Source organism: Streptomyces sp. CBMA152 (assembly GCF_014596475.1).
GTDB lineage: Bacteria > Actinomycetota > Actinomycetes > Streptomycetales > Streptomycetaceae > Streptomyces.
In genome coordinates, this window is record NZ_MECJ01000024.1 from 115,344 (window position 1) to 230,207 (window position 114,864).

At 71.4% G+C, this 114,864-nt stretch carries 98 protein-coding genes and 2 riboswitches (2 of these 100 running past the window's edge); of the genes, 24 read left to right on the top strand and 74 right to left on the bottom strand.

The genetic code is table 11. The features are described 5' to 3' along the window. On the bottom strand, positions 1-229 hold the 5' portion of the coding sequence (locus tag BG418_RS20465) for an enoyl-CoA hydratase family protein (RefSeq protein WP_188275380.1). It extends 599 nt beyond the left edge of the window; only the first 229 of its 828 coding nucleotides appear in the window; its start codon is at positions 227-229; its stop codon lies beyond the left edge, outside the window. A gap of 302 nt (positions 230-531) precedes the next feature. Between BG418_RS20465 and BG418_RS20470 the strand changes: the two genes are divergently transcribed. Next, complete coding sequence (locus BG418_RS20470) at positions 532-993, top strand: ATP-binding protein (RefSeq protein WP_188275381.1); 462 nt, start codon at positions 532-534, stop codon at positions 991-993. 3 nt (positions 994-996) lie between these two features. On the opposite strand, the gene argF is transcribed toward BG418_RS20470, so the two are convergent. From argF to BG418_RS20500, 6 genes are all read right to left on the bottom strand, one after another. Continuing rightward, entirely contained in the window at positions 997-1,998 is a 1,002-nt protein-coding gene (gene argF / locus BG418_RS20475; protein ID WP_188275382.1) for an ornithine carbamoyltransferase, read from the bottom strand. An 82-nt stretch (positions 1,999-2,080) separates the two neighbouring features. Beyond that, positions 2,081-3,313 carry an arginine deiminase gene (locus BG418_RS20480; protein WP_188275383.1) on the bottom strand — a complete coding sequence of 411 codons (1,233 nt, stop codon included), beginning with the start codon at positions 3,311-3,313 and terminating at the stop codon, positions 2,081-2,083. Between the two features lie 171 nt (positions 3,314-3,484). Then, positions 3,485-6,118 carry a polynucleotide kinase-phosphatase gene (locus BG418_RS20485; protein ID WP_188275384.1) on the bottom strand — a complete coding sequence of 878 codons (2,634 nt, stop codon included), beginning with the start codon at positions 6,116-6,118 and terminating at the stop codon, positions 3,485-3,487. Beyond that, on the bottom strand, positions 6,115-7,665 hold the full coding sequence (locus BG418_RS20490) for a 3' terminal RNA ribose 2'-O-methyltransferase Hen1 (protein ID WP_188275385.1): 1,551 nt from the start codon (positions 7,663-7,665) through the stop codon (positions 6,115-6,117). The genes BG418_RS20485 and BG418_RS20490 overlap by 4 nt, the downstream gene beginning before the upstream one ends. Positions 7,666-7,761: 96 nt before the next feature. Beyond that, positions 7,762-8,712 (bottom strand): homocysteine S-methyltransferase, encoded by a 951-nt coding sequence (gene mmuM / locus BG418_RS20495; protein ID WP_188275563.1) that lies wholly within the window; start codon positions 8,710-8,712, stop codon positions 7,762-7,764. A 2-nt stretch (positions 8,713-8,714) separates the two neighbouring features. Then, complete coding sequence (locus tag BG418_RS20500; protein ID WP_188275386.1) at positions 8,715-9,644, bottom strand: LLM class F420-dependent oxidoreductase; 930 nt, start codon at positions 9,642-9,644, stop codon at positions 8,715-8,717. A 248-nt stretch (positions 9,645-9,892) separates the two neighbouring features. On the opposite strand from BG418_RS20500, the gene BG418_RS20505 reads away from it, so the two are divergent. Next, entirely contained in the window at positions 9,893-10,123 is a 231-nt protein-coding gene (locus BG418_RS20505) for a hypothetical protein (protein ID WP_188275387.1), read from the top strand. A 74-nt stretch (positions 10,124-10,197) separates the two neighbouring features. On the opposite strand, the gene BG418_RS20510 is transcribed toward BG418_RS20505, so the two are convergent. From BG418_RS20510 to BG418_RS20530, 5 genes are all read right to left on the bottom strand, one after another. Then, positions 10,198-10,689, bottom strand: a complete 492-nt coding sequence (locus tag BG418_RS20510) for a DUF6099 family protein (RefSeq protein ID WP_188275388.1) — start codon at positions 10,687-10,689, stop codon at positions 10,198-10,200. Positions 10,690-10,812: 123 nt separating this feature from the next. Beyond that, on the bottom strand, positions 10,813-11,217 hold the full coding sequence (locus BG418_RS20515; protein WP_398999574.1) for a nucleotide pyrophosphohydrolase: 405 nt from the start codon (positions 11,215-11,217) through the stop codon (positions 10,813-10,815). Then, positions 11,214-12,338, bottom strand: coding sequence for an AAA family ATPase (locus tag BG418_RS20520; RefSeq protein WP_188275390.1), 1,125 nt, complete (start codon positions 12,336-12,338; stop codon positions 11,214-11,216). The genes BG418_RS20515 and BG418_RS20520 overlap by 4 nt, the downstream gene beginning before the upstream one ends. Positions 12,339-12,393: 55 nt before the next feature. Further along, entirely contained in the window at positions 12,394-12,783 is a 390-nt protein-coding gene (locus BG418_RS20525; RefSeq protein WP_188275391.1) for a cell division protein SepF, read from the bottom strand. Between the two features lie 113 nt (positions 12,784-12,896). Then, on the bottom strand, positions 12,897-13,802 hold the full coding sequence (locus tag BG418_RS20530; RefSeq protein ID WP_188275392.1) for an ABC transporter substrate-binding protein: 906 nt from the start codon (positions 13,800-13,802) through the stop codon (positions 12,897-12,899). A gap of 236 nt (positions 13,803-14,038) precedes the next feature. Between BG418_RS20530 and BG418_RS20535 the strand changes: the two genes are divergently transcribed. Continuing rightward, the gene (locus tag BG418_RS20535; RefSeq protein WP_188275393.1) at positions 14,039-14,833 is read left to right on the top strand and encodes a VOC family protein; all 795 of its coding nucleotides are present in this window, start codon (positions 14,039-14,041) and stop codon (positions 14,831-14,833) included. A 98-nt stretch (positions 14,834-14,931) separates the two neighbouring features. Here the strand turns inward: BG418_RS20535 and metE are convergent, their stop codons facing one another. Beyond that, positions 14,932-17,250 carry a 5-methyltetrahydropteroyltriglutamate--homocysteine S-methyltransferase gene (metE, locus tag BG418_RS20540; RefSeq protein WP_188275394.1) on the bottom strand — a complete coding sequence of 773 codons (2,319 nt, stop codon included), beginning with the start codon at positions 17,248-17,250 and terminating at the stop codon, positions 14,932-14,934. A 180-nt stretch (positions 17,251-17,430) separates the two neighbouring features. Then, positions 17,431-17,582, bottom strand: a riboswitch (cobalamin riboswitch). A 303-nt stretch (positions 17,583-17,885) separates the two neighbouring features. Here metE and BG418_RS20545 point away from each other — a divergent pair. After that, positions 17,886-22,211 carry a bifunctional nitrate reductase/sulfite reductase flavoprotein subunit alpha gene (locus tag BG418_RS20545; protein WP_188275395.1) on the top strand — a complete coding sequence of 1,442 codons (4,326 nt, stop codon included), beginning with the start codon at positions 17,886-17,888 and terminating at the stop codon, positions 22,209-22,211. Positions 22,212-22,308: 97 nt separating this feature from the next. Here the strand turns inward: BG418_RS20545 and BG418_RS20550 are convergent, their stop codons facing one another. The 3 genes from BG418_RS20550 to BG418_RS20560 form a co-directional block, all read right to left on the bottom strand. Continuing rightward, positions 22,309-22,791 (bottom strand): molybdopterin-dependent oxidoreductase, encoded by a 483-nt coding sequence (locus BG418_RS20550; RefSeq protein WP_223185180.1) that lies wholly within the window; start codon positions 22,789-22,791, stop codon positions 22,309-22,311. Between the two features lie 64 nt (positions 22,792-22,855). Next, the gene (locus tag BG418_RS20555) at positions 22,856-25,603 is read right to left on the bottom strand and encodes a molybdopterin-dependent oxidoreductase (protein ID WP_188275397.1); all 2,748 of its coding nucleotides are present in this window, start codon (positions 25,601-25,603) and stop codon (positions 22,856-22,858) included. Continuing rightward, entirely contained in the window at positions 25,603-26,445 is an 843-nt protein-coding gene (locus BG418_RS20560; protein ID WP_188275398.1) for a xanthine dehydrogenase family protein subunit M, read from the bottom strand. Before BG418_RS20560 ends, BG418_RS20555 begins: the two co-directional genes overlap by 1 nt. A gap of 265 nt (positions 26,446-26,710) precedes the next feature. On the opposite strand from BG418_RS20560, the gene BG418_RS20565 reads away from it, so the two are divergent. Beyond that, positions 26,711-28,210, top strand: coding sequence for a helix-turn-helix domain-containing protein (locus tag BG418_RS20565; RefSeq protein WP_188275399.1), 1,500 nt, complete (start codon positions 26,711-26,713; stop codon positions 28,208-28,210). Positions 28,211-28,221: 11 nt separating this feature from the next. Here BG418_RS20565 and BG418_RS20570 read toward each other — a convergent pair whose 3' ends face one another. The 3 genes from BG418_RS20570 to BG418_RS20580 form a co-directional block, all read right to left on the bottom strand. After that, entirely contained in the window at positions 28,222-28,617 is a 396-nt protein-coding gene (locus BG418_RS20570) for a TOBE domain-containing protein (protein WP_188275400.1), read from the bottom strand. A 78-nt stretch (positions 28,618-28,695) separates the two neighbouring features. Continuing rightward, entirely contained in the window at positions 28,696-30,054 is a 1,359-nt protein-coding gene (locus BG418_RS20575) for a class I SAM-dependent RNA methyltransferase (RefSeq protein ID WP_188275401.1), read from the bottom strand. A 139-nt stretch (positions 30,055-30,193) separates the two neighbouring features. Next, the gene (locus BG418_RS20580) at positions 30,194-32,245 is read right to left on the bottom strand and encodes an APC family permease (protein ID WP_188275402.1); all 2,052 of its coding nucleotides are present in this window, start codon (positions 32,243-32,245) and stop codon (positions 30,194-30,196) included. Positions 32,246-32,409: 164 nt separating this feature from the next. Here BG418_RS20580 and BG418_RS20585 point away from each other — a divergent pair, with 164 nt between their 5' ends. Together BG418_RS20585 and BG418_RS20590 are read left to right on the top strand one after the other, a co-directional pair. Further along, on the top strand, positions 32,410-33,078 hold the full coding sequence (locus BG418_RS20585) for a TrkA family potassium uptake protein (protein ID WP_188275403.1): 669 nt from the start codon (positions 32,410-32,412) through the stop codon (positions 33,076-33,078). Beyond that, the gene (locus tag BG418_RS20590) at positions 33,078-33,755 is read left to right on the top strand and encodes a TrkA family potassium uptake protein (RefSeq protein WP_188275404.1); all 678 of its coding nucleotides are present in this window, start codon (positions 33,078-33,080) and stop codon (positions 33,753-33,755) included. Before BG418_RS20585 ends, BG418_RS20590 begins: the two co-directional genes overlap by 1 nt. Positions 33,756-33,873: 118 nt before the next feature. Here BG418_RS20590 and BG418_RS20595 read toward each other — a convergent pair whose 3' ends face one another. The 9 genes from BG418_RS20595 to BG418_RS20635 all read right to left on the bottom strand — a co-directional run bounded on the left by BG418_RS20595 (position 33,874) and on the right by BG418_RS20635 (position 42,769). Continuing rightward, positions 33,874-34,623: a DUF3159 domain-containing protein gene (locus BG418_RS20595; protein WP_188275405.1), complete on the bottom strand. Its 750-nt coding sequence runs from the start codon at positions 34,621-34,623 to the stop codon at positions 33,874-33,876. A 3-nt stretch (positions 34,624-34,626) separates the two neighbouring features. Continuing rightward, positions 34,627-34,977 carry an OB-fold nucleic acid binding domain-containing protein gene (locus BG418_RS20600; protein WP_067165247.1) on the bottom strand — a complete coding sequence of 117 codons (351 nt, stop codon included), beginning with the start codon at positions 34,975-34,977 and terminating at the stop codon, positions 34,627-34,629. Positions 34,978-35,113: 136 nt separating this feature from the next. Continuing rightward, positions 35,114-35,803, bottom strand: a complete 690-nt coding sequence (locus BG418_RS20605) for a response regulator (RefSeq protein WP_188275406.1) — start codon at positions 35,801-35,803, stop codon at positions 35,114-35,116. Positions 35,804-35,834: 31 nt separating this feature from the next. Further along, positions 35,835-38,378, bottom strand: a complete 2,544-nt coding sequence (locus BG418_RS20610) for a sensor histidine kinase KdpD (protein WP_188275407.1) — start codon at positions 38,376-38,378, stop codon at positions 35,835-35,837. 161 nt (positions 38,379-38,539) lie between these two features. Further along, complete coding sequence (locus BG418_RS20615; RefSeq protein ID WP_188275408.1) at positions 38,540-39,277, bottom strand: ABC transporter ATP-binding protein; 738 nt, start codon at positions 39,275-39,277, stop codon at positions 38,540-38,542. Between the two features lie 86 nt (positions 39,278-39,363). Continuing rightward, the gene (locus BG418_RS20620) at positions 39,364-40,587 is read right to left on the bottom strand and encodes an alginate lyase family protein (protein ID WP_188275409.1); all 1,224 of its coding nucleotides are present in this window, start codon (positions 40,585-40,587) and stop codon (positions 39,364-39,366) included. Positions 40,588-40,885: 298 nt separating this feature from the next. After that, the gene (locus BG418_RS20625; protein ID WP_188275410.1) at positions 40,886-41,671 is read right to left on the bottom strand and encodes a DUF3710 domain-containing protein; all 786 of its coding nucleotides are present in this window, start codon (positions 41,669-41,671) and stop codon (positions 40,886-40,888) included. A gap of 1 nt (position 41,672) precedes the next feature. Further along, positions 41,673-42,188: a dUTP diphosphatase gene (gene dut / locus BG418_RS20630; protein WP_188275411.1), complete on the bottom strand. Its 516-nt coding sequence runs from the start codon at positions 42,186-42,188 to the stop codon at positions 41,673-41,675. Then, positions 42,185-42,769, bottom strand: coding sequence for a PaaI family thioesterase (locus BG418_RS20635; protein ID WP_188275412.1), 585 nt, complete (start codon positions 42,767-42,769; stop codon positions 42,185-42,187). Before BG418_RS20635 ends, dut begins: the two co-directional genes overlap by 4 nt. A 58-nt stretch (positions 42,770-42,827) precedes the next feature. Here BG418_RS20635 and BG418_RS20640 point away from each other — a divergent pair, with 58 nt between their 5' ends. Further along, the gene (locus BG418_RS20640; RefSeq protein ID WP_188275413.1) at positions 42,828-43,283 is read left to right on the top strand and encodes a DUF3093 domain-containing protein; all 456 of its coding nucleotides are present in this window, start codon (positions 42,828-42,830) and stop codon (positions 43,281-43,283) included. 7 nt (positions 43,284-43,290) lie between these two features. Here the strand turns inward: BG418_RS20640 and BG418_RS20645 are convergent, their stop codons facing one another. From BG418_RS20645 to BG418_RS20660, 4 genes are all read right to left on the bottom strand, one after another. Next, on the bottom strand, positions 43,291-44,274 hold the full coding sequence (locus BG418_RS20645; protein WP_188275414.1) for a hypothetical protein: 984 nt from the start codon (positions 44,272-44,274) through the stop codon (positions 43,291-43,293). Positions 44,275-44,286: 12 nt separating this feature from the next. After that, positions 44,287-44,583, bottom strand: coding sequence for a DUF4193 domain-containing protein (locus tag BG418_RS20650; protein ID WP_067165176.1), 297 nt, complete (start codon positions 44,581-44,583; stop codon positions 44,287-44,289). 393 nt (positions 44,584-44,976) lie between these two features. Beyond that, positions 44,977-46,221: a HAMP domain-containing sensor histidine kinase gene (locus BG418_RS20655; RefSeq protein WP_188275415.1), complete on the bottom strand. Its 1,245-nt coding sequence runs from the start codon at positions 46,219-46,221 to the stop codon at positions 44,977-44,979. A gap of 5 nt (positions 46,222-46,226) precedes the next feature. Continuing rightward, positions 46,227-46,880 (bottom strand): response regulator transcription factor, encoded by a 654-nt coding sequence (locus tag BG418_RS20660; protein ID WP_101390599.1) that lies wholly within the window; start codon positions 46,878-46,880, stop codon positions 46,227-46,229. Positions 46,881-47,267: 387 nt separating this feature from the next. Here BG418_RS20660 and BG418_RS20665 point away from each other — a divergent pair, with 387 nt between their 5' ends. Next, positions 47,268-47,441 (top strand): hypothetical protein, encoded by a 174-nt coding sequence (locus tag BG418_RS20665; RefSeq protein ID WP_188275416.1) that lies wholly within the window; start codon positions 47,268-47,270, stop codon positions 47,439-47,441. Between the two features lie 64 nt (positions 47,442-47,505). Here BG418_RS20665 and BG418_RS20670 read toward each other — a convergent pair whose 3' ends face one another. Together BG418_RS20670 and BG418_RS20675 are read right to left on the bottom strand one after the other, a co-directional pair. Continuing rightward, positions 47,506-48,321 (bottom strand): inositol monophosphatase family protein, encoded by an 816-nt coding sequence (locus tag BG418_RS20670; RefSeq protein ID WP_188275417.1) that lies wholly within the window; start codon positions 48,319-48,321, stop codon positions 47,506-47,508. Between the two features lie 9 nt (positions 48,322-48,330). Next, a complete protein-coding gene (locus BG418_RS20675; RefSeq protein WP_188275418.1) occupies positions 48,331-49,482 on the bottom strand; it encodes a ferrochelatase in 1,152 nt (383 codons plus the stop codon). Positions 49,483-49,671: 189 nt separating this feature from the next. Between BG418_RS20675 and BG418_RS20680 the strand changes: the two genes are divergently transcribed. Together BG418_RS20680 and BG418_RS20685 are read left to right on the top strand one after the other, a co-directional pair. Continuing rightward, positions 49,672-50,907, top strand: coding sequence for an MFS transporter (locus BG418_RS20680; RefSeq protein ID WP_188275419.1), 1,236 nt, complete (start codon positions 49,672-49,674; stop codon positions 50,905-50,907). Then, the gene (locus tag BG418_RS20685; protein ID WP_188275420.1) at positions 50,876-52,186 is read left to right on the top strand and encodes a D-arabinono-1,4-lactone oxidase; all 1,311 of its coding nucleotides are present in this window, start codon (positions 50,876-50,878) and stop codon (positions 52,184-52,186) included. Before BG418_RS20680 ends, BG418_RS20685 begins: the two co-directional genes overlap by 32 nt. Positions 52,187-52,189: 3 nt before the next feature. On the opposite strand, the gene BG418_RS20690 is transcribed toward BG418_RS20685, so the two are convergent. After that, a complete protein-coding gene (locus BG418_RS20690; protein ID WP_188275421.1) occupies positions 52,190-53,005 on the bottom strand; it encodes a hypothetical protein in 816 nt (271 codons plus the stop codon). Between the two features lie 498 nt (positions 53,006-53,503). Here BG418_RS20690 and sepH point away from each other — a divergent pair, with 498 nt between their 5' ends. Next, entirely contained in the window at positions 53,504-54,550 is a 1,047-nt protein-coding gene (sepH, locus tag BG418_RS20695; RefSeq protein WP_188275422.1) for a septation protein SepH, read from the top strand. Positions 54,551-54,642: 92 nt separating this feature from the next. Here the strand turns inward: sepH and BG418_RS20700 are convergent, their stop codons facing one another. Further along, a complete protein-coding gene (locus BG418_RS20700) occupies positions 54,643-55,491 on the bottom strand; it encodes a sulfurtransferase (protein WP_188275423.1) in 849 nt (282 codons plus the stop codon). A 225-nt stretch (positions 55,492-55,716) separates the two neighbouring features. On the opposite strand from BG418_RS20700, the gene BG418_RS20705 reads away from it, so the two are divergent. After that, positions 55,717-56,490, top strand: a complete 774-nt coding sequence (locus tag BG418_RS20705) for a VOC family protein (protein WP_188275424.1) — start codon at positions 55,717-55,719, stop codon at positions 56,488-56,490. A 123-nt stretch (positions 56,491-56,613) separates the two neighbouring features. On the opposite strand, the gene BG418_RS20710 is transcribed toward BG418_RS20705, so the two are convergent. From BG418_RS20710 to BG418_RS20725, 4 genes are all read right to left on the bottom strand, one after another. Continuing rightward, positions 56,614-57,261: a thymidine kinase gene (locus BG418_RS20710; RefSeq protein WP_188275425.1), complete on the bottom strand. Its 648-nt coding sequence runs from the start codon at positions 57,259-57,261 to the stop codon at positions 56,614-56,616. A gap of 67 nt (positions 57,262-57,328) precedes the next feature. Then, positions 57,329-58,522: an alkaline phosphatase family protein gene (locus BG418_RS20715; protein ID WP_188275426.1), complete on the bottom strand. Its 1,194-nt coding sequence runs from the start codon at positions 58,520-58,522 to the stop codon at positions 57,329-57,331. After that, positions 58,522-59,109, bottom strand: coding sequence for a DUF5998 family protein (locus tag BG418_RS20720; RefSeq protein ID WP_188275427.1), 588 nt, complete (start codon positions 59,107-59,109; stop codon positions 58,522-58,524). The genes BG418_RS20715 and BG418_RS20720 overlap by 1 nt, the downstream gene beginning before the upstream one ends. A gap of 36 nt (positions 59,110-59,145) precedes the next feature. Further along, entirely contained in the window at positions 59,146-62,001 is a 2,856-nt protein-coding gene (locus BG418_RS20725) for a bifunctional GNAT family N-acetyltransferase/acetate--CoA ligase family protein (protein WP_188275428.1), read from the bottom strand. A gap of 200 nt (positions 62,002-62,201) precedes the next feature. On the opposite strand from BG418_RS20725, the gene BG418_RS20730 reads away from it, so the two are divergent. Continuing rightward, positions 62,202-62,483: an HPr family phosphocarrier protein gene (locus BG418_RS20730; protein WP_188275429.1), complete on the top strand. Its 282-nt coding sequence runs from the start codon at positions 62,202-62,204 to the stop codon at positions 62,481-62,483. 161 nt (positions 62,484-62,644) lie between these two features. Here BG418_RS20730 and BG418_RS20735 read toward each other — a convergent pair whose 3' ends face one another. The 4 genes from BG418_RS20735 to BG418_RS20750 form a co-directional block, all read right to left on the bottom strand. Then, positions 62,645-63,322, bottom strand: coding sequence for a GntR family transcriptional regulator (locus BG418_RS20735; protein ID WP_188275430.1), 678 nt, complete (start codon positions 63,320-63,322; stop codon positions 62,645-62,647). Positions 63,323-63,503: 181 nt separating this feature from the next. Beyond that, positions 63,504-64,274, bottom strand: coding sequence for a M23 family metallopeptidase (locus tag BG418_RS20740; RefSeq protein ID WP_188275431.1), 771 nt, complete (start codon positions 64,272-64,274; stop codon positions 63,504-63,506). A gap of 13 nt (positions 64,275-64,287) precedes the next feature. Next, positions 64,288-64,448, bottom strand: a riboswitch (cyclic di-AMP (ydaO/yuaA leader). Positions 64,449-64,662: 214 nt separating this feature from the next. Beyond that, positions 64,663-66,030 (bottom strand): pitrilysin family protein, encoded by a 1,368-nt coding sequence (locus tag BG418_RS20745; RefSeq protein ID WP_223185203.1) that lies wholly within the window; start codon positions 66,028-66,030, stop codon positions 64,663-64,665. A gap of 17 nt (positions 66,031-66,047) precedes the next feature. After that, complete coding sequence (locus tag BG418_RS20750; RefSeq protein ID WP_188275433.1) at positions 66,048-67,406, bottom strand: pitrilysin family protein; 1,359 nt, start codon at positions 67,404-67,406, stop codon at positions 66,048-66,050. Positions 67,407-67,620: 214 nt separating this feature from the next. Here BG418_RS20750 and BG418_RS20755 point away from each other — a divergent pair, with 214 nt between their 5' ends. Continuing rightward, positions 67,621-70,074, top strand: coding sequence for a DNA topoisomerase (ATP-hydrolyzing) subunit A (locus BG418_RS20755; protein ID WP_188275434.1), 2,454 nt, complete (start codon positions 67,621-67,623; stop codon positions 70,072-70,074). Between the two features lie 72 nt (positions 70,075-70,146). Here BG418_RS20755 and BG418_RS20760 read toward each other — a convergent pair whose 3' ends face one another. Next, a complete protein-coding gene (locus BG418_RS20760) occupies positions 70,147-71,247 on the bottom strand; it encodes a GTP-binding protein (protein WP_317453707.1) in 1,101 nt (366 codons plus the stop codon). A gap of 63 nt (positions 71,248-71,310) precedes the next feature. Next, positions 71,311-72,459, bottom strand: a complete 1,149-nt coding sequence (locus BG418_RS20765; RefSeq protein WP_188275436.1) for a citrate synthase/methylcitrate synthase — start codon at positions 72,457-72,459, stop codon at positions 71,311-71,313. Positions 72,460-72,577: 118 nt separating this feature from the next. On the opposite strand from BG418_RS20765, the gene BG418_RS20770 reads away from it, so the two are divergent. From BG418_RS20770 to BG418_RS20780, 3 genes are all read left to right on the top strand, one after another. Further along, positions 72,578-73,816 (top strand): citrate/2-methylcitrate synthase, encoded by a 1,239-nt coding sequence (locus tag BG418_RS20770; RefSeq protein WP_188275437.1) that lies wholly within the window; start codon positions 72,578-72,580, stop codon positions 73,814-73,816. A gap of 82 nt (positions 73,817-73,898) precedes the next feature. After that, entirely contained in the window at positions 73,899-75,575 is a 1,677-nt protein-coding gene (locus BG418_RS20775; RefSeq protein ID WP_188275438.1) for a sensor histidine kinase, read from the top strand. After that, a complete protein-coding gene (locus BG418_RS20780) occupies positions 75,572-76,249 on the top strand; it encodes a response regulator (protein WP_188275439.1) in 678 nt (225 codons plus the stop codon). The genes BG418_RS20775 and BG418_RS20780 overlap by 4 nt, the downstream gene beginning before the upstream one ends. A 20-nt stretch (positions 76,250-76,269) precedes the next feature. Here the strand turns inward: BG418_RS20780 and BG418_RS20785 are convergent, their stop codons facing one another. From BG418_RS20785 to BG418_RS20795, 3 genes are read right to left on the bottom strand one after another with little or no spacing between them, the layout of a single operon-like run. Further along, the gene (locus BG418_RS20785; RefSeq protein ID WP_188275440.1) at positions 76,270-77,316 is read right to left on the bottom strand and encodes an ABC transporter substrate-binding protein; all 1,047 of its coding nucleotides are present in this window, start codon (positions 77,314-77,316) and stop codon (positions 76,270-76,272) included. 47 nt (positions 77,317-77,363) lie between these two features. Next, positions 77,364-78,224, bottom strand: coding sequence for an ABC transporter permease (locus tag BG418_RS20790; RefSeq protein ID WP_188275441.1), 861 nt, complete (start codon positions 78,222-78,224; stop codon positions 77,364-77,366). Further along, complete coding sequence (locus BG418_RS20795) at positions 78,214-79,044, bottom strand: ABC transporter ATP-binding protein (protein ID WP_188275442.1); 831 nt, start codon at positions 79,042-79,044, stop codon at positions 78,214-78,216. The genes BG418_RS20790 and BG418_RS20795 overlap by 11 nt, the downstream gene beginning before the upstream one ends. 134 nt (positions 79,045-79,178) lie before the next feature. Here BG418_RS20795 and BG418_RS20800 point away from each other — a divergent pair, with 134 nt between their 5' ends. Next, positions 79,179-79,868: a response regulator gene (locus BG418_RS20800; RefSeq protein WP_188275443.1), complete on the top strand. Its 690-nt coding sequence runs from the start codon at positions 79,179-79,181 to the stop codon at positions 79,866-79,868. Positions 79,869-79,934: 66 nt separating this feature from the next. On the opposite strand, the gene BG418_RS20805 is transcribed toward BG418_RS20800, so the two are convergent. The 6 genes from BG418_RS20805 to BG418_RS20830 form a co-directional block, all read right to left on the bottom strand. After that, positions 79,935-81,533: a cation acetate symporter gene (locus tag BG418_RS20805; RefSeq protein WP_188275444.1), complete on the bottom strand. Its 1,599-nt coding sequence runs from the start codon at positions 81,531-81,533 to the stop codon at positions 79,935-79,937. Continuing rightward, positions 81,530-82,027, bottom strand: coding sequence for a DUF485 domain-containing protein (locus BG418_RS20810; protein WP_317453708.1), 498 nt, complete (start codon positions 82,025-82,027; stop codon positions 81,530-81,532). The genes BG418_RS20805 and BG418_RS20810 overlap by 4 nt, the downstream gene beginning before the upstream one ends. Positions 82,028-82,141: 114 nt before the next feature. Next, positions 82,142-82,876 (bottom strand): response regulator transcription factor, encoded by a 735-nt coding sequence (locus BG418_RS20815; protein ID WP_188275446.1) that lies wholly within the window; start codon positions 82,874-82,876, stop codon positions 82,142-82,144. Continuing rightward, positions 82,873-84,045, bottom strand: a complete 1,173-nt coding sequence (locus BG418_RS20820) for a histidine kinase (RefSeq protein WP_188275447.1) — start codon at positions 84,043-84,045, stop codon at positions 82,873-82,875. Before BG418_RS20820 ends, BG418_RS20815 begins: the two co-directional genes overlap by 4 nt. Beyond that, positions 84,042-84,557: a CcdC protein domain-containing protein gene (locus BG418_RS20825; protein ID WP_188275448.1), complete on the bottom strand. Its 516-nt coding sequence runs from the start codon at positions 84,555-84,557 to the stop codon at positions 84,042-84,044. Before BG418_RS20825 ends, BG418_RS20820 begins: the two co-directional genes overlap by 4 nt. Positions 84,558-84,738: 181 nt before the next feature. Beyond that, entirely contained in the window at positions 84,739-86,859 is a 2,121-nt protein-coding gene (locus BG418_RS20830; RefSeq protein WP_188275449.1) for a type IIA DNA topoisomerase subunit B, read from the bottom strand. 432 nt (positions 86,860-87,291) lie between these two features. On the opposite strand from BG418_RS20830, the gene BG418_RS20835 reads away from it, so the two are divergent. Further along, positions 87,292-87,522, top strand: a complete 231-nt coding sequence (locus tag BG418_RS20835; RefSeq protein WP_067165114.1) for a hypothetical protein — start codon at positions 87,292-87,294, stop codon at positions 87,520-87,522. Positions 87,523-87,621: 99 nt separating this feature from the next. Here the strand turns inward: BG418_RS20835 and BG418_RS20840 are convergent, their stop codons facing one another. The 9 genes from BG418_RS20840 to BG418_RS20880 form a co-directional block, all read right to left on the bottom strand. Continuing rightward, on the bottom strand, positions 87,622-88,452 hold the full coding sequence (locus BG418_RS20840) for a serine protease (RefSeq protein ID WP_188275450.1): 831 nt from the start codon (positions 88,450-88,452) through the stop codon (positions 87,622-87,624). A gap of 140 nt (positions 88,453-88,592) precedes the next feature. Further along, positions 88,593-90,137, bottom strand: a complete 1,545-nt coding sequence (locus BG418_RS20845; RefSeq protein ID WP_188275451.1) for an RNA polymerase sigma factor — start codon at positions 90,135-90,137, stop codon at positions 88,593-88,595. Positions 90,138-90,506: 369 nt separating this feature from the next. Next, positions 90,507-91,394 (bottom strand): FadR/GntR family transcriptional regulator, encoded by an 888-nt coding sequence (locus tag BG418_RS20850; RefSeq protein WP_188275452.1) that lies wholly within the window; start codon positions 91,392-91,394, stop codon positions 90,507-90,509. 160 nt (positions 91,395-91,554) lie between these two features. Beyond that, a complete protein-coding gene (locus BG418_RS20855; RefSeq protein ID WP_188275453.1) occupies positions 91,555-93,360 on the bottom strand; it encodes an ATP-binding cassette domain-containing protein in 1,806 nt (601 codons plus the stop codon). A 259-nt stretch (positions 93,361-93,619) separates the two neighbouring features. Beyond that, positions 93,620-94,390, bottom strand: a complete 771-nt coding sequence (locus BG418_RS20860; protein WP_188275454.1) for an NUDIX domain-containing protein — start codon at positions 94,388-94,390, stop codon at positions 93,620-93,622. A 185-nt stretch (positions 94,391-94,575) separates the two neighbouring features. Then, positions 94,576-96,669, bottom strand: a complete 2,094-nt coding sequence (locus BG418_RS20865) for a glycogen debranching N-terminal domain-containing protein (protein ID WP_188275455.1) — start codon at positions 96,667-96,669, stop codon at positions 94,576-94,578. Positions 96,670-96,797: 128 nt separating this feature from the next. Next, the gene (locus BG418_RS20870) at positions 96,798-98,243 is read right to left on the bottom strand and encodes a DUF4192 domain-containing protein (protein ID WP_188275456.1); all 1,446 of its coding nucleotides are present in this window, start codon (positions 98,241-98,243) and stop codon (positions 96,798-96,800) included. A 211-nt stretch (positions 98,244-98,454) separates the two neighbouring features. Next, positions 98,455-98,910 carry a carboxymuconolactone decarboxylase family protein gene (locus tag BG418_RS20875; RefSeq protein ID WP_188275457.1) on the bottom strand — a complete coding sequence of 152 codons (456 nt, stop codon included), beginning with the start codon at positions 98,908-98,910 and terminating at the stop codon, positions 98,455-98,457. Between the two features lie 244 nt (positions 98,911-99,154). After that, the gene (locus BG418_RS20880) at positions 99,155-100,381 is read right to left on the bottom strand and encodes a ScyD/ScyE family protein (RefSeq protein ID WP_188275458.1); all 1,227 of its coding nucleotides are present in this window, start codon (positions 100,379-100,381) and stop codon (positions 99,155-99,157) included. A 374-nt stretch (positions 100,382-100,755) separates the two neighbouring features. Here BG418_RS20880 and BG418_RS20885 point away from each other — a divergent pair, with 374 nt between their 5' ends. Continuing rightward, positions 100,756-101,838: a methyltransferase gene (locus BG418_RS20885; protein ID WP_188275459.1), complete on the top strand. Its 1,083-nt coding sequence runs from the start codon at positions 100,756-100,758 to the stop codon at positions 101,836-101,838. A 77-nt stretch (positions 101,839-101,915) separates the two neighbouring features. On the opposite strand, the gene BG418_RS20890 is transcribed toward BG418_RS20885, so the two are convergent. The 10 genes from BG418_RS20890 to BG418_RS20935 form a co-directional block, all read right to left on the bottom strand. Beyond that, positions 101,916-103,304 carry a nucleotide pyrophosphatase/phosphodiesterase family protein gene (locus tag BG418_RS20890; RefSeq protein ID WP_188275460.1) on the bottom strand — a complete coding sequence of 463 codons (1,389 nt, stop codon included), beginning with the start codon at positions 103,302-103,304 and terminating at the stop codon, positions 101,916-101,918. After that, entirely contained in the window at positions 103,301-104,470 is a 1,170-nt protein-coding gene (eboE, locus tag BG418_RS20895) for a metabolite traffic protein EboE (protein ID WP_188275461.1), read from the bottom strand. The genes BG418_RS20890 and eboE overlap by 4 nt, the downstream gene beginning before the upstream one ends. Before the next feature lie 4 nt (positions 104,471-104,474). Next, entirely contained in the window at positions 104,475-105,323 is an 849-nt protein-coding gene (locus BG418_RS20900) for a TatD family hydrolase (RefSeq protein WP_188275462.1), read from the bottom strand. Positions 105,324-105,326: 3 nt separating this feature from the next. Next, positions 105,327-105,941 carry an EboA domain-containing protein gene (locus BG418_RS20905; RefSeq protein WP_188275463.1) on the bottom strand — a complete coding sequence of 205 codons (615 nt, stop codon included), beginning with the start codon at positions 105,939-105,941 and terminating at the stop codon, positions 105,327-105,329. Next, on the bottom strand, positions 105,938-106,807 hold the full coding sequence (locus BG418_RS20910; RefSeq protein ID WP_188275464.1) for a sugar phosphate isomerase/epimerase: 870 nt from the start codon (positions 106,805-106,807) through the stop codon (positions 105,938-105,940). Before BG418_RS20910 ends, BG418_RS20905 begins: the two co-directional genes overlap by 4 nt. Continuing rightward, a complete protein-coding gene (locus BG418_RS20915) occupies positions 106,804-107,697 on the bottom strand; it encodes an SCO3242 family prenyltransferase (RefSeq protein WP_188275465.1) in 894 nt (297 codons plus the stop codon). Before BG418_RS20915 ends, BG418_RS20910 begins: the two co-directional genes overlap by 4 nt. Further along, positions 107,694-108,836 (bottom strand): inositol-3-phosphate synthase, encoded by a 1,143-nt coding sequence (locus BG418_RS20920; protein ID WP_188275564.1) that lies wholly within the window; start codon positions 108,834-108,836, stop codon positions 107,694-107,696. The genes BG418_RS20915 and BG418_RS20920 overlap by 4 nt, the downstream gene beginning before the upstream one ends. A gap of 208 nt (positions 108,837-109,044) precedes the next feature. Beyond that, a complete protein-coding gene (locus BG418_RS20925) occupies positions 109,045-110,100 on the bottom strand; it encodes a ParB/RepB/Spo0J family partition protein (protein WP_188275466.1) in 1,056 nt (351 codons plus the stop codon). A gap of 554 nt (positions 110,101-110,654) precedes the next feature. Then, positions 110,655-111,023, bottom strand: a complete 369-nt coding sequence (locus BG418_RS20930) for an antibiotic biosynthesis monooxygenase family protein (protein WP_317453710.1) — start codon at positions 111,021-111,023, stop codon at positions 110,655-110,657. Positions 111,024-111,091: 68 nt separating this feature from the next. After that, on the bottom strand, positions 111,092-112,594 hold the full coding sequence (locus tag BG418_RS20935; protein ID WP_188275467.1) for an FAD-dependent monooxygenase: 1,503 nt from the start codon (positions 112,592-112,594) through the stop codon (positions 111,092-111,094). A 471-nt stretch (positions 112,595-113,065) separates the two neighbouring features. Between BG418_RS20935 and BG418_RS20940 the strand changes: the two genes are divergently transcribed. The 3 genes from BG418_RS20940 to BG418_RS20950 all read left to right on the top strand — a co-directional run. Continuing rightward, on the top strand, positions 113,066-113,521 hold the full coding sequence (locus tag BG418_RS20940) for a VOC family protein (protein WP_188275468.1): 456 nt from the start codon (positions 113,066-113,068) through the stop codon (positions 113,519-113,521). A 157-nt stretch (positions 113,522-113,678) separates the two neighbouring features. Next, positions 113,679-114,506 (top strand): NAD(P)H-binding protein, encoded by an 828-nt coding sequence (locus tag BG418_RS20945; protein ID WP_188275469.1) that lies wholly within the window; start codon positions 113,679-113,681, stop codon positions 114,504-114,506. An 18-nt stretch (positions 114,507-114,524) separates the two neighbouring features. Beyond that, positions 114,525-114,864: the 5' portion of a gamma-glutamyl-gamma-aminobutyrate hydrolase family protein gene (locus BG418_RS20950; protein ID WP_317453711.1), read on the top strand. It continues 413 nt past the right edge of the window; only the first 340 of its 753 coding nucleotides appear in the window; the start codon lies at positions 114,525-114,527; its stop codon lies off the right edge, out of view.

The window sequence follows — 114,864 nt, forward strand, 5'->3', positions numbered from 1 at the left end:
CGCCCCCGGAGCAGAAGCCGCGCCCTTCACCGGCCAGCACCAGGGCCCGCACGGACCGCTCCCGGGCGAGTTCGGCGAGCAGATCGCGCAGATCCGCATACGCCCCGAAGGTGAGCGCGTTCAGCTTCTCGGGCCGGGCGAGGGTGACGGTCGCGACCCCGTCCGCCACGGTCAGCCGCAGATGGCGCCAGTGTTCGGTGCGGGACGCGGAGCTGGGAAACGGGCTCATGGAGTGCGGCCTCCTCAGCAAGCCGACAGATGCCTGCCCCTCGAAGGTATCACCGATACGTGACTGTCGTCATGAGTACGCGATATGAGGGGTAGAGCTCCAGTGCTGCTCCGGAGAGGGGCGAACGGCCCTTCCCGGTGTGGCGCACGTCCCTTTTCTGCCTGCCGGGGGCCTCTACTCGCCCGCGCACCGCACTTCGTAAAGTTGAAGGAAGCACCAGAGCCCGGGCCGTCCCCCTACGTCCGGGAATCACCCCATCCGGTCCGAGACGACCCCACGCGACCCGAACGGAAACCTCCGCCTTGCCCGAGCCCTCCGGCCCCGCCCGCGAACCGGCCGGCGCCCCGACCTCCTGGCGTATCGCGCTCCCCCACACCAACTCCGCCGTGCCGATCGCGCGCGCCCTGATCCGTACCGCGCTCGCGGACATCGAGGCCTCGGCCGACAGCGACACCGCCGAGCTGCTCACGGCCGAGCTGGTCGCCAACGCCGTCGAGCACACCGCCGGTGACCAGCCCATCGAGCTGGTCGTGGAGCTGCTGGCGTCGGGGTGCCAGGTCGAGGTGCACGACCGCTCGCCGCTGCCGCCGGGCGATCTCTCCGCCCCGGGCCCGGACGACGAGCCCGACCCCTGGCAGGAACACGGCCGGGGCCTTCTGCTGATCCGCACCCTGAGCTCGGCGTGCGGTCACCGCCCCACCGCGCACGGCAAGGCGGTCTGGTTCACCCTGCCGACGCGCCCGCCACTGCCGCCGCGCCGCTGAGGGTCAGGCGGCGAGGGTCGCGACCATCACGGCCTTGATGGTGTGCAGCCGGTTCTCGGCCTCGTCGAAGACGACCGAGTGCGCCGACTCGAAGACCTCGTCGGTGACTTCGAGCTCGGCGAGCCCGTACTGCTCATGGATCTCCTGGGCGAACGCCGTACCCAGGTCGTGGAAGGCGGGCAGGCAGTGCAGGAACTTGACGTCCGGGTTGCCGGTGGCCCGCAGGACGTCCATGGTCACCGCGTAGGGCGCGAGCGCCTTGATGCGCTCGGCCCAGATCTCCTTGGGCTCGCCCATCGACACCCACACATCGGTGGCGACGAAGTCCGCACCCGCCACACCCCGCGCGATGTCCTCGGTGATCGTCAGGCGCGCGCCGCTCTGCCCGGCGAGCTGGTCCGCGAGCGCGACCACGTCGTCGGACGGCCAGTACGCCCGGGGCGCCACGATGCGTACGTCCATACCGAGCAGGGCGCCGGTGACCAGATAGGAGTTGCCCATGTTGTACCGGGCATCACCCAGATAGGCGAAAGACATCCGCTCAAGGGGCTTGTCGGTGTGCTCGGTCATGGTGAGGACGTCGGCGAGCATCTGGGTGGGGTGCCAGGCGTCGGTGAGCCCGTTGTAGACCGGCACACCCGCGTGCGCGGCGAGCGTTTCGGCCGTCTTCTGGGCGTCCCCGCGGAACTGGATCGCATCAAACATCCGCCCGAGCACGCGCGCGGTGTCCCGCGCCGACTCCTTCTTGCCGATGTGCGAACCCGCCGGGTCGATATACGTCGTGGAAGCGCCCTGGTCGGCGGCCGCCACCTCGAAGGAGCACCTGGTCCGGGTCGACGGCTTCTCGAAGATCAGCGCGATGTTCCGCCCACGCAGCCGCTGGACCTCGGTCCCCGCCTTCTTGGCGGCCTTGAGCTCGGCGGCCAGCTCCACCAGAGCGCGGAACTCCTCGGCGGTGAAGTCCAGCTCCTTGAGGAAGTGGCGGCCTGCGAGGTCTGTCGCCATGGTGACTGCTCCTGGATGACGGATACGGGGAGGCTGGAAGTATATACGATTGAACGCATCGCTATACGGCCATCGGTGCGGCTTACACGGCGTCGCGCTCCACCGGACAGCTCATACAGCGCGGTCCGCCCCGCCCCCGCCCGAGCTCGCTGCCGGGAATCTCGATCACCTCGATGCCCTGCTTGCGCAGATGCGTGTTGGTGGTGACATTGCGCTCGTACGCCACGACCACGCCGGGCTCGACGGCCAGCACATTGCAGCCGTCGTCCCACTGCTCACGCTCCGCCGAATGCACGTCCTGCGTGGCCATCAGCACCCGGATCCCGTCCAGACCCAGCGCGGCCGCGATGGCGCGGTGCATATGCTCCGGCGGGTGGTCGGTCACCTTGAGCTCCTGCTCACCGGCGCCCGGCTCGATCGTGTACGAGCGGAGCATGCCGAGCCCGGCGTACTGGGTGAAGGTTTCTCCGTCGACCATCGTCATCACCGTATCGAGGTGCATGAACGCCCGGCGCTTGGGCATGTCGAGCGCCACGATGCACTGCGCGGAACCGGCCGCGAACAGCCCGCGCGCCAGCATCTCCACGGCCTGCGGCGTGGTCCGCTCGCTCATCCCGATGAGCACCGCGCCATTGCCGATCACCAGCACGTCACCGCCCTCGATGGTCGACGGATAGTCGCTCTGCCCCTTCGACCAGGTGTGGAACGAACCCGCCTCCGGGCCCGTGAAGAGCGGGTGGTGGCGGTAGATCGCCTCGAAGTGCACGGTCTCGCGCTGCCGCGCGGGCCAGCGCATCGCGTTGATGGAGACACCGTCGTAGATCCAGGCCGAGGTGTCCCGGGTGAAGAGGTGGTTGGGCAGCGGGCCGAGCAGGAAGTCGTCCAGCTCCAGCGCGTGGAAACGGACCGAGACGGGCTCGGCGTGCCGCTCCAGGAACTCACGCTTGGTCATCCCGCCCACCAGCGCCTCGGCGAGATCGGCGGCGGACAGATCGTCGAAGGACGCCCGCAGATGCCCGGTCGCCAGCGGGCCGTACTCCTTCTCGTCGAAGACCCGGTCCAGTACGAGCCGTCTCGCCTGCGGGATCGCCAGCGACTCGCGCAGCAGATCGCCGAAGAGATGCACCTGGACCCCGCGGTCGCGCAGCACGTCCGCGAAGCCGTCGTGCTCCTGGCGCGCCCGGCGCACCCAGAGCACATCGTCGAAGAGGAGAGCGTCCTTGTTGCTCGGAGTGAGCCGCTTCAGCTCCAGATCCGGCCGGTGCAGTATGACGCGGCGCAGCCGCCCGGTCTCGGAGTCGACATGGAATCCCATGCCCCCATCCTGTCCCGCCGAAAGCCCCCGCACCCGACGAACGGGCACGCCGGGCGGGGCGGAAGGCCGGACGCGGCCAAGCCGTGAGCGCGGCGGGGCCGGGCAGGCCGCGCCCGGAAGGCGCGGCCACCCGGCCGAGGGCGGAGCCGCACCGCTCCGCCTCCAGCCGTGTCAGAGCCGCGGGTCCACCGGTTCCGACTCCAGGGCCAGGACCGCGAAGACCGCCTCGTGGACGCGCCACAGCGGCTCGCCCGACGCCAGCCGCTCCAGCGCCTCCAGACCCAGCGCGTACTCGCGCAACGCGAGCGAGCGCTTGTGGCCCAGCGAACGCTGCCGCAGCCGGTCGAGGTTGTCGGGCCGCACGTACTCCGGACCGTAGATGATCCGCAGGTACTCCCGGCCGCGCACCTTGATGCCGGGCTGCCCCAGGCGCCCCTTGCCGTCCCGGGCGAGCGCCTGGAGCGGCTTGACGACCATCCCCTCGCCGCCCGCGCCGGTCAGCTCCAGCCACCAGTCCACACCCGCCCGCACCGACTCCTCGTCGCCGGTGTCCACGACGAGGCGCCGGGTGACCTGGAGCAGCCCGGTCGGGTCGTGCTCGACCAGGCGGTCCAGCCACGCCAGTTGCTCGTCGTGGGGCACCGCGGCAAGGCTGCGCCCCTGGGCGGCGAGGATCTGGAACGGGGCGAACCGCACCCCCTCCAGACCGTCCGTCGTCCAGCAGTACCGCCGGTACGCCTCGGTGAACGCGGCCGCGTCATCGGCCCGTTCCCGCTGGCGCGCCAGCAGCCCGGCCACCTCGACCCCGCGCTCCCCGGCCGCCTCCAGGGCCCGCAGCGCGTCCGGGAAGACCGCCCCGGACGCGGCACCCACCGCCGCGTACTGCGAACGCAACAGGCCGGAGGCCTTCAGGGACCACGGCATCAGCTCGGCGTCGAACAGCAGCCAGTCCGTGGCGAGCTCGTCCCACAGCCCGGCGGCGGACACAGCCGTCCGCAGCCGCTCCAGGACGGCCTCGGTGACCGCCGCGTCGTCGAAGAACGGGCGTCCGGTACGGGTGTGCAGCGCCCCCGTGGGCCCGTCCACTCCGAACCGCTCGCGCGCCACCTCGGCGTCACGGCACACCAGCGCCACCGCCCGCGAGCCCATGTGCTTCTCCTCGCACACGACCCGCGCGACCCCGTCCGCCCGGTACTGCGCGAACGCCTCCGCCGGGTGCTCCAGATAGCCCTCCTCCCGAGAAGTCGCCGTCGGTGCCATGGTCGGCGGCAGATACGCGAGCAGCCTGGGGTCGACCGCGAACCGGCTCATGACTTCGAGCGCGGCCGCCGCGTTCTCCTCGCGCACCGCCACATTGCCCAGCTCCCGCGTCTCCACGACACGGCGGCCGTGCACATCGGCCAGGTCGAGCGGTCGGCCGTCATGGCCACCGGGCGCCTCGGTGGCCAGCGGACGGACCGGCTCGTACCAGACCTTCTCCGCGGGCACGTCGACGAGCTCGCGCTCCGGCCAGCGCAGCGCGGTCATCTTTCCGCCGAACACCGCACCCGTGTCCAGGCAGATGGTGTTGTTGATCCACGACGTGTTCGGGACGGGCGTGTGCCCGTAGACGACTGCCGCGCGGCCGCGGTAGTCCTCGGCCCACGGGTAGCGCACGGGCAGGCCGAACTCGTCGGTCTCGCCGGTCGTCTCGCCGTACAGCGCGTGCGAGCGGACACGCCCCGACGTACGCCCGTGGTACTTCTCGGGCAGACCCGCGTGACAGACGACCAGCTTGCCGCCGTCGAGCACATAGTGGCTGACGAGCCCGTCGATGAACTCCTTCACCTGTTCCTTGAATCCATCGTCCTCCTTCTCCAACTGCTCGATGGTTTCCGCCAGTCCATGGGTGCGCTGGACCTTCTTGCCACCCAGATAACGTCCGAGCTTGTTCTCATGGTTCCCGGGAACACACAGAGCGTTACCGTCGGCCACCATTTTCATCACGCGCCGCAACACACCTGGACTGTCCGGGCCACGGTCGACCAGGTCGCCGACGAAGACCGCCGTACGGCCCTCGGGATGGACGCCGTCCACGTAACCCAGCTTGGCGAGCAAGGTCTCCAGCTCGGAGCGGCAGCCGTGGATGTCACCGATGATGTCGAAGGGGCCGGTGAGGTGGGTGAGGTCGTTGAAGCGGCGCTCGATCACGATCTCGGCGCGGTCCACCTCCGCCTCGGTGCGCAGGATGTGCACCTTGCGGAACCCCTCGCGCTCCAGGCCGCGCAATGAACGCCGCAGCTCACGGCGGTGGCGTGCGATGACCTGACGGGGCATGCCGGCCCGGTCGGGACGGGTCGCGTTGCGTGCGGCGCAGACCTCCTCGGGCAGGTCGAGGACGATCGCGATCGGCAGCACATCGTGCTCCCGGGCCAACCGGACCAGCTGCCTGCGGCTCTCCACCTGCACACTCGTGGCGTCGACGACGGTCAGCCGCCCGGCCGCGAGCCGCTTGCCCGCGATGTAGTGGAGCACGTCGAACGCCTCGCCGCTCGCGCTCTGGTCGTTCTCGTCGTCGGCGACGAGCCCCCGGCAGAAGTCGGACGAGAGGACCTCGGTCGGCTTGAAGTGCCGCCGCGCGAAAGTGGACTTACCCGATCCGGTGGCCCCGATGAGCACCACGAGGGACAGGTCGGTGACGGCGAGCGTGCGCTTTGCGGGCGCGGTCTCTTCCGTACCGGTACTCGAAGTGGTGCTGGTGCTGGCATCGGTACTTGCGCTGGCACCCGTGCGGGCAACTGCGTTGTCGCTGGACTCGGCACTCATGCGGCGTTCGCCTCCTTCACGGTCGTCTCGGCCTCGGTGGGCGTCGAGGTCTCGGTGGGTGTCCGGCTCTCGTTGTGCGTCGCGCTCCGGCGGGACGGCTCGTCACTCTTGATCATCTTGAATACGGCCATCTGCGTCGGCGGCCCCACCTCGGGGTCGTCCGGCCCGACCGGCACGAACTCCACGTCGTAACCGTGCCGTTCGGCGACCGAACCCGCCCAGTCACGGAACTCCGCACGAGTCCACTCGAACCGGTGATCGCCATGGCGCACATGCCCGGCCGGAAGGGTCTCCCAGCGCACGTTGTACTCGACGTTCGGCGTCGTCACGATCACCGTGCGCGGACGAGCCCCGCCGAACACCGCGTACTCCAGGGCGGGCAGCCGAGGCAGATCGAGGTGTTCGATGACCTCGCTGAGCACCGCCGCGTCGTACCCCTTGAGCCTCTTGTCGGTGTACGCGAGCGAGCCCTGCATCAGCGTGATGCGGTCGGCCTGCCGCTCACCCATCCGCTCCAGCTTGAGCCGGCGCGCGGCGATCGTCAGGGCGCGCATGGAGACATCGACACCCACGATCTCGGTGAACCGGACGTCCTTGAGGAGTTCGTGTATCAACTGGCCCTGACCGCAGCCGAGGTCGAGTACGCGGCTCGCACCCGCCGCCGTGAGCGCCGTCATGATCGCCTCACGGCGCCGCACGGCGAGCGGCACGGGCTTGTCCTCGGTGTCGGTCGTCTCGTCGACGGCGTTGTCGATCGCCTCGACCGCGATGTCGTCGGCCTCGGCGAGCCGGACCAGCTCAAGGCGCTCCATCGCCTGCCGGGTCAGGCCCCAGCGCCGGGACAGATAGCGGCTGGTGATCAGCTTCTGCTCGGGGTGGTCGGCCAGCCAGCCGTCACCGGCCCGCAGCAACTTGTCCACCTCGTCGGGCGCGACCCAGTAGTGCTTGGCGTCGTCGAGCACCGGCAGCAGGACGTACAGCTGCCGCAACGCGTCCGCGAGCCGCAGCTCCCCTTCCAGCACGAGCCGTACGTAACGCGACTCGCCCCACTGCGGGAACCGCTCGTCCAGCGCCCACGGCTGCGCCGACACCGAGGCCCAGCCCAGCGGCTCGAACAGCTTGCGGACGAGGTCGGCGCCGCCGCGCGCGGGCAGGGCAGGTATCTCGATCCGCAGCGGCAACGGCGCCTCGGCCCGTTCCGGCAGCGTGTTGCACACTCCGCGCAGGGCGCTCTTGAAGACGGTGCTGAGCGCGACGGACATCAGCGAAGAGGCCGCGTACGGGCGGTCGTTGACGTACTGCGCCAGGGCGGAATCGGGTGCTCCGCCACGTCCCTTGCCCTTACCTCGCCGCACCAGCGCAACGGGATCGACCTCCAGGAGCAGCGCGGCCGTGCAGCGCTCGACGCTCGCCTCGGGGTAGAGGACGTGCGCGGTGCCATGGGAGGTGGAGAACGCCTGCGCCTTCCCGGGGTGCTTGTGCAGCAGAAAACCGAGATCGGTGGCGGGGCGCTCAGGGGTGCCGGTGGTGGTGATTGTCAGGAACACGCATCGAGTATCTCCCGGTTCGCCCGACTCCTACCAGGCATTTTCGCTCTGACCGGGCCTTCCCCCCTGACCCTTGGTCGACTGTCCCCGCGTCGCTCACACCCCCTTCGCCGCATACTCCGCCAGCCGTGCGATCTCCTGCGGACCCACTCGGCAGCAGCCGCCCACCAGACGGGCACCGGCGGCGCGCCAGGCCCTCACGCGCGACGGGTCGAAGGTGCTTCCGCCCCGCCAGGAACGGGACTCCGCGTCCCAGCGCTCCCCGCTGTTGGGGTAGACGACTACCGGCTTCCCGGTCACCGCAGCCGCCAACTCCACCGCCCGGTCCGCGTCGGCGGGCGTGCAGCAGTTCACCCCGACCGCGATCACCTGGTCGATCCCGGCCGCCAGCTCGAACGCCCCCTCCAGCGCCTGGCCCGCCCGGGTGCGCAGCCCCTCGACGCTGTACGAGAGCCACACCGGCACCCCGCATCCCTCGACCGCCCGCAGCAGCGCCTCGGCCTCGTCGGCGTCGGGCACCGTCTCCAGGGCGAGCACATCCGGCCCGGCCGCGACCAGCGCCTCCACGCGTGGGCGGTGGAAACGCTCCAGCTCGCGCACGGTCAGCCCGTACCGGCCCCGGTACTCACTGCCGTCGGCCAGCATGGCGCCGTAGGGGCCGATGGAGGCGGCGACCCAGACTTCGCCTTCGGGGGGCTCCCCCTCCCCTCCCCCCACCCCCTCCGCCCCTGCCCCCTCCGCCCCCGCCCTTCTCGCCAGCCCCACACTCCGGGCAAGGAGTGTCGTCGCCTCCTGATGGGACACGCCTCGGTGTGCGAAGCCCTCGTACGTGGCCTGGTAGCTGGACGTGATCAGCACCTGTGCCCCCGCCCGTACGTACGCCCGGTGTGCGGCCTCGATCTGGCTCGGGTCGTCGGCGAGCAGCCGGGCCGACCACAGGGGGTCGGTCAAGTCGCAGCCCTGTGCCGCCAGTTGGTTGGAGAGACCGCCGTCCAGGACCACGGTCTGCTCGGCGAGTGCGGCCGCGAGCGGGCGGGCGGGGCTCACGGTCACGCCCGGTTCAGCTGGGACTGGACCTGTGAGGCGATCAGTTCCAGGTGATCGAGGTCCTTCACGTCGAGGACCTGGAGGTAGATGCGGGACGAGCCGATCGCCTCGTACGTACCGATCTTCTCCACCACTTCGGCGGGTGAGCCTGCCAGTCCGTTCGCCTTGAGTTCTGCCACTTCCCTTCCGATGGCGGCCGCGCGGCGCGCGACCTCTGCGTCGTTCTTCCCCACACAGACGACCAGCGCGTTGGAGTACACGAGGTCGTCCGGGCTGCGTCCGGCGCTCTCGGCTGCCGCGCGCACCCGGCCGAACTGGCGCTCGCTGTCGGCGAGCGAGGCGAACGGGATGTTGTACTCGTCCGCGTACTTCGCGGCCAGCCGTGGGGTGCGGGTCGCGCCGTGGCCGCCGATCAGGACCGGCACCTTGGCCTGGACGGGCTTGGGGAGCGCGGGCGAGTCGGTGAGCTGGTAGTACGTGCCGTCGTGGTCGAAGGTCTTGCCGGTCTCGGTGGCCCAGAGTCCGGTGATGATCTCCAGCTGTTCCTCAAGGCGGGCGGACTTCTCCTTGGGGAACGGGATGCCGTACGCCTTGTGCTCCTGCTCGAACCAGCCTGCTCCCAGGCCGAGTTCAATGCGCCCGCCGGACATCTGGTCGACCTGGGCGACCTGGATGGCGAGCACGCCGGGGAGCCGGAAGGTGCCGGCGGTCATCAGGGTGCCGAGGCGGATGCGCCGGGTCTCACGGGCGAGTCCAGCGAGGGTGATCCAGGCGTCGGTGGGGCCCGGGAGCCCGTCGACGGAGCCCATCCGCAGGTAGTGGTCGGAGCGGAAGAAGGCGTCGAAGCCGAGGTCTTCGGTGGCTTTGGCGACGCGGAGGAGGGTGTCGTAGTCGGCGCCCTGCTGGGGCTCCGTGAAGATGCGAAGATCCATGGATCCATCCTGCACCTTCGAACTGCCGTCAACCCTGCCCTTGCAGCGTGCCGTATGGCTGCCCGGTCGGGTGAATATCCGTCAACCTGGCGGGCGGCACACGTCCTGACCAGTGACTGTGGCGCTGAGTGGTCGTTTGCTGTGGCGGAGCCGGACCGCCCGGCCCGCGTGCCGGCGGCCGTTGCCGGTGCGTCTGCCGATCTGCCGTCCCGCAGCAGCGCGGGAGGGCTTGGGCCGAGGAGGCCGCCATGTCCCAGGAAGCCGTGCCCGAACAGGCCGCGCCGCACCAGCCGGCCGCGCAGTCCGTTCCCGAGCAGCAAGGTGCGCCGAAGGGGCTGTTGCAGCAGATGGAGGAACTGATGGCGGCGCTGACCGCCGATCTCTCGCAGCTGGACGCGGATCTGCAGTCCTCCGCCGACCGGACACTGCCGGGCGGGGACGGCGACGGGCACAGCGGGGGCTGCGCCACGGGCAGCTGAGCCTTTCGCGCTCGTATCCCGGGTCGCGTCCCCTCTCGTATCGCGTTCCCGTTCTTCGTGTGTGTCCCATCCGTTCATGACGGCCCCGCCGTCGAGTCGCGCAGGGCGCCCGGCCGTCTCTCCTGCTCCCGTACGGTGAGCCGGCGGAGCATTCCGCGGACCCGGTCGCTCGACTCGTCGGCGGCGTCTATGGCTTCGATGCACTGCCAGTAGAGCCCTTCCTCGTCGGTGGCGCAGGCCACGCCGACGAGGGCCATCCCGACGTCTCCGAGCAGGGCGCCGAGCCCGGTCAGGGTCTGTCTGGCGTCGCTGACTTCGGAGAGCTGGGCAGCGCGGATGCCGCCGATGCGCAGCCCGGGGTGGTCGAGCGCTCCGCAGCCGCGTCCGCCGGTTTCGCTGAGGCCGCGGGCCTCGCCCCTGAGTTCCGGCGGGCCGGTGGCCGCCAGATGGCTGCCGATGGCCTGGGCGAGGGCTTGTGCCTGCCAGGCCTCGGCGACGACTTCGAGCACCGCGGTGCTTCCCGCGAGCGCTGACCTGCTGACCCCGATGAGCCGTACCGCGTCCATGAGCCGCCCCCGTTCATACGACGATCCGCTTCCCCGTTCACTACCTAGAGTGAGCTTTTGCGGCTCGGAAAGCCAGGGTAATTGGGAAATCTGTGGACAGGCAGGGGGTTTTGAATAACTCGCTCACTCCGAAGAGTGACCGGTTGGGCTTTCTTCGGGATTCTGTACAGGAGTTGTGCTGGTGGGGCGCGCGAGGGGCGGGGCGCTGGGGAGGGGGAAGCGGAGTTCATTGCGGTCGATCTTGGCGGAGAGCGCGGCGAGCGGATCGATGCCGAGGACCGCGCAAAACTGCAGGAGATAGGCGAGGACGTCGGCGACCTCGTCCTGTACGCGATGGGCCGTGTCCGGGTCCTCCATGACGTGGTCCGACTGATCGGGGGTCAGCCACTGGAAGATCTCCAGGAGTTCGGAGGCCTCGACGCTGAGGGCGGAGACGAGGTTCTTGGGGGTGTGGTAGGGCTGCCAGTGGCGCGCGGCCGCGAAGTCGGCCAGTCTGCGCTGCAGTCCCGCTACGTCCGGTGGGGTCACGGCTCCAGGTCTACCACTGACGCCCCGGCCACCCCACGCGCGCATCCGGCGTCCGTGACGGCGCCGAGGAGCCGGATGTGGCCGCGTCGGCACATCTCGACGGCCAGCGCGACGAGTTCGGCGGCCTGGCGCCGGTCGAGGCCTCGGTCGAAGCCGTCGGCGAGCACGGTGAGGTTCTGCATGGCGGACGGGACCTCGTCGACGGTGTCCATGGCGAGGACGCCGGGGCCGGTCAGCAGCACCAGGGCGAGCGCGAGGTAGCGCAGTTCGCCCTCGCCGAGGCGGTCCACAGGGGTCGGCGTCCGCTCGCCCCGGCCCACCACCGCCCTTAACGTGCCGTCGTCGAGTGCTTGGCCGGTGAGGGCGGTGACGGGGCCGGCGCAACCCGCGCGGGCCGCCGTGACCAGGCGGGCATGGCGGATGGCGCATTCGTCGGCGGTGCGCATCAGGACTTCGGCCAGGTTGTCACAACCGCGCCGCAGCCGACCCCGGCCGGGCACCACAGGCTCGCGCATCTGCTGCGGCTGGGGGTCGCAGGAGAACACCGAGCGCAGCGCCACCACGACCTGCTCGGCGGCGGCGAGCACCCGCCGCTGCCCTTCGGTCTTTCCGGCGACCCGCAGCGGCAGCAGGGCGGTGCCGAGCCGGTCGTCGGGGAGCGGGGCGCGGGTGACGGGCACCGCGCCCGCGGTGTGCCAGGCGGCCTGCACGGTCGAGCGCCCGGGGTCGCGCAGGGCCGTGGACAGCAGGGTCCGTCCGTCACTGGTCAAACGTTCGCCGACGACGCGGAGTTCCGGCTCGGCCTGAACGGCGAGGTCGAGCCGGACGGGGCCGACGGGGCCGTCGACGGTGCAGCCGATGCGGAACCCGCGCCGGCCCTGGGCGTCGGCCTCGGCGCGCTCGGGCACACAGCCCCCGGGATCGCGGAAGACCGAGGCCAGCGAGGAGCCGGAGCCGAGCCGGGCCAGCGCCTCGTACGCCTGAAGGACGCTGGACTTGCCGCTGCCGCTCGGTCCCGCCAGGAAGGTCAGCGGGCCGAGCGGGAAGGACGCGCCCCGGTGCGACTTGAAGGCGGAGAGCCGCAGTTCGGTGACGGTGGGCCGGTCGCAGGTTGCGTTCATGGAACGGACCGTACGAGCACAAAAGATGACGAACCGTTACGCCTCGATCGGCTTCCTACGAATGAGGGACGACGGCCTCCGCGATGCCCTCCACCTCCGTGCCAACCGGGGCCAGCAGGAAGACATTGCGGTCGACGCGGTGCATTCCGCTGCCTATTCCGAAGACGACTCCGCTGCTGAAGTCGAGGATCCGCTTGGCGACTTCGGTGTCGGCACCGGTCAGATCGAGCAGGACCGGGGTCTGCGCCATCATGTACTCGGCGACCTCGCGCGCGTCCGCGAAGACCTGTACGCGCAGGACGACGAAGCGCCGCTGCTCGACGGCCGCGTACTCGTTGGGGAGGGTGCGGTGGTCGACCCGCGACGGCCACTCGTTGCGGCTGCGCAGCGGAACGACCTGGGCGAGCCCCTCCCACTGTTCATCGGTGACGTCGTACCTGCTCACCGGACCACCTCGCCCATGTGCTGTATCTGCATTCGGCCATGATGACGCCGCTCACCCGTTCAGCCCAACTCCGACACGGCCCTGAGCTGTGAAGTTGTCCGGACCGAGGCGTACTAGCGTACGACGGCGGCCGCCACCGCGTCCGCGACCAGGGCGAAGAAACGGGCGTGGGCCCGGGCGCTGCACGGGGCCTCGGGGTTCCACGGCAGCACCTGCGACCGGTTCTCGATCGACCGCCAGTGCGGATCGGCGCGCAGCTCCTCGATCGGGGTGGCGTTCACCCGTATGTCCGAAAGGATGATGTCGGCGGGCAGGGCCGCGGCCTCGGCCCAGGTGAGCGTCGTCCAGCTCGCCCCGCCGCCGGGCGGCGGCTCCACCAGGTGGACGCCGTGCTCGGCCAGTGCGCGCAGTTCGGGCCAGGCGCCCGGGCGGGCCACATGGACCTGGTCGGTTCCGGCGGGCGACAGGGCGAGCACTCGGGGCCTCGCCGGCTCGTCCGTCGACGCGGACGCGCGCGTAGCGGCCGTCACCGTGCGCAGCCGTCGGCTCGCGGCGTCCAGGAGGCGGTCGCCCACTTCGTGGTGGTCGCCGCCGAGCGAGTGGGCCAGCTCGGTGAAGCGACTCCTGATCTCGGCGAGGTCGCGCGAGTGCCCCACATCGATCACGACGACCGGAACATGGTCCTCCAGGTGCTTGGCGGTCTCGGGAGCGAGCCCGTAGACCTGGCCGCCGCCATAGCTGACGGCAACCACGAGGTCCGGCGCGCCCTGGAGCAGAGCGTCCAGGTCCAGGGCGTGGCCCGCGCCCAGGTAGCGGACGCGGTCCAGGGGCAGCCCGCCCGCCTTGGCCCGGTCGGGCACCGCGCCGTCGTGGAAGGAGCCGAAGACGGCTTCCACGCCCACGCCGTGGTCCCACAGCGTGGCCGCGGCCTGGAGGTAGGCGGTCACCCGGGCGGGCGCCCGACCCGCCGTAGCCCTCTGCCCGCGGTCGTCCGAGAACTGCCAGACCGGCTTTTCCATGAGGTCACCGCCCCTGTACGTCTGCTCCGCGCCGGCGCCGGGTCGACGCCGTACGCCCGAGTCTCCCGCCCCGCCAGGATCCGTACCCGAGTACCTGCCCGCCAGGCGGCGCGTCACCCCCCTCCGCGCTCCGGGCGTCCGCGCCCCGGCGGGTGGAAGCGCTCGGCGCGCGGGGCGCCGCACGGCTGGCTAGCGTGGCAGGCCGGACCGTCCGTCACACAGGAGAGAGCACTGTCATGGCCGCAGAACCCGAGGGCACTCCGTGTTGGGCCGATGCGATGTTCAGCGACGTCGAGAAGGCGAAGAGCTTCTACAGCGACGTGCTGGGCTGGACGTTCGGCGAGGCCAACTCCGAGTACGGCAACTACACGCAGGCGTACGCGAACGGCAAGGCGGTGGCCGCCATCGTGCCGCCGATGTCCGGGCAGGAGGGGCAGTCGGCGTGGTGCCTGTACCTCGCGTCGCCCGATGTCGCCGCGACCGCCAAGAAGATCACCGACAACGGCGGCGAGGTCCTGATGCAGCCGATGCAGGTCGGCGACTTCGGCTCGATGGCCATCGCGCGCGAGCCCAGTGGCGCGGTCTTCGGCGTCTGGCAGGCGGGCAGCCACGAGGGCTTCGAGGCCAAGGGCGTGCCCGGCGCGTACTGCTGGGCCGAGGTGTTCACCCGTGATCCGGCGAAGGTGGACACGTTCCTGCCTGCGGTCTTCCCGTACAGCGCCAAGCAGATGCAGGACGACGCGGCCGACTTCCGGGTCTTCAGCGCGGGCGGGGACATGGTCCTGGGGCGGATGAAGATGGGCGAGGAGTTCCCGCCGGAGGTGCCGCCGTACGTCAATGTGTACTTCGCCGTGGACAACTGCGACACAGCCGTCGAAAAAGCCACCAAGCAGGGCGGCATCCTGCGGTTCGGGCCGATGGACACGCCGTTCGGCCGGTTCGCGGCACTCACCGACTCGCAGGGCGCGGCGTTCTCGGTGATCGACATGTCGACGACGCAGGGCGACATGCCGCAGATGGCCGACGTGTAGCGGGACCGTACGACAGGACCCGGGGAGGGCCTTCACGCGCGCGTGAAGGCCCTCCCCGGCCGTTTCACCGCCTTACCGTCTCCGCTTTTCCCCCGGCCTCACCGCCCCGCCGTCTCCGCCCTTACCGTGCGGGCGGCCGCGACAAGGTTCTCCAGGGACCGCCGGGTCTCCGTCCAGCCGCGGGTCTTGAGCCCGCAGTCCGGGTTGACCCAGAGCCGGTCAGCCGGGACGGCCTCAAGTCCCTTACGAAGCAGGGCGGCCGCCTCCTCTGCGCTCGGTACGCGCGGCGAGTGGATGTCGTAGACACCGGGGCCCACCTCGCGCGGATAGCCCGCGGCCGCGAGTTCGTCGGCCACGCGCATATGGGAGCGGGCCGCCTCCAGGCTGATGACATCCGCGTCGAGGTCGTCGATGGCGCGCAGGATGTCGCCGAACTCGGCGTAGCACATGTGCGTGTGGATCTGGGTGTCCGGACGTACGCCCGCGGTGGTCAGGCGGAACGATTCTGTCGCCCAGGCGAGATAGGCCGCGTGATCGGCGGCGCGCAGCGGCAGCGTCTCGCGCAGGGCGGGCTCGTCGACCTGGATGACCGAAGTCCCGGACCGCTCAAGGTCGTTCACCTCGTCGCGCAGGGCGAGTGCGACCTGGCGGGCGGTGTCGGCGAGCGGCTGGTCGTCGCGGACGAACGACCAGGCCAGCATGGTGACCGGCCCGGTGAGCATGCCCTTGACCGGGCGGCTGGTGAGCGACTGGGCGTACCCGGTCCAGCGCACCGTCATCGGGTGCGGCCGCGAGATGTCGCCGGCCAGGACCGGCGGGCGGACATAGCGCGTGCCGTACGACTGGACCCAGCCGTGCTGGGTGGCGAGGTAGCCGGTCAGCTGTTCGGCGAAGTACTGCACCATGTCGTTGCGTTCGGCCTCGCCGTGGACCAGGACGTCGAGGCCGGCCTTCTCCTGGAAGGCGACGACCTCGCGGATCTCGCCCCTGATCCGCTCCTCGTAGCCCTCGGTGTCGATGCGTCCGGTGCGCAGATCGGCGCGCGCGGTGCGGACCTCGGCGGTCTGCGGAAACGAGCCGATGGTGGTCGTGGGCAGCACGGGCAGGCCGAGGCGGGCGCGCTGGGCCGAGGCCCGCTGCCCGTACGGCTGGGAGCGGCGAGTGTCCGCCTCGGTCACAGCGGCGCTACGCGCGCGTACCGCCGGGTCGCGGGTGAGGGCGGACCCGGCGCGCGAGGCCAGATCGGCCCGGTTGGCGGCGAGTTCGGCGGCGATGGTGTCGGGGCCCTGGGCGAGGCCCCGGGCGAGCGTGACGATCTCGGCGGTCTTCTGGCGGGCGAACGCCAGCCAGCGGGCGATCTGCGGGTCGATGTCGCGTTCCGCCGTCGCGTCGAGCGGGACGTGCAGCAGCGAGCAGGAGGCCGCGACGTCGACTCGGTCGGCGAGGCCCAGGAGCGTGCCGAGGGTGGCCAGCGACTTCTCGTAGTCGTTGATCCAGACGTTGCGGCCGTCGACGACGCCCGCGACCAGGCGCTTGCCGGGCAGTCCGCCGACGGCCGCGAGGCCGTCGAGGTTGGCGGCTGCCGCTCCCGTGAAGTCCAGGCCGAGACCGTCCACGGGGGCCTTGGCGAGGACGGGCAGGGCGTCGCCGAGCCGGTCGAAATAGGACGCGACGAGCAGCTTGGGGCGGTCGGTGAGACTCCCGAGCGTCTCGTACGCGCGCGTGGCGGCGGTCAGTTCGGCCGGGGTGCGGTCCTGGACGAGGGCGGGCTCGTCGAGCTGGACCCACTCGGCGCCCGCCGCCCGTAGATCGGCGAGCACTTCGGCGTAGACGGGCAGCAGCCGTTCCAGCAGGGTCAGCGGCTCGAAGTCCGCGGCGACCGAGGGGGCGGGCTTGGCGAGCAGGAGGTAGGTGATCGGGCCGACCAGGACGGGCCGGGCGGCGACGCCGAGCGCGAGCGCCTCGGTGAGCTCGGCGACCTGCTTGGCGGAGTCGGCGCCGAATACGGTGTCGGGGCCGAGTTCGGGCACCAGGTAGTGGTAGTTCGTGTCGAACCACTTGGTCATCTCCAGCGGCGCCACGTCCTGGGTGCCGCGCGCCATGGCGAAGTAGCCGTCCAGCGCGTCGGCCTCGACGGCGGCGCGGTGGCGGGCGGGGATCGCGCCGACCATCACGCTGGTGTCGAGGACGTGGTCGTAGTACGAGAAGTCGCCGGTGGGGACCTCGTGGATGCCCGTGTCGGCGAGCTGGAGCCAGGTGGCGCGGCGCAGCTCGCGAGCCGTCTTGCACAGCTCCTCGGCGCTGACGCGGCCCTTCCAGTAGCCCTCGACGGCCTTCTTCAGTTCCCGGTGCTGGCCCTGGCGCGGGTAGCCGTACACGGTGGCCCGTGCTGCCGCGGCTGCGGACTTGGTGGTCACGGATCTCTCCTTCGCGAGAATGTCCCGGAACGACCCCGGCACGGGTCGCGGACGCGAAGGGATGACGGACGGGACGCCACGCGCGCGAAGTTCCGCGCCGATACGCCCGCCGTACACGCCGACCCGCCCACGAGGTCACCGGGATCTCCGCGCGCGTAGGTCCGCGCGCGGGCAGCGGGCAGGTCTTCGGACTCGCGGGCTCGTACACCGGTCTCCCGGCGGACTCCTAGTGGCCGTCGCTTCCCGGACCCGGTCGGGTCCAGTGCGTATGACGGCGGTCGTTCCCGCTCACCGCTGCGGGGCAGTCCCGGATTCCCACCGGGTTCCCTCTTGCGACGCGCCTGCCTGGCGGACAGGCGCGAACCAGCTGCGTGAGCCACCCTACAGAGTAGGTCGGACAATCGCGCTCGGTAATAAATCGGCCACCCATGGCCTGTTCCAACCCCCTTTGCCCGCCCTTCCCTTCGAGCCCGCTCACGCGCGCGTTGTCGCAGTCGCACACGCTGCTCACATCCTCGGATCACGGTTAGTGTGGCTTGCGTAACCACGCACGTTCTCCGCGCGTGACATCGACGTAACGGGCATTTCGTACGGTCGGAACAGAAGGATCCGGCCGGGACGAGAGGGGACCCCCGTTGACCGCACAGGACTCGCGGACCGGCACCGAGCAGGTCCGCACGGTCTGCTCGTACTGCGGTGTGGGCTGCGGGATGGTCCTCGACATCGGTGCGGGCCCCGACGGCCGACGCACCGTGCTCAAGGCGTCCGGCGACAAGAACCACCCCGCCAATTCCGGCCGACTGTGCACCAAGGGTGCGACCACCGCCGACATGCTGGCCGCACCCGGGCGCCTCACCACCGCGCTCGTACGCGGCGAGCGCGGGGACGGGCCCGTCGCCGCCCCGGCGGACGGGGCGATCACCGCCACGGCTCACCGGCTGCGGGCCATCGTCGACGAGCACGGGCCGGACGCCGTCGCGCTGTATGTCTCCGGCCAGATGAGCCTGGAGGCGCAGTACCTGGCGAACAAACTGGCCAAGGGGTTCATCGGGACCAACCAGATCGAGTCCAACTCCCGGCTGTGCATGGCCAGCGCGGGCAGCGGCTACAAGCTGTCGCTCGGCGCGGACGGCCCGCCCGGCTCGTACGAGGACTTCGATGCGGCGGACGTCTTCCTCGTCATCGGCTCCAACATGGCCGACTGCCACCCGATCCTGTTCCTGCGCATGATGCAGCGGGTCAAGGCGGGCGCGAAACTGATCGTCGTCGACCCCCGGCGGACCGCGACCGCCGCCAAGGCCGACCTGTTCCTCCAGATCGAGCCGGGAGCCGATCTCGCGCTGCTCAACGGGCTGCTGCACCTGCTCCACGAGAACGGGGACATCGACCCCGCCTTCATCGCCGAGCACACCGAGGGCTGGGAGGCGATGGAGGAGTTCCTGGCCGACTACGCGCCGGCCGCGGTCGCCGGGATCACCGGGATCCCCGAGGACGACATCCGTACGGCGGCGCGGTGGATCGGGGCGGCCGGGGAGTGGATGAGCTGCTGGACGATGGGGCTCAACCAGTCCACCCATGGCACCTGGAACACCAACGCCCTGGTCAATCTGCATCTGGCGACCGGCGCGATCTGCCGCCCGGGCAGCGGCCCGTTCTCGCTCACCGGCCAGCCGAACGCGATGGGCGGCCGCGAGATGGGTTACATGGGCCCCGGGCTGCCCGGACAGCGCTCGGTCCTCGTGGACGCGGACCGGGCGTTCACCGAGGAGCTGTGGAAGCTGCCCGCGGGCACACTGCGCACCGACGGGGCGGGGCTCGGCACCGTCGAGATGTTCCGGCGGATGGCCGAGGGGGACATCAAGGCGTGCTGGATCATCTGCACCAACCCGGTCGCCTCGGTCGCCAACCGCCGCACCGTCATCGAGGGCCTGGAGGCGGCCGAATTCGTCGTCGCCCAGGACGCGTTCGCCGAGACCGAGACCGCCGCGTACGCCGATGTGGTCCTGCCCGCCGCGCTGTGGACCGAGGCCGAGGGCGTGCTGGTCAACAGCGAGCGCACACTGACACTGGCCCGCCGCGCCGTCGACCCGCCCGGCGAGGCGCTGCCCGACTGGCAGATCATCGCCCGGGTGGCCCGCGCGATGGGGTATGAGGAGGCGTTCACCTACGCCTCGGCCGAGGAGATCTTCGAGGAGATCAAGCGCGCCCACAACCCCGTGACCGGCTACGACCTGCGCGGGATCAGTTACGAGCGGCTTCGCACCACCCCCGTCCAATGGCCTGCCGCCAACTCCGGGGAACCGGACCGCAATCCCATCCGTTATGTGGACGGGAAGGGCGGTGGCCCGGAGTTTCCGACCGCGAGCGGGCGGGCGGTGTTCCACGCACGACCACACGTCCCGGCCGCCGAAATGCCGGACGACGCCTTTCCGTTCGTACTCAACACCGGGCGCCTGCCGCACCAGTGGCACACGCTCACCAAGACCGGAAAGGTGGACAAGCTCAACAAGCTCAACCCGGCGCCGTTCGTCGAGATGCATCCGCAGGATGCCGAGGCGCTGGGCGTCGCCGGCGGAGACTCGGTGGAGGTGGCCTCGCGGCGTGGGCGGGCCGTGCTGCCCGCCGTGGTGACCGACCGGGTGCGGCCGGGGTGCTGCTTCGCGCCGTTCCACTGGAGCGACCTGTTCGGCGAGTATCTGAGCGTCAACGCGGTGACCAGCGACGAGGTCGACCCGATCTCGTTCCAGCCCGGGTTCAAGATGTGCGCGGTGTCGCTGACCAGGGTGGCGACGCCGGCCGGGCCTGTGGCGACGGCGACGGGTGCGGGCACAGGTACGAACGCGGGCACGGGCACAAGTGCGGGCACAGGCACGAGTGCAGGCGCTGGCACGGACGCGGGCACGACAGCTGCAACCACACCATCAACTCCCCATGCACTGGAGGCTATTGACACGATTCTGCCGAGCGGAGCAGGCAGTCCCGCTGCCGTGTTCGGGCTCGACGTCCAACCGCCGGTCCTCACCGAGCACGAACGCCGATACCTGGTCGGATTCCTCGCCGGGCTGGAATCGGGCGCGCCCGGGGTTCCCGTACTGCCGCCGGGGGCGCCGTTCTCCGAGGAGCACGCGCTGTGGGTGAACGGTGCGCTGGCCGGGATGTACTCGCGGGCCCCGCGAACCGCCGCGGAGCCGAACGATGCACCCGCCGAGCCCTCGGGCCGTGACGTGGTCGTCCTGTGGGCCTCGCAGACCGGTAACGCCGAGCAGGTCGCGGCGGTCACCGCCGAACGGCTCAGTGCCGCCGGGCACCGGACCGCGCTGCTCGCCATGGACGACACCAGCCCGGGCGCGCTGTCCCCGGACGCGGATCTGCTGCTCGTCACCAGCACCACCGGTGACGGCGACGCGCCCGACAACGGCACCGGGTTCTGGGAGGCCCTGGCCGCGGCGAGCGCCCCGCGCCTGGAAGGGCGGCGCTATGCCGTGCTGGCCTTCGGTGACTCCTCGTACGACGAGTTCTGCGGGCACGGGCGGCGCCTCGACCGGCGACTGGCCGAGCTGGGCGCGGTGCGGCTGCTCGCGCGTACGGACTGCGAACCGGACTTCGAGGAGCGCGCGCTGGGGTGGCTGGACGAGGTGCTGGCGCTGCTCGACGCGTCCGCGACCGAGGCCGGGACGCCCGGCGCACCGGGGGCACCAGGGGCACCCGGCGCGTCCCGTTCTTCCGGCGCGCCGGGGGTGCCGGGCGCAACGGGCACCACCGCTGGGCCGCGCACGGGCGCCGCTCCCCGATCGGTCGGCGCCTCGCTGCCGCTGTCGAGTTCGCGGGCCGCCGCCGTCACGGCCAAGCTCACCGGGAACTCGCTGCTGAGTCTGCCGGGGGCGGGCAAGGAGGTGCGTCGGTTCACGTTCGACACCCGGGAGAGCGACACGCCGCTCACGTACGCCGCCGGGGACGCGCTCGGGGTGCATCCCGTCAACTCCCCTTCCCTTGTGGCCGAATGGCTCGCGGTGACCGGGATCGACGCCGGGGCGCCCATCGAGATCGGCGGGGTCGATAGGGCGGGCGAGGTCGGGCCGGTGGAGTTCGGCACCGCGCTGCGTGAGCATCTGGACATCACCACGGTCAGCCACGACCTGCTGAAGTTCCTCGCCGAGCGCACCCACGACCGTGACCTGCGGCAGTTGCTGCGGCCCGACAACAAGTGGCAGCTGACGCGCTGGTCCTGGGGGCGGCAGGCGATCGACGCGATCGCCGAGTACGGGGTGCGGGCGAGTGCGCAGGAGTGGGCGGGTGTGCTCAAACGGCTTCGGCCCAGGCTGTATTCGATATCGTCCAGCCCGCTGGCCGACCCGTACGAGGTGTCCCTGACGGTGTCGGTGGTGCGGTACGAGAACCGGCTCGGGCGACCGCGCCAGGGGGTGTGCTCGGCCCTGCTCGCGGACGCCCCGCCGGACACGCCGATACCGGTGTACGTGCAGCGCACCCGGCACTTCCGGCCGCCCTCCGACCCCACCACGCCGATGGTGATGGTCGGCCCGGGCACCGGCGTCGCCCCGTTCCGCGGCTTCCTGTACGAGCGCCGGGCGCTCGGCCATACCGCCCCGAACTGGCTGTTCTTCGGCGAGCAGCACCGCGCGAGCGACTTCTACTACGAGGACGAGCTCGCCAAGCTGAGCACCGAGGGCACGCTCACCCGGCTGGACACCGCGTTCTCGCGCGACCAGCGGGCCAAGGTGTACGTCCAGGATCGTATGCGCGAGCACGGCCCGATGCTCTGGTCCTGGCTCCAGGACGGCGCGCACTTCTACGTCTGCGGCGACGCCTCCCGGATGGCCAAGGACGTCGACAGGGCGCTGCGCGACATCGCGATCGCGCACGGCGGGCTCGACGAGGACTCGGCGGCGGCGTATGTGAAGCAGCTGACGGCCGAGAAGCGGTACGTCCGCGACGTCTACTGAGCGCTCCACTGGACGCGCGGATATTCGACCGCGGACCGTGCATGGCTGGTCGCTCAGTTCCCCGCACCCCTCAGAGGCGCGCAACCGCATCGGACCTCTACACGGCCGCTCCTCCCCCGCCCTCTACAGCAGCGGCCGGGAATGCGCCGACCCATATGCGGGTGATCGCGCTGACATAGCGCGCCCCGCAGCGGTCGGACGGGACCACCAACTGGCTGCCCTCGGCGTCCAGTTCGCGGCCGTCCATGCGCGTGGCCAGCAGGATCGGGCGGTCGCCGAAGTCGGCGTCGATCTCCGCCCAGGCCAGGACGGTGTGGTGGCCGTCGCCGCCGTCGACGGCCAGCAGGAAGCGCGAGCGGTCCTTGCGGCGCCGGATGTCGAACCCGGGCCCCGCGTCGCCCACGACCTCGCGCAGCAGCGGCCCTTCGAACGAGTGGCGCTGCGGGCCGCTGGTCGCGCAGTCGAAGACGACGTCGGCCCGGTGCGCCGCCCAGCCGCCGCGCAGGTCCGCGACGGTGAGCGCGGCGGGGCGGGCCACGTCCCCGCACAGAGCGAACGCCCTCGGTACGGGCTCCGGCAAGGACCCCAGCACGGGCCTCGGCTGCGAGCCGAGATCCCGGTTCTGCCTCGCTGATGTGAATCCACTACCCGTCATGGTCTTGCACATGCCCATCCAGGGCGAGCCATACACGGTCCCGGGTCAGGGGCAGTTCGGTGAAGCGGATGCCGGTCGCGTCGCGCAGCGCGTTGGCGAAGGCCGGGGCGACCGGGTTGAAAGGGCTCTCGCTCATCGACTTGGCGCCCAGCGGCCCGATCGCGTCGGCGGTCTCCATGAAGTGGACCTCGGTGCGCGGCACATCGGCGTACTGCGGCAACCGGTAGCGGCGGAAGGCGGCCGTGGTGACCTCGCCGCGTTCGTCGACGCGTACGTTCTCGAAGAGGGTCGCGCCGAGCGCTTGGGCCACTCCGCCCTCGACCTGGCCCCTGCACTGCATCGGGTTCATCACCCGGCCCGCGTCGGCGGCGTGCACACTGCGCAGGATGCGGATCTCGCCGGTGCCGGGGTCGACGGCGAGGCTGAACCACTGGGCGTTGAAGGCGACCGAGCGGGGCGAGCCGCCCCAGTGGCCGTGGGCGCTCAGCTCACGTCCGGCCGCGCGGGCGGCCTCGTACAGCTCCTTGAGCGCGACCGTACGACCCTCGCACTCGACCGCGTCCTCGGTCAGCCGGCACGCCTCGATGGGGACGCCGGTGTGCTCGGCGGCGTACGAAAGTACCTGCTCGGCAAGGGAGTTGGCGGCCCGCAGGACGGCCTTGCCGGCGACGACCGTGCCGGCCGAGCCGAAGGCGCCGGTGTCATGGCGTACGACATCCGTGTCCGACTGGCGGATCGCGATGCGGTCGACGGTCGTGCCCAGGGCCGAGGCGGTGATCTGCTGGTGGACGGTCGTGGTGCCGTTGCCGAACTCGGCGGTGCCGACGGCGATGTCGTACGTGCCGTCGTCCAGGAGCTTCACCGTCGCGTCGGCGAAGTGGCCGCCGGGCGGGCCGGTCGCGATCATGGACATGCCGGTGCCCTGCCCGACCAGCCAGCCCTCGGGCGCGTCGGCGGCGCTGCGGTCCTCGCGGATGGCGTCGCGTACGACCTGGAGGCACTGGTCGAGGCCGTAGCTGGCGATCTCCAGGTCCTCCTCCTCGCCGCCGGGGCTGATCATGTGCTCGCCGGGGCCGATGATGTTGCGCTCGCGCAGGACCAGCGGGTCGATGCCCAGGCGCCGGGCCAGTTCGTCCATCGCCGACTCCACGGCGAAGGTGACCTGGCCGAGGCCGTAGCCGCGGAAGGCACCGGCGGGGACGGTGTTGGTGTAGACGGAGAAGGCGTCGACCTTCTTGTGCGGGGCGCGGTAGACGGCCATGGACTCGCCGACGCTGTGGAACATCACGGCGGGCCCGTGGTTCCCGTACGCCCCCGTGTTGGAGACCACCCGCAGCTGAAGGGCGGTGAGCGTGCCGTCCGCACGGGCGCCGATCTTCACGCCGACCAGGAACGGATGGCGGGTGGTCGCCCCGTAGAACTGCTCGGCACGCGTGTACTCCAGCTTCACCGGGCGGCGAAGGCGCAGCGCCGCGAGGACCACGATGTCCTCGACCAGCATCTCCTGCTTGCCGCCGAATCCACCGCCGACCCGGCCCGCGACCACCCGTACCTCGTCCGGCGGCAGATCGAAGAGCGCGCACAGGGCGCGGCGGGTCAGGAACGGGGTCTGGGTGCTGGACCGCACGGTCAGCCGCTCGCCCTCACCCTCTTCCTTCGGCTCGAAGTACGCGAGCGCGCCGTGCGTTTCGAGGCTGGCGTGCTGGACGCGCTGGGTGCGGAACGTTTCCTCGTACACGGTGTCCGCCTCGGCGAAGCCGTCCTCGACCGAGCCGATCTCGCCGTGGACCTCGCCGACGACGTTGTTCTCGGGCCGGGCGATGCGCGACGCGGGCCCCTTGTCATGGATGACGGGCGCGCCCGGCCGCATCGCCTCCTCGGGATCGACGACGAACGGCAGCTGCTCGTACGTCACTTCGACGCGTCGGCAGCCTTCCTCGGCCGCGGCCTCGCTGTCGGCGACGACCGCGGCGACCCGCTGGCCGATGTAGCGGACGGTGTCGTCGAGCAGCCGGGTGTCGTCGGGGTCCTCGGTGGGATGTTCGTGGCGGGCGCTCGAATAGAGCCGCTCCGGGGCGTCGTGGTGGGTGAGGACGAGGTGGACGCCGGGGACGCGCAGGGCGGCGGCGGTGTCGATCGCGGCGATCCGGGCGTGCGGATGCGGGGAGCGCAGCAGCTTCATGTGCAGCAGCCCGGGAACGTCGACGTCGAAGGTGTAGCGGGCGGTACCGGTGACGACCTGCGGCCCGGCCGGCGCCCCGAGGTTGCGGCCGACGGCCTGGCCCGCGCACGGCCGCTCGGTGTGCCGCACTCCGCGTACGGCGTCCTCGACGGCGCGGTAGCCGGTGCAGCGGCAGATGTTCCCCTTGAAGGCGCGCGGCAGATCGGCGAGTTGATCGTCGTCGAGCGCGGCGGTGGTCATGAGGAACCCGGCGGTGCAGAACCCGCACTGGAAGCCCTGGGCGTCGAGGAACTTCTGTTGTACGGGGTGGAGTTCGCCGTCCCGCGCCAGGCCCTCGACGGTGGTGACGGACCTGCCATCGGCCCGTACGGCCGGATACAGACAGCTGTGCACGGGCTCGCCGTCCACATGCACCGTGCAGGCCCCGCAGTCCCCGGCGTCGCACCCCTTCTTCACCCCGAACCAGCCGCGCTCGCGCAGATACGTGCGCAGGCACTGGCCGGGGCGGGGTTCGGCGTCGAACTGTCGGTTGTTCACGTCGATCTGATACGTCATCACATACCTCGGCGGTAGTCAGGGGCTTCGCTGTCGGTCAGCTCACGGCGGATCTCCTCCGCGAAGCGCAGGGCCATGTGGCGGCGCCAGGCCGGCAGGCCGTGGATGTCGTCGAACCAGTCGTCGTCGCCGACGGCCCACTCGATCGCGCCGCGCAGCCGGTTCGCGTCCGGCGGCAGCGGGAACCAGAACCGGAACGGGCGCACGGTGGCGGCGGTGACCGTGACCGTGAGCGAGCCGTCGCCGGGGTCGAGCGTGCCGATGACGAGCGCGCCGGATCGGCCGAGTCCATACAACGACGCCTGCCGGAAGGCCGTACGGCAGCGCAGGGCGCGGGCGGGAAGGGTCACCGAGCGCAGCAGTTCGCCCGGGGCCAGGTCCTTGCGCCCGGCCCCGACGACGAAGTCGGCGACCTTGACGCGGCGCAGCGAGCCGTCCTGGGCCTGGAGCAGACAGATGCCGTCGAGCGCGGCGGTCAGCGAGATCATCGGCCCGGCGGGCAGGCCGTTGCAGAGGTTTCCGCCGACCGTCGCCATGTTCCAGATCTTGAAGGAGGCGAGGAAGGCGCGGCAGCACTGCTCGAAGAGGGGCGCGGCCGGGCTGTGCAGCTGCTTTCCGAAGCGGGAGAGCTCGGCGATGGTGCAGGTCGCGGCGATCTCGACCGAGCCGTCCGGCAGGCGGCGCACCGGCTCCCACCCCATCCGGCCGAGGTCGACGAGCCGACGCAGCTGCGGCTGGGGCTCCGAGAAGAGGTAGGTGCCGCCGCCCAGCCAGGCGTCGCCGGGCCGCCAGGGCCCGCGCCGGCGGGCGTCGCACACCTCGACGACCGTGTTCAGATCCATGGCTCCGCACCGTCTCCCCTGTACCCGCCGCCGCGTTCGGCCGCCGTGTTCCAGCCAGTGAAGCCCGGGCGCACGGCCGGAAACGACTGGTGCGGCACACGGAAAACATCCCAGCCGTACGATCACGAACTGGAGGATCAACCAGGAGGCATTCGTTCTCCTTCAACTGGCATTGGACTGGCATTTACGATGTCGGAACTCGCACTCGCCTCGTGAATGTGAGAAGCCGGGCCGTCCGCCCGGCAGCCGCGCAAGGAGCCAGAGCATGCACGTCGGACACCTCCTCCAGCTCGACAGCCTCGACCTCGCCCTGCTGTGGGGCGAGGAGCCGCTCCTGGGCCGCGAGATCAGCGGCGTCACCGCCACCGATCTGGAGGACCCGGCGCGCTTCCTCCAGGAGGGCGAGATCGTGCTGAGCGGACTGGTGTGGTGGAGCCCGGGCGACGACCGCGTCAGGACCGACCGCTTCGTCTCGGCCCTGCGCACGGCGGGCGCGACCGCGCTGCTCGCGGGCGAGGAGACGCATGGCGCGGTCCCGGCCGACCTGGTCGACTCCTGCCGCGAGCACCGCGTCCCGCTCCTGTCGGTGCCCGCGCGGACCAGCTTCCGCGCGATCACCGAGGCGGTGTATCTGCGCCAGTGGGGCGACCTCAGCCGCCTGCCCGCGCCGCACTACGCGCTGCCCGAGAACGTACGCACCGAGCTCAGCCGGCTCCTCGACCGCGGCGCTGACCCCGGCGAGCTCCTGGACCGCGCGTTCTCCCCGCTCGGCGCACCGCCCTGCTATCTGCTGACCAGCAGCGGCCGTACGGTCGCCCGCACCCCGTCGGCGCCGCCCCTGCCCGCCCGGCGCGCGGCCCTCGGCCTGCGCGGCAGCTCCGGCGTGACCCTGCGGATCCGGGCCGACAGCGGCCCGTACGACACCTGGCATCTGCATCTGCCGGAGGCGGCGGACGTCCCGCCGCGTGTGCTGCACGAGATAGCCGAGATCGTCGCCCAGTCGCGGGACGACCACGACCGCCGCAGGACGGCGGGGCGCCGGGCGCAGGACGAGTTGATGACATTGATCGCGTCAACTCATGACGACGTCAAGGCGGTTGAGCTCGCGCTGGCGGCGTGCGGGCTCCCGGCCGAGGGGCCGTACCGCGTCCTGGCGGCGACACTCGACACCGAGGTGGCCGTCGACGCCCTCACGGAGGCGCTGAGCCACTTCGCGGCGCCGTTCGCGGTCGGGGCGGCACCGGACGGCGGGGCGATCGCGGTCGCCCACGCACCGGACGCCGACTGGTCCCAACTGGCCGCAGCCTGGCCCCTGTTGGAGGACTGTCGCCCAGACGTTCCCCTGCATGCCGGGGCGAGCGCGCCCGTGGAGGCGTCGGAGCTCGGCGCGGCGCTGGGGCAGGCGCGTTACGCGCTCGCGGCGGCCAGGACCGCGTCGCCCGGCGGCGCGAGGGTCACGGCGGTCGAGGACCTGTCGACCCTGGAGTCGCTGCTGGCGGGAGTCCCGGCGGACGTGAGGGCGGCGTACTGCGCCCGCACCCTGGGCCCGCTGCTCAAGGCGGACACCACCTCCCACGCCACACTCCTCGAAACACTGGAGGTCTTCCTGGCGCACAACTGCTCGTGGGCACGGACGGCCGAGGCGCTGCATCTGCACGTCAACACGGTCCACTACCGCATCGAGCGGATCGAACTGCTCACCGGCCGCGACCTGTCGCGCCTGGACCACAAACTGGACCTGCGGGCGGCGCTGCTGTGCAGATGAGCCGCCGGTCGTCACGTCACATCAACATGCACGTTGGTCGACTTGACCCGTGCGGTGACGGTCACCCCGACCTCGATGCCGAGCTCGTCCACGGACTCGCGGGTCACCAGCGAGACCACGCGGTGCGGCCCGCACTGGATCTCCACCTGCGCGGCCACGTCGTCGACGACCACGGCGGTCACGATCCCGACGAACGAGTTCCGCACCGAGGTGGCCACCGGGCCCGCCACCTCGTGCTGCCCGGCGGCCCGCTCCCGGGCGAACCCGGCGAGCCCGACCCCGTCGATCACCCGGTTCCCGGTACCGTCCCGCTCCATCCGCAACCGCCCGCCATCGGCCCACCGCCGAACGGTCTCGGAACTCACACCCAGCAGCCGCGCTGCCTGGCCAATGCTGTAGGTCGGCACGGGGAGCACTCTAGGGGGCGGGGCGGTGGGACCGGCGGGTGGGCACGGGGACCGCACCCACCCTCAGTCCGCCGAAGGTCAGGCGTCTTCCTTCACGGGCTCAAGGATCGCCACGCACTCCACATGATGCGTCATCGGGAAAAGGTCGAACGCGCGCAGCGTGCGGACCTTGTAGCCGCCCGTCGCGAAGTACGCCAGGTCGCGGGCCAGGGCCGCCGGGTCGCAGGCGACGTAGGCGATGCGGCGGGCGCCCAGGCCCGCGAGGTACTTCACCGTCTGCTTGCCCGCGCCCGCGCGCGGCGGGTCGAGGACGATCAGGTCGGCCTCGCTGATCTTGGTGCGGGGCAGGACCTGCTCGACCTTGCCCTGCTCGACGCGGACGCGGGGCAGGTCCGCGAGGTTGTGGCGGGCGTCCTCGACCGCGCGCTTGGAGGACTCGATGCCCAGCACCGCGCCCTGCTCGCCGACACGCTCGGCGAGCGCACCCGTGAACAGGCCCACGCCGCAGTACAGGTCGAGCGCCATCTCGCCCTTGCGCGGCATCAGGCCCTGCATCACGGCCTTGATCAGGGTGTTCGCGGCCTGCGGGTGGACCTGCCAGAAGCCGCCCATGCCCACGCGGTAGGTGCGCGCGTCGGCGTTCTCACCGGCGCGCTCGCGCACGAACGCGCGGCCGTGCACACGGTGCACACCGCCGTCCTTCTCCTCCACGCGCAGGACCGAGACCGGCTTGTCGAGCTCGACCAGCGGGAGACGGCCGCCGGGGCGCGGGGTCAGGACCACCTGGCGGTCGTGCGAGCCCGTCGCGGCGATCGCCTCGACCGACTCCATCTGAGGCCACTCGCGCTTCTCGATGCCGAGCTCGGTGACTCCGGGCGCGGCGATCATGCAGTGGTCGATCACCTGGACGTCGTGCGAGCGGTGCTTGCGCAGGCCCGCCCGGCCGTCCTCGTCGATGGCGTACTGGACGCGGGTGCGCCACGCCGGGACCTGGCCGGCGGGCAGCTTGTCGCCCTCGGCGGGCATGACCGTGCCGTCCCAGCCGACGTCCTCGGGGGTGAGCCCGGCGAGCCGCTGGAGCTGCTCGGTGATCACCTCGCCCTTGAGGCGGCGCTGGGCGCCGGGCTTGGCGTGCTGCCAGTCGCAGCCGCCGCACTTGCCGGGGCCCGCGAACACACACGGAGCCTCCACGCGGTCCTTCGACGCTTCGAGGATCTGGACGGCGTCGGCGCGCAGGAAGCGGGAGTCCTCCTCGCCCTCGGTCACCCGGGCCACGATCTTCTCGCCCGGCAGCGCGTGCCGGACGAACAGGACCCGGCCCTGCTCCGTGCGGGCGATGCAGTGGCCGCCGTGCGCGACAGGGCCGACCTCGACCTCGTACTCCTCCCCGACGAGCGAAGACGAAGAGGAAGACGAGGAATCGGACTCGTTCTGCATGACGGGGGGACTCCAGAGGTACCAGGGATGAGGGGCCGCCGCCCGCGTGCGGACGACAGCCCCTCAGTCTACGTGTGCCGATCGATGACGCCGACCGCTCGCCTCATGAAGCCGAAGCCGCGGCCGCCGGACCCGCCGCTCACTTCTTGCCGCTCTGCTCCTTCGACCGCTGCTGCCCGACCGGGCCGCGGCGCACCGAGCCCGGCGCGTTCCACTCCTGCCGCCTGCGGGCCCGCATCTTGGCGGCCTCGGAGGACTGGAGCTGGTACGGGACGGACGTCACCATCACGCCGGGCGTGAAGAGCAGTCGGCCCTTGAGGCGCAGGGCGCTCTGGTTGTGCAGCAGGTGCTCGTACCAGTGGCCCACCACGTACTCGGGGATGTAGACGCTCACCGCGTCGCGCGGGCTCTCGCGGCGCAGGCCCCTGACGTACTCGATGACCGGGCGGGTGATCTCGCGGTACGGCGAGTCGATGATCTTCAGCGGTACGTCGATGCCGCGCCGCTCCCACTCCTCCTTGAGCGCCTTCGTCTCCTCCGCGTCCACGCTGACGCTGATCGCCTCCAGCTGGTTGGCGTGAAGCAGCTTGGCGTAGGCGAGGGCGCGCAGGGTGGGCTTGTGGAGCTTGGAGACGAGGACCACGGAGTGCACACGCGAGGGGCGCACGTACTCGTCCGGGCGCTCCTCGGCCGCCGCGATCTCGTCCGAGACCTTGTCGTAGTGCTTCCGGATCGCGGTCATCGTCCCGTAGAAGATCACCATGCCCAGCAGGGCGACCCAGGCGCCGTGGGTGAACTTGGTGGCGAGGACGACTACCAGGACCAGGCCGGTGAAGAAGGCGCCGAAGGTGTTGATCGCACGGGAGCGGACCATGTGGCGGCGCTTGGCCGGGTCCTGCTCGGTGGCCAGGTGCCGGTTCCAGTGCCGGACCATGCCGGTCTGGCTGAGCGTGAAGGAGACGAAGACGCCGACGATGTAGAGCTGGATCAGCCGGGTCGAGTCGGCGCCGTATATCACCGTGAGCAGGGCCGCGGCCCCGGCGAGCAGCACGATGCCGTTGGAGAACGCGAGCCGGTCGCCGCGGGTGTGCAGCTGGCGCGGCAGGTAGCGGTCCTGCGCGAGGATCGAGCCGAGCAGCGGGAAGCCGTTGTACGCGGTGTTCGCGGCCAGGAACAGCACCAGCGCGGTCGCGGCGGCCAGGATGATGAAGAGGAAGCTGCCCTTGCCGAAGACGGCCTCGGCGACCTGCGAGATCACCGGGTTCTGCACATAGCCGTCGCCGACCGGGACGCCGTTGCTGAGCAGGTCGGAGGCGGGCTTCTCGGCCATCCGCACCTTGGTGACCATGGCCAGCGCGATGATGCCGCAGAACATGGTGACCGCGAGGCCGCCCATGAGGGCGAGCGTGGTCGCGGCGTTCTTCGACTTCGGCTTGCGGAAGGCGGGGACGCCGTTGCTGATCGCCTCGACGCCGGTGAGCGCCGCGCAGCCGGAGGAGAAGGCGCGCAGCAGCAGGAAGACGAGCGCGAAGCCCGCGAGTCCCTTGTGCTCGGCGTGGACGGTGTAGTCGGCCGTCGGGGCCTTCATGGTGTCGCCCAGAGCCATGCCCCGGAAGGCACCCCACGCGATCATGATGAAGACGCCGCCGACGAACACATAGGTCGGGATGGCGAAGAGCTTGCCCGACTCCTTGACCCCGCGCAGGTTCATCAGCGTGAGCAGCACGATGACGACCACGGCGCAGAGCACCTTGTGCTCGACGACGAAGGGGACCGCCGAGCCGAGGTTCTCGATGCCGGAGGCGATCGAGACGGCGACGGTCAGGACATAGTCGACGAGAAGCGCGCTGGCCACCGTGAGCCCGGCCTTGGGGCCGAGGTTGGTGGTGGCGACCTCGTAGTCGCCGCCGCCGCTGGGGTAGGCGTGCACGTTCTGCCGGTACGAGGCGACCACGGTGAACATCAGCACCACGACCGCGACCGCGATCCAGGGGCTGAAGTGGTACGCCGACACACCCGCCACGGAGAGCACCAGGAGGACTTCTCCGGGTGCGTACGCAACGGACGAGAGCGGGTCGGACGCGAAGACGGGGAGCGCGATGCGCTTGGGGAGGAGCGTTTCTCCCAGCTTGTCGCTGCGCAGCGCCCGGCCGATCAGGATCCGTTTGGGCACGTCGGTCAGTTTGGACACAACAGAGAAGCGTAAGGGTTCCGTATGGAGGTCTTGACCCGGCCCACCCCCATACGCTTCACCAGCGGGCACCGGGGGAAGTACGGACGCTGATGAGTGCATCCCGCCGCTCGCCGCATAAGCTCGTCACCGGGCACCGCCGAGAAGGAAGTATGTGAGGGGACGTGCACATCGTCATCATGGGCTGCGGGCGAGTGGGAGCCGCTCTCGCGCAGACCTTGGAGCAGCAGGGGCACACGGTCGCCGTGGTCGACCAGGACCCCACGGCCTTCCGCAGGCTCGGTTCCGGGTTCGGCGGGCGCCGGGTCACCGGTGTCGGCTTCGACCAGGACACCCTGCGGGAAGCCGGGATCGAGGAGGCGGGCGCGTTCGCGGCCGTCTCCAGCGGCGACAACTCCAACATCATCGCGGCCCGGGTGGCCCGTGAGATGTTCGGGATCGAGAACGTCGCGGCCCGTATCTACGACCCGCGCCGCGCCGAGGTCTACCAGCGGCTCGGCATTCCCACGGTCGCCACGGTCAGCTGGACCGCCGACCAGATGCTGCGGCGGCTTCTGCCGTCCGGCGCCGAACCGCTGTGGAGCGACCCGAGCGGCGCGCTCCAGCTGGCGGAGGTGCACACCTCCACCGCCTGGATCGGCCACAAGATCAGCAAGTTGCAGGAGGAGACCGGCGTACGCGTCGCCTTCCTCACCCGGCTGGGCGAAGCGGTACTGCCGAGCTCCCAGACGGTTCTGCAGGAGGGCGACCTGGTCCACGTGATGATGCGTGCGGACGAGGTCGAGAAGGTCGAGGCGGCCTTCGCCCAGGGTCCCGAGGAGGGCGGTCACTGATGCGCGTCGCGATTGCCGGGGCCGGCGCGGTGGGTCGTTCCATCGCGGGCGAGCTGCTGGAGAACGGCCACGAGGTACTGCTCGTGGACAAGGCGCCCACCGCCATCTCGGTGGAGCGGGTGCCGCAGGCGGAGTGGCTGCTCGCCGACGCCTGCGAGATCACCTCGCTGGACGAGGCGGCGCTGCAGCGCTGCAACGTGGTCATCGCGGCCACCGGCGACGACAAGGTGAACCTGGTCGTCTCGCTGCTCGCGAAGACCGAGTACGGCGTGCCGCGCGTGGTCGCCCGGGTCAACAACCCGAAGAACGAGTGGCTGTTCAACGAGTCGTGGGGCGTCGACGTCGCCGTCTCGACCCCGCGTCTGATGTCGGCGCTGGTCGAGGAGGCGGTGAGCGTCGGCGACCTCGTACGGCTGCTGCGCTTCAGCCACGGCGACGCCAACCTCGTCGAGCTGACGCTGCCGCCGGAGTCGGCGCTGGCGGGCACTCAGGTCGGCGATGTCGCCTGGCCCGAGGACACCTCGCTGGTCACCATCATCCGGGGCACCCGGGTGCTCACTCCGCAGTCGGAGGAGACCCTGGAGGCGGGCGACGAGCTGCTGTTCGTGGCCGCGCAGGCCCGCGAGGAGCAGCTGGAGGACCTGCTGTCCGTGCGGCGAGAGGGCTCTGCGAGCTGACGCTCCCTCACAGCAAGCGGAGGGGCCGGGAGTACGTCACGTACTCCCGGCCCCTCCGCTATTGCGCCGTCGTCTGGCTGCGGGCCGTCTGTGGCTGGTCGCGCAGTTCCCCGCGCCCCTATTGGGCCGCGTCAGCGGCCTTGGCCGCCTTCGCCGCTTCCTCCTCGGCCTCCATCTCCGCGAACACGTCGATGGGCGGCGGGGCCTTGGCGAGGAAGATCCAGGTCAGCCAGACCGCGAGCAGGAACGGCGGGATCTTCAGGGCGATCAGTACCCAGCCCAACTGGGAGGTGTTGGCCCACCAGTAGAGCGGGAACAGGACCGCGCACTTGGCGAGCAGGATCAGGCCCCAGGCCCAACTCGCCTTCGCGTACGCCTTCTTGCGGCCCGGGTTGCGGGTCCGCCAGGACAGGTTCTCCTTGAAGACCGGGCCCAGGATCAGGCCGATCAGCGGGACGCCGAAGAGCGTCGTCACCAGATACGCGACAGCCAGGCCCAGCGTGTAGAGCATGCCCGGCAGATAGAAGTCCTTCGCGTTGCCGGTCATCATCGCGAAGACCACGCCGAAGGCGACTCCGAAGACGCCGCTGAAGGCGTGCTTGACCGTGTCCTTGCGGGCCAGGCGGACCACCAGGAGCAGCAGCGAGACCGCGACGGCGGCGATCGCCGAGCTGTGCAGGTCCTTGTTGACCGTGAAGATCGTGACGAAGAGGAGCCCGGGCAGGCACGTCTCCACCATGCCGCGCACGCCGCCGAACGCCTCGAAGAGGGCTGCCTCGGTGACGGCCTTGGCGTCCGCGTCGGCGTCGGGCGCGGTGCGCGCGTGCCGTGCGGCGGTCGTGGTGGTCGGCTTGTCGACTGACGTCACCGGCTACTCCTGTCCGAGCGGTCGCAGTTCGTATTTGGGGTTGAACAGCACCCGCCGGCCGTGACTCATCGAGATCCGGCCCGAGGCGATGAGCTTGCGGCCGGGCTCGATGCCCACGATCGAGCGCCGTCCCAGCCACACCACGTCCAGCGGGGCGGTGCCGTCGAAGAGCTCGGCCTCCAGCGCCGGAACGCCCGCCCTCGGACGCAGGGTGACCGTCCGCAAGGTACCAGTCACCTTGACGATCTGGCGGTCGTCGCAGTCGGAGATGCGTGTGCACCCCGTGGCCTGCGTGTCCTCCTGCAGTTCCGCGGAGTGCAGCTCCTCCTGCGAGGTGGACAGCCGGTCGAGCATCCGGCGGAACCGCCCCGCGCGCTTCTCGGTCCCAAGGTCAGCACTCATACAGAAAGCGTACCGGCCCCCACCGACACGGGAGCAGCCCGCGCCATCCTTCGCCCACGCCCCGGGCAGGCCGGGCCCCCGCCCGCGCTCACGCCTCGAAGCGGTACCCCATCCCCGGCTCGGTGATGAAGTGCCTGGGGTGCGCCGGGTCCAGCTCCAGCTTGCGGCGCAGCTGGGCCATGTAGACGCGCAGATAGTTCGTCTCGGTGCCGTAGGAGGGGCCCCAGACCTCCTGGAGGAGCTGCTTCTGGCTGACCAGGCGGCCGGTGTTGCGCACCAGCACCTCCAGGAGGTGCCACTCGGTGGGGGTCAGGCGTACGTCGCGGCCGTCCCGGTTGACCTTCTTCGCGGCCAGGTCGACGGTGAAGCCCTCGGTCTCCACGGTCACCACGTCGTCCGCGCCCTCGCCCCCGACCGGCTCGGCCCGCCGTACGGCGGCGCGCAACCGGGCCAGCAGCTCGTCCATGCCGAACGGCTTGGTGACGTAGTCGTCGGCGCCCGCGTCCAGCGCCTCCACCTTCTCGTCCGAGGTGTGGCGGGCCGAGAGCACCAGGATCGGGACCCGGGTCCAGCCGCGCAGCCCCTTGATCACCTCGACGCCGTCCATGTCGGGCAGGCCGAGGTCGAGGACGACCACGTCGGGGTGGCGGGCGGCGGCGAGCTGGAGCGCGGTCGCCCCGTCGGGGGCCGCGTCCACCTCGTACTTCCGTGCCTTGAGATTGATCACCAGCGCTCGGACGATCTGCGGCTCGTCGTCCACCACGAGCACCCGGGTCATGCGGGTCCTGCTTTCTGTCGGGGGCCGCGGGTCACGAGGTGACCTGGGCGGAGAGATCGGCGACGACCGGGCTGGGGCCGGGCACCGCCTTGAGGGTGAGAACCATGGTCATACCGCCGCCGGGGGTGTCCTCAGCGGTGAGGGTGCCGCCCATCGACTCGACGAATCCCCGGGCGACGGCGAGCCCCAGTCCGACGCCGGCGCCGCGCGGAGCGTCACCGTACCGCTGGAAGGGCTCGAAGATCCGCTCTTTGCTCTCGTCGGGCACGCCGGGGCCGCGGTCGGCGACGCGCACCTCGACGCGGTCGCCGAGCGCGCTGGCGCCGACGACGACGGGCACGGCGTCGGGGCTGTACTTGACGGCGTTCTCGACGATGTTGGCCACCGCCCGCTCCAGGAGCCCGGGGTCGACGGCGACCATCGGTAGGGTCTCCGGGATGTCCAGCTCGACGCTGTCCTCGGGGACGCCGCCGAGCGCCATCGGGACCACCTCGTCGAGGTCGATCTCGCGGATGATCGGAACGACGGTGCCGGTGTTGAGGCGGGACATGTCGAGCAGGTTGCCGACGAGGTGGTCAAGCCGGTCGGCGCCGTGCTCGATGCCCGCGAGCAGCTCGGCCTCGTCCTCCTCGGACCACTCGACGTCGCCGGAGCGCAGCGAGGTGACGGCGGCCTTGATGGAGGCGAGCGGGGTGCGCAGGTCGTGGCTGACGGCGGCGAGCAGCGCGGTGCGGATGCGGTTGCCCTCGGCGAGCTTGCGGGACTCCTCGGCCTCGTCCACCAGTCGCTGGCGGTCCAGGACGACGGCGGCCTGGGCGGCGAAGGCGCCGAGCACCCGGCGGTCCTCGGCGGGCAGTACGCGGCCGCTCAGGGCGAGCGCCATGTGGTCGCCGACGGGCATGTCGACATCGGCGTCCTCGGGGCGGGCGACGGGGTGCGGCCCGACGCTGCCCGCGCAGGTCCACGGCTCGACGTCGCTCGCGCGCTCAAGCAGGGCCACCGACTCCATGGCGAAGGTCTCGCGGACCCGCTCCAGGAGGGCGTCCAGGGTGGTCTCGCCGCGCAGCACGCTGCCCGCCAGGAACGACAGGATCTCGGACTCGGCGCGCAGCCGGGCCGCCTGATGGGTGCGGCGGGCCGCCAGGTCGACGACGGAGGCCACCGAGACCGCCACGAACACGAAGATCACGATGGCGACGATGTTCTTCGGGTCGGCGATCGTGATCTTGTGGATCGGCGGCGTGAAGTAGTAGTTCAGCAGGAACGAGCCGACGGCCGCCGAGGCGAGCGCCGGGACCAGTCCGCCGAGCAGCGCCGCGGCCACCGTAAGCGTCAGGAACAGCAGCATGTCGTTGGCGAGCCCGAGGTCCGCGTCGACGTTGGTGAGCAGGATGGACAGCAGCACCGGCCCGATGACCGCGGCCGCCCAGCCCCAGATGATCCGGGCCCGCCCGAGCCGCGCACCGCGCGCCACCGGCAGCCCGCGCCCCTTGGCCACCTCTTCGTGGGTGACGATGTGGACGTCGAGGTCGGGCCCCGAGTCCCGGGCGACGGTCGCGCCCACGCCCGGCCCGAACACGTACTGCCAGGCCTTGCGGCGGCTGGAGCCGAGGACGATCTGGGTGGCGTTGACGCCCCGGGCGAACTCCAGGAGCGAGGCGGGCACGTCGTCGCCTATGACGTGGTGAAAGGTTCCGCCGAGGTCTTCGACCAGGGTGCGCTGGACGGCCAGCTCCTTCGGCGAGGCCGAGGTCAGGCCGTCGCTGCGGGCCACGTACACCGCGAGGATCTCGCTGCCGGAGCCCTTGGCGGCCATCCGGGCCGCGCGCCGGATCAGGGTGCGGCCCTCGGGCCCGCCGGTCAGACCGACGACGATCCGCTCGCGGGCCTGCCAGGTGGAGCGGATGTTGTGCTCGCCCCGGTACTGCTGGAGGTATTCGTCGACCCGGTCGGCGACCCACAGCAGCGCGAGCTCGCGCAGCGCGGTCAGATTGCCGGGGCGGAAGTAGTTGGACAGGGCCGCGTCGACCTTGTCGGACTTGTATATGTTGCCGTGCGCCATGCGGCGGCGCAGCGCCTGCGGCGACATGTCGACCAGCTCGATCTGGTCCGCGCGCCGCACCACCTCGTCGGGCACGGTCTCGCGCTGGCGTACGCCGGTTATCGACTCGACGACGTCGCCGAGCGACTCCAGATGCTGGATGTTGACGGTCGAGACGACGTCGATGCCCGCCTGGAGCAACTCCTCGACGTCCTGCCAGCGCTTGGTGTTGCGCGAGCCGGGGACGTTGGTGTGGGCGAGCTCGTCGACCAGGGCGACCGCGGGTCTGCGCTCCAGGACGGCGTCGACGTCCATCTCGGTGAAGGCCGAGCCGCGGTACTCGATGTCGCGGCGCTGGATCTGCTCCAGGCCGTGCAGCATCACCTCGGTGCGCGGGCGGCCGTGGTGCTCCACGAATGCGACCACGCAGTCCGTGCCGCGCTCCACGCGCCGGTGGCCCTCGGACAGCATCGCGTACGTCTTGCCGACGCCCGGTGCCGAACCGAGGTATATCCGAAGCTTGCCGCGTGCCATGGCCCCATTGTCTTTCAGAAAAACGCTGCGTACGCGCTGCCGACCTTACGGCCACTGATCCGGGCAAATCGGACCGGGGGGCGGTCTGGCGTGCGTATTGACGCGATTCTGATGTCGCAGGCGGGGCGGGGTGGCGTCAGCCGTGGTCGGTGATGCGTCTGTCAGCCGTGGTCGATGATCTGTCCGTCGCCGAGCTCCAGGACCCGGTCCGCGAGGCCCAGGAGCTGGTTGTCGTGGGTGGCGACGAGGACCGTGACACCCTCGCTGCGCACCACCGCGCGCAGCAGCTCCATCACCGCGAGCCCGGTCTCGGCGTCCAGCTGGCCGGTCGGCTCGTCGGCGATCAGGAGGGCGGGCCGGTTGGCGAGCGCACGGGCGATGGCGACGCGCTGCTGCTGGCCGCCGGAGAGCTCGCCGGGCCGCTGCTGGGCGTGGTCGGCGAGCCCGACGAGCCCGAGCAGCAGCTCCACGCGCGCGTCGCGCTCGGCGGGGTCGGTCCGGCGCAGCCGCATCGGCACACCTACGTTCTCGGCGGCGCTGAGGATCGGGATCAGTCCGAAGGACTGGAAGATGAAGCCGATACGGTCGCGGCGCAGTGCGAGGAGGCCGTCCTCGCCGAGCCCGGACAGATCCGTGGAGTCCACGGTGATGCTGCCGCCGTCGGGCCGGTCGAGCCCGCCGACCAGGTTGAGCAGGGTCGTCTTGCCGGAGCCGGAGCGGCCCTTGAGGGCGACGAGTTCGCCGCGCGGCACCTCGAAGGAGACCCCGCGCAGCGCGTGCACGGCCGCCGCGCCCTCCCCGTACGAACGGCGCAGGTCCTCGACGCGGACCATCGGCCCGGCGCCCGGCTCATCGGCGAGCGCCGTCGTGCCGCCGCGTCCGCTGGTGCTCTCGCTCATGCGCTCCCCCGTACGTACGTCCGTGATGCCCCGCCGGGCGCCAGTATGGGCAGATGGCGTCCGGCCGGGCAATGGACGGTTGTGGATCAGTTCGGGTTGTCGCCGTGCGTCAGCGTCTCCCAGGCGACGAAGAGGTTGTCGGAGCCGGCCGGACGGTTCTGCTCGGTGAGCGTCTGGGTGCGGGCCATGGCGATGCCGAGCCGGTTGTGCAGGGCGTTGTAGCCGACCTCGGTGACCGGGCCGAGGCCGCGCTTGACGCTGCCGCCGCAGAGCCAGCCGGGCACGGCCGCACCCAGTTCGTACGTGGACTGGAAGCCCAGCGCCTGCCGCAGCCGCTCGCCGACGTCCGTCGAGTAGAGGTCCTGGCCCTGGATACGGCTGGTCTCGGCGGTGTGCGAGATCGCGGAGATGCCGTATCCGGTGTGCGTGAAGTCGCGGCAGGTCTCCTGGGTGAGGCCGGTGACGAAGGTGGACTGCCCCTGCCAGTACTTGACGATCTTGTCCCGGGTGTCGAGGTGCTGGGAGGGCACGGTCTTGGGCAGCGCCCCGTCCGAGGCCAGGTAGACATAGGCGGCGGCGCGGGTGCGGAACCTGGCCATGGCCTTGTCGTACGAGGTCCGGTCGTCCAGGAAGACGGAGATGCCGACGGCGGCCTCCGTCATCGACAGCTCCCAGTTGCCGTTGGAGTTCGAGCCGTTGATCACCTCGGGCAGATAGACCGTGCGCAGCATGGTCGCGAAGCGGCCCTGGTTCGCCCAGCCACCGTCGTACGTCGCGCGGATGATCTCGGCGGCGCGCGGCCAGACCGAGCCCGCCCAGCCGGTCTGGAGGGGCGCGTTGGAGTTGGTGTGACTCGTGATCACACCCGACCAGGCGTCCATGAGCTCGATCGCCTTCTTCGCGTACCGGCTGTCCTGGGTGATGTACCAGGCGAGCGCGTCGGTGTACGCGGCGAGGGCGTCCTCGCGCTCGTCCGTGCAGCCGTAGTTGGGGTTGGAGTACGAGCCGCACTCCACGACGGCGCGTGGCTTGGGGGTGCGGGCGAGGTCGGCGTACGGGCTCGCCGCCAGCTGGTCGTACGCGCTCTTCCAGGGCTGGGCGCCCGCGGCCACCTGGCGGCGGGCGAAGTCGAGCTGGGGCCTTGAGACGAGGACTCCGGGGTGGACGAAGGTGGCGTCCGCCGCCGTGGCGGGACGGGCCGTGGTGCCGAGCCCGGCGGTGAGGGCGCCGAGTACCGCTGTGACGGCGAGCAGCGCGCCTATGGCTCGGCGCCTGCGGTGGGGGGCACGCGGGGGTTTGCGCAGGGGCATGTGAGGGCCATCCGTTCTTGTACGTGAACGATGGGCGTCCTTTTGAACGCTCGCGATGGCCCGTGAACCTAGGGCTCGGCTATGGACACGTCAAGAATGTGCGCCCAATGCTCCACTGGTGATGTTGTCGTGCGACTGCGGACCGCCTTGGGCTGGTCGCGCAGTTCCCCGCGCCCCTTATAGGCACCACGCAATCGGCACCACGCGCGGTCGGCGATGGCCCCGCGCTCCTCAAGAAAAGGCCGATGGGCCGCACCCCCCATAGGGGTACGGCCCATCCTTGTGAACCCGTTTCGGGTCAGCGCACCTCGGTGATTTCCGGGCCGCGCTGGAGCTGGCCCATTCCGCCGGAGAAGCGGGAGCCCTCCTGCTCCTCCTGCTGGACGCCGTCGGGCATCATCTGCGCGTCGTCCGGGAGCTTCAGGACGATCGGGTCGCGCGGGGCCATCGGGCCCTCGCCGCGGACGACGACCGTGTCCTGGAAGATCTGCTCAAGCAGCCCGGCCGCCTGCGGCTGCACCGCGCCCTGGCCGGAGATGACACCGCGCAGGAACCAGCGCGGGCCGTCCACACCCACGAAGCGGACCAGCTGGACCCCGTTGGTCCCGTCCGGCAGCTGCACCGGCACCTGGGCCCGCAGCTCCCAGCCCAGCGGACCCTCGACCTCGTCGATGATCCCGCCCTGCTGGGTGATGCCGGAGGCGATCTCCTCGCGGACCTCGCCCCAGATCCCCTCGTTCTTGGGGGCCGCGAAGGCCTGCAGCTGCACCGCGCTGTCGCGCAGCACGACGGTGGCCGCCACGATCGCGTCGCCCGCGACCTCGACCCGCAGCTCCATCCCCTCGACCCCGGGGACGAACAGGCCGCCCAGGTCGACCCGGCCCTCGCCGGCCTCGGACACCTCGGAGATGTCCCACGGACCGTCCGGCCGGGGGGCCGGCGGCAGGTTCACCCTGCGCGGCTCGCCCTCTTCGGCCTTGTCATCGGCGTAGTCGGCATCTTCGGCGTCGATGCCGTCGACGACCTGCTCGGCCTCGCCCGCCATGTCCTCGGCGGATCCGCTCTTCTTGCGACGTCCGAACACGTCACTGTCCTTCCCGGTCGGATACGACCGAAGCGTATCGATTCCCACCCGTAGTGCCGCCCACGGCGGCATGACCGCCGGTGGAACCGAAGCCCCCCTCGGCCCGCGCCGAGCCGGGAAGCTCCGCCACCTCGTGGAAGCGCACCTTCTCGACCTGCTGGACGACCAGTTGGGCAATCCGGTCGAATCGCTCGAACCGCACGCTCTCGCGCGGGTCGAGATTGACCACGATCACCTTGATTTCCCCACGGTACCCGGCATCCACCGTCCCTGGGGCATTCACCAGGGCGACACCGCAGCGTGCGGCCAGGCCGGACCTCGGATGCACAAAGGCTGCGTACCCGTCGGGCAGGGCGATACTCACCCCCGTCGGCAGCACCGCCCGCTCCCCCGGAGCGAGTTCGGCGGCCTCGGTGGTGACGAGGTCGGCGCCCGCGTCACCGGGGTGCCCGTACGCCGGAATCGGCACCTCGGGGTCGACACGGCGGATGAGGACGTCTACGGGGTTACGGGTCACGGGTTCACCTCGAAGGCGCGGGCGCGCCTGACCTGGTCGGGGTCGGACATGACGGCCTGGATCTCCTCGGCGCGGCCGTTCTCGATGAAGTGGTCCACCTTCACCTCGATGAACAGCGCGTCGGCCCGGACCGCCACGGGCCCGTCGGGGCCGCCTATCCGGCCGGTCGCGGTGGAGTAGATCTTCCGTCCGGACACGGCGGTGACCTCGGCCTCCAGGAACAGCACGGTGTCCAGCGGCACCGGACGCACGAAGTCGGTCTCCAGGCGGCCGGTCACGGCGATGGTCTGGAGCAGCCAGTTCAGCGAGCCGAGCGTCTCGTCGAGCGCGGTGGCGAGCACGCCGCCGTGCGCGAGGCCGGGGGCGCCCTGGTGGGCGGGGCGCACGGTGAACTCGGCGGTCACCCGCACGCCCTCACCGGCCCGCGCCTGGAGGTGCAGCCCGTGGGGCTGCCCGCCACCGCAGCCGAAGCAGTGCTCGTAGTGCGCGCCGAGCAGCTCTCCGGGGGCGGGCGCGTCGGGGTGCCTGACCGGCGGCGCGGCGTCGGCCGGGGGCGTCAGGGACGCAGATCTAGCAGTCACAGCCGCTGACCTTACCCGCGGTCCCGGGCGCGAAGCGCGTCGTGCCAAGCTTGCTGTCATGCAGCCGAACGCCCCTCAGTACACCGAACGCCTCACCGCGCCCCGCTCCTGGTGGATGATCGCCGCCCTGGTGGGTGTCGCGTGCGCGCTGATGCTGCTGCCGCTCGGCGGCCTGCCGCTCCTCGGTGGCCTCATCGGCGGCACGGCCGCGGCCGCCGTGGTGGTGAGTTCGTACGGCTCGGTACGCATCCGGGTGGTCGCGGGCACCCTGATCGCGGGCGACGCCCGGATCCCGGTGACGGCCCTGGGCGAGCCGGAGGTCCTGGACGCGGAGGAGGCCCGGGCCTGGCGCCTCCACAAGGCCGACCCCCGCGCGTTCATGCTGCTCCGCAGCTACATCCCGACGGCGGTCCGGGTAGAGGTCACGGACCCCGAGGACCCGACCCCGTACGTGTACCTCTCGACGAGGGACCCGCAGGCGCTGAAGGCGGCACTGGACGGGCTGAAGGCGTGAAGCTCGGCTAGCTGCCGAGTTCCTTGGGCAGCTCACCCGGCCGCAGCGGGTCGGTGGGCTGCTCCAGCGGAGGCAGCTCGGCCAGCGCATCCCACGGCACCTGCCGGGCCCGCAGATCGGCCCGCACCCGCGCGGCGACTTTCTTCGTATCGCGCCGGTTCATGACAGCGCCCACCGCCGCTCCCACCATGAACGGCGTGAGATTCGGCAGATTCCGCACCATGCGCTTGGTGATCTGCTGGCGCAGCTCACGCTTCATCTGCACGCCGAGCGCCGCATTGACGGTCGACGGCTTGGTCACCTGGACACCCCGCTCCTCGGTCCAGGACGTCAGATACGCCGTGGAGCGCTGGGTGAGATTGCCGGGCGGCCGCATTCCGTAGACCTCGTGGAGCTCGGCGATCAGCTTGAGCTCGATGGCCGCGACTCCGGTGACCTCAGCGGCAAGCTCGGCCGGCATCGCGGGCGGAACGGGCAGCATCGCGGCGGCGCCGATTCCCGCGCCCACCGCGGAGGTGGCGTTGGCCGCGCCCGCGATGAGTTTGTCGGCGATTTCCTCCGGGCCGAGGCCCGGAAACTGGGTGCGCAACGTGGTCAGGTCGCGCACCGGAATGCGCGGGGCGATCTCGATGACGCGGTCGGCGAGATGGCCGAGCCCCGCCTTCGCGCTCGCACCGCTCTTGCGCACCCCGTTCTTCAGTGCCGGTACGCCTTTGTCGACGGCGGCTTTTCTCAGGGCGCCCAGGCGTCGGGCCCCGGCCGCGGGCCCCGCCTGGTCGTCCAGTACTGCTTCGAGCGAGGCCGGCCGGCCCCGCTCGTCGTCACGTGCACGAGCGGCAGAGCTCACCGCGGGGAGGGCGGAGGGCTCGGTGGGCGTCTGGACGCCCTCTGCCGGGCCTGTGCCGCCCTGTGACGCCTCGGGCGTACCCGGGGCACCCTTTCGCCGGAACGGTCGCTTCCGGGGCGGTTCGGCGCCTTCCCCTCCTTCCACGGACGTGCCTGATCAGTCGCAGTCGCGGCAGATCGGCTGACCGTTCTTCTCCCGGGCCAGCTGGCTGCGGTGGTGCACGAGGAAGCAGCTCATGCAGGTGAACTCGTCGGCCTGCTTGGGCAGGACCCGAACGGCGAGTTCCTCGTTGGAAAGGTCCGCGCCGGGCAGTTCCATGCCCTCCGCGGCCTCGAAATCGTCGACGTCGACGGCCGAGGCCGACTTGTCGTTCCGCCGGGCCTTCAGTTCTTCAAGACTGTCGGAATCGACGTCGTCATCGGTCTTGCGTGGGGTGTCGTAGTCCGTTGCCATGTCGCTCTCCCCCTCTGGGTGGTTGCGGTGTCTCCAGCGCACGTAACGCGTGAGAGGCCGGACTTGTGCCCGACCCGAGGCGGAGATTTTGCCTCACATCAAGGTCTGTTACTCAATCGACACCCAGCCGCACTCCTCAAGAGTGATCGTCTTGGATGGCGATCGGGACCGTACACGGTCCGAATGTCGCACTTCACGGGCGTCACCCCGTGTACTTCCCGTGATCTCACCCCCCGGAAACCCGGACTTTTCCCGGTTTTCCGGCGGAGGCAATGATCACGGAGAGTAGATGGCCGGAAATTTGCCCTTGTGATTGATCACACACGGACACTTCCGGAACGGGTCCCGAAAATTCCGCTCAAAGCGAACTTCTCGACGGCATCGAAAAGCATCTCAAACTGGCATGGTGACACGCATCACGAGGCCGCCGCCCTCTCGGGGCTCCGCGATGATACGGCCTCCGTGGGCCCGCGCGACGGATCGCGCGATGGAAAGCCCGAGCCCGACCCCCTTGTCGCTGCCCGTGCGCTCCGTGCGCAGCCGTCGGAACGGCTCGAAGAGGTTGTCGATCTCGTACGCGGGAACCACCGGCCCCGTGTTCGAGACCAGCAGGACCGCCTGTCCCTGCTGGAGCTCGGTGGTCACCGACACCCAGCCGTCCTCGGGGACGTTGTAGCGCACCGCATTCTGCACCAGGTTCAGCGCGATCCGCTCCAGCAGGACGCCATTGCCCTGCACCACGGCGGGCGCCCGCTCGCCGCGGATCTCCACGCCCTTGGCCTCGGCCTCCCCGCGTGCCTGGTCGATGGCGCGCGAGGCGACCTCGGCGAGGTCGACGGGCTTGCGGTCGACGATCTCGTTGTCGCTGCGGGCGAGCAGCAGCAGGCCCTCCACCAGCTGCTCGCTGCGCTCGTTGGTGGCCAGCAGCGTCTTGCCGAGCTGCTGGAGCTCCACGGGCGCCCCGGGGTCGGAGAGATGGACCTCCAGGAGCGTGCGGTTGATCGCGAGCGGAGTTCTGAGCTCGTGCGAGGCGTTCGCCACGAACCGCTGCTGGGCGGTGAAGGCCCGCTCCAGGCGGTCCAGCATGTCGTCGAAGGTGTCGGCGAGCTCCTTGAGCTCGTCGTCCGGGCCGTCCAGCTCGATCCGCCGGGTCAGGTCGGTCCCGGCCACCCGGCGGGCGGTACGGGTGATCCGGCCCAGCGGCGACAGGACGCGGCCGGCCATCGCGTATCCGAACGCGAACGCGATGACGCTCAGGCCCACGAGCGCCATCAGCGAGCGGGTCAGCAGATCGTCCAGCGCGTGCTGGCGCTGCTCGGCGACGCACGCCTTCAGCGCGGCGTTCGCCTCGTCGGCCGACAGGCCGGGGGCGAGCGCCGGGCATGAGTTGCTGGTCAGCTGGATCTTGCTCTCGGGCAGCAGCTTGAACGGCAGATCGTTGGCCGTGTGCAGGGCGGCGGCCGCGAGCAGGTAGATGATCGAGAGCAGCAGGATGCCCGCGATCATGAACATGCCGCCGTAGAGCAGGGTGAGCCGTATCCGGATGGTCGGCCGCACCCATGGGAACGGAGGCTCGGCTCCCCTGGGGTCCCAGGTCGGTTTCGGTGGCGCCGTCGGTGGCGCGGGGGTCGTGGCCATCGGGGTCAGATCCGGTATCCCGAGCCCGGCACCGTGACGATGACGGGCGGCTCGCCGAGCTTGCGGCGCAGCGTCATGACGGTCACGCGCACCACGTTGGTGAACGGGTCGGTGTTCTCGTCCCACGCCTTCTCAAGCAGCTGCTCGGCCGAGACGACGGCGCCCTCGCTGCGCATCAGGACCTCCAGGACCGCGAACTCCTTCGGGGCCAGCTGGATCTCCTTGCCGTCGCGGAAGATCTCGCGCCGGTTCGGGTCGAGCTTGATGCCGGCCCGCTCCAGGATGGGCGGCAGCGGCACCGTCGTACGGCGGCCGAGCGCCCGCACGCGCGCGGTGAGCTCGCTGAACGCGAAGGGCTTGGGCAGATAGTCGTCGGCGCCGATCTCCAGGCCCTCGACGCGGTCGCTGACGTCGCCGGAGGCGGTCAGCATCAGGACCCGGGTGGGCATCCCGAGCTCGACGATCTTGCGGCAGACGTCGTCGCCGTGCACCAGCGGGAGGTCCCGGTCGAGCACGACCACGTCGTAGTCGTTGACACCGATGCGCTCCAGGGCGGCGGCGCCGTCGTAGACGACGTCGACGGCCATGGCCTCCCGGCGCAGTCCGGTGGCCACCGCATCGGCGAGCAGCTGCTCGTCCTCGACGACGAGTACGCGCACGGCGCTTTTCCTTCCTCTGAGCCCCCGCGGGCCGCGGCGCCCCTTAGGGGCACGCGGGCCCACGCGGGCGGTTCTTCCGAGCCCGTGTGGGCCGTTCTGTGGGCACTGAAGCAGTGACTGTGCGCTTCCATCCTGCCCCTTACGGCCATAAACCGGCGGTAAGACGGTGCCGCCGCACAGTCGCCGTCCGACCTGCGGCTTCATCGGCGGCGACGGAATTCGGCGGATTCCCACGCGAGTTGAGGTTTCTGTGGGACCGGCCCGGGGGAGGACGACTGCACACCCGCGATCACGCCCTGTATGTGGCATGCCACTACCCGCTGCTCGTGATCGTGACCCACCGTCGGCACACCCCCGTGCCACCGACCCACGACGAGGGGGCGCACCATGGACGCATTCACCGCAGGACTCCTGCAGCGCATAAGGGCCACGGAGACGGACCTCACGCGGGCCCGCGAGAACGGCGACGACTTCCTGGTGGAAGTCGAACAGGCCGAGCTCGACGATCTCCATCGCCTCGCCGCCGAACACGGCGTCGAGGTGGCGGCCACGGCAAGCTGAGCACGCACGCGAACCCCCGGCACCGCAGGACGGTGCCGGGGGTTCGCGCTGTCCACAGGCCCGCTCAGTCGTGCCAGGCCCCGTACTCCTCAAGGAGGGCCTGGAGCGGGCCGAAGAGCTCCGGGGTCGCCGCGATCGTCAGGTCCCGCGACGGCGGGTCGCCCGGGCGTCCACCGGTCAGGGCGCCCGCCTCGCGCGCGATGAGGTCACCCGCCGCCAGGTCCCAGGGGTTGAGCCCGCGCTCGTAGTACGCGTCCAGGCGCCCGGCCGCCACGTCGCACAGGTCGATCGCCGCCGAGCCGCCGCGCCGCACATCCCGGAACTGCGGGATCAGCTTGGCCGCGATCTCCGCCTGGTGGACCCGCACCGACTGGACGTAGGCGAAGCCGGTCCCGAGCAGCGAGCGGTCGAGCGGGGCCGCCGGGCGGCAGCGCAGCGGCCGCTCGCCCATGAACGCGCCGCCGCCTAGCACCGCGTGGTACGTCTCGCCGCGCATCGGGGCCTCGACCACGCCCGCGACCCGCACCCCGTCCCGCTCGGCGGCGATGGAGACTGCCCAAGTGGGGAGCCCGTAAAGGTAGTTGACGGTTCCGTCGAGCGGGTCGATGACCCAGCGCACCCCGCTGGTGCCCTCGCTGGAGGCGCCCTCCTCGCCGAGGAAGCCGTCGTCGGGGCGGTGTTCGGAGAGGAAGCCGGTGATCAGCTTCTCGGCCGCGATGTCCATCTCGGTGACGACGTCGATCGGGCTGGTCTTGGTGGCGGCGACGCCCAGGTCGGCCGGGCGCCCGTCGCGCAGCAGCGCCCCGGCCCGCCGGGCGGCCTCCAGGGCGAGCGCGAGCAGTTCGCGGTTCTCGGTGTTCTCTGTGTTCTCGGCGGGCATGGTCGCTCCTTACGCGTACGGGCTGTCGGCGCCGGCCGCGGCGGGCCGCAGCGCCCGGGCGGGGCAGCAGCCGACCGGGCACAGGTCGTGCGAGGGGGCGAGCGCGCCCAGGGCGCAGCGCTCCACGGACTCCCCGCGCTCGGCCGCCGCCCGCTCCAGGACGAGCTCGCGCACGGCCGCGGCGAACCTCGGGTCCGCGCCGACCGTGGCGGAGCGGGCGATCGGAAGGCCGAGCTCGGCCGCCTTGGCCGTGGCCTCGGTGTCCAGGTCGTACAGGACCTCCATGTGGTCCGACACGAACCCGATGGGCACCATCACGACCGCCGGTGCGCCGTCCCCGTGCAGCGCCTCCAGGTGGTCGCAGATGTCCGGCTCCAGCCACGGGATGTGCGGGGCGCCCGAGCGCGACTGGTAGACGAGCTCCCAGGGCCGCTGCACCCCGGTCTCCTCACGGACGGCGTCGGCGATCACCCGGGCGACGTCCAGGTGCTCGCTCACGTACGCGCCGCCGTCCCCGTGCTCCTCCACCGGGCCCGAGGTGTCGGCGGACGCGGTGGGGATCGAGTGCGTGGTGAACGCGAGATGGGCGCCAGCGCGGACCTCCTCCGGCAGCGCGGCCAGCGCGGCGAGCACGCCGTCGATCATCGGGCGCACGAAGCCGGGGTGGTTGAAGTAGTGCCGCAGCTTGTCCACGCGGGGCGGCTCGATGCCCTCCGCTTCCAGCGCGGCCAGCGCGTCCGCCAGGTTCTCGCGGTACTGGCGGCAGCCCGAGTACGACGCGTACGCGCTGGTGGTGAGCACGGCGATACGGCGGTGGCCGGCCTGGGCCATCTCGCGCAGCGTGTCCGTGAGGTACGGCGCCCAGTTCCGGTTGCCCCAGTGGACCGGGAGGTCCAGGCTGTTCTGCGCGAAGTCCTTGCGCAGGGCGTCGAGCAGGGCGCGGTTCTGCTCGTTGATGGGGCTGACCCCGCCGAAGAGGAAGTAGTGCTGACCGACTTCCTTCAGCCGCTCCCGGGGGATGCCCCGGCCGCGCGTCACGTTCTCCAGGAACGGGACCACGTCGTCGGGACCTTCCGGGCCGCCGAAGGAGAGCAGCAGCAGGGCGTCGTACGGAGCCGCTTCGAGGGCCGCTCCTGGAGCTTGATCGCGCAGATCGGACATGACATCGATCCTGCCATCCGCCACTGACAACCGGGGCACCGGGAACGGGACCCCGCCGAACCGGACATCGGCGGCCGAGGGCGGCGGCGCACGGAAAACATGGTGCACACACGCCACTCTGCACCGTAAGTTCAACACCGTAAGCTTTAGGAATTAACTGCTCGGTTGAGCCGGAAGCCGGAGCCCCGCATGGCCAGTCCCTACCGCGCGATATTCGCCGCCCCCGGCACCAAGGGGTTCTCCGCCGCCGGTCTCCTCGGGCGGATGCCGCTGTCGATGATGGGCATCGGCGTCGTCACGATGGTCTCCCAGCTCACCGGCCGTTACGGGCTCGCGGGCGCGCTCTCGGCGACGCTCGCCATGTCGGCCGCCGTGCTCGGGCCGTACATCTCCCGTCTGGTCGACCGGCACGGGCAGCGCCTGGTGCTGCGGCCCGCCACGCTCGCCGCTGTGGCGGCCGTCGCCGGACTGCTCGTCTGCGCCCAGCAGGGGGCGCCGGACTGGACGCTGTTCGTGTTCTCGGCGGGCGCGGGCTGTGTGCCGAGCGTCGGCTCGATGGTCCGGGCCCGCTGGGCCGAGATCTACCGGGGCGACGGCCAGAGCCTGCACGCGGCGTACTCCTGGGAGTCGATCGTCGACGAGCTCTGCTTCATCGTCGGCCCGATCCTCTCCATCGGGCTCTCCACCGCCTGGTTCGCCGAGGCGGGGCCGCTGATGGCGGCCGCCTTCCTGGTCGCCGGCGTCTTCTGGCTGACCGCCCAGCGCGCCACCGAACCGGTTCCGCATCCGCGCGAACACCACAGCGGCGGCACGGCCCTGCGCTCCCCCGGCCTCCAGGTCCTGGTCGCCACCTTCGTCGCGACGGGTGCGATCTTCGGTGCGGTCGACGTGGTCACCGTGGCCTTCGCGGACGAGCGCGGCCACAAGGCGGCGGCCAGTCTGGTGCTCGCGGCGTACGCGCTGGGCTCGTGTCTGGCGGGTGCGGTGTTCGGGCTGCTGCGGTTCAAGGGCGCCCCCGCCAAGAGGTGGCTGGTGGGCGTGTGTGCGATGGCGGTGAGTATGATCCCGCTCCAACTGGCCGGGAGCCTGCCGTTCCTGGCCGTGGCGCTCTTTGTCGCGGGCCTGTCCATCGCGCCGACGATGGTGTCGACCATGGCCCTCGTCGAACAGCACGTACCGCGCAGCAAGCTCACCGAGGGCATGACCTGGACGAGTACCGGGCTCGCGGTCGGTGTGGCGCTCGGTTCGTCGGCCGCCGGGTGGGCGGTCGACGCGGCGGGCGCGCGCTCGGGGTATCTGGTGCCCGTCGTGGCGGGAGCGCTCGCGGCCGCGGTGGCGTTCTCGGGGTACCGCCGGCTGCGCAGGCCGGCGCCACGACGGGAGGGGCTGGCAGATGAGCGGAGCGAGCAACAGCACGTGGCGTAACTGGGCGGGCAACGTCACCGCACGGCCGGTCCGGGAGGTGTCCCCCGCCTCGGCGGCCGAGGTGGCCGCGGTGGTCCGCAGGGCGGCCGAGGACGGCCTGAAGGTGAAGGCGGTCGGCACCGGCCACTCCTTCACCACGGCGGCGGCCACCGACGGTGTGCTCATACGCCCCGATCTGCTCACCGGCATACGGGAGATCGACCGTACGGCGATGACCGTGACCGTCGCGGCGGGCACGCCCCTGAAGCGGCTGAACGCGGTCCTCGCGCGCGAGGGACTCTCCCTCACCAACATGGGCGACATCATGGAGCAGACGGTGGCCGGGGCCACCGCGACCGGAACCCATGGCACCGGCCGCGACTCGGCGTCAATAGCCGCCCAGATCACGGCACTTGAGCTGGTCACCGCGGACGGCTCGCTCCTCACCTGCTCGGCGAAGGAGAACCCGGAGGTCTTCGCGGCGGCCCGGATCGGGCTCGGGGCGCTCGGGGTGGTCACGGCGATCACCTTCGCGGTGGAGCCGGAGTTCCTGCTCACCGCGCGCGAGGAGCCGATGACGTTCGACCGGGTGACGGGCGAGTTCGACGAACTGTTCGCGGAGAACGAGCACTTCGAGTTCTACTGGTTCCCGCACACCGGCAACTGCAACACCAAGCGCAACAACCGCAGCGCGGGCCCCGCCGCCCCGGCCGGCCGGGTGAGCGGCTGGATCGAGGACGAGCTGCTCTCCAACGGGGTCTTCCAGCTGGCCTGTTCACTGGGCCGGGCCGTGCCCGCGACCATCCCGGCCATCGCCAGGATCTCCAGCCGCGCCCTCTCCGCCCGTACGTACACCGACATTCCGTACAAGGTCTTCACAAGCCCTCGCCGGGTGCGGTTCGTGGAGATGGAGTACGCCCTCGCGCGCGAGGACGTCGTCGACGTGCTGCGCGAGGTGCGCGCGCTGGTCGACCGCTCCGGCCTGCGGGTCAGCTTCCCGGTCGAGGTGCGCACGGCGCCGGCCGACGACATCGCGCTCTCCACGGCGTCCGGCCGCGACACCGCGTACATCGCCGTACACCTGTACAAGGGCACGCCGTACCAGGCGTACTTCACCGCCGTGGAGCGGATCATGACCGCGCACGGCGGCCGTCCGCACTGGGGCAAGGTGCACACCCAGGACGCGGAGTACTTCGCCGAGGCCTATCCGCGCTTCGGCGAGTTCACCGCGCTGCGCGACCGGCTCGACCCGGAGCGGCGGTTCGCCAACGCGTATCTGCGGCGGGTGCTGGGCGACTGACGCTCAGGTGGCGGGCGGGGCCGCGGAGGACCCGGGGTTCCCGGTCGCGCCCGTGCCGCCGGCGGCCGGGCCCGTGTCCGCGCTCGGGGACGGGGACGGCGGCGGGCTCGGGGTGCCGCCGGTCGTGCCCTGGCCGCCGGTGGTGGTGCCGGGCGAGGTGGACGGGGAGGGCGTCGGGCTCGTACCGGTCGAGCCGCCGGACGTGCCGCTCGTGCCGGACGTCGAACCGCCGCCCTGGCCCGGGTCCTTGGAGGGCGACTGCCCGCCGCCGGTGCCCGTGCCCGGGGTGTGGCGGTTGTCGCGATCGGTCTCCGGCTCCTTGTCGGACGACCTGGCGCCGCTGCCGCTGACGACCGAGCCGAAGGTGGTGCCGCCCTTGCCGCCGCTCAGCTTCGAGTCGGACGCCAGTTCGTACGTGGTGATGCCGGCCATCGCGATGACGAAGACGACCGCGGCGCCCAGCGCGGAGCGCTTCCAGCCCCGGACGCGGGTGCCGTGGACGGTGGCCGCGCCGAACTCGCCCTGGCGCGTCTCCTCATACGCGGGCAGCCCCGGCGTCTGACGGGCCTTCGGGATCGTCTGGACGGTGACGTCGCGCAACTGCTCGCCGGTCCGGCGGAACAGATGCTGGAAGACCGTGCCGCCACAGGTGGCGACGACGCTGACCACACCGGCGCCGAGGATCGTCCCGTAGACGCCGAGCTTGGAGGCGAGCACGGCGGCCGCGATCGCCGCGAGCGCGCTGCCCGCGACCTGGGGAACGCTCAGGTCGAGGCGCTTTTCGTCCTGCTTCGTCCCGGTATCCGGCTTCTCACCCATCTACAGCCTCTGTTCGCCCTTCTCCGCCAGCTTGTACGTAGAGGGGACCTATGGGCGAAGCGAATAGTTCCGTTTCTGGCGATTGTGTGAAGCACGACACGTACGAAGTACGTGTCGTCACGGCGCACGGCATCCAACTCCCGCCCCCCGGGAGAACTTCGGCGGCGCGGCGGTCCACCCAGGTGGCCCGAATGGAGTACTGTGGCGAGCCCTGGGCCTGGTCTCCCTCACGGGTTTCCGGGTCCTGCGGGAGGGGGCCGAAACCGGCACTCGAACCGGCGGAGCCGTGGCACCGCACGGGCGCCTGCTGGTGGAGCGACCACTTCGGTCACTCTGCGTTGCAAATAGGTAACCGTGCCATAACGGCGTACCAGGGCACATGCCCGACACGCCGGGCAACTCGGCAATGTTGTGGCAGGCTGCACCCGGGCAGGCCACACTCGACTAGCGGAAGCAGCGACGCAGGTGACGTCGGCAGGCACCACCCGGGAGGTCCCCATGCCCGAACTGCGTGTCGTGGCCGTCTCCAACGACGGCACACGACTGGTGCTCAAGGCTGCGGACAGCACGGAATACACGCTTCCGATCGATGAGCGGCTGCGCGCCGCCGTGCGCAACGACCGTGCTCGCCTGGGCCAGATCGAGATCGAGGTGGAGAGCCACCTCCGGCCCCGCGACATCCAGGCGCGTATACGGGCCGGTGCCTCGGCCGAAGAGGTCGCCCAGCTCGCCGGGATCCCCGTCGACCGGGTGCGCCGCTTCGAGGGCCCGGTGCTCGCGGAGCGCGCCTTCATGGCCGAGCGGGCCCGCAAGACCCCGGTCCGGCGTCCCGGCGAGAACACCGGACCCCAGCTCGGCGAGGCGGTCCAGGAGCGGCTGCTGCTGCGCGGCGCCGACAAGGACAGCGTCCAGTGGGACTCCTGGCGCCGCGACGACGGCACCTGGGAAGTCCTGCTCGTCTACCGCGTGGCCACCGAGCCGCACGCGGCGAGCTGGACGTACGACCCGCCGCGCCGTCTCGTCCAGGCCGTCGACGACGAGGCCCGCTCGCTGATCGGCGAGAGCGACGACACCCCCGAGCCGAGCTTCCCGTTCGTGCCCAGGATCGCCCGGCTGCCCCGGGACCGGCCGCTGGACCGCGCCCTGGACCGGCAGTTGGACCGGCCTCTGGAGCGTCCCACCGCTCCCGCACCCGAGCCCGCTGCGGACGAGAGCGACTCGCTCACCAGCCTCCTGGAGGCGGTGCCCAGCTTCCGGGGCGACATGGTGGTGCCCGAGCGGCCCACCGCCCCGCCCGAGCCCCCGGCGAGCGAGCCCGAGGCCGAGCCGGAGATCGAGGAGCCGCCGGCGCCCGCCGCCTCGGCGGGTGCGGGTGCCGCGTACGCGGACGTCCTGATGCCGCGCTCGGTGAGCGGTCACCGCGACCGGCTCACCGGGACGACCGACCGCCAGGCCGAGGCCGATGGCGTGCGGCCCGGCCGTCGCGCCGCCGTGCCGAGCTGGGACGAGATCGTCTTCGGCACGCGCCGCAAGAAACAGGAGTAGCCGCTTCTCCGCGGCAACCGCTTCCCCGTAGGGGAAGCCCGTAACGACCCGAGGGGCCCGCGCCGCGCGCGGGCCCCTCGGTGTGCGTCGCGCTACTGCGGGTCGGGGCCGGTGGCCACCGGGCGCGACTCGTCCGAGGACCAGTGCGACCAGGAGCCCGCGTACAGCGCGGCCGGGATGCCCGCGACCGCCAGGGCCAGCACCTCATGGGCGCCGGAGACCCCGGAGCCGCAGTAGACGCCGACCTCGCTGCCGGAGGCGCCCAGCGCCTTGAAGCGGTCGGCGAGGACCTCGGCGGCCAGGAAGCGCCCGTCGGGGCCCACGTTCTCGGTGGTCGGCGCCGAGACCGCGCCCGGGATGTGGCCGCCGACCCGGTCGATCGGCTCGACCTCGCCCCGGTAGCGCTCCCCCGCACGCGCGTCCAGGAGCAGCCCCGATCGGGCGAGGGCGGCCGCCGCGTCCGCGTCGAGCAGCCCCAGCGCGCCGGGCGCCGGCTCGAAGTCGCCCTCGGCGGGCGCCGGAAGCTCGGTGGAGAGCGGGCCGCTCCAGGTGGCGAGGCCGCCGTCGAGGACCCGTACATCCTGGTGCCCCGTCCAGCGCAGCAGCCACCACGCGCGCGCGGCCGCCCAGCCCTGGCCGCCGTCGTACACGACCACCGGCGTCCCGGCCGACACGCCCGCGCGGCGCATCACCGCGCCGAAGGCGGCCACATCGGGCAGCGGATGGCGCCCGTCCGGGCCGGGCGGGGCGGCCAGTTCCGCGTCGAGGTCGACGAAGACCGCGCCGGGGATGTGCCCGGCCGCGTACTCGGCCCGGCCGTCGAAGGGGGCGGCGCCGGCCGCCTTGGCCAGGCTCAACTGCCAGCGGACGTCGAGCAGGACCGGCGGCCGCGCCCCGGCCAGCTCGCTCGCCAGTTCGGATGCGCTGATGATGGCGTTCATGGGGCCATCCTCGCGCAGTGCCCGCCGCAACGTAACGGGCGCGAAACGGATGAGAAATGCCAAAGTGGGCATCCCTCCTGCGGGAACACGCCAAAAGCGGCGCGGCCGGGGCGCGCATCGCCTCCGGTGGTGCAAGCATCTGCGAGGGGGTGGGCGCGCGGCGCGGCCGGCCGCCCACTTCTTTAGGGCGCGGTGTCACAGCGATGGTCCGAGGAGAGAGTCACGATGTCCCAGGCAGAGACCCGGCACACACCCGGAACACCCTGCTGGGTGAGCCTCATGGTGCACGGCCTGGCGCCTACACAGGAGTTCTACGCGGCGCTGTTCGGCTGGGAGTTCCGGCCCGGGCCCGCATCGCTCGGCCCGTACGTACGGGCCGTGCTCGACGGCGCCGAGGTCGCGGGCATCGGGCAGCTGCCGCCAGACCGCCATCTGCCGATCGCCTGGACCACCTATCTGGCCACCGACGACGCGGACGCGACGGCCGAGGCGATCCGGCACTGCGGCGGCACGGTCGGGGTGGGTCCGCTGGACGCGGGCGACGCGGGCCGGCTGGTGATCGCCTCGGACCCGGAGGGCGCGGTCTTCGGCGCCTGGCAGGCCGAGGCGCACGTCGGCAACACGGTGGCGGGCGCGCCGGGCACGCCCGTGTGGAACGAGCTGGTGACCCGGGAGACCTCGGCGGTCGCCAAGTTCTACGAGTCGGTGTTCGGCTACGAGGAGGAGGCGGTGGTCTCGGCCGACTTCGACTATGTGACGCTCCACCTCGACGGCCGCCCGGTCGCCTCCCTGCACGGCGTCGGCCACGCGCTGCCGCGCGACAAGGGCGCGCACTGGATGACGTACTTCGAGGTCACGGACGCCGACGCGGCGGCCCGCCGGGTCACCGAGCTGGGCGGCCACGTGATCAAGCCCCCACGCGACGGTTCGAGCGGCCGCGTGACGACGGTGGCGGACCCGGAGGGCGCGGTCTTCACACTGGTGCGGTCGCACGAATGACCCGAGCGAACGCATCGCCCTGCACCTACAGGGGCGCGGGGCTGTGACATTTTGCGGCTCCGCCGCGTGGGCGCGACCAGCCACGCACGGTCCGCAGCCGAATAACCCGCCCCCGCGGAGCGACTACGCGTCGACGGGGAGCACGTCCGGCGACAGCGCAGCCGCACGCGCGGCCGCGGCCGTCATCCGGCGGCGGTGGTGGCGTCGGCACAGCACCTCGTAACCGATCTCGTCCTCGGACTGGTTGACGTCGCCGACGACCACCTGGGCGCCCTCGACGACCATCTCGCCGCCGACCGTACGGGCGTTGTGCGTGGCCCGTGCGCCGCACCAGCACAGCGCCTCGACCTGGAGCACCTCGACGCGGTCGGCGAGCTCAACGAGCCGCTGGGAGCCGGGGAAGAGCTTGGAGCGGAAGTCGGTGGTGATGCCGAAGGCGAAGACGTCCAGGTCGAGGTCGTCGACGACCCGGGCGAGCTGGTCGATCTGCTCGGGCGCGAGGAACTGCGCCTCGTCCGCGATCACATAGTCGCAGCGGCCGCCCTTGGAGAGGTGGGCGACGAGGTACGCGTAGAAGTCGAAGCCCTCGGCGGCCTCGACGGCGTCCGTCACCAGGCCGAGGCGGGAGGACAGCTTGCCCTCGCCCGCGCGGTCGTCACGCGTGAAGATCATGCCCTGGAGTCCGCGCGCGGACCGGTTGTGCTCGATCTGAAGAGCGAGGGTGCTCTTTCCGCAGTCCATCGTTCCGGAGAAGAACACCAGCTCGGGCATGGGAGGGTGACGGCCTTTCGGGTCTGCGCGCACGCGCGCGTAGAGGACGGGAGAAGTACGGGAAGGGTTACGAGCGTACTTCTATGAGCGGCACCAGCTGCTCGACGGGGGTCATCGAGCCGTGCATGCCGACCATCGCGGACTCGTTCGGCTCGTTCTGCGAGGCGGTGATCACCACATCGGCGTGGGCCGCCGCGACGACGTCGCCGATCCGCCCGTACACCCGCTCGTCGCAGGCGCCCGGCTGCCCGAACCAGCCCGCGGCTATGGCCTCCTCGCGGCTGGCCACCCAGAACTGCTCGCCGAGCACCTCGCGCCAGACGGCGAGGACGTCGGACTGGGCGCCCGGGACCGCGTACACATGGCGGGCCCGGCCCTCGCCGCCGAGCAGGGCGACGCCCGCGCGCAGCTCCCAGTCCTCGTCGAAGTCGATACGGGACTCTTCGTCGAAGGGGATGTCGATCATGCCGTGGTCGGCGGTGACGTACAGCGCCGCGCGGGGCGGCAGCTGCTCGGCGAGGCGCTGGACGAGCCGGTCGACGTACATCAGCTGGCCGCGCCAGGCGTCGGAGTCGACACCGAAGCGGTGGCCCTTGCCGTCGACCTCGCTGTAGTACGTGTAGACCAACGAGCGGTCCCCGGCGGCCAGTTGCTCGGCCGCGAGGTCCATGCGCTCCTCGCCGGAGAGCCGCCCGTGAAACGTTCCGCCACTGAGCGCGACCTTGGTCAGCGGGGTGTGTTCGAACGTCGGCGACGACACCTGGGCGGTGTGCACCCCGGCCGCGTCGGCCAGTTGGAAGACCGTGGGGTACGGCTGCCACTCGTGCGGGTCGGTCCACGGCCGCCAGCGCAGCTGGTTCATCAGCTGGCCGGTCTCGGGGTTGCGCGCGGTGTAGCCGGGCAGGCCGTGCGCGGCGGGCGGCAGGCCCGTGCCGACGGAGGCGAGCGAGGTGGCGGTGGTCGCCGGGAAGCCCGCGGTGATCGGGCGGCCGGTGCCGCCGCGCGAGGTGCCGAGCAGCGAGTGCAGATACGGGGCCTCGTCCGGGTGCGCCTTGATCTGCTCCCAGCCGAGGCCGTCGATCAGGAAGACACAGTTCCGGTCGGCCGGGGTGAGCTCGGGGATCGCGGCGCTCACGCCGGGCACGCCCTGGCCCGCCACGAGCGTGGGCAGCAGATCGGCGAGCGAGCCGCTGCCGTACTCGGGCAGGGGGGCGGTGTCGAGGGCGAGGGGTTCCGGATCCTGCCAGTAGGGCTGGGCCATCAGCGGCCGGTCGCCGCGGTCGCCTCGGAGAGCGCCTGCGCGAAGGCGAGGGTCTGGCGCACGGTGTCCGGGCCGTCGCCGGCCTCGCTGACCCGCAGGCTCAGGTCGTCGGCCGTGGCGTTGCCGGTGTAGCCGTGGTCGGCGTCGCAGTTGGGGTCGCCGCAGGCGGCGGGCTCCAGGTCGATACGGGACACCGCGCCCCAGCCGATGGTGAGGACCACTTCGCGGGGCAGCACGCCCGGCGTGTACGACTCGGGGTTGGCGACGACGCGGCTGACCACCACGGACGAGATCCGGCCGATCTTCACGGACTCCGTCGAGGTCGTCGCGTACGGCGTCGGGGAGCTGGTGTCGGCGTTCTGCTCGTCGGTGTGGCTCACGATGAAACGATTGTCCGTGAGGACGAGGACCGTGACGTGGCGACGCACCTCGTTGGCGTCGAAGGTGGTCTCCTGGTGCACCAGGTACGACGCGATCGGCTCACCACCGACGGCGGCCTCCACCGCCTCGGCCACAAGGGCCGGGTAGTAGCCGCTGCGCTCGATCGCCGCGCGCAGCCCCTGGGTCATCGTGCCGGTCTTCGCCATGGACTCCATCCTACGGGGCCTTGGGGCCCGATCGTTTCAGTAGCTGGGCAGGCGGCGGGGGCCGAGGTCGGTGCGGGCGGGGGGCGGGGCGAGGCGGACGGTGGCGGCGAGGGCGGTGAGGCCGTGCTGGGCGACGACGACCGGTTCCAGGGTGACGGCGACGACCTCCGGATGGTCGTCGACCAGGCGCGACACCCGCAGCAGGAGCTCTTCCAGCGCCGCCGTGTCCACCGGGGCCGAGCCGCGCCAGCCGAACAGGAGCGGGGCGGTCCGGATCGACCGGATCAGCTCGGCGGCGTCGCGGTCGGTGGCCGGAACCAGACGGTGGCCGGTGTCGCCGAGCAGCTCGGAGGCGGCGCCTGCCAGGCCGAAGGAGAGCACGGCACCGACGGCCGGGTCGATGGCGGCGCGCACCACGGTGTCCACCCCGCGCGGCGCCATCGCCTGGACGACCGGCTGCAGCTCCTCCGGCTTGCCGAGCGCGTGGGTCAACTCGGCGTACGCGCGCCGCAGTTGCTCCTCGTTCGCCAGGTCCAGGCGGACCCCGCCGAGGTCGGGGCGGTGGCGCAGATGCGGGGCGGTGGTCTTGAGCGCGACGGGGTAGCCGAGGCGGGCGGCGGCCTCGACGGCGGCGTCCGGGTCCGGGGCGGGGCGGGCGGGGCGCACCCGGATGCCGTACCGGCCGAGCAGCGCCTCGGCGGCGTCGCTGCCGAGCGTCACGCCCCGGGGGTCCGGGGCGTCGCCGAGCAGCCCCGCGATGTCCCGGGCGGCCCCGGCCTCGTCGATGTCGTCGCACTCCGCCACCTTCCCCTGCTCGGCGGCCTGCCGCCGCCACTGCCCGTACCGCACGGCCTGTGCGAGCGCCCGTACGGCACGCTCGGCGGCGGGATAGGCGGGGATGCGCCCCTGCACCCCCTCCGGTGCCACGCCCCCGCTTCCTGGCTCCGGCCGCGCCGGCACCACCCTCCCCCGGTTCGCCGTCGCCGCCCGCGGTGCCGTGTCCGCCGCGCTCGCGAGCGCCTGGGCCAGGCCGCCCAGCTCCACGTGGACCACTGCCACCGGCTTCGCCGGGGACGTGGCCGTGGCTTCCTTCAGGGCGGTGGCCAGGGCCTCGTCGGGGTGGCCGGGAGTGCCCACCCAGGGGATCGCCGTGACCACCACCGCGTCGCAGAACTCGTCCGCGAGCGCCTGCGCCAGCGCGTCCCGGAAGTCGGCGGGAGTGGCCGCCGTCGTCAGGTCGCGGGGCGGCAGGGGGCGCAGGCCCTCGGTGAGGCAGGCGTCGTACGTCAGCAGGCCGAGCGACTCGGAGTTGCCCAGGATCGCCACGCGCGGGCCCGCCGGCAGCGGCTGGTCCGCGAGGAGCACGCCCACGTCGACCAGTTCGGTCACCGTGTCCACCCGGATCACCCCGGCCTGGCGCAGCAGCGCCGAGACCGCCGCGTCCGGGACGCGCGTCACCGGGACCGCGTGGCCCGGCGGGGTCGAGCCACTGTGGCGCGCGCCCTTCACCGCGACCACCGGCTTCACCGCCGCCGTCCGCCGCGCGAGCCGGGTGAACTTCCTCGGGTTGCCGATGGATTCGAGGTACAGCAGGACCACGTCCGTATCGGCGTCCTCGTACCAGTACTGGAGGATGTCGTTGCCCGAGACGTCCGCCCGGTTGCCGGACGAGATGAACGTCGACAGGCCCGCCCCGCGCCGGTACAGACCCGAGAGCAGCGCGATGCCGATCGCTCCGGACTGGGTGAACAGGCCGATCCGGCCACGGTCGGGCGGCTCCGGCGCCAGGGACGCGTTCAGCCGCACCCCAGGGGCTGTGTTGATCACGCCGAACGCGTTCGGCCCGATCAGCCGCATCCCGTACGACCGCACCTGCCGCAGCAGTTCGCGCTGGCGCTCGCGGCCCGCCGCGCCGCTCTCGGCGTAACCGGCGGAGAGGACGACCAGCCCCTGCACCCCGTGCTCGCCGCACTCCGCGACCGCCTCCGGCACCCGCTCGGCCGGTACGGCGACGACCGCCAGGTCGACCGGCTCGGCGATCTCCGCGAGCGAGCGGACCGCGGGTACGCCGTCGACCGTGGGGCCACCACCGAACCACGAGCCGCCGTCGGCAGCGGAACTCCCGTCCCCGAACGCCCGGTTGACCGCGTACACCCGGCCCGTGAACCCCGCCCCCAGCACATTGCGCAGCACCGTGCGCCCCACCCCGCCCGGCGCGCGGCCGACGCCGATCACGGCGAGCGAGCCGGGCGCCAGCAGCCGCTGCACCGAGCGTGACTCGGCGCGCTGCTCACGCGCGCGCTGCACGGCCAGCGACTCGGCCGTCGGCTCCAGGTCGAGCGTCAGATGGACCGAACCATCCTCGAAGGAACGCTTCTGCTGATAGCCCGCGTCGGTGAACACCTTGATCATCTTGTTGTTGGCGGGCAGCACCTCCGCCGCGAACCGCCGGATCCCCCGCTCGCGCGCGACCTCCGCGATGTGTTCGAGCAGCGCGGACGCCACCCCGCGCCCCTGATGGGCGTCCTGCACCAGGAAGGCCACCTCGGCCTCGTCGGCCGGGGCGGAGGCGGGGCGGCCCTGCGCGTTGATCCGGTCGAAGCGGACGGTCGCGATGAACTCGCCGCCGACCGTCGCCGCCAGGCCGACCCGGTCCACATAGTCGTGATGGGTGAAGCGGTGCACGTCCTTGGCGGACAGCCGGGGGTAGGGCGCGAAGAAGCGGTAGTACTTGGACTCGTCCGACACCTGCTCGTAGAAGGAGACGAGCCGCTCGGCGTCGGCGGTCGTGATGGGCCTGATCCGGGCCGTGCCCCCGTCGCGCAGCACGACGTCGGCCTCCCAGTGGGCCGGGTACGCGGGGTCCTGCGTCTTCTCCTGCGGAGCCTGCATACGGGCAGCCTACGGGTCGCGGCGCCGGTTGGGGCGGGCCAAGGTAGGGAGCCGGAGCAGGGCGCCCGGACAGGGACAGGACAGGGAGAGGAGCACAGGGCCGAACGGCCTCCGGGCCGGGGTCCGAGGTCGGTATGAGCACTCCGCAGGACATGAGAGAATGGTCTAGACAACCGTCAGAGATTTCGAAGGGCATCACCATGGCTGAGCGCCGCGTCAATGTCGGCTGGGCCGAGGGCCTGCACGCCCGCCCCGCTTCCATCTTCGTCCGCGCCGCCACGGCCTCCGGCGTCCCCGTGACGATCGCCAAGGCCGACGGCAACCCGGTCAACGCCGCCTCCATGCTCGCGGTGCTCGGCCTGGGCGCGCAGGGCGGCGAGGAGATCGTGCTGGCTTCCGAGGCGGAGGGCTCCGACGCGGCCCTGGACCGTCTGGCGAAGCTCGTCGCCGAGGGCCTTGAGGAGCTCCCGGAGACCGTCTGACCCCGGTCGGCCGAGCCCCACGCTTCACGAAGCGAGCCGTGGATCCCGAATTCGGGATCCACGGCTCGCTTTCTTTTACGCGACTCCACGTACGCGACTGCTGATTTCGGGCAGCAGAAACCGGCCCCTCGAATTACTTCCCTTTGTATACGGCGGCTTTGTTAAGCACGGACGCTCGCGGTGTGTACGGCATGTTGCGAACTCCTCACGTCCGCCGGGCGGCGCAGCCGATAGGCGGAAAAGGCACGCTCGGCGTGGAGGGTCGCCAGCGATCTGGTCCGCTCTGCGTCGCCGCGCGCCACCGCGTCCACGATCGCCCCGTGCTCCGCCCAGGACTCACCGGGCAGCGCGGGGTGCTCCACCACGTACATCCAGGCGATCTTGTGCCGCAGCTGGGTGAGCAGCGCGATCAGGCCGGGGCTGCCGGACGCCTGGGCGAGCGTCTCGTGGAACCAGACGCCCAGCGAGCGCAGGTCCTCGCCCTGGGCCCGCCGGATGCGCTCCTGACCCAGCCTGACCAGGCCGCGCAGCACCTTGAGATGGGCCTCGGTGTGCCGCGTCGCCGCGCGCGCGGCGGCCAGCGGCTCCAGGAGTACGCGCATTTCGAGCAGGTCGGCCGCCTCCTGCTCGGTGGGCTCGGCGACACAGGCCCCGGCGTGCCGGCGGGTGGTCACGAAGCCCTCGGACTCCAGGGTGCGCAGCGCCTCGCGGACCGGGACGCGCGAGACTCCGTAACGCCGGGCGAGCACTTCCTCGGTGAGCCGGCTGCCGCGCTCGAAGAGTCCCGCGACGATGTCGTCACGGATTGCCGTGCATACCGATTGCGCCGGAATGCGCATGACCGAACCTCCGCCTTAATCCCCGCGAAACGCGGTCGATCGACGCCTGTTCGGCGACTCTATTCCAGCGGCTGTTAATTCCCCGTGACATGGCCTATTCCAGCGATATCTTTTGGCCAACGCACGAAGCCCCCGGCACACAGGTGCCGGGGGCTTCGCGGAAGGAAGGTGCGTCGGTCCGTCAGACGTTGACGCCGTGCGCGCGCAGATACGCGACCGGGTCGATGTCGGAGCCGTACGTGGGGGCCGTGCGGGCCTCGAAGTGGAGGTGCGGGCCGGTGGTGTTGCCGGTGTTGCCGGAGAGGGCTATCTGCTGGCCCGGCTCGACGGACTGGCCGACGGAGACCTCGATGGACAGCAGATGACCGTACTGGGTGTACGTGCCGTCGTTCATCTTGATCACGATGTTGTTGCCGTACGCCCCGCCCCAGCCCGCCTCGACCACGGTGCCGAGCCCGACGGCGTGCACCGGGGTGCCGCTGTCCGCGTGGAAGTCGATGCCGGTGTGACTGCCGGAGGACCACAGCGAGCCGCCGGTCTTGTAGCCGGTGGAGACGTACGAGTTCGCTATCGGCGCGACGAAGGTGTTGAGGCGCTTGCGCTCGGCCTCGCGGGCGGCCCGCTCCTTGGCGGCGCGCTCCTCCTTGGCCCGGGCCTCGGCCTTGCGCTGGGCCTCGGCGGCGGCGCGGGCCTTGTCGGCGGCGTGCCGCTGGGCCTCGGCCTGGGCGCCGATGCGGTCGGCGAGCGTGTCGCCGATGACGATGGCCTGGGTGATGCCGGTGTCCTCGACGGAGGCCGAGGTGGACGCGGCGTTCTCGGCGGCGAGGGCCGGCGAGGCGAGGGTGCCCACGACTCCGGCGGTGGCCAGGGTGGCGATGCCGGCTATGTTCGCGCTCTTGCGCGACATGGCGCTCGGACGACGGTGTTTCCCGGTGGCACGGGTGAACGCCATGGAGAGGCGGTGTCCTTTCCTTCCATCTCGCCTACCGGGTTAGCTGACGGGTTCGGAGCTGGAAGGTCTCCTACGGGCCCCTCCGCGGGCGGAGGCGTCCGATTCACCCCAGGGACTGAGTGGGTCCCCGGCTCCCCTGGCTCGCGCCAGTTGGGGACTCGGCGATCGCTGTCCGGTGCCGCGGCTGCGACGGGTGGTGACGGACAGCCCGACCGACGCTAGACGGCTGATCTTTCAATCGCCAAACAGACGCCTGTTTTTGTAGCGCACGCCACATGACAGACAGGCAACCTCCCCACTAAATGGGACATATAGGAGGACCCCGGTGGCAGATGTGCCACCGGGGTCCTTCCCGTACGCCACGCCACGCGCGCGACGCTGTTCCCAATCAGCCCGCCACGACGGTGACTTCACCGATTCCGAGGGCCTTGACCGGCTCCGCGATCTGCGCCGCGTCACCGACGAGGACGGTCACCAGACGGTCCACCGGGAAGGCGCTGACGACGGCCGCCGTCGCCTCCACGGTGCCCGTCTCGGCGAGGCGCGCGTACAACTGCGCCTGGAAGTCGTCCGGGAGGTGCTGCTCGACCTGGTCGGCCAGCGTCCCGGCGACGGCCGCCGCCGTCTCGTACTTCAGTGGGGCGACGCCCACCAGGTTCTGCACGGCCGTCTCGCGCTCGGGGTCGGTCAGACCCTCGGCGGCGAGCTTGCGCAACACCGTCCACAGGTCGTCCAGGGCCGGGCCGGTGTTCGGGGTGTCGACCGAGCCGCTGATGGCGAGCATGGCCGCACCGGTGCCCTCGGCGCCGGAGCGCAGCACCTGACCGTACGCACGTACTCCGTACGTGTAGCCCTTCTCCTCGCGCAGGACGCGGTCCAGCCGGGAGGTGAGCGTGCCGCCCAGGCAGTACGTCCCGAGGACCTGGGCGGGCCAGACGCGGTCGTGGCGGTCCGGGCCGATCCGGCCGATGAGCAGCTGCGTCTGGACGGCGCCGGGCCGGTCGACGATGACCACACGGCCGGTGTCGTCGGCGGTGATCGGCGGCATCGGGCGCTCCTCGGCCGCGGTACCGGTCCAGGCGCCCAGGGTGTCCGCGAGGACCGCGTCCAGGTCGGTGGCGCCGAAGTCGCCGACGACGACCGCGGTGGCCGCCGCCGGGCGCACATACGCCTCGTAGAAGGCCCGCACGGCCGACGCGTCGATCCGCGTGACGGTCTCCTCGGTGCCCTGGCGCGGGCGCGACATGCGCGCGGACGCCGGGAAGAGCTCCTTGGAGAGCTGCTGGGCGGCGCGGCGGGCCGGGTTGGCCAGCTCGTGCGGGATCTCGTCGAGGCGGTTGCGGACCAGGCGGTCGACCTCCGCGTCGGCGAACGCGGGCGCGCGCAGCGCCTCCGCGAGCAGAGCGAGCGCCTTGGGGAGCCGGGAGACCGGCACCTCCAGGGAGACTCGCACGCCCGGGTGGTCCGCGTGCGCGTCCAGGGTGGCGCCGCAGCGCTCCAGGTCGGCGGCGAACTCCTCGGCGGAGCGCTTGTCGGTGCCCTCGGAGAACGCGCGCGCCATGATCGTGGCGACGCCGTCCAGACCGGCCGGCTCGGCGTCCAGCGGGGCGGCGAGGAAGATCTCGACGGCCACGACCTGCTGGCCCGGGCGGTCGCAGCGCAGCACGGTCAGCCCGTTGGACAGGGTGGAACGGCCCGGGGCGGGGAACGCCCAGGGGCGCGCGGTGCCCGCCGCCGGCTGCGGGTGGAACTCCATGGTCACGCCGGTCTCGCTCACTGCTCTGCTCCCTTGGCGTCGGCGTCGGCCGCCTCGTCCTCGTCTGCTTCGGCGGTGGTCGGCTCGTAGACCAGCACCGCCCTGTTGTCCGGGCGCAGGGTGGCCCGGGCGACGTCCCGCACCTCGTCGGCGGTGATGTCGAGCACCCGGTCGACGGCGGTCAGGGCGAGCTGGGGGTCGCCGAACAGCACCGCGTACCGGCAGAGTTCGTCGGCGCGGCCCGCGACCGTGCCGAGCCGGTCCAGCCACTCGCGCTCCAGCTGGGCCTGGGCGCGCTCCATCTCCTCGGCCGTGGGGCCCTCTTCGGCGAACCGGGCCAGCTCCTCGTCGACGGCCGACTCGATGTCCGGGACCTCGACGCCGCCGGACGTCTTCACGTCCAGCCAGCCGAGCGAGGGCGCACCGGCGAGCCGCAGCAGGCCGAAGCCCGCGGCGACGGCGCTCTGATCGCGGCGCACCAAGCGGTTGTGGAGCCGGGACGACTCGCCGCCGCCGAGCACGGTGAGCGCCAGGTCCGCCGCGTCGCACTCGCGCGTGCCGTCGTGCGGCAGCCGGTAGGCGGCCATCAGCGCGCGCGCCGGCACGTCCTCGTGGACGACCTCGCGCAGCTGCTCGCCGATGACGTCGGGCAGCGCGCCGTCGCGCGGCGGCTGCTTGCCGTCGTGCAGCGGGATGGAACCGAAGTACTTCTCGATCCAGGCGAGCGTCTGCTCCGGGTCGATGTCGCCGACGACCGCGAGGACCGCGTTGTTCGGCGCGTAGTACGTACGGAAGAAGTTCCGCGCGTCCTCAAGGGTCGCCGCGTCCAGGTCGGCCATCGAGCCGATCGGCGTGTGGTGGTAGGGGTGGCCCTCGGGGTAGGCGAGCGCGGTCAGCTTCTCGAACGCCGTGCCGTACGGCACGTTGTCGTAGCGCTGGCGGCGCTCGTTCTTGACGACGTCGCGCTGGTTCTCCATGGACTCCTCGTCCAGGGCGGCCAGCAGCGAGCCCATCCGGTCGGCCTCCAGCCACAGCGCCAGCTCCAGCTGGTGGGTGGGCATGGTCTCGAAGTAGTTGGTGCGCTCGAAGCTGGTGGTGCCGTTGAGCGAACCACCGGCGCCCTGCACCAGCTCGAAGTGACCGTTTCCGTGGACCTGGTGGGAGCCCTGGAACATCAGGTGCTCGAAGAGGTGAGCAAGGCCCGTACGGCCCTTGACCTCGTGGCGGGAACCCACGTCGTACCAGAGGCAGACCGCGGCGACCGGGGTCAGGTGGTCCTCGGAGAGCACCACGCGCAGGCCGTTGGCCAGCCGGTGCTCGGTCGCTGTCAGGCCGCCGGAGCCGGCCTGGGCGGTGGCCGTGTGACCCATGGGCATGTACGTCCCTTCGATCGCGGTGAAGAAGTCAGGAAGAAGTCCTGCCACTGTATGCAAGCGCACCGACACCTGGCGAAGTTCCCGGGTCTCGGTCCGCGTTGTTCCGGGTCGCGGTCGGCGTTGTCAGTGGGACGGTCCACAATGGTCGGCGTCAGGAGCAGACCTTGTTGGTGGTCGCTGAGAAGAACTCGTTGGTGAAGGAGCCGCAGCCGCGATGGCCCGCCGCAGCACGAAGACCCCGCCGCCGGACGATTTCGAGGAGAAGATCCTCGACATCGACGTCGTGGACGAAATGCAGGGCTCCTTCCTTGAGTACGCCTACTCGGTGATCTACTCGCGGGCCCTGCCGGACGCCCGCGACGGCATGAAGCCGGTCCACCGCCGCATCGTCTACCAGATGAACGAGATGGGCCTGCGCCCCGAGCGCGGCTATGTGAAGTGCGCGCGCGTGGTCGGCGAGGTCATGGGCAAGCTGCATCCGCACGGCGACGCGTCGATCTACGACGCGCTGGTGCGGATGGCCCAGCCGTTCTCGATGCGCCTGCCGCTGGTCGACGGCCACGGCAACTTCGGCTCGCTCGGCAACGACGACCCGCCGGCCGCCATGCGCTACACCGAGTGCAAGATGGCCGACGCCACCTCGCTGATGACCGAGTCGATCGACGAGGACACCGTCGATTTCTCGCCGAACTACGACGGCCAGGAGAAGGAGCCGGTGGCACTGCCCGCCGCGTTCCCGAACCTGCTGGTCAACGGCGCGACCGGCATCGCGGTCGGCATGGCCACCAATATGCCGCCGCACAACCTGGGCGAGGTCATCGCCGCCGCCCGCCATCTGATCCGGCACCCGGGCGCGGACCTGGAGGCGCTGATGCGCTTCGTGCCCGGTCCGGACCTGCCGACCGGTGGCCGGATCGTGGGCCTGTCGGGGATCAAGGACGCGTACGAGTCGGGCCGCGGCACCTTCAAGATCCGCGCGACGGTGTCCGTGGAGAACGTGACGGCCCGCCGCAAGGGCCTGGTCGTCACCGAACTGCCGTTCACGGTCGGCCCGGAGAAGGTGATCTCCAAGATCAAGGACCTGGTCGGCTCGAAGAAGCTCCAGGGCATCGCCGACGTCAAGGACCTCACCGACCGCTCGCACGGTCTGCGCCTGGTCATCGAGGTCAAGAACGGCTTCGTGCCCGAGGCGGTCCTGGAGCAGCTCTACAAGCTGACGCCGATGGAGGAGTCCTTCGGCATCAACAACGTGGCGCTGGTCGACGGCCAGCCGCTCACCATGGGGCTCAAGGAGCTCCTTGAGGTCTACCTCGACCACCGCTTCGACGTGGTGCGCCGGCGCAGCGAGTTCCGCCGCACCAAGCGCCGCGACCGGCTGCACCTGGTCGAGGGTCTGCTCGTCGCGCTCCTCGACATCGACGAGGTCATCCGTCTCATCCGGTCGAGTGACAACTCGGCGCAGGCCAAGCAACGCCTGATCGAGCACTTCTCGCTGAGCGAGATCCAGACGCAGTACATCCTGGACACCCCGCTGCGCCGGCTCACCAAGTTCGACCGCATCGAGCTGGAGAGTGAGCGCGACCGCCTCACCGGCGAGATCGACGAGCTGACCGGGATCCTGGAGTCCGACACCGAGCTGCGCAAGCTGGTCTCGGCGGAACTTGCGGCGGTGGCCAAGAAGTTCGGCACCGAGCGGCGGACCGTCCTGCTCGAATCAGCCGGCGCCCCGGTCGCCGCGGTGGCCCTGGAGGTCGCCGACGACCCGTGCCGGGTGCTGCTCTCCTCGACGGGTCTGCTGGCCCGTACGGCGAACGCGGAGCCGCTGGCCACGGATGCCGAGCGGCGCACCAAGCACGATGTGATCGTCTGTGCCGTGCCCGCCACCCAGCGCGGTGACGTCGGCGCGGTGACCTCCACCGGGCGGCTGCTGCGGCTCGCGGTGATCGACCTGCCGCAGCTGCCGGACACGGCGGCCGCGCCCAACCTGTCGGGCGGGGCGCCGGTTTCGGAGTTCCTGTCCCTCGACGCGGACGAGAAGCTGGTCTGTCTGACGACGCTGGACGAGTCGTCGCCGGGGCTCGCGATCGGCACCGAGCAGGGTGTCGTCAAGCGGGTGGTGCCCGACTACCCGGCGAACAAGGACGAGTTGGAGGTCATCACCCTCAAGGACGGTGACCGGATCGTCGGCGCGGCCGAGCTGCGCACCGGCGAGGAGGACCTGGTCTTCATCACGGACGACGCCCAGCTGCTGCGCTACCAGGCCTCCCAGGTCCGCCCGCAGGGCCGCCCGGCGGGCGGTATGGCGGGCATCAAGCTGGCCGACGGCGCCAAGGTGATCTCGTTCACCGTGGTCGACCCGGCGGTGGACGGTGCGGTGTTCACGGTCGCGGGCTCGCGCGGCACGCTGCTCGGGGACTCGGCGGCGACCGCCAAGCTCACCCCGTTCGACCAGTATCCGCGCAAGGGCCGGGCCACCGGCGGAGTGCGCTGCCAGCGGTTCCTGAAGGGCGAGGACATGCTGGTGCTGGCCTGGGCAGGCGCGGCCCCGGCCCGGGCGGCGCAGGCCAACGGCACGCCCGCCGAGCTCCCGGAGCCGGACCCGCGCCGCGACGGCTCGGGCACACCGCTGGCCCACCCGATCACGGACCTGGCGGGCCCGGCCTCGTAACAGGACGTACGAACACGACGACGCGGCCCGGCTTTTTCGAAAGCCGGGCCGCGTCGTCGTGTTCCGGCGCGCTCACATCTCCGCGTCCGGCATCTCCGCGTCCGGCTCCTCCTCGGCCTCGTCCTGGCGTACGTAACGCAGCACGCCCCACATCGCGTGCTCGTCCGGAATGTCCTGCGCCACGGCCGCGTCCAGGGATTTACGCAGCCCCTCGGCGTCGATGCGGGAGCCGATGAGGACGAGCTGGGTCAGCCGCTCCTCGCCGGGCGGCCAGGGCTCCGGGTAGAAGCGCAGGAAGCGGCCGACGGCGTGGACGGCGTACCGGTTGCGCGGATCGGCGGCGCCGAAGTCGACGAACCCCTTGATGCGGTAGAGCCCTTCGGGGCGGCTGTCGAGGAAGGCCATCAGCCGACGCGGGTCCATGGGCACGGCCGAGGTGAAGGCGACGGACTCGTACGCGGTGTGCAGATGGGCGGCGTGGCTGTGGCCGCAGTCGGAGCCGCAGTGATCACCGTGGCCGCTTTCCGGCCCGTACGCGTCGTCGTCCAGCAGATCCTCGAAGACGAGCTGGCCGACGCGTTCGGCGGCGGGCCTGCGGTCGAAGAACAGCTCCGGGTCGACCCGCCCGTACCTGGCCTCGACCACCGACGCCCCGCCCAGGGACTCCCGCAGCCGGTCGAGCCGGGCCCGCTCCACCCGGTCCGTCTTGTTGAGCACCACGAGGTCGGCGACGGCGAGGTGCCGGTCGATCTCGGGGTGCCGCTCGCGGGTGTCCTCGTACTCGGCGGCGTCGACGACCTCGACCAGACCGCCGTAGACGACCCGGGGGTTCTCGCTGGCCAGCACCATCCTGACCAGTTCCTGCGGCTCGGCGAGACCGCTCGCCTCGATGACGACGACGTCGAGACGGGCGGCGGGCCGGGTCAGCTTCTCCAGATAGACGTCGAGCTCGCTCGCGTCGACCGCGCAGCACAGACAGCCGTTGCCGAGCGACAGCGTGGAGTCGCCGAGCTGACCGGCCACGGTCATGGCGTCGATCTCGATGGACCCGAAGTCGTTGACGATCGCGCCGATACGGGTCCCCCGGCTCGCCCGCAGCAGATGGTTGAGCAGCGTCGTCTTGCCCGAGCCGAGGAATCCCGCGAGGACCACGACGGGAATCTGCCGACTCACCGACCCGCTTCCGGGCTGGCTGGGACGCTGGCTCGGACCGGTCGGGCTCAAGGGGGACCTCTCTCAGGGCGCGGGCACGGGCTGTGGCACGGGCGGACCGACATAGCGGGCCGCCGGGCGGATGATCTTCGAGTCCTCCGCCTGCTCCAGGATATTGGCGCTCCAGCCGACCACCCGGGCCGCACAGAACGTCGGCGTGAACATCTCGCGCGGCACCCCGCACAGCTCCATGACCACACCCGCGTAGAACTCGACGTTGGTGTGCAGCTCGCGGCCCGGCTTCAGCTCGGCGAGGATCGCCTCGACGTGCCTCTCGACCTCGACGGCGAACGCGACGAGCGGGCCGCCGAAGCCCTCCGCGATACCGCGCAGCATCCGCGAGCGCGGGTCCTCGGTGCGGTAGACGGGGTGGCCGAAGCCCATGATCCGGTCACCGGCGAGCACGCGCTCACGCACCCAGCCGTCGATGCGGTCCGGGCCGCCGATGGCGTCGAGGGTGTCCAGGGCGCGGCTGGGGGCGCCGCCGTGCAGCGGCCCGGAGAGCGCGCCGACCGCCGCGACCAGGGACGCCGCCACGTCGGCTCCGGTGGAGGCGACGACGCGGGCGGTGAAGGTGGAGGCGTTGAAGCCGTGGTCCACGGTGGAGATGAGATACCGCTCGATCGCCCGCACCCGCTCGGGCGAGGGCTGTGAACCGGTCATCATGTAGAGGTAGTTGGCGGCGTACGAGAGGTCGTCGCGCGGCTCGACGGGCGCGAGCCCCTGCCCCAGCCGGTACAGCGCGGTGAGCAGGGTCGGGACGGCCGCGCAGGCGGCGAGCGCGTCCTCGCGGCGCCGGTCGGCGTCGAGGTCGTAGACCGGCCGGAAGCCCTGGGCGGCGCCGAGCAGCGAGAGCGCGGTGCGCAGTCCGGCGAGCGGCCCGGAGGCCCTGCCCGCGGCGGCGATGCCGGGGAGCGCGGCGCTGACCTGCGGCGGCAGATGGCGCAGGGCCGCGGTGCGGGCGGTGAACTCGGCGCGGGCGGCGGCGTCGGGCAGCTCGCCGTGGAACATCAGATGCCAGACGTCCTCGAAGCTGCGGGTCTGCGCGAGCTCGACGGCCGAGTACTGGCGGTAGTGGTAGAAGCCTTCGAGGCCGCGGACGTCTCCGAGTGCGGTGTCCGTGACGACGACGCCCGCGAGTCCGCGGGGTACTGCCGTGGTGGTGGTCGGCATGTCTGTTCCTCCCTCAATCTTGATTTCGACTGTCTATGATTGACGAGACAGCTGTCAATATTGATTGAATCAATGTTATCCACTTTGGATACGGTGACCCCATGACGGATCAGGTGCGATGACGGATCAGGCGCGACTCACCACCCGCGAGGCGGCGGACCGGCTCGGCGTGAAGCCGGAGACCGTGTACGCGTATGTCAGCCGGGGCCAGCTGAGCAGCGAGCGGGCGCCCGGCGGCCGGGGCTCGACCTTCGACGCCAAGGAGATCGAGGCGCTGGCCCGGCGCGGCGGCCGCCGCGAACCCGCCACGGGCGCGGGCGCCGAGCTGAGCTTCCGTACCGGCATCACCCTCATCGACCGCGACCGGTACTACTACCGGGGCGTCGACGCGGTCGAACTGTCCCGGACGTACGGGTACGAGGAAATCGTCGAGTGGCTGTGGACCGGTGAACTGCGACCCGGTGTGCGCTTCACCGCGCCCCGGGAGTCGCTGGACGCGGCGCGGTTCGCGGTCGGCGCGCTGCCCGCGCACGCCAGCGCCATGGACCGGCTGCGGGTCGCGGCGATCGCCGCCTCGGCCGCCGACCCGCTGCGCTTCGACCTCTCCCCCGAGGCCGTTCTGGGCTGCGGGCGCGCCCTCATCCCGACCCTGGTCCGCGCCCTGCCGAAGGCCGGTGGCTCCGAGCGCCCGGACCGCCCCGGCGACCGCAGCCTGGCCGCGCAACTGTGGCCGCGCTTGACCGCCCGTACATCTGATACAGCGTCAATCAACCTGCTCAACACGGCACTTGCCCTGCTCATCGACCACGACCTGGCGGCCTCCACGCTCGCCGCGCGGGTCGCCGCCTCCGCGCGGGCACATCCGTACGCGGTGGTCTCGGCCGGGCTCGGGGTGCTGGAGGGGCCGCTGCACGGAGCCGCCAGCGGGCTCGCCCACCGGATGCTCGCCGAGGTCCTGGAGCGCGGCGGCGCGGCCCCCGTCGTCGCCGACCACCTCCGCTCCGGCCGCCGCGTCCCGGGCCTAGGCCACCGGCTCTACCCGGCCGAGGACCCCCGCGCGCAGGCGCTGTTCGCGCTCCTGGAGGAGCTTCCGTACGCCGCCCGCGCACTGGACGCGGCCCGCGACGTGGTCGCCACCACCGCCCGCCACACCGCACTGCACGCCAATGTCGACCTCGCCCTCGCGGTCCTGACCGTCGCGGCGGACATGCCCGCCGAGGCGGGCGAGACGGTGTTCGCGGTGGCCCGTACGGCGGGGTGGCTCGCGCATGCCCTGGAGGAGTACGAGGAGCGCCCCCTGCGGATGCGCCCGAGCGGCCACTACACGGGCCCGAAGCCACCGCAGCCGCTTCCCTGACAGGGGCGAGGGAGCGCATTCGGTGCGGGCGGGGCCGAAGTGATTTCGGAAAGCGCCGCACGGCCGTCTACCGTGCATACGCATGAGCGCCGTTCCCAGCCCGCCCGCGCCGAGACGGCGGCGGTTCGGCTGGCCACAGCGCGTCTTCTCCCAGGTGCTGCTGATGCAGCTGGCCATCGCCGCCGGTGTCGCCGTGGTCGCGACCGGCCTCTTCCTCGCGCCGCTCAGCCATCAGCTCGACGACCAGGCGATGCGCCGCGCGCTCGCCATCGCCCAGTCGACCGCCGCCCAGCCGCAGATCACGGCCGATCTGCTGGCCTCCCGCCCGAGCCCCGACGGCCCGGTGCAGCGGGAGGCCGAGCGGGTCCGGCGAGCCACCGGCGCCGAGTACGTGGTGGTCATGGACCGGCGCGGAGTGCGCTGGTCGCACCCGGACGTCCGGCAGATCGGCAAGGTCGTCTCCACCGACCCCAGCGACGCGCTCGCGGGCGAGAACGTCATGGAGATCGACAGCGGCACGCTCGGCCGCTCGGCGCGCGGCAAGGTGCCGCTGCGGGACTCCGGCGGCGCGATCGTCGGCGCGGTGTCCGTCGGCATCGAGTACGACAGCGTGCGCGCCCGGCTGCTCGCCGCGATCCCCGGACTGCTCGCGTACGCGGGCGGCGCGCTGGCGGCGGGCGCCCTGGCCGCGTATCTGATCTCCCGCAGGATCCACAAGCAGACCCGTGACCTGGCCTTCTCCGATATCTCGGCGCTGCTGGCGGAGCGCGAGGCGATGCTGCACTCGATCCGCGAGGGCGTGGTCGCGCTGGACCGTACGGGCCGGATCCGGCTGCTCAACGACGAGGCCCAGCGGCTGCTCGGCGTCGGCCCCGAGGCGAGCGGCCGCTCCTTGGAAGAAGTGCTGGGCACCGGGCGGACGACCGATGTCCTCGCGGGCCGCGTCTCGGGCACCGATCTGCTGACCGTACGCGGCCATCGCGTCCTGGTCGCCAACCGGATGCCGACCGACGACGGCGGCGCCGTGGCCACCCTGCGCGACCGCACCGAACTGGAGCGCCTGGGCCGCGAACTGGACTCCACCCACGGCCTCATCGACGCCCTGCGCGCCCAGGACCACGAACACGCCAACCGGCTGCACACCCTGCTCGGCCTGCTCGAACTGGAGATGCACGACGAGGCGGTCGAGTTCGTGACCGAGGTCGTCGGGGTGCATCGCACCACCGCCGAGCAGGTCACCGAGAAGGTCCGCGACCCGCTGCTGGCGGCGATGCTGGTCGGCAAGGCCACGGTCGCGGCCGAGCGGGCCGTCGCGCTGCGGATCTCGGCGGACAGCCTGCTGCCCGACCGGCTCGTCGACCCGCGCGGCCTGGTCACGGTCGTCGGCAACCTCGTCGACAACGCGCTGGACGCGGCGGCCGGATCCCCCGACGCCTCGGTCGAGGTCATGCTGCGCGCCGAGGGACGTACGGTCGTCCTGCGCGTACGGGACAGCGGCCCCGGCGTCGCCACCGAGCGGCGCGAACAGATCTTCACCGAGGGCTGGTCGACCAAGGCGCTGCCCGCCCACGGCAAGCGGGGCCTGGGACTCGCGCTGGTACGGCGCTTCGCCGAGCGACAGGGCGGCCACGCACGCGTGGCGGCCGCTCCGGACGGCGGCGCCGAGTTCACCGTCGTCCTCCCGGAGGCGCTGGACGAGACCGACGACAGTGCGAGGGACGACGCCGGCGCGACCGCGCTGCACGAGGAGGCTCGATGATCGACGTCCTCGTCGTGGACGACGACCACCGTGTCGCCGACATCAATGCCGCGTACGCCGGAAAAGTTCCCGGTTTCCGGGTGGTCGCGACGGCGCATTCGGCCGCCGAGGCGCTCGCGCTGCTCGCCGAGCGCCCCGTCGATCTGATCCTGCTCGACCACTATCTGCCGGACGAGAACGGCCTCGCCGTCGTACGGGAGCTGCGCCGGCTGGGGCACCACACCGACGTGATCATGGTGACGGCGGCCCGCGACGTGGCCACCGTCCAGGCCGCGATGCGCCAGGGCGCGCTCCAGTACCTCGTCAAGCCGTTCAACTTCGCGGGACTGCGCACCAGACTGGAGGCGTACGCGGCCCTGCGCCGCACCCTCGACGGCGGCGGCGAGGCCGAACAGGCCCAGGTGGACCGGATCTTCGGCGCCCTCTCCGTCCCCACCGAGCCCGGCCTGCCCAAGGGCCACTCCCCCACCACCGCCGAGCTGCTGCGCCAGGTGCTGCTCGCGGCCGAGGGCCCGCTCTCGGCGCAGGAGATCGCGGAGCGGGCGGGGGTGAGCCGGCAGACGGCCCAGCGCTATCTGAAACTCCTGGAGCGCACGGGCCGGGTGCGACTCGGCCTGCGGTACGGGGAGACCGGCCGCCCCGAGCACCGCTACGCATGGGCGGCCGACCGCTGACCCCGACAGGGTGAAGGGCCTCAGCCCTTGGGGACCTTGTTCACGAACTCGCTGGTGAACGTCTTGGCGAGATCGACATCGGTGTTCTTGAGGTTGGGGCTGAACGCCTTGAGCACCTTCTCGACCGTCTCCGGTCCGTTGGCGGGCATCACGCCGTCCTTGGTGAACATGGGCAGCGTGGCCTTGATCGACTCCGCGTAGAGCGCCTTGCCGCCCTTCGCGTAGTCGGCCGGCATCTTCGCGGCGATCTCCTCCGCGCTGTGCGAGGACATCCAACGCAACGTCTTGACCAGCGCGTTGGCGAGCTTCTGGACGGTCTCCTTGTGTCCGTTCACCCAACTGGCGTTCATATAGAGGCTGGACGAGGGGTACGGGCCGCCGAGCGCCTGCTGCGAGCCCTCCGGCGTACGCATGTCGATCAGGACCTTGCCGAGCTTCTGGTCGAGGATGTTGGCGACGGTGGGGTCGGTCGTCATCCCGCCCTGGATCGCGCCCTGCTTCAGCGCGGCGAGGAACGTCTGTCCGGCCCCGACCGCGACCGGCGTGAAGTCGCTGGTCTTCACGCCGTCGCGGACCGCCAGGTACTTGGTGAGGAAGTCGGTGGACGAGCCGAGGCCGGTGACGCCGAGCTTCTTGCCCTTGAAGTCCTTGGGGCTCGCTATGTCGCCCGCGGCCTTGGTGGAGACGACCTCGACCTCGCCGGGCGCGTGCGAGAACTGCACCACGGACTCCACCTGCTTGCCCTTGGCCTGGAGGTCGAGCGTGTGGTCGTAGAAGCCGACCGTGCCCTGGACGTCGCCGGATATCAGCGCGGTCTCCGCCTGCACTCCAGCGGGCTCGCTGAGCAGTTGGACGTCCAGGCCCTCAGCCTTGAAGTAGCCGAGCCGCTCGGTGAGCATCGCGGGCAGATAGATGACCTTGTCGAGACCGCCGACCATGATCTTGACCTTGTTCGACGAGCCGCCGGAACCGGAGTCGTCCGAGCCGCAGGCGGTGAGGGTGGTGGCGGCGAGGGCTCCGGCCAGGACCGCTGCGGGGATTCTGCTGAGGTGGTGGTGGCTGCGCATGTCGTCACGTCCCGGTGAGAGGGGGTAGGTGCGGAGGGGTGGGGGGATCAGCGGTCGGTGCCCGGCTCGGCGGGGCGCCAGCGGAACAGTCGCCGTTCCGCGAACGTGAGCAGGCCCTCGGTGAGCAGCGCGACGACCGCGAGGATGACCATCGCCGCGTACACACCGGCGGCGTTGAACGTCCCCTGCGAGGAGGCGACGAGCAGGCCGAGGCCCTTGGTCGCGCCGATGTACTCGCCGACGATCGCGCCGATCAGGGCGAAGCCGAAGCTGACGTGGAGGCTGGTGAAGATCCAGGACGTGGCGGAGGGGATGACGACCTGGAAGGTGACCCGGCGGTTGCTCGCGCCCAGGATGCGGGCGTTGTGCACCAGATTGCGGTCGACCTCGCGGGCGCCCTGGAAGGCGTTGAAGAAGACCGGGAAGAAGACGAGGACGACCGCCGAGGCGACCTTCGACGCCGGGCCGAGCCCGAACCAGATGAGGAAGACCGGCGCGAGAACGATGCGCGGGATCGCGTTGAGGACCTTGATGTACGGGCCGAGCACATCGGCGAGGAAGCGGATCCGGCCGAGCGTGATGCCGAGGACGACACCGCCCGCGACGCCCAGGACCCAGCCGAGCAGCGCCTCGTAGAGCGTGTACCAGATCTGCTCCCAGAGGGAGCCCTGGGCGGTGCCGTTGACGGCCCAGTCGCGTATCTGGTCCCAGATCTTCGACGGCATCGAGAAGTTGAACGGGTCGATGGCCTTGGTGCGGGCCAGGATCTCCCAGAGCGCGAGCACCGTGACCAGCAGCAGAATGCGGCTGCCGTGGACGAGGAGGCGGCGGTTGCGGGCGGCGCGCGCCCGGGCCTTGGTGCGCTCGGTGACCCGGACCGGGGCGGCGGCGATGGCGTCAGGCGACATTTGCGGCACCCCGCTCACGGGTGATGCGTACCTCTTCGCCGAGCGCTTCCCAGATCTCCCGGTAGATCTCGATGAACCGGGGCTCCAGGCGGATCGACTCGACCTTGCGGGGGCGCGGCAGATCGATCGAGAAGATCTGCTTGACGGTGGCGGGACCCGCCGTCATCACGACGACCCGGTCGGCCAGGGCGATGGACTCCTCCAGGTCATGGGTGACGAAGACGACGGAGGATCCGGTGCCGGACCACAGGTCGAGGAGTTCGTCCGACATCAGCGCCCTGGTCTGCACGTCGAGCGCCGAGAACGGCTCGTCCATCAGCAGGATCTCGGGGTCGTTGACGAAGGTCGCGGCGAGCGCGACGCGCTTGCGCTGGCCACCGGAGAGCTGGTGCGGATAGCGGTCCTCGAAGGCGGCGAGACCGACACGGGCCAGCCACGCGCGCGCCCGCTCCTTCGCCTCCGCCTTCGGTACGCCCCTGAAGCGCGGCCCGGCCATCACGTTCGACAGAACGGTCCGCCAGGGGAAGACAGCGTCCTGCTGGAAGACGAAGCCGACCTTGTCGCCGATGCCGTCGACCGGCTCGCCACCGACCAGGACTTCGCCCTCGGTGGGCTCCTCCAGGCCGCTGACCAGCGTCAGCGTCGTGGACTTCCCGCAGCCGGTCGGGCCGACCACGGCGACGAACTCACCGCGCTCCACGGTGAGGTCCAGGTCCCGTACGGCCGTGTGCAGCGCGCCGGACGGCGTACGGAACGACTTGCCCGCGCTCCGCAGCTCGATAGCGGGGCACGTGCTGGGGCCCCTCTGCTCAGTACTCATGGAGCGGGACCGTAGATGTGGTTCACGGCACAGCGGCAGCCTTGTGGGCGCAAGACGCACTTCTGCTCGCAAACCCCTGTTGTGCTCGTTTTGCTCGCGCTACAACTGCGGGGATTCAACGGGAAGGAAACACGTTGATTGACGTCCTGGTCGTGGACGACGACTTCCGTGTCGTCGAGATCAACGCCGCATACGTCGGGAAGGTTCCCGGGTTCCGGGTCGTCGCCCGTGCGCACAGTGCTGCCCAGGCGCTGGCGACGCTGGAGCGGCACCGGGTCGATCTGGTGCTGCTCGACCACTTCCTGCCGGACGAGACCGGTCTGTCCCTGGTGCGCCGGATGCGCCAACTCGGCCACCACACCGATGTGATCATGGTGACCTCGGCGAGCGACGTGGCCACCGTCCAGGCCGCGATGCGCCATGGCGCGCTGCACTACCTGGTCAAACCGTTCACCTTCGCGGCCCTGCGGGCCAAGCTCGACGCGTACGCGAGCCTGCGCCGCACCGTCGACCGCGCGGGCGAGGACGGGGCCGAGGGCGCCGGACAGGACCAGGTGGACCGGATCTTCGGGGCGCTGCGCACCGCCGCCACCGCCCCGGGGCTGCCCAGCGGCCACTCCCTGCCGACGGCGGAGCTGATCCGGGAGGTCCTGCACCACGCGGACCACCCGCTCTCCGCGCACGAGGTCGCCGGCCGCACGGGCCTGAGCCGCTCCACCGCCCAGCGCTACCTCCGCCTCCTGGAACAGTCCGGCCGCCTCCGCCTGACCCTGCGCTACGGGGAGACGGGCCGCCCGGAACACCGCTACGCCTGGGCGGTGTGAGGGGCGCGCGACCCTGGCCGGGCAGGACGAGCGGGCCCGGCCCAGGAGGATCGATCCTGCGTACGGCTACACGGCCCCCGCCCCCGTCAGCGACCGCACCTCCGTCTCCGCGTGGCGGGCCGCGTCCGCGGGCTCGTGCGAGGTCAAAGTGCCCAGCCAGCCCGCGAGGAAGCCCAGCGGGATGGAGACGAGGCCGGGGTTCTCCAGCGGGAAGAACTGGAAGTCCATCCCCGGGAAGAGCGCGTGCGGCCCACCGGAGACCACCGGCGAGAGCACCACCAGGACAAGGGCCGGAACCAGTCCGCCGTACACCGACCACACCGCGCCCCGGGTGGTGAAGTTCCGCCAGAACAGCGAGTAGAGCAGCACCGGCAGATTGGCCGAGGCGGCCACCGCGAAGGCCAGACCGACCAGGAACGCCACGTTCAGGTCCCGGGCGAGCAGCCCGAGCGCGATGGCGACGGCCCCGATCCCGACGGCGGCGACCCGGGCCACCGCGACCTCGCTGCGCTGCTTGGCGTGCCGACGCCGCAGCGACGCGTACAGGTCATGGGCGACGGAGGCGGAGGAGGCGAGGGTGATACCGGCGACGACGGCCAGGATGGTGGCGAAGGCGACGGCGGCCACGACCGCGAAGAGAACCGTTCCGCCTGTGGAAGCCGCACCGCCGCCCAGATTGAGCGCGAGCAGCGGAACAGCCGTGTTCCCGGCGGCGTTCGCCGACTTGACCTCGGCGGGGCCGACCACGGCGGCGGCGCCGAAGCCGAGCACGATGGTCATCAGATAGAAGCCGCCGATGAGTCCGATCGCCCAGACCACCGAACGCCGGGCGGCCCGCGCGGTGGGCACCGTGTAGAAACGGGACAGGATGTGCGGCAGCCCCGCCGTACCCAGGACCAGCGCGAGGCCCAGGCTGATGAAGTCGAGCCGCGCGGTCCAGCCGCCGCCGTATCTCAGCCCCGGGGAGAGGAACTCCTTTCCATGGCCGCTCCGTTCGGCCGCCGTGTTGAGCAGCAGGTTGATGTTCCCGTGGAAGCGCATCAGCACCAGCACGGTCAGCGTGATCGCACCGGCCATGAGCAGGACGGCCTTCACGATCTGGATCCAGGTGGTGGCCCGCATCCCACCCAGCGACACATAGATCACCATCAGCGCGCCCACGCCGATGACGGTCCACGAGCGGGCGGCCGAGCTGGCCCCGCCGAGCAGCAGCGCCACCAGGCTGCCCGCGCCGACCATCTGCGCCACCAGATACAGAACGGACACGGTCACCGAAGAAGTTCCCGCCGCGATCCGCACCGGGCGCTCGCGCATCCGGGCCGCGACCACGTCGGCGAGCGTGAACCGCCCGCAGTTGCGCACCAGTTCGGCCACGAGCAGCAGCACCACCAGCCACGCCACCAGGAAACCGACGGAGTAGAGCATCCCGTCGTAGCCGAAGAGGGCGATGAGCCCGGAGATACCGAGGAAGGAGGCGGCCGACATATAGTCGCCCGCGATGGCGAAACCGTTCTCCATGGGGGAGAACAGCCGCCCGCCCGCGTAGAACTCCTCCGCCGAGCCGTGCCGGTCCCGGCTCACCCAGGTGGTGATCGCGAGCGTCGCCGCGACGAACGCGCTGAACAGCAGTAGCGCCAGCGCCTGATGGTCCCTGCCGACGCTCACCTGGCGATCCCCCCGGTCATGTCCTGCTCCCGCTTCTGCTCGAACACGGTCCAGCGCAGCTCAAGCGCCGCCCGGTCCCGGCGCAGCCGGGCATGCCGGGCATACGCCCAGGTCAGCAGGAAGGTGGAGAGGAACTGCCCGAGCCCGGCGAGCATCGCGACATTGACCGCCCCGAACACCTGACGCGCCATCAAGTCCGGTGCGGTGGTGGCCGCGACGACGTACGCGACGTACCAGGCGAGGAAGGCGAACGCGGCCGGGACGACGAAGCGGCGGTAGCGGCCGCGCACCTCCTGGAAGGCGGCGCTGCGCTGCACCTCCAGATAGATGTCGGCGGCGCTGCGGACGTGCTCCGCGTCGGCGGCCTGCTGTTGCTGCGGGACGGGCGCCGGCGCCGTCGTGCCGTCCAGCTCGCCCCACCCGGAGGCGAGCGCGTCGTACCAGGGGTCGTCGATCCGCGCCGCCGCCGGTTCGTGCCCTTCCTGTCTGTCCACCGAACAACTCTCCTTGTCCACGGCCCTGTTCGGCCGCGTGCCCAAGGATGGGCAGAGGGGACGCCCCCGCACTCTTCAACGCCCCCTCTTCACCCCATTAGGTGATGGCGAAAGCTAGGTGATGGCGGAACCCGGCGGCTGCGCGAGGCCGTGCTGGTACGCGTACCGCACGGCCTGCGCCCGGTCCCTGGCCCCCGTCTTGGCGAAGATGTTGTTGATGTGGGTCTTCACGGTCGCGGTCGAGATGTGCAGCGCCCGGGAGATCTCGGGGTTGGACAGGCCCTCGGCGACCAGGCCGAGCACTTCGCCCTCGCGTCCGGTGAGCCCGTCCGGCAGCACCACCAAAGAGGGCGCGGGCGGCGGCGACGTCACCCTTTCGAGCAACCGCCGCTGCACCGAGGGCGCGAGCCCGGCCTGCCCGGCCAGCACGTCCTGTATGGCCTTGACGATCTCGTCGCCGCCCGCGTCCTTGGTGAGATATCCGCGCGCCCCGGCCTGCAGCGCCGGGAAGAGCGAGTCGTCGTCCGCGTAGGTCGTCAGGATCACGACCTGCGTTCCCGGGTACTGCGAGCGGATACGGCGGGTCGCCTCCGCCCCGTCGCAGCGCGGCATCCGCAGGTCCATCAGGACCACGTCCGGGGCCAGTTCGGCCACCAGCGCCACCGCCTCCTCCCCGTCCTTGGCCGCGCCGACCACCTCGACGCCGGGCAGCAGCCCGAGCAGCATCACGATCCCCTCGCGCACCACCGACTGGTCGTCCGCCACGACCACCCGTATCGCCCGAGCCCCCGCGTGCCCGTCCCCCACTCCGACGCCACCGCCGGTCGCACCGCCCCCGACGCCGGTCATGCCGGCACCCTCAGCCGCACCACGAAGCCCTCCTCGTCCGGTCCCGCCTCCAGAGTCCCGCCGAGCAGTTCGGCGCGCTCCCTCATCCCCAGCAGACCGTATCCGGAACCACTGACTGCCAGCTCATCCGCCACCCCGCCGCCGAAGTCCCGCACCTCCAGCGCCACTTCGTCCGGCAGGTATTCGAGCCGCATCGCGACGGTGGCACCCGGCGCGTGCTTGCGTACGTTCGTCAGGGCCTCCTGCGCCACCCGCCGCACCGCCTGTGACGCCTCCGCCGCGATCGGCCGCCGCTCCCCCGACACCTCGACGCCCGCCGGCCCGACGGGGCCGCCGCCTTCGACGAGCGTGCGCAGATAGTCCTCGACCGGGGTCATCTCGCCGCGCAGCGCCGAGAGCGCCTGCCGGGTCTCGGCCAGCCCGTCCCGCGCCATCGACCGCGCCGCCACCACCCGCTCCAGGATCCGGTCCCTGAACTCCCCGGCGGGCTCGCGCTCGATCATCAGCCGGGCCGCCTCCAGATGCACCAGCTGCGCGGAGAGGCTGTGCGCCAGCACGTCGTGGATCTCCCGGGCGATCCTGGCCCGCTCGGCGAGCGCGGCGGACTCCGACTCGGCGGCCCGCGCGGCCCGTTCCTGGGCGAGCAGCCGCTGCGCGTTGCCGCGCGCCTCGGCGTCGAGCCGCAGCACATACCCGGCGAGCCCGAGCCCGGCGGTACTGATCGCGGTGGGCATCCAGCTGTCGGTGTTCACCACCGCGTACGCCCCGAGCGCCACCATCGTGCAGGGCACGGCGGCGCCGAGCGGGAGCCGTTCGAGCGCGGAGACGGCGGTGCCGCACCACACGATGATCGCGACGATGTGCCAGCCGGTCTGCTGGGCCACCACCGCCACCGTCATCAGCGACGCCAGCAGAGCGAGCGAGGGCCACAGCCGGTGCGCGAGCGTCTGGTGCCAGAAGCCGCGGGCCAGCGCCACGGTCGCCGCGACGATGGCGACCCCGGCGACCCAGGACCAGCCGTGCGGACCCCGCTCGTTGACCGCCGTCCACAGCAGCGCGCCGAGCAGCACCGCGCGCACGGTCCAGGCGATGCCGCGCCGCACACGGCTCAGGCCCTCGTGGGTGAGCGCTTCCCGCGAGGGCCAGGCGAACCAGACGTCCCGGGTCACACACGGTCCTTCCACAGCGGGGTGGCCATGCTGTCGTCGGCAACACCGTACGACGCGCGCACGGACCGGGCCCGCCATACCAGGATGCCGCTGCGGACCAGGATCGCGGCCGCGAGACCGAGCAGCAGCGCGCCCATGCCCATATGGATCCCGGCCAGGGCGCCGAGGCCGGCGAGCCCCACCCGGACGGCTATGCCCACGACCCAGACGAGCGCGGTCGCCCTGGTCCCCTTGCTCCACACCGAGCCGTCCGGCTCGGTCCACACCTTGGTGGTCCAGGCCCAGGCCGCGCCCATCAGCAGCCCAGTGAGCAACTCGGCGCCGAGCAGCATCACCGACAGGGCGTGGTGGTCCGGGTCGACCAGGCCCTTCTCCCGTATCGACAGGTACACCAGCACCGCCGGGACGAGCCACCAGCGCTTGGCGTCCGCCAACCGCTGGGGCCGCACCTGACGCGAGACGATCAGCACGACGACGGCCACCGCCACCAGCACACTCACGAGCGCGGACATCCGGGCCTCCACAACGACGACTGCGAGGAAGTTCCTACGCCATCGAAGTTACGGAAACGGCCTGGTCAGACACATCGGAGCTGGGGTTGAACGTGGGTGGAGCCAGCGGCTCCACCCACGGGTGGACAACCCACGGTCAGCGGGTCGGGCGGACACCCGACCCTTCGCCCGGACGGGGCGACTACGCGTCGATCCGCGACCGGTCCAGCGTCGCCGCCGAGCTGGTGATGAACTCCTTGCGCGGCGCCACCTCGTTGCCCATCAGCAGGTCGAAGACCTGCTCCGAGGCCTCCAGGTCGCCGATGTTGATCCGGCGCAGGGTGCGGAACCGCGGGTCCATCGTGGTCTCCGCCAGCTGGTCCGCGTCCATCTCGCCGAGGCCCTTGTAACGCTGGATGGCGTCCTTGTACCGGATGCCCTTGCGCTGGAACTCCAGAAGCGTCTGGCGCAGCTCGTTGTCCGAGTACGTGTACACGTACTTGTCCTGGCCCTTCTTGGGCTGGACCAGCTCGATGCGGTGCAGCGGCGGCACGGCCGCGAAGACCCGGCCCGCCTCGACCATCGGGCGCATATAGCGCTGGAAGAGGGTCAGCAGCAGGATGCGGATGTGCGCGCCGTCGACGTCGGCGTCGACGAGCAGCACGATCTTGCCGTACCGCGCGGCGTCGATGTCGAAGGTGCGGCCCGAGCCGGCTCCTATGACCTGGATGATCGCGCCGCACTCGGCGTTCTTCAGCATGTCCGAGACGGACGCCTTCTGAACGTTGAGGATCTTGCCGCGGATCGGCAGCAGCGCCTGGAACTCCGAGTTCCGGGCGAGCTTGGCGGTACCCAGCGCCGAGTCGCCCTCGACGATGAAGAGCTCGCTGCGCTCCACGTCGTCGCTGCGGCAGTCGGCGAGCTTGGCCGGCAGCGAGGAGGACTCCAGGGCGGTCTTCCGCCGCTGGGCCTCCTTGTGCTGGCGGGCCGCGATCCGGGTCCGGGCGGCGGCCACGATCTTGTCGAGCACCGCGCGCGCCTGCGCCTTGGCGTCGCGCTTGGTGGAGGTCAGGAACTCCTTGAGCTCCTTGGCGATGACATTGGCGACGATCCGGTTGGCCGCCGAGGTGCCGAGGACCTCCTTGGTCTGGCCCTCGAACTGCGGCTCGGCGAGCCGCACGGTCACCACCGCGGTGAGGCCCTCCAGGGCGTCGTCCTTGACGACGTCGTCCTCGGCGACGCGCAGCAGCTTCGCGGAGCGCAGCACCTCGTTGACGGTCTTGGTGACCGAGCGCTCGAAGCCGGTGACATGGGTGCCGCCCTTGGGGGTGGCGATGATGTTCACGAACGACTTCAGGTTGGTGTCGTAGCCCGTGCCCCAGCGCAGCGCGACGTCGACGACCAGCTCGCGGGTGACCTCGGTGGGGGTCATGTGGCCGCGCTCGTCGAGGACCGGGACGGTCTCCTTGAAGGTGCCCTGGCCGGTCAGCCGCAGCACGTCGCAGACGCCCTTGTCCTGGGCCAGGTACTCGCAGAACTCGCTGATCCCGCCGTCGAAGCGGAACGTCTCTTCCGTCTTGCCCTCGCCGTCCAGGCCGCGCTCGTCGCGTACGACGATGGTCAGGCCGGGCACCAGGAAGGCGGTCTGACGCGCGCGCTGGTGCAGCGTGTCCAGGGAGAGCTTGGCGTCCTTGAGGAAGATCTGGCGGTCGGCCCAGTAGCGGATGCGCGTGCCCGTGCGCGTCTTGGGCACCCGCTTGCCCTTGAGGAGGCCGCTGGAGGGGTCGAAGGGCGCGTCGGGGCCCTGCTCGGTGAACATGCCCGGGGTGCCGCGGCGGAAGCTGATCGAGTGCGTCGCACTGTTGCGGTCGACCTCGACGTCGAGGCGGGCCGAGAGCGCGTTCACTACGGACGCGCCCACGCCGTGCAGACCGCCGGAGGCGGCGTAGGAGCCGCCGCCGAACTTGCCGCCGGCGTGCAGCTTGGTCATGACGACCTCGACGCCGGAAAGGCCGGTCTTGGGCTCGACGTCGACCGGGATGCCCCGGCCGTTGTCCCGCACCTCGACCGAGCCGTCGTCGTGCAGGATCACCTCGATGAAGTCGCAGAACCCGCCCAGGGCCTCGTCGACGGAGTTGTCGATGATCTCCCAGAGGCAGTGCATCAGGCCGCGGCTGTCGGTCGAGCCGATGTACATACCGGGGCGCTTGCGGACCGCTTCGAGGCCTTCAAGGACGAGCAGGTGCCGCGCGGTGTAGTTGGAGCCGTCCCGGTCGGCGCCGGACAGCAGCGCAGTGGACGGAACGGACGTCTCGGCGGTCACGCAGTTCGCTCCTCGCTGAATTTCACTTCGCCCCCGATGAGCAGGGGGCCGGCGTCGGTCGCCGGTCAGAGGGTACCGAGGCCTGGTAGAGCCGTTGTCACGCCACCCTCGCGTTTACTCATGCTAGTCCAGGGTCGTATACGTGTTCGATCCCTCGTTGGAGTGATGCGGATATCACGTTCCCATCCAGGCATGAACCATTTAGGCTCCGGGCACGTCCTCATGAACAACCGGCAACCCCGCCGGGAGGGCCAAACGAGACAAGCAACGCGAAACCGTAGAGCAACGCAATACGGCTCATTCGCCGCCAACCGGCAGCAGACAGCCACCTTGACCAAGAAGTTTCGAGGAAAAGGCACGAGCGGGAACGTTTTCGGCCTGGTTGGATGTTGACCCTGGTACGACAGCTCGTCGAGCTAGAGAAGAGGCGACGTGACTACTGTTCTGACCCCCGCGAGCCCCCTGACGGCCGCCGACCGTTGCGACCGCTGCGGCGCACAGGCATACCTGCGCGTCCTTCTGACCAGCGGCGGCGAACTGCTCTTCTGTGCTCACCACGGACGCAAGTTCGAGCCGGAACTGAAGAAGATCGCCGCTGAGATACAGGACGAGACGGACCGCCTCACGGCGGTGCCCGAATCCGCAGGTGAAGAGGATCGCTGAACCTCGCACTGACGACGAGCCAGGGCCGGTCCAGGACCGGCGACGGGCGGCCGCCCCCGCGTGCGGGGGCGGCCGCCCGTTCTCATGCCCGCACGCCGACTACAGGGGCGCCGCGTTGCGGGACGAGGGCGTGAACGCCGAGATCCGGGTGTAGACGCCGGGGCTCTCGGCCTCGCCGCAGCCGCTGCCCCAGGACACGAGCCCGATGAGCCGCCCCCGGGAGATCAACGGCCCTCCGCTGTCGCCCTGGCAGGCGTCGTGGCCGCCCGCTGGATCGCCTGCGCAGAGCATGGTGGCCTCCTGGTACTCGCCCTCCGAGTTCCCCGGGTAGGCGCGCGCACAGACCCCGTCAGCAAGCACCTGGACCCGGGCCGCCCGCAGCCCGGAGGCATAACTGCCCCGGCCCGAGGTGTCCCCCCAGCCGTAGACGGTGGCCGGCGTGCCCACCGCGTACGCCCCGTCGCCCGGTCCGGCGAGCCCGATCACGTACGACTCGGGCAGCGCGGCGGCCAGCGTGAGCACCGCCAGGTCACCGGCGTTGGTGACCGGGTCGTACTTCGGGTTGACCCAGGTGTCCCGCACGGTGAGCTCCTTGCCGCCCTTGCCCCGCAGCTGGGTGCGGCCCGCGATCACCTTGAGGTCCCGCACCCCGTTCGCGCCGAGCACCTCCCGGCTGAGGCAGTGCGCGGCGGTGACCACTTTCGTGGGCGTCACCACCGCTCCCCCGCAGAACTGGCCCGCGCGCGTACGTCCGAACCGGTCACGGCTGGAGAGCGCGACGACGTACGGGCTGTCCTCGACGCGTACGGGCATGCCCCCGATGACGATGCTGTCGGCGGCCGCCGGGGCGGGCGCGGCCAGTGGCACGGCGGTCGCGGCCGCCGTCAGGGCCAGCGCTCCTCGCAGCGCTCGGGCGGTGGGACGTCGCATACGCTCTCCTGACTCCGGGTGAGACGGGCATACCTCAGAGTCAACGAGCTGATGACGCCCCGCACCCGCTCAGACACGCGCGAGGGCCCGGCTCCTGACGGAACCGGGCCCCAGTGGCGCAGAGATACGCGGCGTACGACCTAGTCGAGGTAGTCGCGCAGCACCTGCGAACGCGACGGGTGGCGCAGCTTCGACATGGTCTTCGACTCGATCTGACGGATGCGCTCACGCGTCACTCCGTAGACCTTGCCGATCTCGTCCAGCGTCTTCGGCTGACCGTCGGTGAGACCGAAGCGCATGGAGACCACACCCGCCTCACGCTCGGACAGGGTGTCCAGGACCGAGTGCAGCTGCTCCTGGAGGAGCGTGAAGCTCACCGCGTCGGCCGGCACGACGGCCTCGGAGTCCTCGATGAGGTCACCGAACTCGCTGTCGCCGTCCTCACCCAGGGGGGTGTGCAGCGAGATGGGCTCGCGGCCGTACTTCTGGACCTCGATGACCTTCTCCGGGGTCATGTCGAGTTCCTTGGCCAGCTCCTCCGGGGTGGGCTCACGGCCCAGGTCCTGGAGCATCTGGCGCTGCACGCGCGCGAGCTTGTTGATGACCTCGACCATGTGCACCGGGATACGGATGGTGCGGGCCTGGTCGGCCATGGCGCGGGTGATCGCCTGACGGATCCACCAGGTGGCGTACGTGGAGAACTTGTAGCCCTTGGTGTAGTCGAACTTCTCGACCGCGCGGATCAGACCGAGGTTGCCCTCCTGGATCAGGTCCAGGAAGAGCATGCCGCGGCCGGTGTAGCGCTTGGCCAGCGAGACCACCAGACGGAGGTTGGCCTCCAGCAGGTGGTTCTTGGCGCGGCGGCCGTCCTCGGCGATGATCTCCAGCTCGCGCTTGAGCTTGGGGGCGAGCTTGTCGGCGGCCGACAGCTTGTCCTCGGCGAACAGGCCGGCCTCGATGCGCTTGGCGAGCTCGACCTCCTGCTCGGCGTTGAGCAGCGGGACCTTGCCGATCTGCTTCAGGTAGTCCTTGACCGGGTCGGCGGTGGCACCGGCGACGGCGACCTGCTGAGCGGGAGCGTCGTCCTCGTCGTCGTCGGAGAGGACGAAGCCCTTGTTCTCGCCCTCGGCCTCCTCTTCCTCACCCTTGCCGGGCGCGACGTCCTCAAGGAGCTCCTCGCCCTCAAGGGCCTCTTCGTCGCCCTTCTTGCCGGCGGTCTTCTTCGCGGCCGTCTTCTTGGCCACGGCCTTCTTGGCGACGGTCTTCTTCGCGACCGTCTTCTTGGCGGCGGCCTTGCGGGGCGCGTCGGCGTCGTCGGCCGATACGTCCACGGTCTCGGTCGCCGGGGCGGCGGTGGCCGCGACAGTCTTCGTCACGGTCGTCTTGGCCGCGACAGTCTTGGTGGCGGTGCGCTTCGCCGGGCTCTTCGCTGCGACGCTCTTCCGGGTGCGCTTGGGAGATTCCGCGGCACTGACCATCAGCGTCACACCCTCTTCCTCGAGGATCTGGTTGAGGCTGCGCAGAACATTCTTCCACTGGGTTGGCGGAATCTGGTCGGCTTCGAAGGCCCGACGCACGTCATCGCCGGCGATCTGCCCATCAGCCTTTCCCCGCTCGATGAGCGCCATCACAGACTCTGACTCGGCGATCTCCGGCGGGAGCGTACGGGATGTGCTGGCCGACACGAACAACCTCTCGGAACGATGGAAAACGGCTTCCGGCCCCGCCCATGATCGGGCCGGAGCCGACGACCGTCGGCTGGGGATTGTGCCGACGGCGCGGGCTGAACCTCGGAGCTGCACAGCGCCGCGAGCGGTCGCTGTATTCCTTCCTCGGCTGTTACCTCTTAGGTCATCGCACGGTTTCGAAGAGTGTTACGCCCAATCTACGTGGCCCGAGTCACACCTCATTCGCGACATAGCAGACCACATAGGGACAAAGTGCCCGCAATCGCGTCGCCGGACCCCCCGAGGCCCGGCGACACGCGCTTCCTTCCTTCACGGCGGTACGGGACCTGGTGGTGCGAACCCATACCCCGCCCACGCTCCGCGCCGTCAGTGCTCGCGCGGGGCGGGGACGACGCGCTCCACCTCTGGGTGGACGGTGAGCAGCTGCCGCATGGCCGTCTCCGCCGCCACGCCGTCGGCGCCCGCCAGCGCGTCCACGATCCGGGCGTGGTGGGTGAGCGCGACCTCGGAGGGGCGGTCACAGCCGGTGACCGGGCCTCCGGAGACCTGGAGGGCGGCGCCGACGATGCCGGAGAGGTGCTCCAGCATGCGGTTGCCCGCGGCCTGGATCAGCAGGGAGTGGAACTCGGCGTCGGCCCGCGAGAAGGTGATCACATCGCCCTGGCCGAGCGAGTGGCCCATGATCTCCACCATGTCGCCGAGGCGCTGCTGGATGTCGTCCCGGCCGTGGCCCGCCGCGAGCCGGGCGGCCAGCGGCTCGATCGTCCAGCGCAGCTCGCTGAGCTCGCGGCGCTGGTCGTCGCGCTGCGGCCCGAAGGCCCGCCACTCGATGATGTCGGGGTCCAGCAGGTTCCAGTCGCTGACCGGGCGGACCCGGGTGCCGACGTTGGGGCGGGCGCTGACCAGGCCCTTGGCCTCCAGGACGCGCAGCGACTCGCGGACGACGGTCCGGGAGACCTCGAAGCGCTGGCCGATCTCCTCGGGGACCAGCGGGCGGTCGGCGCCGAGATCGCCGGAGACGATCATCTGGCCGAGCTGCTGGACGAGTTGGCCGTGCAGCCCTCTGCCGCGGCTGCCCGCCGCGCGGCGGCCCACCCGGCCGAGGTCGGCCTCGGGCCCGTCCCACGCGGGGAGGGCCACGCGGTCGGCGCCGCGCGCCTCCGCGTAGGGGTAGCGGTCGAGTTCGCCCGGTCCTGCGAGGCCGTTGTCGGCGGCGCGGGCGGTGGTCATCATGGTGTGCGCAAGGGTACTCACGCATCCTTTGTCGGCGGGACTCCCACGGCCCTTGAGGTCTTTGGTGAAAAGCACACGAAAGGGTGATCTCCGGACCCCTCGCAATTGACGCTTTATCGGAAAGAAGCGGGCATTCCCAGGGGAGTTGTGGCCGGGCCCGTGCGCCGGGGTCGCAGCGCGGTCACCAACGGGCCCTGCCGCGAAGGCCGGTGAACACATAGGCGCAGAGCAGTACCGCCAGCGACAGCGCGAGCGCCGCGCCCTGGGGCCTGGCGAGCAGGTGCAGCGCGGTCGTGAGCCAGCCGTCCAGCTCGTGCGGCCAGCGCAGCCAGGCCACCTCCCGCAGCCGCGCGGGCAACCCGGCGACCGAGCGCGCGTGCGGACTCGACAACGCCTTCTGTACGAGCGGTACGACGAGTACGGGCACCGCCAGGACGGCCGCGAGCCCGGCCGTGGTGGCCCGGAAGATGCCGGCCGCGAGCAGCCCCGCCCAGGCGCAGCCGACGGTCAGCCCGGCCCAACTCGCCGCGAGCGTCGGCCAGTCCGGTGGGATCCGCGCCAAGTCGTGCCCGTACACCAGCCGCAGGGCCTGCCCGTCCAGTACGACCGTGAGCGCGGCGAGCAGCAGCGCGGCGGCGGCCGACACGGCGAGCTTGGCGAGCAGCAGCCCGAGTCTGCGCGGCACGGTGCCGCGGTCGGCGGCGAGCGCGGGGTAGCGGTACTCCTCGCCGAAGGCGAGCGCGCCGAGGACGCCCGCACCGAACGCCGCCGGTGGCAGCGGCAGCAGCCCGGGCCAGGCGGCGGCCAGGTGCGGCAGCGGGGTGCGCCCGCCGCGCCCGAGCAGTACTGCGAGCACGACCGACCCGACGAGCACGGCGGCGCCCAGCAGATACGTGGTGCGGACGCCGAGGAGTCGGCGGAGTTCATAGCGGAGCGGACGCAGGGGGGTGCGGGGGCGGGTGGGGGTGATGTGGGGGCGCGAAGTGCTTGGCGGTGCCGGGAGGTTCGTGGGTGCGCTGTAACCGTTGAGCGTATCTGTCACGGGGAGGGCGCTGGTCGCTTCGCCCGGCGGGCTCGGGGGCTCTGCCGGGCGGGGCGCCGGTGGTGGGGGCGGGTTCGTTTCGCCGAACTCCTCGGTCAGGCGGTGGACGAGGACGCCGTTGCGGAAGGCCGTCTCGCCCACCTCGGCGCAGGTGGTGCCGTAGACGGACAGATGGGCGCCGTCCTCGGCGACCACCTCGACCGAGCGGCGGGCGGCCCTGGCCTCGCGGCTGACGAGGGCGCCGAGGCGGGCCGCGTGCGGGGTGGCGACGGCCACGCGCGGGCGCAGCCGGGTGCGGGCGAAGGCGACGGCGTCCTGGTCCGCGACCAGGCGGCCACCGTCGACGGTGACCACGCGGTCGGCCACCCGGGCCGCCTCCTTGGGGTCGGAGAAGGTGCACAGCACAGTGCCGCCGTGGTCGGCGTGGCCGCGCAGCAGTCCGTACAGCCAGCTGTTGTCGCGCGGCGAAAGGTCCTCGGCGGGCTCGTCGAGGACGAGGGTGTGCGGGTCGCCGAGGAGGGCCGCGGCGAGCCCGAGTCTGCGGTCCATGCCGAGCGAGAGGGTGCCAAGGCGTTGGTCGCCGAGGCCGTCGAGGCCGACGACGTGCAGCATTTCCTCGGCCCTGGTCACCGGGACCCCGGCGACCGCGCACATGAGGCGCAGCTGGCCCCGGACCGTACGGGCCGGGTGGCCCGGCACATCGCCGAGCAGGGTGCCGACCTCGCGGGCCGGGTGGGCGACCCGGTGCAGGGGTCGGCCCCGGAAGTAGGTGACGCCCCGGCCGGGTTCGAGCTCCAGCATCAGGCGCAGGGCCATCGTCTTGCCCGAGCCGGGGGCGCCGAGCAGGGCGGTGATCCGGCCCGGCAGGGCCTCGAAGGTCAGGTCGTCCACCTCGGGCGGACGGTCGCGGCGGGGGGCACTGGTGAGTCCGATGGCCTGGAGCATCGCTTCTCTCGCGGGGGTGAGACCGCTCGACGGCACGGCGGGAGGGCGGGTACCGGAGTAACATAACGCGACATTTCAGACTTTTCATGCAAACGGGACCGTGGTGAGCGGGTGTCAGCACGCCGGGTGCACCCACCGCACGCTCAGCGGCGTCCGTCCGGCCCGGCGGCAGCAGCACGAAGCCCGCGCTATCCCGCCCCCGCCGGTCCCGGCAGCACCACGAACCGGGCTGCCCCGCCCCCCGCCCGCAGAGCCCGGCTCAGACCTCCGGCCGCAGCATCGGCGGGTTCAGGAGCGTCGCTCCGCCCGCGCGGAAGAGCTGGGCCGGGCGGCCGCCCTGGCGGGTGGTGGTGCCGCCCGCCGGCACCAGGAAGCCCGGCGTGCCGGTCACCTTGCGGTGGAAGTTGCGCGGGTCGAGGGCCACGCCCCACACCGCCTCGTACACCCGGCGCAGCTCCCCCACGGTGAACTCGGCGGGGCAGAACGCCGTGGCCAGCGACGAGTACTCGATCTTGGACCGGGCCCGCTCCACGCCGTCCGCGAGGATCTGGGCGTGGTCGAAGGCGAGCGGCGCGGGCTGTTCGTCCTCGCGGCCGAAGCCGCCGTCCTGGCTCAGCAGGTCCTCCACCGGTGCCCAGCGGGCGCTGTGCGCGTCGCCGCCCGCGCGGGGGGCCGGCAGATCGGGTGCGAGCGCCAGGTGCGCCACGCTGACCACCCGCATGCGGGGGTCGCGCCGGGGATCTCCATACGTGGCCAGCTGCTCCAGGTGGGCGCCGTTGCCCGGCGCCGGAGCCGGGCCCGCCGGGTCCTGGGCGCACAGCCCGGTCTCCTCGCTCAGCTCGCGGGCCGCCGCAGCCGACAGATCCTCATCGCCCCGGACGAATCCGCCGGGCAGCGCCCACCGCCCCTGGAACGGCGGCTCACCCCGGCGCACGACCAGCGCGCACAGCGCATGGCGGCGCACGGTGAGCACGACCAGGTCGACGGTCACGGCGAAGGGCGGGAAGGCCGACGGGTCGTAGGGAGACATGAAGCGATCATAGTCGTCTCCTTGACGATAAACACGCCCTCGGACGCCTCTGGCCGTAACGCCTTCACCGGTCATCCCACGCCTCCCACCCATGACGCCTCGCGCGAAGGTCCTGCCGTCGTCCGCCGCGTCGCTCACCAGGACGTCCTCCTCGGCCTCGGCACCGGATTCACTCAGCACTGCGTTCAGCCTCCCAACTGCAGCCGGGCGGCGGCCTGCTCGACCATGCCGACGCCGAGCCTGCTGACCCGTACGGCGAAGGGCTCCCCCGCCACGCTCAGCCCCGAAAGCCGCACCGCGCCGAGCGGGGCGGATCGCACGGGAGCCAGCGCGACCGTGCCCGCCGGGGCGTCCGGGCGGATCCCGGCGAGCGCGGTGAGCAACTGGACCACCGAGGCCGCCGCCACCGCAGCCGGGCGGCAGGCGGCCGGGTGCGGCAGCGGGGCGCTGTCGGCGGTGCGCTGCTCCCCCGCGTACATCTCGGGAAGGCGGTAGCCGAACGTCTCGGCCGCGTCCAGGACCCCGCGCAGCAGCGCGCTCGCCTCCTTCTCGTACCCCGCGGCCGCCAGGCCCGTGACCGCGACGGCCGTGTCATACACCCGCACCGCGCCCGCCCGGTGGCCGAACGGGTTGTACCCCGGTTCCTTGGCGCCGAGCCCGCGCAGGCCCCACCCCGAGTCCATGACCGGGCTGCCGAGCAGTCTCGCCAGCTGTTCCGTCTGCACCTTGTCGAGCAGCCCGGGTGCGAGCCGGCCCGCGCCGAGGAGGCCGGTGTCCAGGAGGTGGGCGGCGCCCGCGCCGAGCGGCGGGACCAGGCGGCCGTCGGCGGTACGGGCGGCGGCCGGGCGCCCGCCCGCGAGGTCCTCGATCCAGAACTCCTCCCGGAACCGCTCCCGCAGCGCCGCCGCCCACCCGGCGCACTCCTGGGCCCCCGGGCGGCCGCACTCGCGCAGCAGCTCCGCCCCCAGTACGGCGGCGCGGTGCGCGTGGGCCTGGGTCTCGGCGCGCACCAGACCCACCGCCGGGCCCGGCTCGACCAGATATCCACCGCCCGCGCTGGTACGCAGCCAGCGCAGACAGCGCTCCGCCACCGGCAGCAGCTCCGCCACGTCGGACTCGGGCAGCCCCCAGCGCCGCGCCTCCGCGAGCACCACGGGAAACGCCAGGGTCGCCTCCACCCCGGTGCAGCTGGGCGGCAGATGCGGCCCCGCGTCCCGGACCGGACCGGGCAGCGGGCCCAACTCCCGCCCTGTGTCCGGCAGTTGTGTACGAGCCACCGCGCGCAGGGTCGCCGCCGCGAGCCGGGTGGTCAGCGGCAGCGCCATCCGCGCGGCCCACAACGCCTCCGCCGGGGCCGGTCCGGTGCGCCAGGGCACTCCCGCCGCCGCGTACACATCCGCCGGGTGCGCCGGGTCGCGCACCAGGAGCGCCCGCAGGTCGTCGAGGCCGCTCTGGAACAGCGGCGCGACCCTGGGGTCGTCGCCCTCCGCCTCGGCGAGCGGCAGCGCTTGGCCCGCGGCCTGGCCCGGCGACCTGACCGGGCGGTCCGCGCGGTCGCTTCGGATGTGCAGCTCGATCGTGTACGAGCCGCCCGGGGGCAGCTCCACGTCCCAGCGCAGCACGCCCGCCGAGGCCAGCGCGTCGGCCGGGGGCGGCTGGGCGCTCACCACCGCGTGCGCGCCGGGGCCCGTCCAGCGCATCCCCGAGTCATGGACGCTGCCCGGCAGTTCGGGCCCGGCCCGGCCCGCCGCGACCGCGCCCAGCTCGGCGAGGTCGGTGCCGAGCGCGATCTCCACGGGCAGCCGCAGCGGGCGGGGCGACGCGCTGCGCAGGGTGATCCGCTCGCTGCCGTCGGCCCGGCGCACCCGTTCGATGGCGATCTCGGGGTCGGGGCCGCTGTCGGAGGGGGTGCGGACCACGGCGCTGAAGCGGGCGCGGTCGGCCGATATCGGTCGGCCCTGGAGCGCGATCGGCTCGCGCCCGGCCACCTTCAACTGGCAGCGCGCCAGCAGCCGTCGGCCGTTCTGGTAGAAGCCCTCCAGGCCGTGCCCGGTGAGCTGGCCGTGCTCGGCCGAGACGACCAGGCCGGGCAGGGCGACCGAGATCAGGGCCGAGTGCACCGGCGGAAGTTCGCCGTGGCCGGGGCCACCGCCGGGACCGCCGCCGATCCGCCGGGCGTCGGGGAGGCCGGGCGCGGGCACCTGCCGTCGCGCCGGTCCCGGCGCCGTGGACACCGGGCCGCCCGGGGCGGGGGCCCGGGGCGGGACTTTGAACGCCATACGCTGCCTTCCGGGCACTCGGGCCACATCCGTCCGTCGAGCGGACGGCCCTGGTGCGCCGTCCCACCGGTGAACGCGGCGGGCCGTACGCGGGTCACGGAGCGACACGCCGTGGCATGGACCCGGTTTCATCGGCCGGTCCCGTCACGCCGGCCCACCTTGCCCGCACGCCGGATCCCGCGCGGGGCGGGCCGGGCACCCTGCGTGCCCCCGTCGGGCCCCGCAGGCCGGTTCGCGGTTTCCTTCCGGTTGAGCGGCGCCTTCCGGCGGGGCTTCGGCCGATGAGGCGAGGTCACGGGTTGCCCCGGCCCCCGCCGTTCCAGTTCGGCCCACTCCTCACGCTCGTCCCGGGCCGCCCGCTCCTCGCACACGTCCCGCCCCTCGCACGCCTCCCGTTCCGCCCGTTCTCGCTCCGCCCGCTCCTCCCGCAAACACTTCCGCAGGGCCTCCGGGTCCAGGCCCTCGTTGCAGGCCTGGTGGAGGAGTTGGGCGAACTGGCAGCCGGGGTCGACGCGCAGGGCCAGGCCCAGGGCCACCCGGGCGGCGGGCTCGTCGCCGGTCGACCAGGCCACCCAGCCCGCCAGGGTCAGGGGCGCCGCCGCGTGTTCCGTATAGCGGCCGACGCAGCGGCGGGACAGGGCGCGCCACAGGCGCAGGGCCGGGGCCGCGTCCGGGCCCTCCATCCACTCCGCCGCGCGGTCCCGTGTGGTGCGGTCCTGGAGGCCGAGGACCAGTGCCGCCGCCTCGTCGTGGGCGATCAGGCCGTCGTCGAGCGCGTCCCCGTCGGAGCGGCCCGACGCCGGGGGTGCGCCGGACAGGCGCCGCATCAACAGGCCCGCCAGGTCCAGCGTCTCGTGTCCGACCCGCGCCCGCTCCTCCTCGTCCAGGATGCGGGGCACCAGCCGCTCCTCGGTCGCCGCGAGCACCCGTTCCTGCTCGGCGGCCGCCGCCGGGCGCGGCCACGGAGTGAGCCGCGCCTCCATCTCCCGTAACGTTCCGCGCACTTGGAGCCCGGCGTAGGTCGCGGCCGCCGCCAGCGCCGACGTACCGGGCAGGGCCAGCGCCCTGCCCTCGGGCGGGCAGCAGCGCGCGTCCGGGCAGCAGTACGACCAGTACCGCCCGTCCGAGATGCACAGCGCCTCCAGGACCGGTACGTCCAGGGCGCCGCAGGCCGTACGCAGCTGTTGCGCCAACGGCCTCAGCTTTTCCATGACGTGACTGCCCGTCATATCCCCGACCGGGTCCGGGTCCTGGCAGAGGAACACGATGATCCCGTCCGGGCGCGGCCCGCGCCGCTCGCTTCCGGTGACCAGGCACTCGGCCAGTTGCTCCGCGGCATGCGGCCATTCCCCGGGCGAACGCGGGATGCCGAGCCGGAGCCGCCCGCCGAAGCGGCCCCGGCGACCATGGAGGGCGACCATCACGACGGAGTCCGTCGGGTGGAAGCCCATCAAATACGGCAGCGCGTCCGCGAGATCGGCCGGGTCGCGCAGCGTGATCTGCGAGTCGTCGTCGGGCAGTCCCCGGGATCCGTGGGAGTCGGGCAGTTCATGAGATTCGTGGTGCTTGTTCATGTCTCGACGGTCCCGTCTCCGGGCACCCGCCACCACCCCTGTGGAAAACGTTGTCCACAGGCCAGAACAAGCCACGCCCCTGCCCGGCATACTGAGGTGGCAGCCGTCGCCCGGCGCACCGAGTCGTCCCGGTCACGGCGCGGCCCTCGCGTGTCGTCGCGACGGCCGCGCCGCCCGCCCGGTCCGACCGGCAGTCAGGCGCGAGCCGCACCTACCACTTCTGCCCGGCCTGCTGCTTCGTCGTGGCGTTCAGGCGGTTGAACAGGTTGCTGACCGCGATGTGCAGCACCAGGGCAGCGAGTTCCTGCTCGTTGAAGTGCTTGGTGGCCTCGTTCCACACCGCGTCCGGAACCGGGTCCTCGCGGTCGGCCAGGCGCGTGACGTGCTCGGTGAGGGCGAGGGCCGCGCGCTCGGAGTCGGTGTAGAAGGGGGTCTCGCGCCAGGCGCCGACGGAGAAGATCTTCTCGTCGCTCTCGCCCGCCTTGCGCGCCTGGCCGGACGCCGACTCCACACAGGGGCTGCAGCCATTGATCTGGCTCGCGCGCAGGTGGCTCAGGGCGAGCAGGCCCGCCGGGACGCCACCCGCGTACGTGGCCTTGTACAGACCCTGGATGGCCTGCATCGCGTCGGGGAGGACCATCGCCGGGTTCTGCATCCGTGCTTCCATGACTGCTCTCCTTCAGAGATCTATGCGATCTTTCAGCGGTGACGCTGGCTCGATCCCATCGGTCGGGATCCCGCGTCACCCGTCTGACGGGTCCCGGCGGGAGAGTGTGACCGGAGGAGAAAAAGAATTTTCCAGGCGATCTTCCGGAGGCACGACGAAGCGGCCCCGCCGGGCTCAAGAGCCTGGCGGGGCCGCATGTCACGCGCCGATCCGACCCGCAGACCGGCCCGTCACCACACCCGTACTACTCGGTGATCTTGATCAGCTGACCCTCGGTGCCGACCGAGTTGTTGGTCACGTAGATCTCGTCGTCCGGGCCGACCGCCAGGCCGGTGGCCATCGACAGCTTGCCGTCGGTCGGGATCTCGGTGACCGCCTTGGTCTTGATGTCGATCCGGTTCAGCTTGCCCGGCAGCGGCGGGCCCTGCTGCTGGAAGCCGCCGGTGAGCGTCAGGGCGATCAGGTTGCCGTCGCTGTCCTGCGCCAGGTCGCTGACGGCGGTCAGGCCGCTGGCGAAGACCTCGGCGCGGTGGCCCGGCACGATCCGCCAGATGCGCGAGCCACCCGGACGCAGACCGCCCATGTCGGCGACGTAGAAGGCACCGTCCTGGCCCTTGAGGATGCCGCTGGGCACCGACTGGACCTTGACCGTGCCGTCGGCCGCGATCTTCGTGGTCTGCGGGACGAGCGAGTTGAGGGCCTTCTTCTCCTTGGCCGACGGAGCCGCGGCGGCACCGCCCGGCGCCGGGATCTCGTTGTCGGGGAAGATCGCCTCGGTGGTGGTCTTGCCGCCGAAGCCGATGCCGACCAGGTCGTTGCCGCCCGCGTCGGCCACCAGGAAGCCCCGGCCGTTGCGCGCGAAGCGCCACGGGTTGCTGTGGATCGACGCCTCTTCCGGGTTCGGCGCGTGGCCGAGGATCCAGTCGGGGTCGAGCAGCGTCTCGTGCTTCGCCAGGTCGCCGACGACCCAGCCGCTCGCGGTCTGGAGCGTGCCGAGCTTGGCAGCGTCCTTGCCGAGCTTGTCACGGTCGTCCGTGCCGCCGCCGAAGCCGTTGAGCACGAGGTAGCCCGAGCCGCTGGCCTCGACGTCGTTGGGGCCGGCGGCCGAGATCGGCTCGTACGGCTTGGTCGGGGCGACCGCCGAGGACGGCAGGCCGGTGACGACGCGGCCCTGCTCCGAGCCCTTGACGCGGTAGATCGAACCGGTCAGGCCGACGCACTTGGTGCCGGGCGCGCAGCCCGGCTTGCCCACTCCGGACTCGGCGACCAGGATCGTGCCGTCGTCCTGCACGGATATACCGCGCGGGTTGTTGAGCTTGCTCGCAATAACCTCGATGTTGGCAGTAGCAGCAGTGGCCTTCGCCTCCTTCGGCGAGGCCTGTGCGGGGCCCGGGACCAGCGTGGCCGTCAAGGTCCCCACGGCCGCCGCCGCCACGAAGGCCCCACTCCAAGACCTGCGTATTCTCGACATGTCTCTCCCTCATCATGGCGAGCCCCCGTCATTGGGAGCCGTCTCAACCGGGCGCCACGATAGACGCTTCTACCTCAACCGTCCCGTACTTATAGGCCACTTGTAAGTGGGTGGCCGACTGCGGCGCCTCCGCAGTTGAACACTTGATTCGCACTCGGAATTCACTGGTGCTGATCTGGGGCGGATCTCGCGTCGGATCCCGTGGCGGATCTTCCGTGCACAATCGGCCAACTCGGGGCCGGATTGCGCGTGTCGAGTGGTTGTTCCGCGCCGATGTACGGCTCTAGAGTCTGCCGGGCGACGCCCATAGTTTCCGGTATCCCCGGTAATTAAGACTCTTGATACCGCTGCGCAACCGCCCATGGAGGATACGCATGCCCCCCATTCCGCCCGCCCGAGTCGTCCGCATCGTCGAAGGTGTGCGCGCGCGGGTGCAACGGCTCGCCCAGTTGTTGGTGCCCGCGCCGGTCGCCGTGCTCGAACTCGCCCAGGGCGCCTGGGTGTCCCAGGCGATCTACGTGGCGGCCGAGCTGAAGATCGCCGACCAGCTCGCCGACGGCCCGCTGACCTCGGACGAGATCGCCCGGCGGATCGAGGCCGACCCGGACGCCGTGCACCGGCTGCTGCGCGCGCTGGCCAGTTACCGGATATTCAGCGAGGAGAGCGACGGGCGCTTCAAGCTGACCCCGATGGCCGACGCGCTGCGCACCGGCACGCCGAACTCGATGCGCGACATGGCGCTCTTGACCGGTCACCCCGCGAGCTGGGAGGACTGGGGCGCGCTCATCCACACGGTGCGCACGGGACAGCCGAGCCTTGAGAAGAACCGCGGCATGCACGCGTACGAGTATCTGGGCCAGAACCCGGAATTCGCCGAGATCTTCCTCAACGGCATGGGCACGCTCTCGGATATGGAGACCGAGCCCATTCTCGCGGCGTACGACTTCTCCAAGTACAAGACGCTGGTGGACGTCTTCGGCGGCCGTGGCGGTCTGCTGTCGGCGATCCTCAAGAAGACGCCCACCGCGCAGGGAATCCTCTTCGATTCGCGTGCGGACGAGCTCGGCGCCGACGCGTTTCTCACCGAAGAGGGCGTGGTCGACCGGGTCACGATCGACAAGGGCGATCTCTTCGGTCCGCTGCCCGCCGGCGCGGACGCCTACATGCTCAAGCACATTCTGCATGAATGGCCCGAACCGAAGGCTCTTGAGATCCTCAAGAACACGCGTGAGGCAATCAGCCCCGACGGCCGCCTTCTTGTCATGGAATTCGTTCCTCCGGAGGGCAACAAGCCGCACCCGGCCAAGCTGGTCGACCTGTGGCTGATGATCCTGGTCGGCGGCAAGGAGCGTACGGAGCGCCAGTACTCGGAGATCCTGCGCGCGACCGGCTTCCAGCTCGACCGCATCGTGCAGACGGCCGCGGGCGTCTCGATCGTCGAGGCCCGCCCCATCTGATCCAGCGCTTCACCCCCTGCACAGAAGCTCCTGGCGGAACGATTCCGCCAGGAGCTTCTGCATGTACGAACCGAGTACTACGCCAGGCCCGCAAGGCCCAGCAACAGCCCCTTCACCTCCGTCGCCTCCACCGCGTCCCCGACCGCGTCCGGTGTCGAGCACAGCAGCACCGGCCCGTCCTGCGGGTCGTCGGGCAGGCGGCCGTGGCTGCCGCGGATCGGCGAGGGGTCGAGCGGCACCACCGCCATCCGGTAGCGCATCCCGAGCTTCTTGCGGGCCAGCGCCTTGGCGGCCTTCACCTTCACATACGGATCGAGCGGGTCCATGAACAACTCGACCGGGTCGTATCCGGGCTTGCGGTGGATCTCGACGAGCTGCGCGAAGTCGGGGGCGCGATCGTCGTCGAGCCAGTAGTAGTACGTGAACCAGGCGTCCGGCTCCGCGATGGCGACCAGTTCGCCCGCGCGCGGGTGGTCCAGGCCGAAGCTCTTCTTGCCGTCGTCGTCCAGGAGTCGGTCGATGCCCGGCAGGTCCGCGAGGGCTTCCCGGGTCGCCTCCAGGTCCTGGGATTTACGTACGTAGATGTGCGCGAGCTGATGGTCGGCGACCGCGAACGCCCGCGAGGCCATCGGGTCCAGATACTCCATGCCGTCCTGGGTGTGGACTTCGAGGAGCCCCGCGCGGCGCAGCGCCCGGTTGATGTCGACCGGGCGGCTGACCTTGGTGATCCCGTACTCGGAGAGGGCGACCACGGTGCGGCCCGCGGCCTCGGCGTCGTCCAGGAGCGGTGCCATCGCCGCGTCCAGGTCCCGGGCCGCCTGGTACGAGCGCGGGTCGTCGGGCCCGTACCGCTGGAGGTCGTAGTCCAGGTGCGGGAGATAGCAGAGCGCGAGGTCCGGGTTGCGGGTCGCCAGGATGTGGCGGGTCGCGTCGACGATCCACTGGGAGGACACGATGTCGGCGGTCGGTCCCCAGAAGTTGAAGAGCGGGAACGTGCCGAACTTCTCGTGCAGTTCGTCGTGGAGGGCCGGGGGGCGGGTGTAGCAGTCGGGTTCCTTGCGGCCGTCCGCGTAGTAGACCGGACGCGGAGTGACCGTGAAGTCGGTGTCCGCGCCCATCGCGTACCACCAGCAGATGTTGGCGACCGTGTAGCCGGGGTGCGCGCGGCGGGCCGCGTCCCACAGCTTGTCGCCCTCGACCAGGCCGTTGTGCTGGCGCCACAGCAGGACCTCGCCGAGGTCGCGGAAGTACCACCCGTTGCCGACGATGCCGTGCTCGGCGGGGAGCGTGCCGGTCAGGAACGTGGACTGGGCCGCGCAGGTCACGGCGGGCAGCACCGTGCCGAGCTGCGCCTTCGAGCCGGACCGCGCGAGCTGCCTGAGGCGGGGCATGTGGTCGAGCAGCCGGGGGGTCAGCCCGACGACGTCCAGGACCAGCAAGGGGGTCGGGGTGCGGTCGTCCGTCATGACAGTTCCTTGAGGCCGAGGTCGGTCAACAGGTCCCGGGCGAGGGAGAGTTCGGCGGCGATGCCGTCGGCGAGCTGGTCCCGGTCGCGCGGACGCAGCCCGGCGGGCAGAGCCTGCCAGGTGTACGTCTCGACCTCCAGGTGGTGCGTGTGCGCGACGGGTCCGCCGACCAGACCGTCCAGGGTCTCGCGCAGCACCGGCAGGGTGGAGGTCAGCGGCGCCTCGGGCGTCGCGTGCAGCGGTACATGGAAGTGGGCGCGCCAAGGCGCGGTGTCCGGCAGGGCGTTGCCGGTCAGCGCCTCGTCGAGGTCGTCGGTGCCGAGCAGATCGGCGCCGTTCCTCGTACGGGTCTGGTGCAGGAAGCGCGGCTCGGCGAACTCGGCGAGCGCGGACCGCACTTCGGGCCTGCTCGGGTCCTCGGCGTGCAGCGCGGCCGACAGCTGGACCTTCGGGATCGTGATCCCGGCCGTGTGCAGCGCCTCCAGCGCGGTCGCCGGGTCCTCGAAGGAGGTGGCGAGGTGGCAGGTGTCCACGCAGATCCCGATGCGCGGCGAGCCGATCGCGGTGAGCGGCGCGATGGCGTCGGCGGTGGTCTCCACCGTGCAGCCCGGCTCCGGCTCCAGGCCGATCCGGATCGATTTGCCGGTCTCCTCCTCCAGCGCGTCGAGGCGCACCGCCAGCGTGCGGAGTGCGGAGTGCGCCGTCTCGGCCGCCGCCGCATCGAAGCCGGTGCGCCAGGCGAGCGGCAGGGTGGAGATGGTGCCTTCGGTGACGTCGTCGGGGAGCAGCGCGGCGAGCAGCTTGGCGAGGTCGGCGGTGTGCTCCAGGCGTTCCGGATCGGTCCAGTCCGGCTTGTAGACGCGGTACTTGACCTCCTCGGCGCCGAATCCGTCGTACGGGAAGCCGTTGAGGGTGACGACCTCCAGGCCGCGCCCTTCGAGTTCGGAGCGCAGCCCGCGCAGGGCGGCCGGATCGGCGCTCAGCTCCTCGGCCGCGCTCCGGGCCAGCCACAGGCCGATGCCGAGCCGGTCGGTGCCCAGGCGTCGGCGGACCGGCTCGCAGTGGTCGCGCAGCTGGGCGAGGACGCCGTCGAGGGTTTCGGCGGGGTGGACGTTGGTGCAGTACGCGAGGTGGACCGTGGAGCCGTCGGGGTGGCGCAGACGCATCAGGTCACTCTCCGCCGCGCAGAATGGAGTTGCCCTCGTGCAGGGCCTCCGGCGCGGTCACCGAGAGGTCGAGGCGGCCGCTGAGCCCGTAGAACGCGACGGGGTTGCGCCACAGCACCAGGTCCACCGCGTCCTCGTCGAACCCGGCCTTCAGCATGGCGTCGGCGACCTTGCGGGTCTTGAGCGGATCGCTCTTGCCCCAGTCCGCCGCCGAGTTGACCAGCACCTTCTCCGGGCCGTACTCGTCGAGGATCGCGACCATCCGGTCCTCGTCCATCTTGGTGTCCGGGTAGACCGAGAAGCCGAGCCAGGCGCCGCTGTCCTTGGCCTCGCGCACCGTCGTCTCGTTCAGGTGGTCGAGCAGCACCCGGTCGGTGGCGAGCGCCGACTCGCGTACGACGTCGATCGTGCGGCGCAGACCGGTGAGCTTGTCGCGGTGCGGGGTGTGGACCATGGCGGGCAGACCGTGCTCGGCGGCGAGCTGGAGCTGGGCCGCGAGCGCGGTGTCCTCGGCGGGCGTCATCGAGTCGTAGCCGATCTCGCCGACCGCGACGACCCCGTCCTTGACGAGATAGCGCGGCAGTTCGTCGATGACGGGCGTACAGCGCGGGTCGTTCGCCTCCTTGGGGTTGAGGGCGATCGTGCAGTGGTGGGCTATGCCGTACTGGGCGGCCCGGAACGGCTCCCAGCCGAGCAGCGCGTCGAAGTAGTCGAAGAAGCTCTCGGGCGAGGTACGGGGCTGGCCCAGCCAGAAGGCGGGCTCGACGACCGCGCGCACGCCCGCCGCGTACATGGCCTCGTAGTCGTCGGTGGTGCGGGACGTCATATGGATGTGCGGGTCGAAGATACGCATGGTTCAGTGCTCCTCGGCCCCGGTCAGGGCCAGTACGTGGTGCAGGTCTTCGGGTACGGGGCGGCCCGCGGCGATACGTTCCTTCGCGAAGTCGCCGAGCATCCGGGCCAACTCCGTATCACCCTGGGCGCGTTCGGCGAGCGAGGCGACGGCGCTCACGGGCACGCCGGTGAACAGGCACTTCAGCACGGCGTGCCGCCAGGCGTGCGGGTCCAGGTGCGTCGCCGCGTACGGGCCGACGGCCGCCGCCACCAGACGGGTGTCGTTGGCGCGCAGCGCGTCCTCGACGAGCGGCACCCCGGCCGCCGCGTCCAGGCCGAGTTCCGGAAGGGCGAGCAGCACCGCGCGGCGCTCGGCCGCGTTGCCCTGCTGGTAGATCCGGGTCGCGGTGGCGGCGTCCACGCGGGCGGCGCACAGCAGCAGCACACGGGCGTCGTCCACGGCGTCCGAGCCGAGCTGGCGGCCCGCCGAGGCGAACCGCAGCTCCCAGGGCGCGACGCCGTACCCCTGCGAGGGCCTGGCGGCGGTATGCGCCGCCTCGTCCAGCGCCTCGTCGAGCCAGGCGCGGGCGGCGCCGCTCAAGCGGGCGTCGAGTTCCGCACGAGATGTCACGGTCACACTCCCTTCGCGGGATCGGCGGCGCGGTCGGGCAGGACCGTGCGCAGGAACTCGATGGATCTGCGGGCCTGTTCGGGGCCCGCGTGCGAGTGGCGGGGCAGCTCGACGACGGTCAGCCCCTGGTAGCCGGTGGCGCTCAGCGCCTCCAGTACGGGCGGGAAGTCGATCTCCCCGTCCCCGAACGGCAGATGCTCGTGCACCCCCCGCCGCATGTCCTCGATCTGGACGTGCCGCAGCCAGGGCGCGGCGGCGCGGACGCACTCCACGGGCGAGGCGGGCTCCAGGCACTGGCAGTGCCCGATGTCGAGCGTGAGCCCGAGGAGTTCCGGATCGCCCAACTGCTCCCGCAGCCGGTGGAAGTCGGCGAGCGTGGCGAGCAGATGGCCCGGCTCGGGCTCGATCGCCAGCGGCACCCCGGCCCGCTCGGCCGCGTCCAGCACCGGCGCCAGCGACTCGCCGAGCCGCTTCCAGGCGATGTCGCCGTCGGTGCCCTCGGGTGTGATGCCGCTGAAGCAGTGCACGGCGTGCGCACCGAGGTCGGCGGCCACCCGCACGGCCGTGACCAGCAGTTCGGTACGCCGGGCGCGCGCGTCCGGGTCGGCGTCCAGCAGCGTCGGCCCGTGTTTGCGCCGGGGATCGAGTACGTAGCGGGCGCCGGTCTCGACGGTCACGCCGAGCCCGAGTTCACCGAGCCGCCGGGCCACCTTGCCGGTACGCGCGGCCAGTTCGGGGGCCATCGGGTCGAGGTGCATATGGTCGAGGGTCAGCCCGACGCCCTCGTATCCGAGGTCGGCGAGCAGGGACAGGGCGTCGTCGAGCCGGAGGTCGGTCAGCCCGTTGGTGCCGTAGCCGAGGCGGACGCTCATGTGGGGCTCACCTTCCGTGCGAGGGTGCGGGCGGCGGGAACGAGAGCGATGAGTGCGGCCGCGCTGCGCACCGCGCCCGCGCGTGCGGCGAGCGCCGCCTGGAGCGGGATCATCGCCCGGATGCCGCCGCCGACGGCGCGCTGGGTGAGCGGGGGCGAGGGGTTGAGCACGGCGTGGAAGAGGGGTTTGGCGGCCGTGGCCACATAGGTGGCGGCCAGGGCGCTCTGCGCTATGTCCCTTGGCTGAGTGGGGAGTTGGAGCGCACCCGTGGAGCCGCGACGGCGGCTGGTGAGCGCGCCCAGGGCCACCGTGGAGGCCAGCGCCGCCATCGGCGCCCGGACCGAGCCGCCCTGCGTCTCATGGCGCGAGACGGTGGTGACCGCGTAGGTGTGCGCGCCCAGGGCCGTCGCCGGCAGCAGCGCGGCCGGGGACGGCTCGCCGGAGGTGGCCGTCGCGCCGAGCAGCAGGTCCAGGGAGCGCGCGGCGGCCATCGCCGCCGGGCCCGCCGGGGTGTGCTTCAGCCGCAGGTCGTACGCCCAGACCGTGCCCGCGAGCGCGGTCGCGACCGCTCCCGCCGGGCGGCCCGCACGGTAGGCAAGGGCCAGGCCCGCGCCGGTCAGTCCGGCCGCCGCCGCCAGGGCAGCGCCCGGCTTGATACGGCCCGACGGGATCGGGCGGTGCGGACGTTCGCGCGCGTCCTCCTCGCGGTCGGCCCAGTCGTTGAGCGCCATCCCGGCCTCGTACAGACAGAGCGAGGCGCCCACGGCGAGCGCCGTTTTCCGGTTGGGGCGCAGCCCGGCGGCCGCCGCCCCCGCGAGGGCGTCGCCGGGAACACTGAACAGGGCGGAGATCCGGAGCAGTTCGGCCCAGTCGCGCAGCACCGGCTTCACCGGGCCTCCCGCAGCCGCTCACCGAACGCCAGCAGGGCCGCGTACTGCTCGGCCAGCGCGGACGAGCCGCCGTCCGGGTCCTTGAAGTAGAAGCCCAACTCCGGCCGTGGACCCGTCAGTTGGAGCTCATGGGCACGGGCGGTCAGCCGGGCGAGGTCCAAGACGAGGGGGGCGGCGAGCGCCGAGTCACAGCCCTGCCAGATCGTCTGGAGCACCATCCGCGAGCCGAGGAAGCCCTCGAAGACGATGTGGTCCCACGCGGTCTTCCAGTCGCCGAGCGCGGGCACGTCGTCGATGTGCACCTCGCCCTCGGGAAGCGCCCCCAGGTTGTCCTCAAGGACCCGGTTCTTTCCGGCGTTCTTGGCGGCGGCCGCCGCCGGGTCGGCGAGCGAGGCGCCGTCGCCGCCGCCGAGCAGATTGCTGCCGGACCAGGCCCGTACGGCCAGGGCCCGCTGGTGGAACATCGGCGCGAGCACCGCCCGCAGCAGGGTCTGACCGGTCTTGCCGTCGCGGCCCGCGTACGGCACACCGGCCGCCTCGGCGAGCGGGGCGAGGTCCGGGTGGTGCACTCCGGTCGACGGAGTGAAGTTCACATACGCGCATCCGGCGCGCAGCGCGGCCGCCGCGTACAGCGAGGACGCGGGCAGCCGACTGGCGCCCTCGGCGGGCGCGGGCTCGGTCGAGGAGACATTGACGACGACGGTACGGGCCACGCCCGTGCGCTCGGCGAAGGAGGCGATGTCCGCGGCGAACGCGGCGATCAGCTCCTCGTCGTCGCGGGTGTCGCCGGGCAGCGGTCCGCCCATGCGTATCTCCGCGTCGGCGGCGGCGAGTTCGGCGCGTACGGCCGCGGGCAGCCCGTACGGCAGCACTCCCCCGTCGGCCAGCTCCTCGGCCCGTTTGGGCAGCGGACCGCCGGCGACGTCATGGCCGCCGAAGACGAAGGACGTGAGAGCGGGCAGACCGCTGTCGGCGAACGCGAGGGTCTCGGTGACCATGCCGGTCGCGGGCTGGAGCCCGGCGGCGACGGCGGCGCAGCCGGCGACGGCCGTGGTGGCGACGGAGCCCCGGGCTCCGATGAACCAGACCCCCGTCCTGGAGCTGTTGTCGCGGGTATCTGCGGAAGGGGACACGGGCAGCCTCCTGGTGACGTCAGCGCGTTGAAGCCTTTCCAACCTGACGGTAGTGGGGGCCGGTTGCGCAGCTGTTCATTCGTATCGATGGGCTTATGCCGCAGTTGCACGGGCGAACGGGCGGAGTGCTGGTCGCGGCACACGCCCGCGACCAGCACTCCTCTGTCCGTCCCGGCCCACGGTGTTCGGTTGTGGCCGGTGTCCGCGAACTGCTCTACTCGGCCCGCTGCTGGAGCTGCTCGGCGAGCGTCTGCCAGGCGGCGGCGCAGCTGCGCGCGAGGTCGGCGACCTCGGGCGCCCAGTGGCCGGGCAGACCGCGGCCCAGCGACTCCATGCCCTCGCCGTCCACCGTGTAGTGGTGGAGCCAGCGCAGGGTGCGCCGGCCCGCCTCGTTGAGCCGCAGCGACGGGTCCTCGCTCAGCTTGGCCAGCAGCTTCTGCCGGTCGACCGACACGTCCCGCCGCTCGCTGCGCGCGCTCACCGCTCGCTGCGTCTGGCGCGGCACCACGGGCGCGCCCGGCGCCGGGTTCTGGCCCGCCGCCGCACGGTAGCGGCCCGGCACGGGGTCCTCGCCCCGGTCGATGCGCTGCCGTACGTCCCGTACCGTCGCCGGCGAGAGGCCGGTGGCGCGGGCCACCTCGCGCAGCCCCGCGTTGGGCCGCTCGTGGATCATCGCGGCGGCCTGCTGGCGGCGGTATCCGCTGTCCAGCGGGCGCAGCCGGCCGTCACGCCCGAGGCGCGCGTTCGACTGCGGAGCATCGGCGGACGAGCGGGAACGGATGCGGGAGATCGTCTTGTCGGACAGGCCCACGGCGGCCGCGACGGCCCGGTCCGACCACTGCGGATGGGTCATGATGATGCGCGCCGCGGCCACCGAGCGGTCGGACCGCGACAGCGGCAGACCGTGGGTGACGTTGGCCTTCACCGCGAGGACGTAGGCTGCGCCCTCGTCGCAGTCGACCATCCGGGCCTGGATCGTGGTGCGCCCGTTGAGCAGGGCCGCGCGCACCCGGTGGGTGCCGTCGATGACGCGCATCGACGGGCGGTGGACGGTGATGGGCGGCAGCGAATCCCCTGCTTCGGCGAGGACGCGCACGTGGTCCTCGTCCGCTCCGCCGAGGCGGGGCGAGTCCTCGAAGACCAGGGAGTCGATGCGCACTTCACCGGCGGGATGCGACTCGATCCAGACCATGGAGGTCACGACCTCGTCCAGGTCGGCCGCATGCAGTTTCAGTAATGACTCGTCAATTGATTGCTCGGCCAGACTCACTTTGCGCCCCCTCGCAATGAATCGGAACCGGAATCCACTTCCGGTGTGCGAAATGAAAGGCGACGGGCGAAGCCTTGTCAACCACCCTGCGGCGGGCTGGGACGGCTTCGATTCCCGTACGGACAAGGGTGGTTCATACCTTCGGCGATGGCCGTCGGGGCGTGCCTGAGCGCCCCCGGAGCCGCGCTTTCCGCACAGCTGTACGGGGGCAAACATCGGTTGGTCAGAGCGGAAGTTCAGGTTCCGTCAAGTCCGGACAACTTCCTGTAGCGCGAGCGGTGAAGCGTCGGTGGAATCGGCGCGCAGGAATGGCCCGGACGTCAGGGACCGTCAGAAGTGCGGTTGGAATTTCACATTCCGCCCGGCTGATCGGCTTCGCACTCGTGATGCTCGTCGGGCGGTCGCCCGACCCCGGGGTAACCGCCGGTCGCCCACGGGGCCGAGGCTGGTCGGCCAACTTGCCTGTGACTGAATGAAGTTGGCTGGTTTTTTGGCCGAGAAAGGACCCGGAACCTGTCACACCGGCGGTGACGGGTCCCGGGCCGTTCGCCGGGTCAGGCGACGCAGATGCCGTCGACGGCGACCTTCTCGTACAGGTGGGGAGAGACGGTGCAGCCCTCCGGGTAGCCCTCACCGGCGACACGGAAGCCGGGCTTGGCGTGGGCGGCCGCCAGATGGGCGGCGGACTGCCAGACGGCGACGTTCACCAGCACCCGGCTGCCGCCGACGCCCCGGTGCATCTGGGTGGAGATGAAGCCCGGCTGCCCGGTGAAGTATGCGGCGTCGCGCCGCCAGAGCGCCAGGAACTCCTCGGTCTTGCCCTCGGGCACGGTGAAGGTGTTGATGAGGACCACCGGCCCGGTCTCCTCCTCCAGCTGCCTTATATAAGGAGTGGACTCGTCGACCTCCACGAACTCGATCACGAAGCCTCCTCTCGGTTGTCCTGAAGTACCTCTCGGTTCCCCCAGGTTCCTCCGGTTCCCGCTTCGGGTCAGCGGGGCGAGCCGAACCAGCGGATCAGCGCGTCGAGCAGTTCACCGCCGTCGGGCGCCGCCCAGGCGACATGTCCGTCGGGACGGAGCAGGACGGCGTCCGGCGTCGTCCCCTCGGCCGTGTCCGCCGGGACCCAGCCGTCCGGGACGATGTCCACCCGGTCCGACCAGCCGCCCTCCACGATGTCGATCCGGTCCGACCAGCCGCCGGCGAGCCGGGCCGCCTCGGTGCTGCCGTCCGCGGTGATGAGCACACCGCGCGCCGGGTGCAGCAGCTCGGACACGCGCGTGGTCGAGCCGTCCGACAGCTTCAACTCGCGGTCGGGCATGCGCAGTCCGAGCAGCGGGTGGCCGGTGACGCCGCCCATGTCGTAGCGGATGCCGAGGCCGCTGACGTGTCCGGCCAGGCGCCGGGCCGCGTCCGGCGACTGCACCAGCTCGCGCATCACCTGCCGCATCGGCTCCATCTCGTCACCGGTGAGATAGAGGGACGCCTGGGCGAGGGTGTTGCGCAGCAGCTTCTCGCCCACCGGGTGCCGCTCGGCGTGGTACGTGTCGAGCAGACCCTCGGGCGCCCAGCCCTTGACGGTGGCGGCCAGCTTCCAGCCGAGGTTCACCGCGTCCTGGACACCGACGCTCAGCCCCTGGGCCCCGGCCGGGATGTGGATGTGGGTGGAGTCGCCGGAGAGCAGGACCCGGCCGCGCCGGTACTCGGCCGCCTGACGGGTGGCGTTGGTGAACGCGCTCACCCACTTCGTCTCGGCGCCGTGCAGCGACTGCCCGGTGAGCTCCTGCCAGGAGTCGGCGATCTCGGTGAACGTCAGCTTGCTGCTGTCCCGGGGTGTCAGCTTCGCCGGGTGGATGATGATCCGGGTCACCCCTTCCTCAAGACGGATCGCCATCACCATCCCGCCCTCGACGCGCTCGCCGATCACCCGGGGCTTGATGTCGTCGCGGTCGACGACGTCGGCGACGTACATACCGCGCGTCGCCTCGCGCCCCGGGAACTCGATGCCGGCCAGTCTGCGGACGGCGGACCGCCCTCCGTCACAGCCCACCAGGTACTGGGCCGTGTGCTCCTGGCGGCCGTCGGGCCCCTCGACCGCCACGGTGATGTCGTCCGGGCCTTCCCGGTAGTCGACCACCTCGTATCCACGGCGTACGTCCGCGCCGAGCTCGGTGATCCAGGACTCCAGGATCTCCTCGATGCGGTACTGCGGCACGCCCCGGATGCCGAAGTGGTTGTCCTCCAGGGCCGTGAAGTCGATGCGCACGCCACCGAAGTGGCCCTCGTTGCCGATCTCGATGTCGCCGAAGCGGGCCAGCAGTCCGCGCTGATGGAAGACCTCGGCGGCGCGCCGGGTGAAACCGACCCCGCGCGACTCGCCGCTCGGGGTGGCGCGCTGCTCGTAGACAACCACGTCGACACCGTTCAGCCGGAGCTCTCCGGCCAGCATCAGCCCTACCGGACCGGCCCCGGCAATGATCACGCCAGTACCCATTTTTTCGCCCTCCTGGATCAGAAATGCGAGAGGTGATTCCGCGCATCGGGAATCGGCTCACAACGCCTCGCGATGCCGCTCGAACGGCCTTCGGGATCGAAAACGGAGCGTTGAATTCAATGGCGCCCAGCAGCGCCTGAACAGACCTTTCGGGCCGCCGAAGAAGTCTGCAACTCTGCGATCAGAAGCGTCAAGGGGAATGTTCCCTACGGTTTTTCGAGATCCTTTTTACGATCGTTTTCGTGATCCTTAATAGGGTCCCCTTTATTACGCGCCGGTAATAGGAATTGATCGTTCATATATCCGAAAGATCCGCTTCCGGATATCCGGCGCCCAAAGATCGACAATTATTGATCTTGGAATTCACGGCCGCGCGACAGCGGTGATTCCGCGGTTGCCCTCTTGACTTCATGATTTCCGAGTTGGAAGGCTGCTCCGCGCAGCACACCGGACTTAATAAGGAGAGCCACGATGTCCTCCGCAGTCACCCAGAAGCTGACGGTTTTTCTGGCGTTCCCGCAGGACGCAGAGGAAGCGGTGACGTTCTACACGTCGCTTTTCGACAACTCCGAGGTGATCAACACCATCCGCGCCCGGGCCGGTGAGCCGGGCTGGACGGAGGGAACCCTGCAGCACGCGGTCTTCACGATCGCGGGGCAGCAGTTCATGTGCATCAACATCCCACCGGACGGAGCCCGCGGTTCCGACCACGCCCCTTGGGACACGTACTCCTTCTCGCCCGCGATGGCGGTGTACATCCAGTGCGACGACGACGAGGAGTTCGACCGGGTCTTCGAGGGCCTCTCCGAGAAGGGTGAGGTGATCATGCCGGTCGGCACCTACGGCTTCAGCGCCAAGTTCGCCTGGGTCAACGACCGCTTCGGCGTCTCCTGGCGCATCAACCTTTCCGAGAGCAAGGTCAAGTAACCCCGAATTCCACAGCACCACCGTCGGCCATGAGGTGACACCGCCTCATGGCCGACGCGTACCCACGGCACCGTTGGCCGCCACCAGGGTCCCGGCACCACGTATCGCGTTACCTTCGCAAAGATCCATTGGAATCCCCTTGACCACGGGAGAGCACATGATCTTGGTAACCGGCGCGTCCGGAAACGTCGGCAGGAACATCGTCGAAGAACTGTTAGCGGCAGGTGAGCGGGTGCGGGCCATCGCCCGGGACCCCGCGAAGTGCAACCTGCCGGGGGAAGTCGAGGTCGTCGCCGCCGACCTCAGCCGGCCCGAGACCCTGGAGCGCGCGCTGCGCGGGGTCGAACGCCTCTATCTCTGGCCCGCGTTCGGGGAACTCCAGGGAGCCGTCGACGCCGCCGTGCGGGCAGGGGTGCAACATGTCGTCCTGCTGTCCTCGGAAGCCGTCACCTATGCTGCCGGAGAGCCGCATATCGCGTGCGAGAAGGCAGTCGCCGAGTCGGGAATGTCCTGGACGTTCCTGCGTCCCAGTGCGTTCATGTCCAACGATCTCCTCTGGATACCCCAGATCGCCAAGGACGGGGTGGTGCACGGCGTGTACGGAAGTGCCTCGATGATCCCGATCCATGAGCGCGACATCGCGGCCGTCGCCGTGAAGTCACTGCTCTCGGTGACCTCCGGGGCAATCCACTCCATCACCGGACCCCAGTCGCTGAGCCAGGCGGAAAGGGTCCGCATGCTCGGCGAGGCCCTCGGAATCGAGACCCGATTCCAAGAGGTGCCCCGCGAGCGCGTCCGCAAGCAAATGCTCATGTACTTGTCCGAGTCCGTGGCCGACCAGGTCCTGGCCGTGCGGGCGTCGATGCGAGGCGTCATCGGCACAGCACTTCCCACCGTCGAGATCGTCACCGGCCGGCCGCCCTACACGTACGCCGAGTGGATCGCCCACCACGAGGCGGAGTTCCGCCCCGTACTCCAGCTCTGACACTTTGTGAGGTGCACTGTGCATTCCGCCGTCAATGAGACCTTGAGCTCGCTGGACCGCACACGCCGGCCGATCATCGGGATCACCGCCGTCGTGACCCAGATCAAATTCGCGATCTTCGAGATGGACGCGACGTTCGTACCCCAGACGTTCGTCCAGAAGGTCGCCGACGCCGGCTGCATACCGGTACTCCTGGCTCCGCAGCCCGGCGTCGAACAGACCGTCAGTGGTCTGGACGGTCTGCTGCTGCTCGCGGGTCCCGATGCCAATCCGGTCCTGTACGGGCAGGAGAAGCACGAGAAGACCGGCTGGAGCGACACGGTGCGCGACACGGCCGAACTCGCTCTGATCGAGGCCG

What these genes read in the sequence shown, in the direction of transcription:
- argF (WP_188275382.1), bottom strand. Translation starts at nt 1,998, where the DNA reads ATGGCGACAGACCTCGCAGGCCGCCACTTCCTCAAGGAGCTGGACTTC.
- BG418_RS20480 (WP_188275383.1), bottom strand. Translation starts at nt 3,313, where the DNA reads ATGGGATTCCATGTCGACTCCGAGACCGGGCGGCTGCGCCGCGTCATA.
- BG418_RS20485 (WP_188275384.1), bottom strand. Translation starts at nt 6,118, where the DNA reads ATGAGTGCCGAGTCCAGCGACAACGCAGTTGCCCGCACGGGTGCCAGC.
- BG418_RS20500 (WP_188275386.1), bottom strand. Translation starts at nt 9,644, where the DNA reads ATGGATCTTCGCATCTTCACGGAGCCCCAGCAGGGCGCCGACTACGAC.
- BG418_RS20505 (WP_188275387.1), top strand. Translation starts at nt 9,893, where the DNA reads ATGTCCCAGGAAGCCGTGCCCGAACAGGCCGCGCCGCACCAGCCGGCC.
- BG418_RS20510 (WP_188275388.1), bottom strand. Translation starts at nt 10,689, where the DNA reads ATGGACGCGGTACGGCTCATCGGGGTCAGCAGGTCAGCGCTCGCGGGA.
- BG418_RS20520 (WP_188275390.1), bottom strand. Translation starts at nt 12,338, where the DNA reads ATGAACGCAACCTGCGACCGGCCCACCGTCACCGAACTGCGGCTCTCC.
- BG418_RS20530 (WP_188275392.1), bottom strand. Translation starts at nt 13,802, where the DNA reads ATGGAAAAGCCGGTCTGGCAGTTCTCGGACGACCGCGGGCAGAGGGCT.
- BG418_RS20535 (WP_188275393.1), top strand. Translation starts at nt 14,039, where the DNA reads ATGGCCGCAGAACCCGAGGGCACTCCGTGTTGGGCCGATGCGATGTTC.
- BG418_RS20555 (WP_188275397.1), bottom strand. Translation starts at nt 25,603, where the DNA reads ATGACGTATCAGATCGACGTGAACAACCGACAGTTCGACGCCGAACCC.
- BG418_RS20560 (WP_188275398.1), bottom strand. Translation starts at nt 26,445, where the DNA reads ATGGATCTGAACACGGTCGTCGAGGTGTGCGACGCCCGCCGGCGCGGG.
- BG418_RS20565 (WP_188275399.1), top strand. Translation starts at nt 26,711, where the DNA reads ATGCACGTCGGACACCTCCTCCAGCTCGACAGCCTCGACCTCGCCCTG.
- BG418_RS20575 (WP_188275401.1), bottom strand. Translation starts at nt 30,054, where the DNA reads ATGCAGAACGAGTCCGATTCCTCGTCTTCCTCTTCGTCTTCGCTCGTC.
- BG418_RS20590 (WP_188275404.1), top strand. Translation starts at nt 33,078, where the DNA reads ATGCGCGTCGCGATTGCCGGGGCCGGCGCGGTGGGTCGTTCCATCGCG.
- BG418_RS20600 (WP_067165247.1), bottom strand. Translation starts at nt 34,977, where the DNA reads ATGCTCGACCGGCTGTCCACCTCGCAGGAGGAGCTGCACTCCGCGGAA.
- BG418_RS20605 (WP_188275406.1), bottom strand. Translation starts at nt 35,803, where the DNA reads ATGACCCGGGTGCTCGTGGTGGACGACGAGCCGCAGATCGTCCGAGCG.
- BG418_RS20610 (WP_188275407.1), bottom strand. Translation starts at nt 38,378, where the DNA reads ATGGCACGCGGCAAGCTTCGGATATACCTCGGTTCGGCACCGGGCGTC.
- BG418_RS20615 (WP_188275408.1), bottom strand. Translation starts at nt 39,277, where the DNA reads ATGAGCGAGAGCACCAGCGGACGCGGCGGCACGACGGCGCTCGCCGAT.
- BG418_RS20620 (WP_188275409.1), bottom strand. Translation starts at nt 40,587, where the DNA reads ATGCCCCTGCGCAAACCCCCGCGTGCCCCCCACCGCAGGCGCCGAGCC.
- BG418_RS20640 (WP_188275413.1), top strand. Translation starts at nt 42,828, where the DNA reads ATGCAGCCGAACGCCCCTCAGTACACCGAACGCCTCACCGCGCCCCGC.
- BG418_RS20650 (WP_067165176.1), bottom strand. Translation starts at nt 44,583, where the DNA reads ATGGCAACGGACTACGACACCCCACGCAAGACCGATGACGACGTCGAT.
- BG418_RS20655 (WP_188275415.1), bottom strand. Translation starts at nt 46,221, where the DNA reads ATGGCCACGACCCCCGCGCCACCGACGGCGCCACCGAAACCGACCTGG.
- BG418_RS20665 (WP_188275416.1), top strand. Translation starts at nt 47,268, where the DNA reads ATGGACGCATTCACCGCAGGACTCCTGCAGCGCATAAGGGCCACGGAG.
- BG418_RS20670 (WP_188275417.1), bottom strand. Translation starts at nt 48,321, where the DNA reads ATGCCCGCCGAGAACACAGAGAACACCGAGAACCGCGAACTGCTCGCG.
- BG418_RS20675 (WP_188275418.1), bottom strand. Translation starts at nt 49,482, where the DNA reads ATGTCCGATCTGCGCGATCAAGCTCCAGGAGCGGCCCTCGAAGCGGCT.
- BG418_RS20680 (WP_188275419.1), top strand. Translation starts at nt 49,672, where the DNA reads ATGGCCAGTCCCTACCGCGCGATATTCGCCGCCCCCGGCACCAAGGGG.
- BG418_RS20685 (WP_188275420.1), top strand. Translation starts at nt 50,876, where the DNA reads ATGAGCGGAGCGAGCAACAGCACGTGGCGTAACTGGGCGGGCAACGTC.
- BG418_RS20690 (WP_188275421.1), bottom strand. Translation starts at nt 53,005, where the DNA reads ATGGGTGAGAAGCCGGATACCGGGACGAAGCAGGACGAAAAGCGCCTC.
- sepH (WP_188275422.1), top strand. Translation starts at nt 53,504, where the DNA reads ATGCCCGAACTGCGTGTCGTGGCCGTCTCCAACGACGGCACACGACTG.
- BG418_RS20700 (WP_188275423.1), bottom strand. Translation starts at nt 55,491, where the DNA reads ATGAACGCCATCATCAGCGCATCCGAACTGGCGAGCGAGCTGGCCGGG.
- BG418_RS20705 (WP_188275424.1), top strand. Translation starts at nt 55,717, where the DNA reads ATGTCCCAGGCAGAGACCCGGCACACACCCGGAACACCCTGCTGGGTG.
- BG418_RS20710 (WP_188275425.1), bottom strand. Translation starts at nt 57,261, where the DNA reads ATGCCCGAGCTGGTGTTCTTCTCCGGAACGATGGACTGCGGAAAGAGC.
- BG418_RS20715 (WP_188275426.1), bottom strand. Translation starts at nt 58,522, where the DNA reads ATGGCCCAGCCCTACTGGCAGGATCCGGAACCCCTCGCCCTCGACACC.
- BG418_RS20720 (WP_188275427.1), bottom strand. Translation starts at nt 59,109, where the DNA reads ATGGCGAAGACCGGCACGATGACCCAGGGGCTGCGCGCGGCGATCGAG.
- BG418_RS20725 (WP_188275428.1), bottom strand. Translation starts at nt 62,001, where the DNA reads ATGCAGGCTCCGCAGGAGAAGACGCAGGACCCCGCGTACCCGGCCCAC.
- BG418_RS20730 (WP_188275429.1), top strand. Translation starts at nt 62,202, where the DNA reads ATGGCTGAGCGCCGCGTCAATGTCGGCTGGGCCGAGGGCCTGCACGCC.
- BG418_RS20735 (WP_188275430.1), bottom strand. Translation starts at nt 63,322, where the DNA reads ATGCGCATTCCGGCGCAATCGGTATGCACGGCAATCCGTGACGACATC.
- BG418_RS20740 (WP_188275431.1), bottom strand. Translation starts at nt 64,274, where the DNA reads ATGGCGTTCACCCGTGCCACCGGGAAACACCGTCGTCCGAGCGCCATG.
- BG418_RS20745 (WP_223185203.1), bottom strand. Translation starts at nt 66,030, where the DNA reads ATGGAGTTCCACCCGCAGCCGGCGGCGGGCACCGCGCGCCCCTGGGCG.
- BG418_RS20750 (WP_188275433.1), bottom strand. Translation starts at nt 67,406, where the DNA reads ATGCCCATGGGTCACACGGCCACCGCCCAGGCCGGCTCCGGCGGCCTG.
- BG418_RS20755 (WP_188275434.1), top strand. Translation starts at nt 67,621, where the DNA reads ATGGCCCGCCGCAGCACGAAGACCCCGCCGCCGGACGATTTCGAGGAG.
- BG418_RS20765 (WP_188275436.1), bottom strand. Translation starts at nt 72,459, where the DNA reads ATGCCGACCACCACCACGGCAGTACCCCGCGGACTCGCGGGCGTCGTC.
- BG418_RS20770 (WP_188275437.1), top strand. Translation starts at nt 72,578, where the DNA reads ATGACGGATCAGGCGCGACTCACCACCCGCGAGGCGGCGGACCGGCTC.
- BG418_RS20775 (WP_188275438.1), top strand. Translation starts at nt 73,899, where the DNA reads ATGAGCGCCGTTCCCAGCCCGCCCGCGCCGAGACGGCGGCGGTTCGGC.
- BG418_RS20780 (WP_188275439.1), top strand. Translation starts at nt 75,572, where the DNA reads ATGATCGACGTCCTCGTCGTGGACGACGACCACCGTGTCGCCGACATC.
- BG418_RS20785 (WP_188275440.1), bottom strand. Translation starts at nt 77,316, where the DNA reads ATGCGCAGCCACCACCACCTCAGCAGAATCCCCGCAGCGGTCCTGGCC.
- BG418_RS20790 (WP_188275441.1), bottom strand. Translation starts at nt 78,224, where the DNA reads ATGTCGCCTGACGCCATCGCCGCCGCCCCGGTCCGGGTCACCGAGCGC.
- BG418_RS20795 (WP_188275442.1), bottom strand. Translation starts at nt 79,044, where the DNA reads ATGAGTACTGAGCAGAGGGGCCCCAGCACGTGCCCCGCTATCGAGCTG.
- BG418_RS20815 (WP_188275446.1), bottom strand. Translation starts at nt 82,876, where the DNA reads ATGACCGGCGTCGGGGGCGGTGCGACCGGCGGTGGCGTCGGAGTGGGG.
- BG418_RS20825 (WP_188275448.1), bottom strand. Translation starts at nt 84,557, where the DNA reads ATGTCCGCGCTCGTGAGTGTGCTGGTGGCGGTGGCCGTCGTCGTGCTG.
- BG418_RS20840 (WP_188275450.1), bottom strand. Translation starts at nt 88,452, where the DNA reads ATGCGACGTCCCACCGCCCGAGCGCTGCGAGGAGCGCTGGCCCTGACG.
- BG418_RS20855 (WP_188275453.1), bottom strand. Translation starts at nt 93,360, where the DNA reads ATGCTCCAGGCCATCGGACTCACCAGTGCCCCCCGCCGCGACCGTCCG.
- BG418_RS20860 (WP_188275454.1), bottom strand. Translation starts at nt 94,390, where the DNA reads ATGTCTCCCTACGACCCGTCGGCCTTCCCGCCCTTCGCCGTGACCGTC.
- BG418_RS20865 (WP_188275455.1), bottom strand. Translation starts at nt 96,669, where the DNA reads ATGGCGTTCAAAGTCCCGCCCCGGGCCCCCGCCCCGGGCGGCCCGGTG.
- BG418_RS20870 (WP_188275456.1), bottom strand. Translation starts at nt 98,243, where the DNA reads ATGAACAAGCACCACGAATCTCATGAACTGCCCGACTCCCACGGATCC.
- BG418_RS20875 (WP_188275457.1), bottom strand. Translation starts at nt 98,910, where the DNA reads ATGGAAGCACGGATGCAGAACCCGGCGATGGTCCTCCCCGACGCGATG.
- BG418_RS20880 (WP_188275458.1), bottom strand. Translation starts at nt 100,381, where the DNA reads ATGTCGAGAATACGCAGGTCTTGGAGTGGGGCCTTCGTGGCGGCGGCG.
- BG418_RS20885 (WP_188275459.1), top strand. Translation starts at nt 100,756, where the DNA reads ATGCCCCCCATTCCGCCCGCCCGAGTCGTCCGCATCGTCGAAGGTGTG.
- BG418_RS20890 (WP_188275460.1), bottom strand. Translation starts at nt 103,304, where the DNA reads ATGACGGACGACCGCACCCCGACCCCCTTGCTGGTCCTGGACGTCGTC.
- eboE (WP_188275461.1), bottom strand. Translation starts at nt 104,470, where the DNA reads ATGCGTCTGCGCCACCCCGACGGCTCCACGGTCCACCTCGCGTACTGC.
- BG418_RS20900 (WP_188275462.1), bottom strand. Translation starts at nt 105,323, where the DNA reads ATGCGTATCTTCGACCCGCACATCCATATGACGTCCCGCACCACCGAC.
- BG418_RS20910 (WP_188275464.1), bottom strand. Translation starts at nt 106,807, where the DNA reads ATGAGCGTCCGCCTCGGCTACGGCACCAACGGGCTGACCGACCTCCGG.
- BG418_RS20935 (WP_188275467.1), bottom strand. Translation starts at nt 112,594, where the DNA reads ATGGGTACTGGCGTGATCATTGCCGGGGCCGGTCCGGTAGGGCTGATG.
- BG418_RS20940 (WP_188275468.1), top strand. Translation starts at nt 113,066, where the DNA reads ATGTCCTCCGCAGTCACCCAGAAGCTGACGGTTTTTCTGGCGTTCCCG.
- BG418_RS20945 (WP_188275469.1), top strand. Translation starts at nt 113,679, where the DNA reads ATGATCTTGGTAACCGGCGCGTCCGGAAACGTCGGCAGGAACATCGTC.